Origin of the sequence: Natrinema sp. SYSU A 869 (assembly GCF_019879105.1) — an archaeon.
In the GTDB taxonomy this organism is placed as follows: Archaea; Halobacteriota; Halobacteria; order Halobacteriales; family Natrialbaceae; genus Natrinema.
Genome location: NZ_CP082247.1, coordinates 57672 through 173014 on the forward strand (window position 1 = coordinate 57672; position 115343 = coordinate 173014).

Genomic DNA, 115343 nt, shown 5'->3' on the forward strand with positions numbered 1-115343 from the left:
GTAGTCTGTAACGTGCATCAGTGCGGAATGTGACTGGTTCGCTCTTGAACGTTCCGACGATCTGAGGGCAAGAGACGCCACCCCGTCTCGATTTTCGGCCGATACTCGGCTGCAGGCCGCTATTCGGCGGCCGAGCCATCGGCCGCCCAGCGCACGCCGTTTCGCAGGAGCGCCCGCGTTCCGCCGGCGGTGATCGCAGGCCGATCGTGCCCGAGCGAACAGTAAAACACGCGTCCGTCACCGTACTCTTTCACCCACGAGACCGGCATGTCCCCGGTCTCGGGGTGGTCCATCCTCGCGAGCACCGTCAGGTCGTCGTCGCACTCGAGGACGTACGGCTCGTCCCACACGCGGAAGTCCTCGAGGTCGGCCGAGACGGGGTGGTGGCTGTAGACGATGTTCACGTCGAACGTCCCCTGCGACGGATGGGTAACGAAGTGGCCGCCGATAAGCTCCCGGAGTTCGGGCGCGGGCCCGTCCCGATTCTCCCCGTCGACGGTCGTCAGGTCCGACGCGCAGTGAACGCCCGCGTAGCCGTTGCCCGCCTCCAGGAACGACAGGAGGCCCTCGCGCTGCTCGTCAGTGAGCGTACTGTCGGTCGTGTAATCGACGAGCACGTCGTAGCCGTCGAGGTCGACCAACAAATCCCGGTCGGTCGTCAGATCGGCCTCGACGCCGGCTGGTGCGAGCGCGTCCTTGATCAGCGGTCCCATTCGCTCGAACCGGTGGAAGGGGAACCTGTTACCGCCCATGATCAGCGCCTGTTTCTCGGTTGGCATATCCGCAGGGATCAGTCGTGAACACTTATTTCTATGTCATTCAGCGGCCGTCCGATCTTGACCGAAGCTTTTTCGCCCGTCTCGTCGGGACGAGACGTATGGATTCAGTTCGGACTGGCGTTCTCGGCTGTGGAACGATCAGTGACGCGTACCTCGATGCGGACGATCGCTTCGACGGGTACGACATCGTCGCCTGCGCAGACATCGATGCGGAGCGGGCGGAGGAAACAGCCGACGAGTACGACATACGAGCGACCGATCCCGACGGACTGCTCGCCGCCGACGAGATCGAACTGGTCGTCAATCTGACGACGCCGTCGGTCCACCGCGAGACGTGCCGCGACATCCTGACGGCGGGCAAGCACGTCTACGTCGAGAAGCCACTGGCCGCTAGCTTCGGAGACGCCGAGGCGATCCTCGACACCGCAGCGGCGGAGGGATTACTGGTCGGGTCGGCCCCCGATACCGTCTTGGGTGCGGGATTACAGACCGCTCGCTCGGTCATCGACGACGGACGGATCGGCGAACCGGTAGGCGCGACAGCTGTCTGGACGTCGGGCGGACACGAGAGCTGGCACCCGTCACCCGACCTCTACTACCAGCGCGGCGGCGGACCGCTCTTCGACATGGGACCGTACTACGTGACCGCGCTCGTCTCACTGCTCGGCCCCGCCAGTCGGGTTACCGGGTCGACCGCCCGCACCGTCGAACAACGGACGATCACGAGCGACCCTCGCCGCGGAGAGACCATCGACGTCGAGGTTCCCACCCACGAGTCCGGGGTCATCGACTTCGCCGACGGGGCGGTCGCGAATATCCTGACGAGCTTCGATGCGCCCGGGCGATCGACGTTCGTGTCCCCCGCGTTCGAGATCTACGGGACCGATGGAACGCTCCGGCTCTCGGACCCGAACCGTTTCGAGGGTCCCGTTCGGCTCCGTTCGGCGGACGGCACGACGGAGGCGGTCGAGCCGACCCACGAGTACACCGACGGGCGGGGAGCCGGCGTCGCGGATCTCACGGCCGCTGTCCGCGGCGACTGGACCCACCGGACGAGCGGCGCTCTCGCCGGGCACGTCCTCGAGGTCCTCGACGGGATACGCGATGCATCGGACGAGGGGACGCACGTTTCCATCGGAACGGACATCGACCGCCCTAAACCGCTGCCGCCGACGTTCCCAGAACCGATCACGGACTAACCATTCCCCTCACTCGAGACGGGAAACAGTCGTCCGAACGGCGTCTGGAAAATTGGGCGATCGACACGGATAGTGAGCAACAGAAAATGTATATAGTAGCTGACCGCACTGTGTTATCGTAACGTATGAAATTCGGTATTTTCCCCATTGAGGGCGGCAGTCGATGGACGGGTGTCGTCGAGCAGTGCCAAGTAGCCGAGGAGGTCGGGTTCGAGACCTGCTGGGTCAACGATCACCAGGCGACGGAGGGCGACAACTACTGGCCCGCGCCGCTGACGCGCCTGACCAGCATCGCGCAGGGAACCGAGGACCTCGAGCTCGTGACGAGCGTGCTGATCCTTCCGTTGTACAAGCCCGTCGAGGTCGCCCAGCGTGCGGCGATGCTCGATAACATCTCTGACGGTCGGCTGACGCTGGGCGTCGGTCTCGGCTACGTCGAGAAGGAGTTCGATGCCTTCGACGTTCCGATGGACGAACGCGCGGGTCGGATGATCGAGGGCATCCAGTTCATCAAGGAGTTCTTCGAGTCCGACGGTCCCATCTCCTACGACTGCCCGTTCTTCTCAGTCGAGGACTGGCAGCCGCTCCCCGACACGGTCCAGCAGCCCCGACCTGAGGTCTGGATCGGTGGTTGGGGCGACAAGCAGATCGGTCGCTCCGTGAAGTTCTCCGACGCGTGGGTGCCCGGCGTCGTCGCCGACCTCGCTACCGTTGAGGACCGCAAGGAACTCCAGCAAGAACGCGTCGCAGAGACCGACCAGAACTGGGAGGAGATGTCCCACCCACTGATGCGCGAGGCCGTCATCGCCGAGACCGAAGAGGAGGTCATGGAGCGCAAGAAATACCTCCACACGACCTACCTTGACGAGTATGGCGGCGAGTTCTCCCACCCGCTGATGAACGCCGACAGCGTCGAGGACTTCGAGGAACTCGCGGACGACCGCTTCATCTACGGGACCCCCGAGCAGATCGTCGAGCAGATCGAAGCCATCCAAGAGCGGTTCCCCCTGAACGAACTCACCCTGCGCTTCCACCACTCCGGCATGCCCAACGACCTCGTCGAGGAACAGATCCGCCTGTTCGGCGAGGAAGTCATTCCCGCGTTCAACTAGTCGACCGCGTTCGATCCGGACGTCTCGAGCCATCCCTGCCCGCCGCCCGCTGCCCGTCCGACGCGGGCGTCGTAGGCACCGAATTCCCGGTACCGGGAGTGTCGTGAACGGTTGCTGACCGCCACCGTCACGGAGTGATTCCGACGCCCGCCGTGGATTTAGCGAGACAGACCGGCCAGTGCCAACGCTTATGTATTTCAGTCCGACTACCGCTACCTGAATGTCGTCCGAGCTGATCACTGTCCACCTGATCGGGGATTCCACCATGGCCGACAAGGCGGCGAGCGATCGCCCCGAAACGGGCTGGGGAACACCGTTCACCGACCGCTTCGATGACTCGGTGACGGTGAAAAACCACGCCCGCAACGGGCGCAGCACCCGCACCTTCTTAGAGGAAGGGCGCTGGCAGCCCGTCGTACGTGACTTGGCCGAGACCCACTACGTGTTCGTCCAATTCGGTCACAACGACGAGGTGCCCTCGAAAGAACAGTACACGCCCGAGGAGGAGTTCGAAGTCAACCTCGAGAAGTTCGTCGCCGAGACGCGCGAACACGGGGCAGAGCCGGTGCTACTCACGCCCATCGCGCGCCGTCACTTCGACGAGAATGGCACCCCGAAAGACACCCATCGGGTCTATTCGGAGTTGACACGAACCGTAGCACGGGCCCGTGACGTGCCGCTCATCAACGCGGACGAGCGGAGTCGGTCGCTCCTGCGCGAACTGGGGCCGGAAGAATCGAAATCCCTCTACCTCCATCTGTCGCCGGGCGAACACCCCAACTATCCCGACGGCAAATCCGACGACACGCACTTCAGCGAGTACGGGGCTCGCCGGATGGCCGAACTGGTACTTGACGGGATCGAAGAACTGAATCTCGGGCTGGCTACCCACATCGTACCGGACAATCGGTGACCGGCCTGCTCCGGCCGGTCGAGTCTCGATCACTCCGATCGTCTCGCCGTGTGAGCCTCTCCGCCGCGATCCATCGAACGGACCCGTCTCTCAGCAACGGAGTCGATCGAGTTAGCCGATAATTTCAATACGCAGTCAGTTACTCGTCGGGCCCCAGGCGTTGGCCATCCAGCCGCCGTCGGCGCGGAGGACCTCCCCGGTGATGTAGTGGTCGCCGCCGGCGAGGAAGCGGACGCAGTTCGCGACCTCTTCCATCGTTCCGAACCGACCGAGCGGCGCCCGCCGGTGTACGTCCTCGTCGGTGTAGCCGGCCGCGTCCTGGGTCTGTTCGGTGATGTCCGTGCGGATGAACCCCGGCGCCAGCGCGTTCACGTGCACGTCGTGTTCCGCCAGTTCGGTCGCGAACACCCTGGTCAGATTGTCCACGCCGGCCTTCGAGGCGCAGTAGGGAGCCCGCTGTGCGAACCCCTGCTGGCCGATCATGCTGCTGATGTTGACGATCTGCCCGCCGGTCCCCTGCTCGACCATCTGCCGGCCCGCCGCCTGCATCCCGAAGAAGACGCCGGTCAGGTTCACCTCGATCACGTTCCGCCAGTCGTCGGGATCCATCTCGAGAGCGGGGCCGATGACGGTGTTCCCGGCGTTGTTCACCATGACGTCGAGCGAGCCGAACTCGTTGACGGCGGCGTCGACGAGCGCCTGAACCTCGTCGCGATCACTGACGTCCGCTCCGATCCCGACGGCCATCCCGCCGTCGGCGACGATCTCCTCGGCGACGGCCTCGGCGCGAGCGCCGTCCCGGGAGTTCGTGACGACGTTCGCGCCCTCCGCGGCGAAGTGTTCCGCGAGTTCCTTGCCGATTCCCTTGCTCGAGCCGGTGACGATGACAGTGCTGTCGTCCATGCGCTATCGTACTCGTCTCGGAACGCCGGTAAAACGTTTGCCACACTGTCCGTAATCCGGCGCCTATCGGTCGTCGCTCCGATTCGGCCGATTCGCCGTCGATATCACGACGGCGTCGACCCTCGCGAATCGCCGTCCGAACTGCTAGCGACGCGTTCAGTCCACTCACTAACCTATAAATACCACTTCGTGTAACTGTTTCTCGTGATGCGAGATACCGACTCTCGAGGAAGTCGGCCGAACCGACGAGACATCCTCGAATGGGGCGGTGAGTGCGATAGCAGTGGGTGGAAGACGCCGAACAGTGACTGCTTCGAGACCGGTTTGTCCGTCACTGACACCCATCCGTAACTATATATACCCCCTTCTATGACTAGAGAGCATGCCAGATGGTAACAACCATCGGAGTGGCGATCATAGCCGACGAGACGTCCTCAAATACGGCGCTGCGGGTGGCACGGCCCTCGTTGCCGGATGCCTCGGCGGGAGCAGTAGCACGGACCGATTCCGCGTCTTCGACCCGGAAACGAGTGGGACGCTTCCGTCCCAGCGCCACTGTAACCCATTCAACCCGACCCAGCGCGGAACGTGGCATCCGGGAGCACTCATCTGCGACCGCCCCGTGATGTACAGTCCAGCGGAGGTCGAGGCCTATCCCCTGATCGCGACCGACTGGGAGATGACCGACGACACCACGCTGGAGATGACGTTCAGCGATGAGTGGACCTGGCACAACGGCGATCAGCTCGTCGCCGACGACTGGGTCATGCAACTGCAGATGACGCTCGCGATTCTGGAGTTCCAGGCCGAGGACGGCGAGCGACCCCACCAGTTCATCGAGTCCGCCGAGGCACCCGACGAGCAGACGGCGCGGATCAGCCTCTACGATCCGATCCCGGAGACGGTCGCGGTCCAGAACGCCACCGCCGACATCCTCGGCGACGAGGGTCGCGGCATCTTCACCAAACACGACGACGACCAGTGGAGCGACTGGCACCAGCAACTCCAGGAGGCTGACGACTCCGAGATGGAGGCTCTCGTCGGTGAGCTCACGTCGGAGTCGTATCCGCTAGTCGAGGACGCGGTCGGCAACGGTCCGTTCCAAGTCGCCGACATCGGAGATAACGTCATGGTCTTCGAGAAGTACGAGGATCATCCGAACGCCGACAACCTCAACTTCAGCGAGTTCTCGATCCACCTCTACCAGACCGACATCCCAACTCAGCCGTACGTCAACGGCGAGGTCGACGGTGCACATAACGAGTTCCCCGTGAAGGACGACGTTACGAGCCAACTCCCCGACGGGCACACGCTCGTCAGGGAAAACCTGTCGACCAACAAGCTGCTCACGTTCAATTGCGGCCACAGCGTCTCCTACGACACGCCGTTCGAGAGCGCGAACGTCCGCAAGGCGGTCTGTCACGTCTTCGACCGCCAGCAGGTCACCGGGGTCCTCGAGGGCGTCAATCAGATATTCGACTGGCCGCCGTGTCGCGTCCCGGGGACCACTCTGGAGAGCGGTTCCCACGACGCCGCAGAGTGGGTCGGGGATTTCACCAAGTACGGCCAGAACGACACCGAGCGCGCCGCCGAACTCCTCGAGGGAGAGGGGTACACGCTCGAAGACGGGCAGTGGTACACGCCAGACGGTGAAGTCTTCGAGATCGATATCATGAACGGCTCCAAGCAGAAGCATATCGGCGTCCTCAAGGAGAATCTGAAGGGGTTCGGCATCGAGACGAATCAGGAGCAGGTCGACGATGCGACGTTCGACGAGCGCCGCCACGCCGGCGAGTATGACATGATGCCCGACACGTCGTCCGCCAACGGCGTCCGAGCGATGTGGGAACTGGACCTCGTGCCGACCTGGATCCAGTCGATCACGCACTTCGACCCCCAGGCGGAAATTCCGCTGCCCGTCGGCGATCCCGAGGGCTCGAGCGGGACGAAGACGTTCAACATCGAGGAACACATCCGGGACTGGCAGATCACCGACGACGACCAGTACCACCGCGAGCTGCTGTGGTGGTGGAACCAGACCGTCCCGCAGATGGAGGCGATGTTCCAGCCCGACGCCGGTGCCTACAACGGCGACAACTGGACGATCGACGGGCCGGACGGTATCCTCCACGGGGTCGACGACGCGCTGTACCTCGTCACCAAGACGGACGAAGCGACGATGACGTATACGGGCTGATATTTGGTTTCGTCGTCTCGAGCGAAACTGTCGTCGGACCGTCACGGTCGACGGGTCGACATCAGTTCCGAATCGGTCCCCCGGAACTGCGGATCCATTCGGATTCACTGGCCAGCAGTTCGGTCCCGTTTCTGAACGAATCAGCACCGCTGACGGACTGTACTGAGCGAATATGTGACGAACTGTTTCATCCATCACTGATAACCGTCCAATAGTTAAATATATATCCCCTTCCACGACTAGGGTGTATGCCAGAGGGTAACAACTGGCGGACCAGCAGTCCTAGCCGTCGAGATGTCCTCAAATACAGCGCTGTCGGTGGGACAGCACTTGTTGCCGGATGTCTGGGTGGGAGTAGTAGCACAGATCGATTCAGAGTATTCGACGCGGAGACGAGCGGGACGCTTCCGTCCCAGCGTCACTGCAACCCGTACAACCCGACCCAGCGCGGGACGTGGCACCCGGGGGCGCTCATCTTCGACCGACCCGTGATGTACAGTCCGGCGGAGGACTCGGCCTATCCCCTGATCGCGACCGACTGGGAGATGACCGACGACACTACGCTGGAGATGACGTTCAGCGACGAGTGGACCTGGCACAACGGTGATCAGCTCACTGCCGAGGACTGGGTCATGCAGTTGCAGATGTCGCTCGCGATTCTGGAGTACCAGGCAGATGACGGGTCACGTCCTCACCAGTTCCTCGAGTCCGCCGAGGCGCCCGACGAGTATACGGCGCGGATCAACCTCCACGACTCGCTCTCGGAGACGGTCGCAGTCCAGAACGTCACCGCCGACCTCGTGGGCGACGAGAGCCGCGGAATCTTCACCAATTCCTCCGACGACCAGTGGAGCGAGTGGCACCAGCGGCTCCAAGAGGCAAGCGACTCCGAGATGGAGACCATCCTCGAGGAGATCACGTCCGAGGGGTATCCGATGCTCGAGGACGCGGTCGGGAACGGTCCGTTCCAGGTCGCCGATATCGGAGACAACGTCATGGTCTTCGAGAAGTACGAGGACCATCCGAACGCCGACAACATCAACTTCAGCGAGTACTCGTTCCACCTCTACGAGAACAACAACCCGACCCAGCCGTACGCCAACGGCGAGGTCGACGCCACACACACCCAGTTCCCCGTCGAGGACGATGTCAAAAGCCAACTCCCCAATGGGCACACGCTAATCAAGGAGAGCTTCTCGACTAACAAGCTGTTCACATTCAACTGCGGGTACGATGTTGAGTACGATACGCCCATGTCGAACGCGAACGTCCGCAAGGCGGTCTGCCACGTCTTCGACCGCCAGCGGGTCACCCAGGTCCTCGAGGGCGTCAATCGGATGTTCGACTGGGCACCGTGTCGCGTCCCGGGGAACGTCCTGGAAAACGGCACCCACGACGCCGCGGAGTGGGTCCAGGACTTCACCAAGTACGGCCAGAACGACACCGGGCGTGCCACCGAACTCCTCGAAAAGGAAGGATACACGCTCGAAGACGGTAAGTGGTATACGCCGGACGGCGAGCGCTTCGAGATCAACATCATGAACGGCTCCGAGCGGAAGGACTTGGGCGTTCTCAAGGACAATCTGAGAGAGTTCGGCATCAAGCCGAACCAGGAGCAGGTCGACGACGCGACGTTCGACGAACGCCGCCAGGCCGGCGAGTACGACATGATGCCCGACGGCTCGTCTGCCAACGGTGTCCGGGCGATCTGGGCGCTGGATCTCGTGCCAAACTGGATCCAGTCGATCTCGCACTTCAATCCCGAAGCGGAGATTCCGATGCCCATCGGCGACCCCGAGGGATCCGAAGGCACGAAGACGATCAACGTCGAGGAACACATCCGGCAGTGGCAGGTCACCGACGACGATCAGTACCACAAGGAACTGATGTGGTGGTGGAACCAGACCCTCCCGGAGATGGAAGTGATGTTCCAACCCGACGCCGGCGCGTACAACGCCGATAACTGGCAACTCGACGCACCGGACGGTATCATCGACGGGACCGAGGACGCGCTGTACCTCATCCCCAAGACGGACGAAGCGAGCATGGAGTACATCGGCTAACGGATGTCCCATCACCGGCTCCGATAGGTACCATACTGTTCGTGCAGATCAAGATTTAAGAGCGTCTCCGAGAACTAGTCCGCATGGGATTCCTCCAAGCCGTTTCGCAGGTCGTTCTCGGTGTTAATTTTCTGTTCTTGGTACTGCTTGGGTTCTCGTTCATCTTCATCGAGCCGGGGACGGGTCCGTACGTCATGGCAGTACTCACGCTCATTCCCGTCGTCCTCTCGCTGGTCGCGAGCGTTGCGATCATCTATACCGGCTGGGATCCGTTCTAGTCGGGTGCGACTGGCGTCCGTCCGGGCTCTGTCGGAAGTTCGATAGCTGTCGAGTTGGGGAGAATCTTCGCTCGGTTTGACAATTGTTTTTTCGTACTGTCGATATTGTCGACAGCTATCAGCTCTCGAGGGGCATGGGAACATTGATAATGAACCATTCTGAATAAATACCCATCCACTATGGTAACAATAGACTGGCGTATTAGGAGACTCGGGCAAGCGGTGTTCACGGTGTGGGCCGTGATCACACTCTCGTTTGCGTTGGTACGGTTGATGCCCGGGAACATGATGGGTGCGATGGTTACCCGACTGGCCCGGAAGGGTATTAATCCGGCACGGGCCCGTGAACTCGTCGAATATCGGATGACGATCGACCCCGATGCACCGCTCCTGCCTGCGTACGTCTCCTACGTCACGGACACGCTGCAGGGGAACCTAGGGCAATCCGTCTACTACAGTCGGCCAGTCGTGGATGTCCTCGCGGAGGCCGTTCCGTGGACGCTGTTCGTGCTGAGCTGGGCGGTGTTCATCAGCTTCTTTATCGGCATCTCCATCGGTGCGCTGATGGCCTACTGGGAGGGCGGAAAGCTGGACGTCGGGCTGACGTCGTACGCCGTCCTGATGGGGTCGATTCCGTTCTACGTGCTCGCGATCCTCCTGTTGATATTCATGTCGTACCGACTGGGTTGGTTCCCCACCGGCGGTCGTCAGCCGATCAGTGCCGATCCGGGATTCAATCTGGTGTACATCAGCGGGATCGTCCGCCACGCTACACTACCCGTTATCTCGATGCTCGTCGCCTCCGGCGTCGCCTCGCTGGGAATGCGCGGAAACAGTATCCGCGTCCTCGGTGAGGACTACCTCCGCGTCGCCCGTCTTCGCGGTCTCTCGGACATTACGATCTCTACTCAGTACGTCGCCCGCAACGCCGTCCTGCCGATGTACACGACGCTGCTGATCAGTATCGGCGAGATGTTCGGCGGGTCGATCGTCTTAGAGCAGGTGTTCCAGTACCGCGGGGTCGGCTGGTACATGCTGTCCGCCACCCACCAGCGTGACTATCCGCTCATGATGGGCGGATTCATGGTCATCACAGTGGCGATGGTCATCTCTCTGCTGCTGGCCGACCTGACCTACGGATACGTCGACCCGCGAGCACGGAGGTCACAATGACGCGAAATCCAGAGACGCCAACGGACGACGATGAACGGATGGACCTCGAGAGCGCAATCGTCGACGACACCGATGCCGAGGCGGACGCCGACGAGCGGATCGAAACCGACGGCGGCGTCGGCACGCCCTTCGAGGTCGTCTCCGAGTACGAGGAGACGCGACGTGATCGCTACCGCAAGCTGTACGACGCGTACATCTACACGCCGATCTCCATCATCTGGCGCGACTGGCGCGCTCGAATCGGCTTCACGATCGTCGCGATGTACCTGCTGATGGGGACCGTCGGAACGATGTTCGTCGAACCGACGACCGTGACCGAAGGGACGGCGCTCGTCGCGCCGTTTGAGAACATGGAGTACCCCTTGGGACGGACAATCAGGGGCGAGACCTGCTCTCGCAGACGGTCCACTCGACGTCGACGATCCTCAAGATGGTCCTCGCGGGTGCGGTGTTTACCGTCGGGATCGGCACGATCATCGGCTCCATCGCCGGCTACAAGGGCGGCATGACCGACACGGTCCTGAGTTCGATCACCGACGTATTCATCAACATCCCCGGCTTCCCACTCGTGATGGTGCTGGGACTCATGTTCGACGACCAAATTCTCGGTAACCCGATCGCAATCGGTGTGTTGCTGAGCATCGCGTCGTGGGGCGGACTCGCGCGGGCGATCAGATCGCAGATGCTCACGCTCCGGGAAGAATCGTTCGTCGAGGCCTCGCAGGCGATGGGTATCGGGACGCCGACGATCGTCTTCAAGGAAATCGTCCCGCACCTGATGCCGTTCGTGGTGATCAACCTCACGAACGCCGGCCGGAAGGTCATCTTCGAGGCGGTCGCCCTGTACTACCTCGGAATCTTACCCTTCGAGAACTTGAACTGGGGGAGCATCCTGAACCAAGCCTACGGGGCGAACGCGCATGCCCGCCCTGACGCACTTCATTGGTTCCTAGTCCCCATGTTCTCGATCGTGTTCATCTCGGTCGGACTGACCCTGCTGGGGCAGTCCCTCGACCGGGTGTTCAACCCGCGAGTCCGGGCCCGACACGAGAAGACGACCGCTAATGTCGAGGCCGAAGGCGACGGCGAAACGCAGACGCAAGATTCGATGGGTGTCTAACATGACTGTTTCCGAAACCGACTACCAACCCGAACCGGCACAAGGCGATTCGATCCTCGAAATACGGAACGCGTCCGTCTCGTTCGACATGGACCGCGGCGAATCGCGTGTCCTCGACGACGTCGATCTGGATATCGAGCGAAACGAAATCCTCGGCGTCGTCGGTGAGAGCGGCAGCGGGAATCCATGCTCGCGTCGGCGCTGCTCGACGCGATCGTCGACCCGGGCGTCCTCTCCGGGGACATTACGTACCATCCCCCGGACGGCAGCCCGATCAATATCCTCGATCTCGATAAGCAGGGACTCAAGGAACTCCGCTGGGAGGAGATTTCGATGGTGTTCCAGGGCGCGATGAGTTCCTTCAACCCCGTCCGCAAGATCCGAACGCACTTCGTCGAGACGCTCGACGCCCACGACTACGACATCGACGAAGGCATGGAGCGAACGCGGGGCATCCTCGAGGACCTGTATCTCGATCCCGATCGTGTCCTCGACTCCTACCCCCACGAACTCTCGGGAGGGATGAACAGCGCGCGCTCATCGCCCTGAGTCTGGTGCTCGAACCCGAAGTGCTGGTAATGGACGAGCCGACGGCCGCACTGGACCTCCTGATGCAGCGGTCGATCATCTCGCTGATCCAAGAGATCAAGGAGGAGTACGATCTCACGATCGTCTTCATTACGCACGACCTGCCGCTAGTCGCGGACATCGCGGATCGGATCGGGGTCCTCTACGCCTTCGAGTTCGTCGAACTCGGTCCGACCGACGAGATCCTCGAGAACGCCGCGCACCCGTACACGCGGTTACTGTTGAAGTCGACGCCGAATCTTGAGGCGCCGATCGAGACGATGCAGCCGGTCGAGGGATCGGCGCCGGACCCGGTGAACGTCCCGTCGGGCTGTTCGTTCCACAGGCGATGTCCGCTCGCCACCGAGGAGTGTCGCGACGTCGATCCCGGACCGTACGACGCCAGTTCGAACCACGTTTCCCACTGTCACCACTGGGAAGAGGCGCGCGAAGAGATCCCGATGACGTACGACCTCGAGTCGATCGATACCGGATCCGAGACGGCGAAGATCGGCAAGGGAGACACGGCCTCGCGGACCGCGTCGGCCCAACCGGTCGTCTCGCTCGATGATGTCGAGGTCCACTTCGAGAAGGAGAAGGGGTTCCTCGATATGTTCGACGAGCCCGACGTCGTCGAGGCCGTCGACGGCGTCTCGATGGATATCTACGAGAAGGACGTGGTCGTCCTCGTCGGCGAATCCGGCTGTGGGAAGACCACGCTGGGCAAGACGGCGGTCGGACTCCAGGAACCGACCGGCGGGAGCGTCAACTACCGGGGCCACGATATCTGGGACGTCAAGGCGGGCAACGGCGACGGCGAGCTCTCGTGGGACGAGATCCGCCGGTCGCTCCAGATCGTCCACCAGGATCCGGGCAGCGCCCTGAACCCCATCGTCGCGTCAAGGCGAGCCTCGAGGCCCCGCTCAAGCGCTGGAACGGCGAACTCGACGGCAACGACCGGAAACAGCGCATCCTAAGCCTGCTCGAGCACGTCGGGATGACGCCGCCGGAGGACTACATCGAGCGCTATCCGCACCAGCTCTCGGGCGGCGAACAACAGCGCGTCGCGCTCATCCGAGCGATGCTGATGAACCCCGACGTGATCATGGCCGATGAGCCGGTCAGCGCGCTCGACGTCTCGCTGCGCGTCGAGATGATGGATCTCATGATCCAGCTTCAGGATACGTTCGACACGTCGTACCTGTTCGTCTCCCACGACCTCTCGAACGCCCGCTACATCGCCGAGAAGACTGGCGGCCGGATCGGCGTCGTCTATCTCGGTCGGCTGGTCGAGATCGGGCCACCGGAGCAGATCATCCACAACCCGCAACATCCCTACACGCAAGCGCTGTGCTGGGCGACGCCGGAACTCGGTGCCGACAACGACGAGGAGTCGCCGATCCGCGAGATCGACATTCCCGACCCGACGAACCCGCCGAGTGGCTGTCGCTACCACACGCGCTGTGCCAAGGCACGAGAGGTCTGTCGGAGTCAGGATCCGGCGTCGTATGACGTCCCCGACGACGCGTTACACGAGGCCGCGTGTTTCCGCGTCGAAGGCAACCACGAGTACTGGAACAGCGAGTCGATTACGGACGACGGCGAACTGCTCGAGCAGACGAACGACTGACCGTCGACGAACCGTTTTTGCGTCTTCGTAGTAGCCGGTCACACTGTCCGATCGACGACCTGTTTTGTGTGGTTCGTGACGAGAATCAGCAGTCGGTACCAGCGGCCCGTCAGATCGACGGTCCGACGCGCGTGATCGCGAACGAGGTGACGCCGTGGCGCTCCGAACTCGTTGGCTCACCGTTCAGGACCGCCCGCAACGTCGTCAGCAGTTCGTCGGGCGTCGTCGTTCCAGCGAACGCGTCGAGGTCGTCGCGCAGCGCGGCGTACGTAGTGCGGTCGCCGGTGACCTTGAGCACCGGAACGATCGGGTGGCCTGCGGGAATCCCGTCGGCGGTGACGTGGATCACGACCTGTGCGCCGGCAGCCGCCAACGCCGTGGCCGCTTCGTCGAACGCCGACGGCGTATCGACCAGCGCGACGCCGGCGTCGTGTGTGGCCCACTGTCCGTACTCGAGAACGTCCCGAACGGGGCGGTCACCCCAGAGTCGGCGTACCTGATCCGAGGTCGCATCCGCGGCGCGCTTTCGTGTCGCGGTTACGGCTGCCGGCGAGTCGTACGCGCGGTCCGTCACGCCGTCCAGGCGCTCCTGTGCGTCGGCGGTGGTGACGCGCTCGCGAACGGCGTCGGCGTGGGCATGGACCCGCTCGTTGCCCGCGATCAGGGCGCGGCCGCCGGCGTCGACGATCCGCTCGACGACGCCTCCCACGAGCGGATCCGCCGTCTCCAGCGACGAGGGCTGGCAATCACTGCTGACGACGCCGATCGTCGCCGCCTCGAGACCGACCCGCGAGCGCTCCGCCTCGGTCCGCTCGAGGAGATTCGTCGCGCGGTCGATTCCCGTCTCACGACACGCGTCGGTGCCGCCCGCCTGCTGGATCGCGACCTCCTCGACCGGAACCCCGCGGTCGGCGATTTCGCCGGCGAGCCGGTCGCTCTGGACCGTCTCACAACCGAGTCCGACCGCGAGTGCGCCGGCGACGTTCGGGTTCGCCGCCACGCCGACCAGCGTCCGCTCGGTTCGCTCGCTGTCGTCGCCAAGTTGGCCACAGCCGTGGTCGTGGGGCGTGCTCACGGCACCGGGAACCTCGCTGGCGATTCGATCGGCGACCGTGTGCGAGCAGATGACCGACGGCACCACCAGCACGCGGTTCCGAACGCCGATACCGTCGCGGTCCCGATCGTAGGCCGTGAATCCGGTTCCAGCGTCGTGATCGATCTCCGCGGTGTTCCCGGTCATCGCCTCCGCTTCCGGCTCCGCCTCCGCTTCTGAGCCGGTGTCTCGAGTCATGCCGATCCCTCCGCTAGATCGCCGCGGCCCCGGTTGCTCTCACAATTGTGGGTGTGGACCCACTCGCCCGGCTCGATCCGCTCGGTGGCCGTCCCGATGACCTCGCCGTACTTGCGGACCGGCTCGCCGGCGTCGATCACCGTCACGGCGAGCTTGTGGCCGAACGCGATCGGTTCGGCGACCTCGAGGGCCGATTGCTCGCCCGGGAGGTCGTCGGCCGCGATCGATCGCCCGGCCTCGAGATCGGCGATCGCCGTCGCCACCGTGTCACCGTCTGCCAGCAGGACCGCCGCGTCGTCGAGTACGACGCCCTTCACGTCGGATCACCCAGCGATGCCAGCTCCCGCGGCTGGAGTTCGTTGATCGCGAACTCCGCCATCCCGCGACGCTCCGCCTCGGTTTGGGTGCCGTCGGCGACGGACAGCAGCGTCTCGTAGACGCGTTCGCCGACAGCCTCGACCGACTCACCGTCCAAGACCGTGCTGGCGTCGACGTCCATGTTGTTCGCCATGCGATCCGCCGTCTGGGGGTTGCCGGTGACCTTGATCACCGGCGCGATCGGGTTCCCGGTCGTGCTGCCGCGGCCGGTGGTGAAGGCGATCACCTGCGCGCCGCCGGCAACCTTGCCGACGACGCTCTCGACGTCGTAGCCGGGCGTGTCCATCACGACCAGCCCGCCGCCGACCGGAAGCGGGTCGGCGTAGTCGACGACGTCGCGGATCGGCGTCGTACCGCCCTTCGCGATGGCACCCAGACTCTTTTCCTCGATGGTCGTCAGCCCGCCCTCTTGGTTGCCCGGCGTCGGTTGGGTCCCCCTGAGATCGACGCCCATCAGGTCGGCAACGGCCTCGCGCCTGTCGACGCACTCCAGAAGTTGCTCGCGGACCGACTCGTCGACGCAGCGCTCCGCGAGGATATGTTCAGCGCCGATGAACTCCGGCGTCTCGCTGAAGCAACTCGTTCCACCGGCCTCGACGAGCCGGTCGCAGGCGTTCCCCACCGCGGGGTTAGCCGCGATCCCGCTGGTGGCGTCGCTGCCGCCGCACTCGACGCCGAAGACGAGTTCGCTCGCGTCCGCTGTCTCGAGGCGAGCGCGCGCCGTCTCCTCGAGGAGCGCGTCGACGGCCTCGCGGCCGCGTTCGACGGCCCCGCGCGTGCCGCCAGCGTCGCGAATCGATAGCGTCTCGACCGGCGTGTCGCCGTTCGCGATCTCGTCGGCGATCGCCGACGCGTCGGCAGCCTCGGTTCCCAGTTCGACCACGAGCGCGCCGCCGACGTTCGGATTGCGGCCGATACCGGCGAGCACTCGTTCGGTCCGTTTGCGAGCCGGGTCCGGCTGATCGGTTCCCATCTGATGTGGCGTCGCCGTGACGCTCGACCCGGCATCGGCCGCGATTTGCTCGGAGACTGAACTCGCTGCGACGGACGTCGGTAAGACAGCGACCCGATTGCGGACACCGATCCGCCCATCGTCACGCCTGTATCCGGAGAACGTCTGCATATGCTTCTGTTTCACTGGAATCGCTATTATCCTTCTGGTAGGTGTTTGATAGGTTGGGCGAAGACGGGTTCGAACGGGGAGAATATTAAGGGTGAACGGTCTCGATCTCGTCGCAAATAGGCTGATTTGGGCGATGGATTTATGTTCTATGCGAGACATCGAGTTGCTATGTCATCGTCAGCTGAGCAGGTGCGGAGCCACCTCCGTGGCGTTGCTGTCGGTTTATTGACGCCATTCAACGACGAGCGCGAGATTGAACACGAAAAGATCGCAGAAAACGCCCGAGAGCTATACGACGAGGGCATTCGGACGTTTCTGGCGACTGCGAACATCAGCGAGTACCACTCCCTCTCCCGGAACGAGCGCATCGACGTCGCCGAGACGAGCGTGGACGCGCTTCCGTCGGACGCCTGCGTACTCGCCGGCGTCGGAGGAAGTACACCGGAAGCCCAAGCGCTGATTCGCGCATACGATCAGATCGACGTCGATGCGATGATGATTATGCCGCCCGACCATACGTATCTCCACGAACAGGGGCTGCTGGACTACTATCAAAACCTCTCCTCGGTAACGGAGACACCACTCGTCCCCTACGTCCGCGGGTTCGATCCATCCATCGACTACCTGGCCAGTCTCACTCATGTCGAGGGCGTCGTCGGGATCAAGTACGCACTGAAGGATCCGGTTAAACTCGGTGCAGGCGTAGCTGCCGGTGCCGACGATGTCGTCTGGGTCGACGGTCTCGCGGAACCGTTCGCCGTCTCCTTCTGGGCCGAGGGTGCAGAGGGCTTTTCGGCGGGCGTCAGTAATTTCCGACCCGAGATCGGCCTCGAACTATTCGACGCACTCTCCGACGGAGACTGGGAGCGCGCCTGTCAACTTCGGAACATCTGCCTTCCCTACCAGAACTTCCGAGACGAGACCGGACAGGAAAACGATATTCAGGGCGCTATTAGCGTCTCAGCAGTGAAAAAGGGGCTCGAGCTCGCTGGACTCAATGGCGGCAACGTTCGGGAACCGATTCGGCCCCTCGCACCCGAAGAAGAGCGGAAGGCCGAGGCGCTCTACAGCCAACTCGAGGACGACATCGAATCCCTCATCGAATAACCGGTTCGCGGGCCGAGCGACAGATCGGATATAGTAGCCACTGAAAGTCAATGCACACCCGATCGCACAGCAATCGTGCGATCGGCGTGTGAATAATTGCAGTTGTTACTATAGCAACCCGGACACGAGGAGCTATGTCGTCGGTTCGTCCACTGTTTTCGTTGGCTCATCCGCTGTTTTCGCCGGTGTGTCCGCTGTTCGATCAGTCATATCCGGTCCTCGAGAAGAGCCGAACATCGACCTAGCGTGCTCGACCTAGCGAAGATAGATACGCATCCGCTTGCCTGTGCCATCGGAGAACATGATATCGCAGCCACTATTCAATGGCCGTTCCATTCCCCTACTGGGAACGATATTCGATGCAAAACGCACGACCACGACTCAGGCTGATGATTCTGCCTCGAGGCCGCTCGCGCCGTGTCGACTCCGGTCAGTTATGGAATAAAGACAGAGAACCGTTCGATACCCAGAGGGAGACCATATCCGCTTAGACACGGTGGCTCATTACCATAGTCGTTCGCTGCTCCGAACGAATCGCTCTGAATTACTACCACTATCAATTGACGCAAACTGGACCCAGTCAGCGTTAGAAGTTCCCCTCTCGGGAATACCCCCATCCAGTGCCTCTGTGCGCCGATAGTTCGGAGTACAACGACTATCAATTCGGATATGCAGGAGGGAAAGCTCGATTCCGAGACCAGAAACACACGAGAGAACCGGATTCGCCCAAATAGATTACATCCCTACTATTGTAATTGTTCGGGCAGAGAGAACCGACACTGCACTGTCGTCCGGAGAGAAGTACACCGATACTGCACTGTCGTTCGGAAGAAGCACAGTTAGCGAATAAGCCGTCGCCGTTAGAGGAACAGTATCAATGCCGTCAAATACCTGATTCGTTTGATGATGAACCGTCGGCTCTGGGTTTACAGATGTACTATTGTACAATTCGAACGCGCCATCATATACTTCGGACCCGTGACGGATCGGGGCCATTAGGGAGTGGTGAGACAGAACATTGAATACACGAGAGTCCCTACATTCGGGTAGTGACTGATCAAAATCGTTCGACAGAGCCAAATGCGTCGTGTGGATGTAAAATCGGCCGGATTTCGACCCAATACGAGTTTTCAGGACTCGACACTGCACTCATCGAGTACTGGACCGGTGAGGCAGACGACCAATATAGCACGCGGGAACTCGCAACGTACGTGAACAGGCAAGTACTCGAGGCTGCTCTCGAAGCAGCAGATGTCCCGGTCAAGGACGGAGAGGTCGAGAACACGTATCGGTTGCTCACTGACGACGACGTCAGTAGCGGGACGCGTGTACAGACTCGAAACGAACTCCAGCGTGACGGCGTCCCGATCGAGCAGGTAGAATCGAATTTCGTCTCCCACCAGACGGTCTACAATCATCTGACCGACTGCCTCGAAACGTCCCTCGAGGAACCGAGTGACGAGGAGCGTCTCGACCGAGGAGCGGAGAAACTCGGTGCACTCCAGAACCGAACGGCAGCGGTGACGACGAGTACGGTCGAACAACTCGAGCGAAACGATATCCTCACAATCGGGGACTTCAACGTGGTCGTCTCCGTAACGGTGACCTGTGAGGATTGCTTACAGGAGTATACCGTCAGGGAACTTCTCGAACAGGGGTCTTGCCAGTGCCATGAGTCACATTCAGACCATCACTGACGCCGACCAATATTAATGTTATTCTCCTGACATCACCTCTGAAACGTATCAGCACCGACATATTATGACACCTACCGACACCGATATATCAATATGACGGTATAAAAACGCTATGCAGTGGTAATACCTATCTGTGCGGAGGTGAAATCCAAGAATATGGGAACTAGTTTGGATCCGGGGAAAGAAGCAGTTCCGGAGGAAGCGATACTTTCTGTCAGTAACATCGGCGGGATCGACGACACCGAGGTCAGCTTTCGCCGCGGGGTAACGATCCTTTCCGGTCGAAACGCGACCAACCGGACATCACTGTTACAGGCGATCATGGCCGCGCTCGGAAGCGATCAGGTGAGTCTCAAAGCCGATGCCGACGAGGGCCGTGCAACACTCGAGTTCGGCGACGAGATTTATCGGCGGACGCTTCAGCGTCAAAACGGAACGATCACCACTGACGGCGAGCCCTATCTCGAGAACCCGGAACTCGCCGACCTGTTCGCCTTCCTGCTCGAATCGAACGAAGCGCGGCGGGCCGTCGAACGAGGCGATGACCTCCAGGAACTGATTATGCGACCGGTCGATACCGACGCGATCCAAGCCGAGATCGACCGCTGTGAGCGGCGGAAAGACGAACTCGACGAGCAACTGGCGGAACTTGACCAACTCGAACAGCGTCTTCCCGATCTCGAGGCAAAGCGAACGCGGCTAACCGACGAGATCGACGGGCTCAGAGATGATCTGCAGACGGCACAAGCGCAACTCGAGGAAACGAACGTCGACGTCGAGGAACGCCGGGAAGAGAAGTCCGAGCTCGAAACGAAGCTATCAGAGCTGCGCGACACCCGATCCGAACTCGAACGGGTCCGCGACCGGATCGACACCGAACGCGAGAGTATCGACGCACTCGAGACCGAACAAACGGAGGTACAGGAACGACTCGATTCACTGTCCACGGGCGACGAATCGGAAATCAGCCGGCTTCGGGCGGAAATTGAGACGCTTCAGGACGAGAAAGACGACCTCTCGGAGGAGATCTCACAGCTCCAGAGCACGATCCAATTCAACGAACAACTCCTCGAAGACCCGAATTCGTTCCAGCCGAACGCGAGCCGCCCTGACGACGGTCCCGTGACGGACCAGTTGCTTCCCGATGCAGAGACAGTGACGTGCTGGACCTGTGGCTCGTCAGTCGCTCGAGACCAGATCGAGACGACTATCGACCAGCTCCGGACTGCTCGGCAGGACCGTCTCGAGGAGCGCTCCGAAATCAGCGCTGAACTCGATGATCGGCGGCAGACGGTCTCCGACATCAAGGAAAACCGGACAGAATACGACGAGACGCGTCGCCGCCTCGAGTCGATCGATGACGAAATCAACCGGCGGAGCGACCGTCTCGAGGAACTGACGGCCGAGCGCGAGGACCTAACCAATGCGATCGACGAACTCGAACGCGAGATTGACGAACTGGAGACGGACGATTACGGCGACATCCTCGACCAGCACAAGGAGGTCAACCAACTCGAGTTCGAACTCGAGCGAAAGGAACGCGAGCGCGACGAACTCGAGGCGGAAATCGCAACAATCGAGGAGCGACTCGACGGACGCGAGGATCTCAACGTACGTCGCGAAGACATCACCGAGGAATTAACGAACCTCCGCACACGGATCGGCCAGATCGAAACGAACGCGGTCGAAGCGTTCAATGAGCACATGGAAAACCTACTCGAAACGCTTGGATACGCCAATTTAGATCGCATCTGGATCGACCGAACCAGTCGTGAGGTCCGCGAAGGCCGACGAACCGTCACGAAGTCGTCGTTCGATCTCAAGATCGTGCGAAGTACCGATGATGGTGTGGCCTACGAGGACTCGATCGACCACCTGAGCGAGAGCGAACGGGAGGTGACCGGCTTCGTGTTCGCGCTGGCCGGGTATCTCGTCCACGACGTCTACGAAACGGTCCCGTTCATGCTACTCGATTCGCTTGAAGCGATTGACTCGGAGCGAATCGCCGACCTCGTCGACTACTTCGAATCTTACGTCCCCTACCTCGTCGTCGCACTGCTAGACGAGGACGCACAGGCAATTGAAGAGGACCACGGGATGATTGCAGATATCTGACTGGTCGTCGACCGAGTCCCTTCCACTTTCGTCACAGTAGCAGTTCGTTCTTCGCGAGCCACCAATCTGTGTTCCCGATTGCGGAACATTAACGGCACGCCCGCGAGAGGTCGATAGTTGAACCATAGTGGTCTCTCCCACAGACGAGATCTACTATGACGTTGCGGTCTAGCAGTGATACACGACGGCCTGCTTCGATGACTGGCAGTGGTAGTCATATCGGGATCGATGATAACATCGTTCATCGGTGTCGACTATACCATTCCTCGAGAACTGTCATCGAGAGCACTCCAATTCATCGGGAGAAGAGACACCCTGAACGAGATCAAGATGATGGAGAGCGGTGATACTGGACGCTTAGGAGGAGAGCACCTCAAGGTCGAGACGGAGCTGCCGGGAATCGACGAATGAGGTATCGAGTACGGGACGAACTGGTTTCGACGATGTTCGATACGACGGACTTTGAGGGAGAAGCGGAACCATCCAATGACGGCAGGGACTCGCAGTGAAGGAACGCTCAGCGTAACTGGATCGAGCCGCTAAGTGACAATCGACAACAGTCGGTCCGGTGCCAGGGGCTGTGATCTGCCTAAGGGGGATGCCGACAAAGAGCTATGAGTAGAATAACTGTACGACTGTTCTCCTCGAGTAAGATCAGATGAGAACGGTATAACAAGCCCCGAAAAGTAGTCCGTCTCTGGCGAACGATACCCCATTTCCTCTCTGGAAAGGGATCGATGTATAGGGAGAGAGGATATTGCTGCGGAAGGGGGATACCACTGCGGAAAGAAAATACTGCTGAACAGGCGTGCACAATAGTTCGAACGATGGGATCAAACCGCAAGGTGGGAGGAGGGCGGCGAGGAATTTTTCGACTGCTTCCGAGAAAGAAGAGTCGGACGCCATCACGCCGACTGATGACGCCGAACGAGAATACGGCGAGGAAACGCTCTGGAGAACTACGGCCGATCGTCGAGGACGTAGTTCCCGGTTCCCGTTGCCGAGGAGGCGGATATCAGACTTGACGTCTAACTGGCAAACCCGCCGGTTTGCGAGGAGTAATACGAGATCGCGACGTGCTACTCGAAGAGTACGGTACTACCAGTACGCGATGGTCACGCATATTCTAGTCAGCTCCCTGTGGCGGGACGTACCCACATTCTTCACACATGAACTGCGGATATTCGTATGGCGCAACCAACGTACAGTCACAGCTGTTGCAACGCATTGTGTACCTCCAATTGATACAACATCTAATAAAGATGTGTACGACAAATGTCGAAAGAAGAACGCCGAAAGCCACTCGATGAGGACGGATGGGGAAACACGGTGATCGCTGTGGTGGTCGGGTAGTCGTTGGCGATCAGCGCATCTTCACTTCGGAGTCGACCGTGACAGTACCGAATATCGACTCCAGGAGTGATTGGCCGTCGAAACACGAGAGGGCCGCACCGTCGAGACAGTCTCGAGGTTGTCGATCGTAACGGACGGATTTGGACTTGACTGACTGGGGGTTGTCTCGGTCCAGCCGCTCATTGAATTCATTGAGCGATACAGCGGCTGCGTGACGGTACAGCAACTGCGTGAACGGTACAGCGGCTGCATGAGCGTACAGCAACTGCGTCTGCAATACTGGGCCGATATCTTGGACGCCATCTCTTCTGAACAGAGTTCAATAGCTGTCTGTATACTCGGGCGACACGGATGCATAACGGCGTCTATCGATGAGAGAGCGTCTATCGATGAGAGCCGAAAAGGCTAGTGGATCCGCTTGCTACGGGACAGCACGGAACTAGCTTTTCGGAGAGCTACGACAAGTGGCGCAGGTCACCCCAACTGATTTCGGGGCCAGAGCAGTTGCCAACTCATAGTCTGGTATCTTACTGCATCTGTTAGCGCCGTGTGACGAGTTATTCCACCGGAATATAAATTCTGCTATCTGTCTACTATATATACATAAATAATGAATGTTGCCGCTCAGATTTCAGCGAGTGTTGCCGCGGTGCATAGAACAGCGGACACGATGGTGTCCCAGTACCAATCCAATGAGAGAGACAAGACTCGTTAAAATGTAACAACACTCGCTGAAACCTGCCTGCTGTTCTATGACGCCCGCCTGTGTTTCCGAGTGATAGGGTTCCGCCCAGTATATACCAGTGAATAGCGTAGTTCCCACTAGACAGCCACACTAGACACGAAGAGACTCGTGAGGTGAGTCATAGACTCACGAAGAGAACAGCGGACAGAGTGGTGTGAGATAGTGGATGGGCGGCTATTGCTCTATCTGGGAGGCTGTGATATGAACCAATGAGAGAACCAGAGTGGACAAAGTGGAATTATGATATCGCTCGATGGTCAGCAAAAGAGGACACACCCACCCCACCATGTCCGCTGTTCTCCTCCGAAGTTCAAACAAGTTGATGAGCCGAAGAATATTTCAACCATAACACCTGTGGAATTTGTTCCCGAAGTTGCCATTTGGACTAGCTCTCATTACACCGTTTAAATATTCCTCTTTCTAGAGGACTCTTCTACTGGTAGTCCTAGTTGTGGAGATTACTGCGGACATGGTGGGGTGGGTGTGTCCTGCGATCTGATATAAATCAAGAGAACAGCGGACACTCCGGACAGGGTGGTTTTATAAACCATGCTGCTAGAGGGACGCACAGACAACTCGAATGAGTCTATTCGAACGCGACACTGAAATCTACAAAAATCGCGATGCGTTACGAGAGGATTATCAACCGAAACAACTCGTCGGTCGTGACGAAGAAATACAAATGTATCAGGCTGCGTTACAGCCTGTGATCAATGGTGAACAGCCAAATAACGTCTTTCTCTACGGGAAAACCGGCGTCGGGAAGACTGCAGCAACTAGATATCTCCTCTCTCACCTCGAGGAAGACGCCGAACAGTACGACGACATCGATCTCCATCTCACTTTTCTCAACTGTGACGGTCTCACCTCATCGTACCAAATCGCGACGCGGCTGGTTAACGAACTTCGAGACGAGACGAACCAGATTAGTACCACTGGGTATCCGCGGGCGACAGTCTACGAAATGCTGTGGGACGACCTCGACGAGATCGGCGGAACCAATCTGATCGTCCTCGACGAAGTCGACCACGTCGAAGACGATTCGATCCTCTATCAGCTTCCTCGAGCTCGAGCGAACAACAATCTCTCCGCGGCGAAGATCGGAATCATCGGCATCTCGAACGATTTCTCGTTCCGTGACGACCTCTCCCCGAAAGTGAAAAGCTCGCTCTGTGAACAGGAGATTCACTTCCCTGCCTACGACGCAGGCGACCTCCAGAAAATCCTCGAACAGCGTGCGGAAGTCGCATTTCACGATGATGTCCTTGATGACGCGGTGATTCCATTGTGTGCAGCGTACGGCGCAAAAGACGCCGGTGATGCCCGTCAATCGATCGACCTTCTCATGAAAGCCGGGGATCTCGCTCGAGAAGAGGACGAGGCAACGATCGTTACTGAAAGCCATGTAGAAGCGGGTCGTCATGACCTGGAACGCGGGCGTATTGAAGAGGGTATTAGCGGGCTTACGCAACACGGTCACTTGGTGTTGTACTCGTTGCTCACACTCCACCTCCAGGACGAAACCCCGATTCGGTCTCGAGATGTCCGCCCTCGCTACACCAACTTTGCGCAGCGGGCCGGACGAGACCCGCTCGTTCCGCGTCGAATGCGCGATCATCTGTCGGAACTCGCCATGCTCGGACTCGTTTCGGTCACTGAGCGTAATGAGGGCCGACGTGGGGGCACATACCGCGAGTACACACTCGATATGGATGTCGAACTCATCGTTTCGGCACTCGATGAGATCCTTGACGATGTTGGTATCCATGATTCAATTCAAGATCATTTAATTGACGCCGATTCGACCAATGAGAACACATCATTAGCTGAATTTTATTAACTTCTCAGATATTATCAAATAGGAATCGTTGTGGTTCGGTACTCTGTGGTTTCTATTCCTATTTCACACCACCATGTCCGGAGTAACTTCGTTCTTCAGGGCCAATACCCAACATATACACTATCAAGAGGTAGATAGTATAGATTATAAAACAGCACCTTTGTATTGTAAATAAAATAACTAAATATGGGTGATGGATATTGGTATGACGTACCGGTGAAAGATACCAATGTGAAGACTTTTATCTTCGATTACAACCACTGAATATCCAAGCTGCCAATAGAGTTAACACCACTATGTCCGCTGTTCTTCTTCCAGTATTCCAATACTAGTCCACGGTTCTCTAATTCACAACAGCGCAGTTCGAATCTCTCTTCTGAGTAGGAGAATACCGTCTTTCGTGAATCGCCTCGGTGTCAACGCTCGAGACGCTACATCTGGAAGGGAGGGAGTGAGACCCTGAGAGGGAACACCCGGAACAGAACTAATCTATTCTTCTGAGATAACGAACTAATGACTATGCACTGCTCAGTCGCACCCTGATACAGAGCGATAGCGCATACCTCCGTCTTTAGGCGGAGGTCAAGCAATAGGCATTGTGTTAATTCACGAGTCTCCGCTACTGATTGATTTCCTACTCTTCATCGATGGTATTAAGGCGGTATGAACTATAGTATGCAACACGGATGAAGACTACACGGCACGCGACCTACAACCTCAACTACCACATCGTGTGGTCGCCGAAGTACCGCCAGTCGGTATTCGTCAACGAGGTCGCTGACCGTGTGCGAAACATCCTCCACGAAATCGCCGACGAGAAGGGAGTAGAGATACTCGACATAACCGTCCAACCCGACCACATCCATCTGTTCGTCAGTAGCCCGCCGAAACACGCTCCCTCGCTTCTCGCTAACTGGTTCAAGGGAATTTCCTCGCGGAAATACAACCACCGCTACGCCGATAACGAGAGTGAGAAGATTCGCTGGGCGCGAGGCTACTACGCAGGGACGGCGGGGAACGTCTCCAGCGAAACGGTTCAGGACTACATCCAGCGTCAACAGAACTCATGAATTCTGTTTGGCTCACGAGAAACGCGGCGTGTTTCTCGGGACGTCACGAGGAGGGTGACACATGACGGAACTCACCAAGACGCTGGAACTGAAACTGGTCGACCCAAACGCCCACAAGCAGAGGAAACTCCGTGAGACGCGGGACGCCTACCAGCAAGCCCTCGCGGATGCGTTCGACGCTGGTTGTACCACCCAGACCGAAGCGAATGACGTGGTGGTCAACTACGACCTGTCAGGGTACGCGAAGAACGCACTCAAGAAGTACGTCCCGCAACTTACGACGACCTACAACGCGGGCGAACTTCACGACGACCACCCCGTTCGCTTCACCAATGAAGGACTGCGACTTGACCACAAGCCCGAGAACGCTATCGAGTGGTACGTCAAAATCCCCCATCACGAAGACTATCACCTCTGGATACCAGCACAACCGAATCCCGATCAGCGGGACTGGCTGGAAGCGTTGAACGCGGGAGACGCCAAGATGGGCGAGAGTCGCCTATTCGAGCGGGACGGGATGTGGTATCTCCACGTCACCGCCACCCGAAACGTGGAGGACTATTCCGTGGTGTCTACCGACGAACAGACACCCATTGGAGTAGACATCGGAGAAGCGTCACTCGTCACGGTGTGTCACCGCGACGACCACGGTTCTCCGACCGCGCCCGAACTGTGGGCTGACGAGGGCAAGACCGTCCGTCGGCTCCGTAAGACCTACTTCACTGCCACTCGCCGACTCCAGACGCGCGGGAGTGAGCGTATCGCGGAGTCCTTCAGGGACGACGTGTGGAACCTGATAGACGATATATTCCACACCGTCACCCGCGGAGTTGTGGAGTACGCCGAATCCGTCGAGAATCCTGTTCTTGTTCTAGAAGACCTGACGTACATACGGGAGTCGATGGACTACGGCGACTTCATGAATCGGCGTCTCCACGGATGGGGATTCGCCAAACTCCACGCGCAGATACGCTACAAAGCTGTCGAGAAGGGTATCCCCGTCAAGACGGTGAACCCGCGCAACACATCGAAGGAGTGCCATTCGTGCGGTGAAGTGGGGTATCGTCCAAAGCAGGCGACGTTCAAATGCACGAACGACGGCTGTTGGATGGGCGAGTACCAAGCGGATGTGAACGGCGCGATAAACATCGCAGACCGCTACCTCAGCGGAGAGAGTCGTTTCAGAGAACACACGGACGACGATGACTCGGCTGAGGATGGGGCGCGTTTGACCGCGCCACAAGACAGCCAAGCCGATGCTGAAACCCAGCAGAAGACGCTTGGAACGTATGCGTCTTGAAACCATAGGGTCGTTGCACTCGGCCTGAAATCTCGTGGCGAGATTCCCGCGTCTTCAGGCGCGGGAGGAGGTCAATTGAAGCTCTCGACGGTTTTGGAAACGAAAGGAAAACACTTCGATAGAGGTGTGTCCGGGTTCTCAGGAATTGAAAAGCCACCAAGAGACGAGATAATCACAGATCGAGGATAAATAGACATACCATCACTATACTGCATAGACCTGCTGGTCCCATACTGTATATAACAAATTGCTACGTTTCCAGCTCTCAGCTACCGTTGGTCGACATCACACATCGATAGAGGTGTGTGGTGGATGGAGAAACATATCGATAGAGGTGCCTATCGAACCGAGCGGTGTCACGTCTCGTTTCGAACCTGTGCGTTGACGACACTCGTCACTTCGTCCGGAGAGACCATGTCGAGACGCGAATCTTCGCGAAGCGTTTCGAGGATCGTCTCGGGACGTTCGCCGAACTGGAACTCGAGGAACATCCCCGAACTCGGTCCGTGGCTCCGACGTTCGAAGTCGACGAGCGAGTACGTCGTCATCTCCTTCATCTTGTTGACGTAGGTTTCCTGGTGATACTGTTCGGCATCGATCGCGTCCGTGAGGAACTGGTACACTCTGTACCCAGTTGTACTGCGAGCGGATTCGTCGTTTGTCTCAGAAGCCACGGCTGCCGTTGCGTAGAGGCACAATTTCTTCTGTGTACTGATACCACGGACGACTTCGAGGACCCGGTTCTTCTCGACCTTGTCTTGGGCTTCGCGAACGTGTTCTTCACGGACGCTTCCATCACCTTCACGTTCTGCGAGCTCGCCAGCAACGCGCATCAGATCGATCGCCTTGCGAGCATCGCCGTGGGTCTGAGCCGCAAAGGCTGCCGCCAGCGGGATGACGTCCTCGTCGAGGACGTCCTCATAGAACGCGTCCTGGCGGCGACGGAGGATCGACTGAAGCTGGTTCGCATCGTAGTCGTCGAAATGGACGTCCTCGGGCGTGAACGAACTCAGGGCTCGACTACCAACCGACTCCATCATTTTCGTATCGTTAGAGATTGCGACGACAGAGACATGCGCAGTGAGATCGTTCGTTGCACCGGCTCGAGAGAGTTGATAGAGCAGTCGAGAGAACGCCGGCTCCTGTTTATCTCGCCGCCCGACGAGCATATCGAGTTCATCGAGGACGAATACCGCCGAATCGAAGTTCTCGTTGACGATACGATAGAGTTCGTCCCACTTTTCTTTCGTCGCGACGCCGTGTTTCGGGACTTCGACCGCAACGTCGGCTTTGTCCGCAGCGCGACTCGCTAGTTCATAGACGGCGACGCCGAGAGTATCGAGATCCTGGCAGTTAACCTCGATCGTTCCGAACCGAATATCTCGCGTCTCACAGATGTTACTGATGTTCTTGCAGACGGCTTTCGTGATGAGTGATTTGCCAGTTCCGGAGGGACCGTAGAGAAAGAGATTTGGGGGGCGATTGTCGCCGAGAGCGACACGAAGCATCTTGGTAACTTCTTGGAGTTGCCTGTCGCGACCGACGATTCGATCTTCCTCGACGATATGATTTGGATCGAGGAGCGATCGATCTCGAATGAGCCCTTCCTGTTGATCGAATTCGAGTAGCATATCCTCGATCGACTGTGATTCATCTGTCGTCGACGGCTCGGTCGAGGTGGGAGATGTCTCGGGCGTAGTGGAATCAGATGAGGGAACTGCCTGCTCTGTCGTCTCGTTTTCCGATGTCCCCGCCCCGTCTCGACGATCCTCAACGTCGTCCATACGATGATCCATACAGGGTAGGACTAAAAGTGTTCCCCACCCCTATCGATGTGTATATCCCCGATTGAACGGTTGATATACCGGTAATATACGGAGAGAGAAAAGGACATGAGTGAATTAGGTTCTGACGAACGACGAAGTGTTCCGAACGCACAGTGACTTGACTGATCGATCCTAGAGACAGACACCCCTCTATCGATGTGTTTGAGACTTCGAGAGAGAGGGGGTAATTGACGAGCGTCGCTGAGGCGTGACCGGTAATAGAACATCGCTCCGTTGGATTTTGGGAATTGGGGTGTAGCGGACCAGAAAACAGGGTTCTCTTTTCTATTCTACTATACTACTAGACTAGATCTAGACTAGATACCCCCACACCCCTCTATCGATGTGTTCGATGTGTTTCGGCTTGATCGTATTCTGTCATCCTGCAAACGCGGTCCGCTGGACAACTCCTCGAGGACAGAATCATCCCTATACTCTGTCTATACTCCGATCTATAACTATATTCTCGCAAGACGGGTCCCTTTTCTCTCCTGAATGGCCTCCTTCCCTCTTTGACCGTAGCCCAAAACACATCGATAGAGGGGTGTCTGTCTCCTCTATTCTTTCTCATCACATCTTCTGGAAGCGGTCTCACAATACAGAACATATCGATAGAGGCGTCTCTTGATGCGGTTCCTGGTCAGTAGTGGTCAATAACTGAGCCCGTAGTAAGTGAACACATTTTCATCGTTCTGAACTCAACCCTCTCATCGGTAGTCTCTCTTGAGCAGTGCCGACCTGATCAGCTCGAGACAAATGTGACTCCTTTGCAGAAACACATCGATAGAGGGGTGTCTGCATCGGTTTGGTATCTTCGTCTCCCGCTCACTTCGATTGTGACTGTTGTCGTTGAGGGTACGTCGATAGGACAGTCACGGTTGCTTTTCGATCGGTAGGACGGTCTCGATTGCTCTTGGTGCCAATTATCATCTCGCTCTGCGAGTCGCCTTTCACGCCCACGACAGTTGGCACGTTCCTCGGTGTACTGTGATATCTGATGGCGAGGATCATCCCCATCGAACGCTCTACCAATTCTTGGAAATTCTTGGAGTGGGATAGAGTAGATGTCTGAGGTCGAATACAGGTGAATCGGGAATCGAGTCTGCGATTTGTGTGCTAAACGAATTGCGAGACTGAGATCCGCCAGCCAGACTCCGATTCGACACGTGTTGGCCCAGTAGTCGTAGACACTCGGTGGAAAAACTCATTAGTCTAACCGAATAGTCTATCCAACAACCGCTTAGTCTATCGACTGCTTCGGTGCAACCGCGGAGAACAGGCAGACCGCAGAGAACAGGGCAGGTTAGCCACCGGCCTCGAGATCGCATCTCGAGCGTTCAACCTCATTGTGATGTCCCAGACACTGCGGACACTCTACGACATTCCGGATATTCACGGAGAGAGCCCTAAAGCGACGGGATGAATCCGACAACTTCTGTCCAATCTACCGTAGATAGCTACAAATCTTCAATATCCCAAATCCGGTCGGGAGTCCTTGTTCTTCAGCGCGAGGAGGATGTCAATTACTTACCCCCGTTTTCGGTTTCAATTTCATGTGCCGCTTGGAGAATTAGGTCATCGTCGATGCGTTCGAGAAGGTGCTGCTGACCGCGCTCACGCCGATGTTCGATTTCGCCGTCGGAGAGGTTTCACATATCGTGTATTTAAACATTGCGGAACGTGGGCCTGTGGGTCTGAAACAGAACAGTGCAAGAAACTCGAACGACGCTGTATCCTCTCCCTGCTTGCGCCGTCGGCGCTCGCTGAGGAAGGGGTTTTGCAGCTGTCTCCCGCGACACATTTTCGGACAACCATATCATGAAATTCAAGCAATCTCGAACACAAGTAAGGTTGAGAGTATGCGCGTTTCCTATCAACATGCGAACGTTCACAGCGGCAACGAGTCGACACTCCTCCGATTTATGACCGATGACGGAACACGCGCATGCGTTCTCATCGACTCTGGAGACGATGTCGATCTAGATTCGCTACTCGCAGATGACGAGTATTTGAACGCGATACTTCTTACACACGCTCACATCGATCACTATCGGACACTTGCGAGAAGCGTTCGACACAACGCACCGATTTACACCTCGCCGGCGACAACAGCGATCCTCAAGCGCGTACTCCCGGAGGCACAGAAGGATAACGATCTCGGGGATATTTCCGCTGCCGTCGACGCACTCGAGCCAATCGAGGACTGGACGTCAATTCTCCACGACCTCGAGGTTCGGCCGGTCCCTGCAGGGCATACACCCGGTGCAGTTGGCTTCGTGATCCGGTTTCGGGATGAGAACGCAGCCGACGACCGCTTGACCGGTGAGCACCACCTTTTGGCAACTGGTGATTTCACGACTCGCCCCTGTGCAGGCTATTCAGGACTGGAGACCACTTACCCGTTCGAAATCGATGCTGTGCTTCTGAACGCCTCGACTGATGACTCCTATACGACTGCGCTCAATGCATCGTTGCAAACGGTTCTCGAACGAGCGTACGCCGGTTCGCAGGTCGTCGTCGCGACAAGTTCACTGACTGGAATTCACTATGCGACGCTAGTGGGCCACATCACCGCAGCACTCGATCGAGAACTCCCGGTCACGCTCGTCGGCCAGGCTGCCAAAGTGTACAATACACTCGAGTTGGACGTTCCCGGGATTGATACACAGGAAGTGTTCGAGCAGACTGCCAAGGTACTCGAACAGGGACGGGTGACGATCGCTGGACCTGATACGCCACGGAAAGGAAGCACGTCTCGACTCCTGGATGCAATTGCGGACGACCCCACTGGTGTCTTTGTCCAGCTCGCAACAGGCGATACTACATCGGTCTCGAACGTGCGCTGTACGACACGGGCCGTCGAACTTCGCAACCACCCACCTATCGAGACGATCGACGATGTCGTTCATGCCCTTGCGCCGACGCAAGTCGTCATCAAACACGCGACGGGCGACACGCTCAACCGGTTCCAACGCCGCTTCGATCACTGTTTCACCTGGGGGACGAACGACGAAGATATCCATCGGCTCTATGAGGACGGCGAGTGGCTGACTCCTGAATGGATTACGGAGACGACTGCAACAAAGATTCAGACACGCCAATGGGAGGAAGCGCAAAAGCGGCCGTTCGATGGTACTGTAACACTCTCGTCCACTGGGTGGGACTCAGTTGATCTGGACGCGGAGGGGATCGATCTCGAGACACTCGAGACCGTCTTTGCTCGAGCGTCAACGAATCCCTATGTCACATCGGCTCCCGACGACGAGACAGACGCCGATACTGAGACGAACGGCTCCCAACAATACGCCGGAGATGAGTTTGTTGAGGCGGAACTTCTCGAGCGGCTCAAGACTCTCAAAGCGAAACTCGATTGTCCCGAAGAAGAGACCGTTCAAGCACGTGTGTTTACCGATGGTGACGGTGAACAGTTTCTAAAACTCATGGAACAGGCCGATGTCGACGCAGGAGAGACTGTTGAGATCATGATCTCTGGGACTGAGCCCTCGTAGGTCGTTCAAGCTAGCCGAATAAACTGGATCTCGGTTACGTCTGGGTTCGGAGCTAGAGTCGAGAGATGGGCAATTTTGACTCTGCTGACAGCAATTATCGGTATCAACGTGGTGTTGATCTATGCAGTGCCGGACTCGCCAGAGGCAGTAGGGATGCTGGTTGTCTGTGCCGTCGATGCCCTGGTCGTGCTCTTCAGATCCCCGGGAGACGGTCGAATCCGCAGTCGTAATGCAGTCGACGGTACGAATCCCTACGGTGGAATCGTCTCAATTTGGGAGTGGGCGATCGGTCCTGGTGGGTGACGATTGGAACCCACTATGGTTTCGCGTCACAAGCCGCCGTATCCGGACTCAAGACACTCGAACATGGGTGTATTTCGGAGAGGATACAAATTCCACTCCAACGTGATATGTAGAGACAGAACTGATCGTTCTATCGTTGACCCGTGCTTCCGAGCCCTCGACCGGCTTGAGGCGGAGGGGAGACTCGGCAGCGGTGTTGGGCGTTGGTACCGGCGAGAATCTGGAGACGATCAGGGGTCAACAGCAGGGAGCAGCGGTAGTGCTCGACGACAGCCAGGTGACAACGACTTCGGTGGAGTCGCCGCTTCGGACCGGAAGCTCCCACATTGGTCGAGTGGTCATCGTCGAGTCGACCGAGGGCGGTAACGGACGGACGCGAAGCCGGTACTACGAGGTCACTGACGGACATCTCGGGGATCCAGTCGATAGCCTGTCCCACCAGGATATAGAGGTCTGCAACGACTTCCCGAAGTCGGTGTTCGGTACATGGCATGCTTGAGAGTCGGCCAAAGTCGCAAAGTGAAACGAACTCGCTCGACCCGTTACCGAGTCCCCAGCTATCTTTTAGAGTTCCGAATATTACGGAGTTGGCCGAGTGGCCAATTCAATCGAAGTTATACTTAATAGTGAGCGCTGGGATTATGTACTGGTCGATTGCCTCAAAAACGACCTGTCGGGTGTCTGTTCTCTCAAGAGTGAGGTCGGTATTCCGTGCTCCATCCACTGCGGTCACGAGAAACACGGCGGTCTCCTCGGGGCCCACTGGCCGAAAAGTGCCGTCTTCGATACCACCAGCAATGACAGCTGCGCACTCGTTGACTACTTGTTGGTAGTTTCGGGTGAGTCGATGCCGTATCTCGTCGTCAAACGGTGCTCGAGCACGGAGTGCAAAGATAGCAAGAAAGTAGTTATCACCGCCCGACGGCTCTCGATCTGGACCATACGCGTTCCATTTGAGGATGTGTTGTAGCTCTTGGACTGGGTTTCCAACATTTGGATCGCGGATCGATGCTGTCATCCTTTCAAGAAGGTGATCAAGTAGCGAGTAGACGAGGTCGTCTTTGTTTTCGAAGTGATAATGAAGTAATCCACGACTTTTATCAGCCTGACCGGCAACCGCTCGCATCGTCAGTCCCTCATACCCTTTCGAGGCAAGCGTCTGGCGGGTCGCCTCCATTAGGGCTTTGTATGTCTCGTCAGCGTCGTTCATATTCGCAATTACGTTCTATTCCGGGAATACTTCACGGATCAGCGAAACGCTTATGCTTACATATCATTTTTGGCCAATCGGCCAACAACCATGACCAATACCCTTGACTTCGCATCCGTTCAAGTAAGCGATCTCGACGCCGCTGAATCGTTTTATGGAAGTTACAAGGCTAAAACCCCGCCCTTCACAGTAGACGCCGAATCTAATTTGCACCGTTGCTGGTAGGGTCGCTATGGTCGAGATTGATAAGGCAAAACAGGTCTGTCGTGCCGCCTCAACCGTCGTTTATCCAGCACTCGACTTTAGCATCAAACCGTGTGGGAGCTACACGAGAGAGGAGCTTCTCGAAGCTCTCTCTCTCGTGTCGCCTTCGAACAAGAGTTCGCCAATACAGCTGGAAAAACGTGCCAACTCAACAACGGCGAGCCCGTCGACGTCACGTCGACGGCTCGCAATGGACTCGCAAAATCACTTCTCTACCATCTCCGGAACCTGGAGGCGGACGCCATCGACGACCAGTTCGATGGCGTCCGCGATGATCTCTTCGAGATTCTCAGGAAACAACGGCTAGTGCCGGACTGTGTCGATGTTGCGATAGACCTCCATCAGTGGCGGTTTTACGGTGATGCAGACACTGACCACGTTCTGATCACCTATCCCGATCAGGGAACAACTCGAACCTACTGTTTTGCGACGATCTGTATCGTTGCACCAGGAACGCGGTTTACACTCGATGTACTGGCATTGGAGGCGAACGGCTTTCGCGCCAAGCGCGAAGCCGTTCGCTTGCTGCTCGAAACGGCACACAAGTACGTCTCGATCAGACACGTCTCCTCGATAGAGGCTTCTATCAGGTTCACGTCATTGCGGAACTCGAACAGCTTGACATCAACTACATCGTCCGTGCACGCCCGAGTAAAGGGATGAAATACCGTCTCAGCGCCGGCGCTGAGACGGTCGTCGATGAGTATCTCATACAACGAAAGCGGAAACCAACTGCTTCAGTTCCAGCAACTGTGTTTGCCGTTCCACATCGATCAACCGAAGACGAGCACGTCTGGTTCGTGACGAATCTTGAGCTCAAGACAGAGTCGGCGAGAGCGTACGCGGCGGCGTTCCGCCGCCGCTAGGGAATTGAAACATCCTATCGGCAGATCGGTGATTTTCTCCCGAGAACGTCGGCGCCGACGTTCTCGGTGCGGCTGTTCTACTTCCTGTTCGCAGTTGCGATGTACAATCTGTGGATCCTCACAAATGTGCTCGTCTCAGCTGGTGCCATACCAGAGAGACCGCCGATCTCGACGCGTCTCTTCCAGGAATTCGTCGTTGTGACTGACTACGGATAGCGGTTGATTGATCTGACCGAGCTTATCGGTCAGCACGCCATAACTGAGTGGAAACGCTCAGAAACGCCGCCAGCAGCGGCGTTTCTTCGCTCCTTCCATCTCTGTATCGCCCAGAACATCGCTGCTTCACAATCCAAATCGCTTCATCAACTACGACTTCGCTCGGCCGTCGCGTCGAATCGGCAACTACTGTTCAGGGCGGGGATACAGCCGACAACTCTTCCACAATCCACCGTCGATAGCAAGGCCGGATATTCCACGTCAATCGACACTATTAAGAAAACAGCGTTCATAACCAGTTATGAAGCCAGAAAATGAGTCGAACCATCCGAACCTTCGAGGCCACGATACTGAACCAGCAACAGGTTCGTGACGACCTCAACCAACTCGGATGGGCCGCCTCAAAACTCTGGAACGTCGGTCGCTACTACGCACAAGAACAGTGGGACGAAACGGGCGAGATTCCCGATGACGGGGAACTCAAAGCCGAATTCAAAAGCCACGAACGCTACACGGACTTACATTCTCAATCCAGTCAGCGCGTTCTCGAAGAACTCGCTGAAGCGTTCAACGGCTGGTTCGGCAAGCGTCGGAACGGCGACGACCGTGCCCGACCGCCCGGCTACCGCAAAAACGGAGACTCCCACCCACGTTCAACCGTGTCGTTCAAAGCGGCTGGCTTCAAGCACGACGCACAGTTCACCCGCGTTCGCCTCTCAAAAGGACGCAACCTCAAAGAACACCGTTCAGACTTCATCTTGTGCGAGTATCAGACTCGCCCAGATGTTGACCTGACCGAGTGGGACATTCAACAGGTTCGCGCCGTCTACAAACGTGACGAGTGGCGACTTCAATTCGTCTGTCGAACCACCATCGACCCGGAACCACCGGGAGACGAGGTGGCTGGTGTTGACCTCGGTATTTGCAACTTCGCCGCCGTCTCATTCGGCGGTGAGTCGGTGTTGTATCCGGGTGGCGCACTCAAAGAGGACGAATACTATTTCACCAAGAAGAAAGCCAAGTGCGACGATTCCTCGTCCCGTGAGGCGACTCGTCTCGACCGGACGCGAACGGGTCGTCGAACACACTTCATGCACGCACTCTCGAAATCTATTGTCGAAGAGTGCGTTGAACGAAGTGTTGGTACGCTTGTCGTTGGTGACCTCGGTGGCATCCGAGAAGACGACGAGAACGGCGAGCCTCGGAATTGGGGCGACCACGGCAATCTCGACTTGCACGGGTGGGCATTCGACAGCTTCACGACGCTTCTCGACTACAAGGCAGAATCCGAGGGCATCGACGTAGAGTTGGTGTCGGAACGCGATACGTCTAAGTCGTGTTCGGCGTGCGGCCACATAGACGATAACCAGCGCGTTGAACGCGGGTTGTACGTGTGTGAGGAGTGCGATACGGTTGCGAATGCGGACGTGAATGGTGCGGAGAACATTCGGCAGAAGGTACTCCCGAGTCTCGTCACGGATGGCGGTGATAGGGATAACGGCTGGTTGGCACAGCCAGCGGTTCACCTGTTCGACCGTAGTGAGGGCTGTTTCGCCCCACGAGAGCAGGTTGCTAACCGCGAACCGTAATATCCCAACGCGGTCGGGAATCCTCGCCCTTCAGGGCGGGGAGGATGTCAAACAGATGTTCTCGGTAAACGAGGACGACAGTCCACCCGTCGCTCGAGTCTTCGAGACCGAATCTGGCGCAATATTCGCAATTCGCGAACCGTTCAATTCTCTCCCCGACAACCCTGGAGTAGGGTGTTCGCTTTGATTCGATGTTTCAGATCTCGATTCCGTTTACAATCGTGTTGTGGAATCTGATGCCAAGATCGTTTCTGGTCCTGAGCCAGGCAACTTCGGCCGGCAGTTTACCGTCCGTGATCCTGACGGATACATGCTAACGTTCCATCAGATGGACTGATTACACTCTCTAGTCTAGTGATTGGGGGCAGTCTCTCAACAGCATATTTATCAAGTTCATTCGGGGGAGGAGTGCTGTAAGCGTTATCTCAAAGGACTGCCGTATATGCAAGTCAATTACTCATATGCAAACAGTCTCATTCACCGATCAAAACGTATTGGAGACCACCTTATTCGTCCTCAAGCAGCCCAGCCTTCTCGATCTCGTCTCGGACGATCGCCCGGATCTCGGCTTCGCTCCGACCAGTATCGTTCCGTGCAGCGGCGACCTCCTCGTTCAGCGCGGACATGAGTTCAAAGACATCCTCAAGCTGATCGTAGGCGTTCTTGTGCTCGCTCTCGAACATCTTCGCGGACAGCGCCGCCGTATCGGGATCGGCCTCGCGTTCAACGGCAATCGGCGTCAACCGCCGGCTTCGGGTGACCGTCTCGACGCTGTCGACGTTCTTCGCGAGGTGGTTCCCGAGGTGCTCCTGGGCATAGTCTGGCCCGTGGATCAACGCGATCGTCTCCGGATCGACTGTCCGTGCGAAATCGAGTAGCCCTTGCTGGGAAGCGTGTCCGCTCAACCCGCCGACTATCGATACCCACCCGGTCGGGATTGTCGCTCGAGTCACGGGTTCGTTCGAATCCTCAGCAGTGATCCAGGTCACGTTATCGGCAGCCGGCCAGTCGGTCCTAAAGGGTTCGGCGTTGGTGGTGAACTGTACCTCCTCTGTCTCAGCGTCGACTTGGTTCTGGATCGTCCGACCGGTCGTCTGCAGAGCCTGATATCCCGTGAGCAGAACGGTCGCAGCGTGGAACCGAGATGCGAGTTCAACGAGATATCGCGGGGAGTTTCCACCGGTCAGCATCCCCGAGGGAGCGATGATGATCGGCACCTTCCCGCCCGAGGATGGGTCGGCGTCCTCGAGAATCGCTCGCCGGTCGGCGTCGGTCTGGGGGAACTCGACCTGCGGTGGAGAAAACGGCGTGTCATCACCACTCTCTTTCGCACGATTCGTGATCGCCTCGTCCATATAGTCCGTATCGGTGACGTACTCGTGGTAGAGGTCCGTCGCCTCCTCTGCCATCCCGTCGACGACAAGTCGAACCCGGTCACTAAGATCGCCGGGCAGCGTATGAAGTCGATCGGAAAAGAGCAATTGGAGCGTCTGTGCCCGCCCGACAGCGAAGGTCGGGATCAAGACGGGCTCGCGGTTGTTCAACGCCCGTTCGACGGCGTTGTAGATCGTCGTCTGGGCGTCGCTGAATGCCGTATGGCTGTGTGTATCTCCGTAAGTGGACTCGAGGAACAAGACATCAGCCTGCGGTGGGGGCGTGATATCTGGAAGATGGCTCGCGCGGCCACCGAGATCGCCGGAGAAAACGACACGATAGCCCTCGGTCTGGAGCATGAGCCACGCCGAACCGAGCAGGTGGGCAGCGTTTCCGTACTGATACATCAGCGGATCTCGGTCGACCTCGTCGGCAACGGCCTCGACACGACCGCCGCCGTAGTCAACGGGTTCGAAGCGATCAAACACTGCCTGTACATCTTGTTTAGTGAACTGCTGTGCCCCACCGCCGCGATTCGTCTCCCGGCGATGGATCTTCAACGAGTCCTCAAGCAGTGTCTTCGCGAGGTCGATCGTCGGTCGCGTCGCGATGATCGATGCATCATCGTTCAGGTACCCCTGTGCCTCGAGTACGGGCAACCCGCCGCAGTGATCGATATGAGCGTGGGTCAGAAAGACAGCGTCGACTGATTCTGGGCCGAGACCGCGGAAGTCGGGATAATCCCCCTCATCACCTTGATTGAGTCCACAATCGACGAGATAGGTACCATACTCTGTGTCGATTTGGTAGCAACTCCGTCCGACTTCGCGATCACCACCTCGTGGCGTGATGACAATCGGTCGATCTGCAGAGGGATGTACCTTAGCATGCTCGAGTGGATCAAATTCTTGGCCGGCACCGGCGGGTATCCACGGTGTTTCAGGGTTTATTCCAGACATATCCGAATAGAGAGACGGGGGCCACATGGGCTTTTGGTGCGCCAAATGAAAGCTACTCGTCAGCGTCGGCCTCGGTCTCGATGTCCAGTTGTCGCTTGAGTTCCTCGGCGTAGCTGGCAACATGACTTATAATAGTCGCTGAAAGTCAATACACACCTGATCGCATGACGGCTGTGCGATCAGCTGTAAATCGCTTCAGTAGCTACTATAGTTCTCCCGTGCCGTTGAGGCCTATCACGATCTCGTCCGCCAGCACTCCCACATCGACTTTTCCGAGTTGTTGACTGGCAAGGCCCTCGAGGAGCTTTATTACGGGAAGTCGAGGAGAAAGCCTCGCCCTTAGGGGCATAGCGAGAGCAAAGCTCTCGCTGCAACCGAAAAACTCCGCTTTTCGAGGACGGGTGTGAATATTTGACTAGCCACGAACAGTCGCCGAGGTAATCGAACAGAGCGACAACTACCGCACCACCGTCAACCGAATCCTCAAGCGTCTCTGAGACCATGGGATCGTTGGCACAGATGACGGACGATACCACTTCAATGGGGACTTCGAGCAACTTCACGAGTTCGCGTCCGAACTTGTACACCATCTCCACCGACAGCGCCTCGAATCGGCTGCACCGAACGGGACGATTCTCTCGCGGCGGTATACGTCCGGGCTGCTTGTCGCGGGTGACCTCGACGATGTCGGCGTCGATGAGTCGATTGACGTCGGTGTACGCCGTCCCCTGCGCGAGATCAAGTGCGTCTACTATCACCTGAACAGTTGCATTATCCCCACGCGAGAGTACGCGTATAGCTGGGTCAGCTGTGGTTCCTCGAGGAGCGCCTCATCCGTCAGGCGCGGAAAACAACTTCGACGCAGATCCCTTTGACCTGCTGGACGCGGCCACTAGTGTCCTTCTGCCAGAGTTCTTCTTCACTCTGAAAATAATAGTGAGTAAGATCTGTATTCTGTGTTGAACAGCACCATGATCCTCACCGAGCAGAGCTACCCATAGCAAGTGACGCTTGGAGAGGTTGGGTTGGAACGGCTGTGTTGAATCGCTAGATGGCGGCGGGATAGGTCGCTAAATCAAAGGTGATGAAGCGGGAGGCTGCGAGTGTCTATGACGCAAATCTCCCGCTTCATTGGGGAAGTTGTTCCGGTCGCTCAAAGCGTTACTGGTGATGGAGACGAATCCGCCGCCCCGGAAGGAGGCGGCGGATTCGCCGACTATGCACTTGTTTCCCTCCATTGTCTGCGGATTTACCTCGATACGTCCTACCGGATGACGATTGACTTGCTCAAGGAAATGCCACAAATAACCGGGGAGATCGGCCTCAGAGCGGCCGATCTCCCCTCGCCATCCACGTTATGTAAGGTATTCGACCGGATCAGTATGCGCGTCTGTCGAGTGTTGCTGCGCCAGTCGGCGCAGCTACACGATCCATCTGAACACGCTGCTATCGACGCGACATTCTACGAACGAGATCGAGCGAGCCGTCACTACTGCCAACGAACGAATTACCGCGTTCAAACGCTCAAAGTCACAAAACTCGTCGATACAGCAACGCAAGCCGTTCTTGATCTCCACTGTTCGACGACGTTAGAAGGAAGCGACGCAGACCTCGCCGAGCAGATCGCCCGCCGGAACGCGGGCGATCTGCGGTCACTTGCTGCTGACAAAGGCTATGACAAGCAACAACTCCGAGAACGACTGCGTGAACTCGACATTCGCCCACTGATCAAACACCGGATCTTCGCTCCGTACGATCACGCACATAACGCCCGTATTGACGAAGATCGGTACGCTCAGCGGTCAATGACCGAAACTGTCAACTCAGCCGTTAAGCGCTCGCTCGGCTACGCCGTGCGAGCGCGTACCTGGTATCGAGAGTTCCGTGAAATCGCCTTAATGTGTGTCGTCTATAACATCAAGCAGGCCGTCAAACAGTGAAATCCACCGCCTTACAGCGATTCAACACAGCCGTTGGAACCCACATTCCTTGCTGAAGGTAGTGTCGTTCACGGGGCGAAGGATATTACCTTGTAGCGCGTATGGTATTACCTACCTTCGTAGTTATAGTTCGTAGGCCTTAAGTAGTGATCGGCGATTCTGTATATATACGAAGAAGGAGGCGGCGTGTGTGATTCACTCCGCCACTTCGGATGGTTCGAATCCAAAGGGGTTATGTACCCCGGAGGGAGTACGAATACATCCGAAGGAGATGAGGATCCTACCCCTGCGGTCCGCCGTACAGATGGGATCTGATGTTAGCCTTGGTAGTTCGGTGACGCCCGTTTGGTCATCCGACCAGTGTCATCGAACGTGGACCATTTATGTGTGAGTGTGTTTGCAACATTCACCGCCAACAGACCCTCCCCACTATGGGGAGTACATATATAGCATTCCGGTTGATCCTGCCGGAGGTCATTGCTATTGGAGTCCGATTTAGCCATGCTAGTTGCACGAGTTCAGACTCGTAGCAGATAGCTCAGTAACACGTGGCCAAACTACCCTATGGATCCGAATAACCTCGGGAAACTGAGGCTAATTCGGAATAGAGTTCACCACCTGGAGTGGTGTGAACTTGAAACGCTACGGCGCCATAGGATGTGGCTGCGGCCGATTAGGTAGACGGTGGGGTAACGGCCCACCGTGCCCATAATCGGTACGGGTTGTGAGAGCAAGAGCCCGGAGACGGTATCTGAGACAAGATACCGGGCCCTACGGGGCGCAGCAGGCGCGAAACCTTTACACTGCACGCGAGTGCGATAAGGGGACTCCGAGTGCGAGGGCATATAGTCCTCGCTTTTCACTACCGTAAGGTGGTAGTAGAATAAGTGCTGGGCAAGACCGGTGCCAGCCGCCGCGGTAATACCGGCAGCACGAGTGATGACCGCTATTATTGGGCCTAAAGCGTCCGTAGCTGGCCACGCAAGTCTATCGGGAAATCTGCGCGCTTAACGCGCAGGCGTCCGGTGGAAACTGCGTGGCTTGGGACCGGAAGACCAGAGGGGTACGTCCGGGGTAGGAGTGAAATCCTGTAATCCTGGACGGACCACCGGTGGCGAAAGCGCCTCTGGAAGACGGATCCGACGGTGAGGGACGAAAGCTCGGGTCACGAACCGGATTAGATACCCGGGTAGTCCGAGCTGTAAACGATGTCTGCTAGATGTGGCACAGGCTACGAGCCTGTGCTGTGTCGTAGGGAAGCCGTGAAGCAGACCGCCTGGGAAGTACGTCCGCAAGGATGAAACTTAAAGGAATTGGCGGGGGAGCACTACAACCGGAGGAGCCTGCGGTTTAATTGGACTCAACGCCGGACATCTCACCAGCATCGACAATGTGCAGTGAAGGTCAGATTGATGATCTTACTGGAGCCATTGAGAGGAGGTGCATGGCCGCCGTCAGCTCGTACCGTGAGGCGTCCTGTTAAGTCAGGCAACGAGCGAGACCCGCACCCTTAATTGCCAGCAGCACCCTTGTGGTGGCTGGGTACATTAAGAGGACTGCCAGTGCCAAACTGGAGGAAGGAACGGGCAACGGTAGGTCAGTATGCCCGAATGTGCTGGGCGACACGCGGGCTACAATGGCCGAGACAGTGGGATGCAACCCCGAAAGGGGACGCTAATCTCCGAAACTCGGTCGTAGTTCGGATTGAGGGCTGAAACTCGCCCTCATGAAGCTGGATTCGGTAGTAATCGCGCCTCAGAAGGGCGCGGTGAATACGTCCCTGCTCCTTGCACACACCGCCCGTCAAAGCACCCGAGTGGGGTCCGGATGAGGCCAGCGCAACGCTGGTCGAATCTGGGCTCCGCAAGGGGGCTTAAGTCGTAACAAGGTAGCCGTAGGGGAATCTGCGGCTGGATCACCTCCACAGATCGGGATCGGGGCGTCGCCCCGACCCACCTTAGCGGATTGCGGTTCCACGTTCGATCGACCACCGTATGGCCGATCGGGCACCTTTGAACTACCGAGGCTAACATGATACGCTCTGTCCGCCCTTCGTGGGCGGACGTGGGCCCATAGCTCAGTGGTAGAGTGCCTCCTTTGCAAGGAGGATGCCCAGGGTTCGAATCCCTGTGGGTCCATGGCTCGTACTGGTCATCGAATCGTGCCCCTTAAGTGGGAGACGGCTCGATGATTGAGTACGATAGAACCGATGCACCATCCCGTGTAAACGCGGGTGGGAAGGGTTAATGCATGCCGCGTCTACGGCGTGCAGATGAGACCGTGTGTACGTGTAGTCCAGGCGTCCACTGGACCCGTTCCCGGGTCACTACGTGGTTGCTTTGCAACCGCCGATCCGATGAACGTGGCTACTGTGCCAGCTGGTGGATCGCTCGGCTTGAGAGCTGATGAAGGACGTGCCAAGCTGCGATAAGCCTGAGGGAGCCGCACGGAGGCGAAGAACTCAGGATTTCCGAATGGGAATCCCCACCGCAATTGCTTCGCGCAATGGGGAACGTCGAGAATTGAAACATCTTAGTATCGACAGGAAAAGAAAGCAAACGCGATGTCGTTAGTAATGGCGAATAAACGCGACACAGTCCAAACCGAAGCCTTCACGGGCAATGTGGTGTTCGGGCTGACGATCACTCTCCGAAAGTCGACACGAAGTCTCTTGGAATAGAGCACGAAACAGGGTGACAGTCCCGTATTGTCGATAAGTAAGAGACGAGTCAGTTCCAGAGTATCGGGGGTTGGATATCCCTCGTGAATATCGCGGGCATCGACCGCGAAGACTAAACACTCCTCAAGACCGATAGCGAACAAGTAGCGTGAGCGAACGCTGAAAAGCACCCCACGAAGGGAGGTGCAATAGGGCGTGAAATCAGTTGGCGATGGAGCGACAGGGCATACAAGGTCCCGGACAAACGATCGCAGTGCGAACTGCTAGTAGGAAGTTTGGGAAGCCGGTGTTCTGTCGTACGTTTTGAAAAACGAACCAGGGAGTGTGCCTGTTTGACGAGTCTAACTCGCTTATCGAGGAAGGCGTAGGGAAACCGATATGGCCGCAGTGCTTTGCACCAGGGCCACCGTGTTCAAGCGCGGGGAGTCAAACGGGCACGACCCGAAACCGGACGATCTAGGCGTGAGCAAGATGAAGCGTGCCGAAAGGCACGTGGAAGTCTGTTAGAGTTGGTGTCCTACAATACCCTCTCGTGACTTACGTCTAGGGGTGAAAGGCCCATCGAGTCCGGAAACAGCTGGTTCCAACCGAAACATGTCGAAGCATGACCTCTGCCGAGATAGTTTGTGGGGTAGAGCGACGGATTGGGGGATCGCACTCCGAGAGGAGTGCGCCCCCCTGTCCAACTCCGAACCTACAAACGTCGTTTGACGCAGGGAGTCCGGTGCACGGGGTAAGCCTGTGTACCGTGAGGGAGACAACCCAGAGCTGGGTTAAGGTCCCCAAGTGTAGACTAAGTGCGATCGAAGGTGGTCTCAAGCCCTAGACAGCCGGGAGGTGAGCTTAGAAGCAGCTACCCTCCAAGAAAAGCGTAACAGCTTACCGGCCGAGGTTTGAGGCGCCCAAAATGATCGGGGCTCAAGTCTACCACCGAGACCTAGCAGTGCGGATCAAACCGCAATCTTGTAGGTTGGCGTTCTGTTCGGGTGGAAGCACGGGTGAGAACTCGTGTGGACCGTTCAGTAACGAAAATCCTGGTCATAGTAGCAGCGTTAGTCGGGTTAGAACCCCGACGGCCGAACGAGTAAGGGTTCCTCAGCAATGCTTATCAGCTGAGGGTTAGCCGGTCCTAAGTCTGCCCGTAAGTCGAAGCAGACAACAGGGAAATAGGTTAATATTCCTATGCCAGTGTGCACTCAAAGCCGACGCTTTGGGGCCGCCTGAGCTGGGCCTTCGCCCAGTCTAATTGTCGAAATTCGTGGAAGCCGTAATGGCACGAAGCGAACGAATGGCAAGATAGCGCAAGTCAGGCCAACCTAGAGCCCGTGAAAAGGCGAGCACACTGTTCGTACCGAGATCCGACACAGGTACTCATGGCAGCGAAAGCCAAGGTCTGTCGGGATCAACCGACGTTAGGGAATTCGGCAAGTTAGTCCCGTACGTTCGCAATAAGGGATGCCTGCCTCGCGAAGAGGCAGGTCGCAGTGACTCGGGCGCTCCGACTGTCTAGTAACAACATAGGTGACCGCAAATCCGCAAGGACTCGTACGGTCACTGAATCCTGCCCAGTGCAGGTATCTGAACACCCCGTACAAGGGGACGAAGGACCTGTTAACGGCGGGGGTAACTATGACCCTCTTAAGGTAGCGTAGTACCTTGCCGCTTCAGTAGCGGCTTGCATGAATGGATCAACGAGAGCGCCACTGTCCCAACGTTGGGCCCGGTGAACTGTACGTTCCAGTGCGGAGTCTGGAGACCCCCAAGGGGAAGCGAAGACCCTATAGAGCTTTACTGCAGGCTGTCACTGAGACGTGGTCGCCATTGTGCAGCATAGGTAGGAGCCGTTACACAGGTACCCGCGCTAGCGGGCCACCGAGGCAGCATTGAAATACTACCCGATGGTGACTGCGACTCTCACTCCTGGCGGAGGACACTGGTAGCCGGGCAGTTTGACTGGGGCGGTACGCGCCTGAAAAGATATCGGGCGCGCCCCAAGATTTCCTCACCCGAGTCGGAGACTCGGGGAAGAGCGCAAGAGCAAAAGGAAGTCTGACAGTGTCGAACACAACGATCGACGCTGACGCGAAAGCGTGGTCTAGCGAACCAATTAGGCTGCTTGATGCGGCCAATTGCTGACAGAAAAGCTACCTTAGGGATAACAGAGTCGTCACCCGCAAGAGCACATATCGACCGGGTGGCTTGCTACCTCGATGTCGGTTCCCTCCATCCTGCCCGTGCAGAAGCGGGCAAGGGTGAGGTTGTTCGCCTATTAAAGGAGGTCGTGAGCTGGGTTTAGACCGTCGTGAGACAGGTCGGCTGCTATCTATTGGGGGTGTTACGGTATCTGACGGGAACGTTCGTATAGTACGAGAGGAACTACGAATGGGTGCCACTCGTGTACCAGCTGTCCGGAAGGGCACGTGCTGGGCAGCGACGCACCACGGGGTAAGAGCTGAACGCATCTAAGCTCGAAACCCACCTGGAAAAGAGATACCATTGAGATCACTCGTAGAAGACGAGTTCGATAGACTCGGGGTGTACGCACCAAGGCAACGAGGTGTTGAGCCCGCGAGCACTAATCGATCAAGCCACACATTCATACATTACATCGCATTGGATCCGTGACGCGAGAACGGGTCCGGACGTAAACTGGACTACACGTACACACGGTTAGACACGCCACCGATATTGGCATGACAACGGTTCGATCCCGTTGATCGGCATTAGGGCGGCCACAGCGGCGAGGTACCTCCCGTACCCATCCCGAACACGGAAGATAAGCTCGCCAGCGTTACGGTGAGTACTGGAGTGCGCGAGCCTCTGGGAAATTCGTTTCGCCGCCACCATTCATACTCACATTCACACAGCGACCGCTAATAATACTCCTTATCAGAGAGACGAAACAGCAGGAAGAACCTCATAAACTCCATATGCCCTCCAAATCATGAAGGTGATATGGCCAAGATCTCCTGGACATTGAAACTGAGGTTCTGCCAAGTTGCCCTCAGCCGTTCGGCTTCATCGGGCTAAGAGTGTCAATGTCTAAATAGATATAGACGACGCCCATGGGTAACGTATATTGTTATATAATCTCCATAACACAGTGGAAATACATGACCACCATATTTGATTATGAGAGTCGTGCCGACTGCAGAAACAATCACTAGATTCGATCGAAAGTGTCATTTTCATTTCGGCTTTCCAGATGGAGGCTTTGAGATAGAGTACTGATATCGCAGGAAAAGTTACTTTTTGCAGCGCGATTACTCGTGCGTATGAGCGACGAACCTCTTGATGATCTCGATAGACGTATTGTATATAGCCTTCAGCAGAACGCTCGCAAGACATCTGCAAGTGAAATCGCAGAACAGGCAGGCGTCTCGGCTAGTACAGTTCGGAACCGGATACGAAACTTGGAAAAGTCAGGCATCCTCACCGGATATCGTCCTGAAGTAAACTACGAGGCTGCTAGTTACCAGCTACAAACACTTATTGTCTGTACTGCACCCATCCCTGATCGAGAGGTCCTTGCGCGGAAAGCTTTAGAGGTGCCAGGCGTTGTCGCAGTCAGAGAAATTATGACTGGCACTGAGAATGTTCACGTTGAAGCGATTGGATCAGATAGTGACGACCTCAGCCGGATCGGTAGAGACCTTGACGAGCTCGGCCTTGAAGTCGTTGATGAGGACTTAATACGAAACGAGTATGAGCGCGCTTTCCACGGGTTCAACGTCGAAAACGTGTAGTAATTTCCGAAGTATCTCCTTTTCGTGATTAGTTAGGAGAGTCCGTGATATCGACGAACGCCGAGAATACTCGATATTATCTATATTGTATTCTACAGGACAGTACCGCAGAATCCCGAGGTGTATTTTGCTGATCCGCGAATGAAACACTGTGTTTATGCTGATCCGGGTCAAATAACCTATACAGAACTAATCACGAGTGGCTCCTTACCGACCCGCGCAACGTGAATATGTTGACTATATTGACGTTGATACCGTCTCTGGACCTCGCGACTAGGTGAAGAGGTAGCCGAACAACTAACAATCTAAATTAATGGCAAAAGAACTTGAACGAGACCTCGGACTGTTCGCAGTAGTCGCTATTAGTATCGGTGCAATGATTGGAAGCGGGATCTTCATACTCCCTGGCTTAGCACTGAAGACAGCAGGACCGGCTGTTATTCTCGCGTACCTACTTGCAGGGGTGCTTGTCCTCCCGGCCGCCCTAAGTAAGGCAGAGATGGCGACAGCGATGCCGGAGGCTGGTGGCACATACATCTACATTGAGCGGGGCATGGGTCCGCTACTCGGAACAATCGCTGGCGTCGGCACATGGTTTTCTCTGTCGTTCAAGGGCGCATTGGCGCTGGTCGGAGGCGTCCCCTATCTATTATACCTATTGACTTGCCGGTGAAGCCGGTTGCACTCGTGTTGGCGGCCGTTCTCGTACTCGTCAACCTCATTGGCGCAAAACAGACTGGGCGCTTGCAGGTCGTTATCGTTACAGTGATGCTCGCGGCGATGGTGTGGTTCGTCGTCGGTGGGCTCCCATCAACAACCAGCACCTACTACGGCGATTTCTTCAGTAAGGGTTCCGACGGTCTCCTTGCTGCCACCGGTCTTGTATTCGTCTCGTACGCGGGCGTGACCAAGATTGCGAGTGTGGCTGAGGAGGTGGAGAACCCAGATCGAAACATCCCTCTGGGGATCCTCGGATCGCTTTCCTTCACAACGCTCCTATACGTACTCATCGTCGTAGTGATGGTAGGCGTAACGCCGCCTGACCTGTTGAGTGACTCCGGAGTACCGATGATTCATGCGGCCGAAGCAACGCTTGCCTGGCCAGGCGTAGTTGCCGTCATCATTGCGGCTGTACTCGCACTGATCAGTACAGCCAATGCTGGTATTCTGTCATCGTCTCGGTATCCATTTGCGATGGCTCGAGACAAGCTTGCACCGCCATCTCTGACGGAAATCCACGAGAAGTGGGGAACGCCCGTGCGGGCGATAACTCTTACTGGTGCTGTGATGTTGTTGCTCATTGCATTTGTCCCGATTCTCCAGATTGCGAAGCTGGCGAGTGCCTTCCAGATCATCGTATTTGCATTAGTCAATGGCGCGGTTATCGCGTTTCGTGAGGGGGACGTTGGGGAGTACGATCCCAGCTTCGAGTCGCCACTATATCCATGGACTCAGATCTTCGGGATCGCCGGCGGATTCCTTCTTATCGGGTACATGGGAACGATTCCGCTTGTCGGTGCTGTTATCATCATAGTCGGATCGGTGCTATGGTATGCTTATTACGCACGAGATCGCGTCCAGCGCGAGGGTGCTGCCACGGATGTCGTGCGGCGGACTGTCGGGAACAAAGCCGTTGAACGGACAAAGTCGACGTTCGAAGTGATCGACGGATATGAGGTGCTCGTTGCTATCACCGAGGAAACGAGTGAGCAACGAGAGCGTACGCTGATTCGAATCGCCGCTGACATCGCCCGCGAGAATGACGGGGCTGTTACCGTTGTTCAGTTCGACGAGGTGGCTGATCAGGTATCGCTCCAACAGGCGTCAGAGACGCAGTCGCCAGCAGACATTGAGTTTGAGGAACAGACTGAACCTCTTACTGAGAAGTTTGATGTCCCCGTTCACTATGGCGAGATTGTCAGCCACGATACAAAGCGAGCAATCGCTAACTTTGCCGAACACGAGGGTGCAGACTTCCTTCTGCTCGAACGAAGTGACGACCCATTGTACGCACCAATATTCGGTACTACTGTTGAATGGATCTCCCGCAATGCTCCATGTGATGTCTTACTTATTGAGGACCGCGATTTGGACCAGATTGACTCTGTCACAGTCATCACCAATCGCGGCCCCTTTGATCCGCAGAAGATCACTGTTGCGAATGCAGTGGCGAGTGAGGCAGGAGGGAGTATCGAATTGTTGTATCCTCTTGATAGTACGGCAACTGAGACTCAGTATGAGACAATAGACGAATATCTCGCAGAATTAGAGTCGTTATGTACGGTCCCTGTGAATCGATCGGTTATCAAGACTGACGAACCTGAACAAGATTTCATCTCAGTGAGTAACACTTCCGATATACTTGTCATTGGAACGGATGGGGGTCGGATACGTGGGAATCTCTTCGGGCGGCCGGCAGATAGAATCATTGATAACGTTGATTGTACGGCGATCCAAGTCGAGCCAAAATGGGGTGGACCCGGTCCACTCCGTCGAGCCGTCGAGCGAATTGTATTCTGACTTTTGGATATAACGGTTATCCCATTGCAAAGGTTTTCTACTTGATACAGAACGATAGCGCATACCCGCGTCTTCAGGCGCGGGTCGAGCGGTAGGCCTATCCGACCAACTGTCGTAGATGGCCGGAACGGATTTCCATCAAAACTGGTTTAGTGTGGTGCGTCGTAGCATAGAGTGCGACGAATACCGTGAGATGCCGTTCCTGAACCACAAAGGATGGCGAACCAGCGGTGGTTCGCACGGCGATGACATGGTATTCGACGGGGCCTGTTTGACCGGGCCACAGCCCTATACAGGGGAGGAAACGAGAGTTCCCCCGGTGTGTCGCCGGTTCCCCTTGAGTGCGGGCTGGAACCTCGAACGCCACACCCGGCGGAAATCAGATGGTCGGATTCCACGCCCTGAAGGGCGTGGAGGAGGTCAATGGTCTGTTTGCATTTCGTCGTAGCGAACCGACAACGACACTCTCTATTTACGAACTAATCCCTACCGTGTTCACAACGCTGTCACCCTCTTGATTTCCGATATTTCCTTGCATGACTGTAGATTCAACGCGTGTCGGTTCGTCGTCTATAGTAGAATCTGGAAGTCTTTACAGGCCGATTGGTAGAGACAGGCTCTTTCCGACGGCTTTCGAGGTCACAACAGGAATGTGAGTAGAAACTTCTGAGGATTACTATAGTTCCTAAGACTCAGCCGGAAGTAAGAGTTGAACGTTCCGCTCCCACCGAATTTCTTCGTTCGAAACTGCTTTTTTGGCGGGTCCGAAATTTGTGCCGTGAACGAAGATCGCCTGCAGTTCTGGTCACTCTATCTTGCCCGATTTGCGGAGGGGTTCGGTTTTGTCACGTTGATCACGCTGTTGCCGTACTACATCAACGCGCTCGAGCCGACCGACATGACGGTCCTCGGGCTAACGATTAGTGCCGGGCTCATCGTTGGTCTCTATACGACAGGGTTTACTTTCGCCCAGACGCTCGCTGTCATCCCAGTCGCGTGGGCTGGTGACCGATTCGACAAACGGACCGTGTTACTTGTCATTCTCGGGATTGGGATTCTCGTCTACGGACTGTTTCCGATAGTCGACTCAAGCATCTCGTTTATCGCAATTCGAGGGCTGCAAGGGATTGTTGTTACGGGAACTGGATTAATGACACTCTCGCTCGTCGGGCAACTTGCCGAGGTCGGTACACGGGCAAATTACATCGGCAAGGCCAATGCAGCGAGCTTCGCCGCGTCAATCGTTGGGAGCCTCAGTGCGGGGTGCTCTACGAGGCGTTCGGCTTCGGCTCAATCTTCGTGATTATCGTCGGTATTGTGCTCGTTGCATGGGTTGGGACGGTCTTCTATCTCGATCCCGACGAGACACGTGTCCATGGGTTTCCGTTTGCTGATCTTGCACTCAATCGCCGAATCCTCACCCTCTCGAGTTTTCGCTTCCAGTACGCTTTTTCGGTCACGCTCGTTCGAACGTGGGTCCCGATTTTCGCCGGTGTCTCCGCCGCCCAGGGTGGCCTCGCGTATGGTGGTCTCGCGGTCGCGCTCACTGTCGTTGCCGAGAAGTTCACCAATATGTGCTGCCAGCCCTTCACAGGGCGGCTTTCGGACAACTATGGCCGGGCAATGTTCGTCTTCGCTGGTGGAGCGGCCTATGGCTTGATTGCACTGGTGGTCCCCTTTTCAACAGCGATTGGTATCACGCTCGGACTGCCCACAGCACTCTCAGTGGGGATCCCGGCAGCCATGGCTGGCGTGACGTTTCCCACGTGGCTGCCACTCGAGGCAGTACCGGCCCGAATCATGCTGTTCGGTGGTGTTTCCCCAGCATTTATTCCCTTGGTCACGCTCTCAGGGCTGCTGGGTATCGCGGATAGCTTCCGCGAACCAGCAAGTATGGCACTATTTGCTGATGAGGGAACAGATGATGGCGGTGTCGCCTCGAGTTTCGGGATTCGCGAACTCATCTGGCGACCGGGAAGCGTCATTGCACCGTTGCTTGGTGGCTGGCTCATGTACGAAATCAGCATGGCGTCGGTGTTCTATATCGGTGGTGCGTTCGCACTGACCGGCGTTGGATCGTTCCTCGTAATTCTGGTGTGGTTCCACGGTCCCGATGCACTCACTGAGTGGTGATAGTGGTCTGGGGCTTGGTGCTCGCAACCGGTGTAATCGACGTTGTGCTTCCTCGTCCTCCACGGGAAGACAACCGGTAGTGTTCTCCTCCTAACCATCGTCAACTTTCAGGTGGTCGAGTATAGATATCAAAAGAACTACCAGTTCTCGATACGAGAGATACTGATCGAAACGTATGTTGAGAGCGATTATTTCCTTTGACTGGAGCGACGATTGGTTACCTGTAGTGTAGCGTTATTTCACTCTCTCTGAAGTCAACGAAATAGAATTTTAACTTCAGTTCCGTCTCAAGAAGATGCGATAATTCGCCAGAATAGGACACTGAAACGGATTTCTCGGTACTGCAATCCGTCCTCACGAATTCCGCGTTCGCTGATAATCCAACTGGAGCGTACGGTTCGATTCTCGTTCTACCCATATAACTCCGTCAGCGAGTTCTGTAAGCGCAGTCATTGTTGATTCGCTGTGTTCTGTGTATTGGACGCTAAACACGGTTAGGACCGAGTCAGACTGTTGCCGTTTAATCAGTTGGTCAAGTACGTTGATGACACGTTCACAGCCGTTCGCAGCGAGTATGGGTGTGAGCGATCGAAGTACGAAGTGTGTTTTCGAACAAGATGGTGTGAGTGCAGTGTCTAGTTCCCTGAGGGCAAGCGCAATTTGGGCTAGTTCTCCTGGATGAGTGCGGTAAACGATAGGGGTTGGCTGATAGAGCGCATCACGATGGTTGTCAGCCGTTGTATCGATGATTCCAAGACAGCTGTCTGCTATCGGCGAGATCGTTTTTGTTGATGGATCGTTTCTTCAGCCCCAGCCGTCGTCACGACAATTCGGCAATCGTCTGGATCCGCATATCGACTCGTAATATGAAGCGGAAGTGCGTAGCCAGTAAGAGGACTTGGTTTCGCAATACAAAGCGTTGATCTACTCGGAACAGTTTTCGGAAGCCCCTTGAAATTGATTGCGGTGTCGGAAACGATCTGATCGTCTGTCTCGGAATGTGTCATATATTGGTTAATCAGTATGGTGGTTGTTTGTAGTCGATACTACACTGCTACGATGATGGGAATCCTTCCTGTCTGAGATCGGTGAGCGCTTGCTCTGGGTAGTGCCGTTCACCACAGACTCGGCATTCAGCGACAATAACGGTCGTCTTGTTCTCACATTGGATCTCTGCTTTTCGGAGCTCACCTCCACACGCTGAACAGGGAAGATCGAATTCTGATGTCATATTTTGGCTGATGTGGTCTCGTCCTGAAATGGCGCCCAATCGCAACACGCCCACTCTCAAATGTGGTCTATTCGTATTCGTGTCGGTCACCGCCAGCGAATAGCGCCAAAACCGGCGCAGCAAAGGAAACGAGACCGCGAAGTCAGGCTATTTTTCTATACACAGTGGTAAATACGTTTCCCTGAAGATGAATCAAATATAATATATATGTTCTGACTTTCTGCATTCTAAGTAATACTCTCTTGGTGGAGTTTCTCTAATATCCTAATCCAGCATGTGGTACCATGGGAGTCCTGCGTCTTCAGGCGGGGAGGATGTCAATTGCGGGTCAGTGCGTGCTCCGCTTTTTTCCTGCTGGTTCTTGAACGGGACATCATGTGCATCGTCTCACCCCTCGGATACTCCGTGTTCGATGCTTCCGTTCGCGCTGTAGGTAATGTCGATGTCTGAGTATAGCACATATTCCCCGATTGAAGCCTACAGCATCGTCGGTAACCTCGAGACGTGTGCGCTCGTCGCGCCGAACGGATCGGTCGACTGGTTCCCCTTCCCGCACCTCGAGTCGCCGAGCATCCTCGCCGCGATTCTCGACGCCGAGCGCGGCGGTCGGTTCCGGATCACACCGGCTGATTCCTTTGAGACGGATCGACGCTACGTCAATAACACGAACGTCCTCGAGACGATCTTTCGAACCGACGGCGGCACCGCGACGATGACGGACTTCCTCCCACCGGCCGGTCGAACCAACCACCCGAAGAAAGTCCTCTACCGCAAGCTCTCCTGTGCGGACGGAACCGTTGATTTCGAGGTCGAACTCGACCCGCAATTCGATTACGGGCGTGCAGGGACGACGATTGAATCCACGGATCGAGGCATTCTCGCCGAGGGTCAGGATGAACGGACGCTGCTCGAGAGCCCAATTGACCTCGAGATCAATACCGGGCGAATCACCGGCGAACTGTCGCTCGAGGCTGGCGAAACGGAGTGGTTTCTACTTCGGTGTACGGGTGCCGAGGACGCAAATACGGATCCGGACGCCGCGCTGGACGAGACGATCGAGTACTGGACTGACTGGGCACACAGCTGTGGCCCCGAGGACGACTGCGCGTTCGAGGGACCGTGGCACGACTTGGTCGTCCGTTCAGAGCTCGTTCTCAAGCTCCTCACACACGCCGAATCGGGGGCGATCGCAGCTGCGCCGACTACGTCGTTGCCCGAGGACATCGGTGGCGTCCGCAACTGGGACTATCGGTTCAACTGGCTTCGAGACGCTGGGTTCACCGTCCAGGCGCTGATGAACCTCGGCACCGCCGACGAGGCGAACGACTACTTCGACTGGTTCATGGATCTCTGTCAAGCCGACGAGCCAGACGCAATCCAACCGCTGTACAGCCTTCACGGCGAGTCCGATCTTGAGGAGCGCGAACTCGATACCTTCGAAGGGTATCGCGGCTCGCGGCCGGTCCGGATCGGAAACGAAGCGGCACAACAGCGACAGCTCGATATCTACGGGGAACTCCTGCTATAGTAGAGTTTGGAAGTCTTTGTAGTGGCACCCGCCGAAGATTGGCGTATCTCGTTGTCTCTCGAGGATCTGATGAGGGGAGTGAGTAGATACTTTTGGGGATTACTATAGCTGTCGACGAGATGCGCCAACATGGGCGGGAGCTGGCCGACGAGGAGTGGGAGCGGATCCGTGATATCGTCGACTACGTTCGCGAAATCTGGGACGAGCCTGACGCAGGCATCTGGGAGGTTCGTGGCGGAAACGAGCACTTCGTCTATTCGAAAGTGATGTGTTGGGTTGCCCTTGATCGAGGTATCGCGATTGTGACCGACGGAGACCACGATGCCTCGCTTGAGGCATGGCGAGAGACCCGCGAGACGATCCGGATGGACGTCCTTGAGAACGGGTACGACGAGGACATCGAAGCGTTTGTGCAATCGTACGGAACCGGTGCGCTCGATGCGACGGGGCTGTTGCTCCCGATTATCGGCTTCCTCCCCTTCGACGACGATCGTATTCAGAAAACGATCGACGCGATCGAGGAAAATTGGTCGACGATGATGTCTTCGTGCAGCGGTACGACGGCGACGACGGGCTCCCGGGCGACGAGGGGGCGTTCATCCTCTGTTCGTGCTGGCTCATCGACGCGCTCGCCCTCTCCGGTCACATCGAGGAGGCACAGTCCCGATTCAAGTCGCTACTTTCCTACCTGAATCCGCTCGGACTCGTTGCAGAGGAAGTCGATCCGGAAACCGGTGCGCACCTCGGAAACTACCCGCAGGCGTTCAGCCACATCGGGATCGTCAACAGCGCCCTCTATCTCGGCTATATGCGAGGAAACGAGACACCCGGGCCGGCACCAATGGGGATTCGGCTCGGTGATCCGGTCATATCTCTCGAGAAATAATTCATGTTTATCAGGGAGTGACAACGGATCGTAGTCGAGACCGTCGTCCCGAGAACCGGCCGTCAGAACGTAATGATCTCGTTCTCGTCGATGCACACGAGACCAGCGTCCTCGACGGCCTCGTCTGCGCCGAACGCGCCGGCGCAGTAGTCGCAGACGGCCGCTTCGCCTTGCACCGCCTGATAGAGGTCGTGATCCGAGGATGACTCCAGTCCTCGACGGATCGAATCGGAGTCTTCGTGCACTTCTTCGTTGACTTCTCGAACAATATCAGCGAAGGCGACGCTATTGACTGACGCATCGATCCCGAACTCGTCGGCACGCTCATCGTCTCGAGGACTTCTGCGCGGTAGGCAGCATCTTCGAGGGGAATACAGCCGCGATTGAGGCAGGGGACCTCCGAGATGTCCCTTCTCCACGACGGATTGACCGCGCTGCGCGGCCACGTTCGCCACGTCCAGGCCTGATCCGGAGCCAACCACCAGAAATCGCACTCCTGCATGCGCTGGGGTGACACGTCCGTCGTAATGAAAAGAGAGTGGGAACCTCTTCGCGTCTGTGTGTGACTGCTGCATTGCCGAGAACCATTGAAACGATTTCGAGGTGAGCAAACCGACACATGAACGATCAGCCGTCCTCACTGCGAAAACTGCCCCCGATTGGGTCACGGAAGTTCCGCCGAGTGCCAAATGATCAACGGCTTGGTCGACGAACTATGTCTCGAGGAGCGCCCATTCCGAATCGGGACGGCACGCTCCCGTCATCGGTTGCTTCGAATTCCACGAGTACTTCGGTGTGATTCCAATCCGCGGGCGTCCGGGCCGGTGAACTATGGAACGATGGTTCTGAGTAGGGATGTCAGTCCCAGTGTATTCGAATGGCATTCTGAGGCCGTTTGTCACCTCACAGAGTCAACCCTATGCTCGCTGAGGGGTATTCTTAAGCGAGTCGATAGCAAAGAGTGGTATACGAAGTTGAGATGAACGATCTCTCTGATCCACGGCCACCGCTTCCGCAGTGGATATTGGACACGTACGATGTCCTTTGTACTCACAGTCTTCATTCGGCCGAACATGAAGACGTGCAGTCGATCCCTCGAGAGCAAGCGCTTGAGGTCCTCCGCAATACCGACGAATTGGCTCTCGAACCCGAGGATGCGACCCATGCACTCACCCGGTTGATCGAGCGAGGCTACTTCTACGAGGTCGATAGCGAACTTCGTGTGACGACGCCGGAAGACCATAGTACCAACTGAAACGAGTTACACGTCGATCGCATGGCCCGCGGTTCGGAGCGAGCGACGTGAGCGAGAACCGCGCTCCCGTCGTACAATCGGGTGTGCAGTGACTGTCAGTGGCTACTATCACTCGTGGACGTGGTTCGAAACGCAATACTGGCTTTATAGCGTAATCGAGTATCGGTTTCTGTGATCGTTCCTTCACCGATCTCCGCTGGATCGGTAGAAAACTGCTCGCCTTCATCGATCACGCCGATCCAAAATATGTGGCAGCGATAGTCTCAATCGGCGTCGACGATTGAGTATTCCTCAGAGGTCTGGCGACGCGACTCGACAGCCACACGGCGCCGCGACATGCTCCATCGGACCGCGTGTGTGTACTAGAATCACTGCTTTCCCACAGTGCGGACACGGCGGCAGCGCCCAGTCTTCCTCCTCTCCTGACTGTGTCTTCTCGCTCATAGCCACCTCGAGCGGCGACTATCTGGACTGATGGTTACTCGAGTACGATACGACTCTCGTGCGGGACGTTTATATCCCGTTAGAAGTAAGCGAAACATGGCTTGCAAACCGCTCGTGTTTGGAAGCCACGTCTCGGGTGCTCCAGCACCCGGGGCATTTCAACGCATGCCCCCGCGACGAGGTGGAGCGCGGCTTCCATCTTGATTAATGACACCTAGTTACTTATAGCATTGGGATTAGCACTCGAGAGAAACAGCTCGGCACCAATCCTGATTGTGACTCGATGACACAATCCACTGACAATAGAACGGGTTGAGTTTCTAACCCATACATTCAAATAACAAGAACTGGTATCTCGTAGGAAGGTTAGGTCGGAACGGAGCGGATTCCGAACGGCCTTCGAAGGCGGTCTATCCGCCAACCCAATGAGACAGTATCCAAAACGCCGATGTGGTGAACGCGAACGTTAGAAGCGTTTGTCTTGGCCCGTCGGTTGAGCAAGCCCAAGATACCTCTGAATTCGCTGAAGCGTCAATGACCTCCTGCTGGCAAAAACAACAGTTGGGAGTCACCGATGCCGAGGATAGGAGTAACGGCGGTTTGGCACCGGCCTCAGAACGCAAGGCGTTCTGATGGGCTGCACGAGAGCTTCGCTCTCGTGAACGCCAGTTAGCCACCGACCACGACGACTGGGTTAAACGGGTTCCCGCAAAGTGGCGGTATCCATGGTTGCAAACCTGAAACTCCCACCGCTCGGGATTCCTCCGCATTTACGCGGAGGAGAATGTCAACCGCGTGCCACAGGAGCTCACCTAATTCATCTGTACAGCGAACGGGCGTTTCAGAGAATAGTTCTTAAAGGAATTTCCACACATAACCCAGCCACAGGCATTTCAGGCGATTGCTATACGATGCGATTGATTCCCGATCATCTTCTGCAACAGAACGGGTGGCGTGAGATGGCCATGAGAAACACACTCTACTCCCTGTTTCAGGATACGCTACACCATGAATTTGACGGCTCAGGAAAGTAGTGACCTTCAGTCTGATAGAGAGTAGGACAGAGGAATGGGTTGACGATCTGCCAGAACGTTCACTCATCTGGGGCCTTTGCTGGAGGAAGCGTAAACGAGAATGTCGTTCCCTCGTCAGGTCCGGACTCGACCCAGATCTCCCCGCCGTGGCGCTCTATGATCCGTTGACAGATCGCCAGTCCGATTCCAGTACCAGAGTATTCCTCGTGGTTATGGAGCCGCTGGAATACCTCGAAGATACGGTCTTGGTCGTCAGAATCGATGCCAATCCCTTCGTCGTGAACTGAGATCATCCATTTTTGTCCTCGTCGATCCGCTTCGACATCGATCTGTGGCGGTTCGTCTCCGCTGTACGTGATCGCGTTATTGAGGTGATTTTGGAATACCTGGCGTAACTGACTCTCGTCACCCTCTACATGGGGGAGTTCATCGATTGTGATCTCGGCGTTCGCCTCCTCGATCTGAAGGCGTAGATCCTCGAGTACGCCCTCGAGAACAGTATTTAGATCGACTGGTTCAAACGGATCGCCCTGTGTATCGACGCGTGAATACTTGAGTAGGCCGTCGATCATCTCACGCATCCGCTCAGCCCCATCAACAGCGAACTCGAGGAACTCCTCACCGTCTTCGTCGAGCGCATCGTCGTATCGCTCCTCGAGGAGTTGCAGATAACTTGATACCATCCGGAGTGGCTCTTGGAGGTCGTGTGAAGCCGCGTACGCGAACTGTTCGAGGCGCTCGTTCGATTCCTCGAGTTTGTGCTGGTGCTCTTTGCGCTCGGTGATGTCTTGAGCTATTGTCATCCCACCGAATACATCTCCGTCAGCGTCGTTGATGGGGACAACATGGACGACCCATTCTCGCTCGATATACTCGAGTTCGACTTCCTGTGGCTCCCCGTTGAGTGCAGCCTGAAACGCAGATTCGAGCGAACCAGAGACATGGTCGGGCCATACGTCTTGGACTGATTCACCTTCGATGTCAGTTGGTGACACTGGAAGCTTGTCGAATGCTTGGCCTGTTGCGAGCTTGTATCGGAGATCATCGTCGAACAGAGTCACGATGCCGTTTGGGAAGTTCTCAGCAAGCGTTCGATATTGCTGTTCAGACTCCCTGAGTCGTCGTTCGCGCTTCCGACGCTCAGTAATATCGCGGCAGACGGCTACCATATAATCTTGCTCCAACTCGACGTAGGTCACGTTGACTTCCGCCGGATAGGTCGTCCCACTTTTTCGCTCGTGTACACCTTCGATAGTCACTGCGTCCTCATTCTTCACATCCTCCACATGCGATTGCCAGTCTTCGATGTCAGTGAATCGCCGTTCTATATCAGGTGCTGCTAGCTCGAGCAGTTCGTTTCGGTCATATCCGAGGCGACGACAGGCGGTTTCGTTAACATCGAGGAACTGGCCTGTCTGGGGATTCATCACCAAGACGCTATCAGTGGTGTTATCGAGCAGTGTCCGGAATAACTCGAGTTCTTGCTCGCGCTCCTTTCGTTCAGTAATGTCCCGGAAGTAGACTGAGAGGCCAGTTTCCGAGGGATACGCTCGTACCTCAAACCAGCTGCCGAGCGGTTCGGGGTAGTACTCCTCGAATGAAACGGTTTCCTGCTGGTACATCGCTTGCTCGTATTTCGGTTTAAACGACCGGTTGAGTGCAGCTGAAAACGCCTCCCAAATGTTCTTTCCAACTAACTCCTGGTTCTTGAGGTTGATCAAGTCGTGAGCGCGGTCATTGAGATAGGTAAAATTCCAGTCTTCGTCCAAGGCGAAGAACGCGTCCGAAATACGGCCATAAATCTCCTCAAGTTTCCGCTGAGTCTGCCGGTTCTCGATCGCCGTTGCAAGGACGTTTGCGACGCTCTTAACGAAGTTAGCGTCGTATTGTGTGAAATTCTTCTTCTCCGTTGTATGCGTTCCCAGCACGCCCCACGGGTCTTTGACCGAACCGATGATCACGCTGATCCCGCTGACAACATCGTGGTTGATGAGCAGGTCTGGCCCGGAGAACCGTTCTTCGGTCCGAAGATCGTCAACAATGATCGGCTGTTCGGATAGTAGCGTGTAGCCCGCTTGGGAATCTAAATCTGTCGGGACTGTTGCGTTCCCAACCAGCCCTTCCCGCCATCCAATTCCCTGTCGAAGAAAGACCTCGTCACCGTCGGGAAGCAACTCGAGAACTTTCGCGTACTCGTTATCCAGTGTCTCGGCAACGGCGACCGCAGCGTCTTGCATTAACTGGTCAAGATCGTCAGTCTCGAGCGCTTGCTGACCAAGTTCCGCAACGATCTCCTGCTGGCGGATCCGGATATGCGTTTCTGCGTCTGCATCCGCGTGAGGAGACGTAGGCATCCCAACAAAATAGTATCGTACACCGGATAAAGGATTCTATCAAGGCTACGATACGACACTCACGTCTACAGGCGGAGCAGGCCGAGTGCCTCGGGGCTTGACCCCGAGGCGGTTCACCAAATGATACAGAACGATAGCGCATACCCGCGTCTTCAGGCGCGGGTCGAGCGGTAGGCCTATCCGACCAACTGTCGTAGATGGCCGGAACGGATTTCCATCAAAACTGTTTTAGTGTGGTGCGTCGTAGCATAGAGTGCGACGAATACCGTGAGATGCCGTTCCTGAACCACAAAGGATGGCGAACCAGCGGTGGTTCGCACGGCGATGACATGGTATTCGACGGGGCCTGTTTGACCGGGCCACAGCCCTATACAGGGGAGGAAACGAGAGTTCCCCGGTATGCTGCCGGTTCCCCTTGAGTGCGGGCTGGAACCTCAAACGCCACACCTGGCGGAAATCAGATGGTCGGATTCCACGCCCTTCAGGGCGTGGAGGAGGTCAATAACCTGCAGTCTCACACGCTAGTTCCCCTTCCTTTCGAGTCATCACAGACACCTTCACGGCTAAGCGGGTGGTGAACCCCAATTCGATGAAGTGTTCCTGAAATTGCTTGGCGGTAAGTATGGGCGAATCACTCATCGATGAAACTGAAGTCAGTTTTCTCGATACGCTCATGGTCAGTCCCCTCGTCTACCGGGGAGAACGCTCGACCATCCGAGTCGTGGATGAAATTCGTGATACCGAGATTAATACCGACAGTGTCCTCCATCTCGATGTCTTCCACGGCAGGTTTGGCTGGGTAGTCAGCATCGTATTCAACCATGATGCTAATAGTTCAGTCGCCCGTTTTCTGTTTTCAGCGTGACTTGCTTGATGGAGGCGTCAGTTGGGAGTGGTCGGTGGAAATTCAAGTGAACCGTACCTATTTCGAGAGTTCAACCGTCGCGTGGTCAGTCCGGCCCGTGTTACTATCCACGTCAAAGCCAGACTGATTGTACGTAATACTGTGGTATTCTCGTGGGGATTTCCACTTGAGTTCACCTACATCGAAGCCGCATTCCTTCAGTGAGTCGAGGATTCGTTCACTGTTTTTGATGCGCCGGACAGCCATTTGCAGGCATTTCGAGTACACGGTGGTCCACTCAGGCCATTTCCACTTCCACTGGGGCAGTTTGTTTTGCATCGTTCGGTACGATGGTTTGTCATACTCGGGAGCGGGTTTGTACTCCTGAGTGAGAGCGTGGTTATAGACTTCGCGGCAGGTCTGAATGTGGTTCCACGCACTCTCGGCAGTGGGTGCGTCCTCGGGCTCGGCAGCGTATCGGAACGCTTCTTCGACCACTATATACGGGTAGTCAAACTTTCAACTTGAACGTTTGTAATTCACTTCTTGGGCGTACGGCTGTATCCCCGCCCTACTGCGCTCCTCACTTCACTGTCGCTCGCTTCGGTGCTCTTTGAGGACGGGGACTTAGACTGTAAGAGTTAAAGACAGCACTAACATAGAAGAGACAATGGAATGGAAATCCTCTGTCTCCAGTCAGGAGGCGGAGATCCTGTTAGTAGAAGACAATCCCGGCGATGTTCGGCTCGTCAGAGAACTGTTCATAGACGCGTCAATCGCAAATACGCTCCATGCGGTTGCTACTGAAGAAGAAGCACTCGATTTCTTGAATAAGCGCGGTGAGTTCGCGGACACTCCACGACCCGATATTATTTTGCTTGATTGGCATCTGCCACAAGCGACGGGTGAGGATGTTCTTCGTGCGATTAAGAACAATCACGAGTTAGACCAGGTACCTGTAATCGTGTTAACGGGCTCTACTGCAGGAGAAGACCTTCTCATTTCGTCTGAAGTCCAACCCGATGCCTATCTCACCAAGCCGCTTAATCCCGATGACTTTGTCTCACTCATTCGTTCCTTCGAACTCTTTTGGCTAACCGTCCTTCGCTCGTCATCGAATCCGTAGCAGTGGCAAATCCCTATTCACTATATAGGCCTACTTATATGAGGATTCTCTCAACAGTCGTCCGACGAAACCAGACTCTCAGCCAAACATTTCGCTAACCGGGGGTCAATCCCTCCAGAGAATATTGTTCAGAAGGGCTGTTCTGAGCCAACCGCGCTGTAATCACGCATCTCGGACTACCGCCGAAGTTGAAGGAGCAGACGATTGGCAGCCAGTTAGTTCGTTTCTTGGATAAATGTGACCACCTCGTCGATGAATCGGTCTGGTGCGGTGTGCATTGCCATATGTTGTTCTCCTTCGAAGGTAGCGATTCGGCTGTTCGGGAGTGCTTCGTGAACTGCTTCCGTTGCGTCTTTGTAGAATGAGGGACTCTCACCGCCGGACAACAACAAGGTCGGCGGGGTCATGTCTGCAAATCGGGCGGGTTCAAACTCGTACTCGCTGATTGCCTGCAGCTCACGGGGAAGCGTATGGGCTGCGTCTACCATCTTCTGCCACATTGGCGTCGCACGCAACTCGTCAAGTTCATCGGGCGGGAGACCAGCGATGTCACGCTCAAATAGTACGAGCGCCTGTTCGTTCTCCCCGCTCTCCACTAGCGTCTTCATCTCGGAAATTTCCTCGGCAATAGTGAGTTCAGTGTCACCGATTTGAATCGGCGGTTCGTACAAGATGAGTGTACGGAGGTTGTCGGCTCGCAGCGCCGCCTCTAGAGAATACAGGGCCCGCCGGAATGACCGAGCAATGTCACTCGCTCGTCGATTGCCTCAACGACTGCAACCACGTCCTCAGCCTCCCGTTCCAGTTTGTACTCGGCGGCGTCACCGCTCTCGCCGCGACCCCGACGCTCAACCGCGTAGACCGTGTAGTGATCAGCGAACGCAGAACGGATGTCACCCTCCTCCCAGAATTGGTGAACGTCTCCATTTCCGCATACGAGTACAAGCGATGGACCATTCCCGTCCGTTCGAACGCAATTTCGACCCCATCGGCTGCCGTGACGGTCTCCATTTCTCTCCCTGCATCTGGTGGTGTTGCTTCTGCCATAGGATGGTTCACCCTATTCATCTATGAGATACAATCACATAGATTCATCTCCTGAAAATCTCCGCGGTCTGAGCAGGGAGTACGACGCGCTGTGAGTCGAATACTCGCTGCAAGACCGAGTAGCCACAATCCGTTGGCTTCACACTAAGCCCATAGGTCAGGTTCCGCTCTGCTTTCGACTGTCACTGCACACGAGACTATCCGCGACGCAGCCGACTCAGTTGTCGTCGCTTCGTGCTCGAGAGAATATTTCCGTTTCCATCCGTCTTGTAGCCAATTCGGTGGACAGGCTCCGATCGTGGCGTGTCGGCGTCAGTGGTGTGCCAGTTCGTTTCTGAGTGGCTCCGTCGTCCTTCGTCCCCAATTAGGTCCTCAATCCAATTGATTGTCTTCGAGGATGTGTCTACAGTCCTCACAGATCGTTTCGCGGCTGGTCTGTCGAACACTACCGTCATAGTCCGGATTGTCTGCTAATTTGGTTGGCCTATTCGATTAGCCTAACCGACTAGGACGTCGACATCCTTCGCCTAAATCTGATAACAAGCTTCACCTCTCTATCGGAACTCCTTGCTGCTGGCTCATACGAACCTATCCAATACGTCCTCGAGATGCCGATAGTCTTATTTATTCTAAATTGGGAATTCGAAGAGTGTCACTCACGCGGGCAACATCTCTTGACAATCTCTATGAGCAGGTCTCGGACTACGATCTCGTTCTTGTTCCCGATGCACCGCTTGCGAGCGCGCTCAACCGACGGCTAGACCGACCGCATTTCGGCCCATTCGCGATTCCACCTCGCCGTCTCGCTGCAGGCCGACATGAGACAGCAGAAGATCGAACTGCGTTCCTCGAGCTCATTTCACAGAGAGACCTTGATTGGAAACGCAACGCCTACGCTATCGGGAACATCCTCCAGTGCTGGGAACACCAAGGTCAAAGCGACTCGATCCTCGAGTACGACGCATACGCTGACGAAGTGACCAAAGACGCCGTGGCATATATCGATGACCTCCGAACGACGTCGGGACGGCTGACCGAGTACCAGATCGACGGCGATCAAGATGTCGCGGTCGTCGGGGAAGACCAGCTGACCACGCTCGAGCGATCGATACTCCCTGCAAAGTACGACACCTACAGTCCGTTCAGTGACCATGCGTTCGACCAGCCACCGTTCAGAATCTTCGAGTCGACGTCAGCTATCGTCGATACACTCGTAGAGAGCATCTCAGTAGATAACGCCGAGAACGTTGCGGTCGTTCTCGATCAAGCGAGTGAGTATTCTCCAGTAGTAGAATCTGCGTTCGAATCGGCCGGGATCCCGTTCTACGGTGGCCCTGGCTTCATTGACAACCCAGATCATCGCGCGTTCTGTCAGCTACTCCGTGTCGCACATCGCGGAACAGATACCGAGGTCCGTGATGTCAAACCGGTTCTGAGCAAACTCGGGATCGACCTAGACGTCGAACACGACGAAAACGACTCCACGACCTCGACATGGCAGAGGTCGAGTGGATTCGAGATTTCTGTGACTCTATTGAAGAGCGAACCTTCGATCAGTCGATCACCGCGTTCGAGCAGCGAACCGGGTGTTCGATGGACGACTTCAGCGATGAGCTGGCCGCACTGTGTCTCAAGGACGAATTCGTCAGTGAGGTGGCTGTAGATCGACTCGAGTTCTATCTGCAGACCTACGAGGTGCCGATCAACCGGGAAAACGAGGGTGTTCTCCTGGCCGACGCGAAGTCGGCCGCCTACGTCGATCGCCCCGTCGTGTTCTTCCTCGGCCTCGACGAGGGTTGGACGCACTCTGCACCGCGCCGTCCGTGGGTCGATCACGACCGCCAGTATACGAGAAACATCCAACAGTTCCAGCTCCTCCTCCAAAGTGGGGTCGATCAATACTACCTCGTTCAGGACACGACTGGTGGGTCACCAGTCACGCCCTGTCTGTACTTCGAGGAACTGCTCGACGAAGAGTTCGAGCGCTTCAGCGACCTTGAGTCGATAGCATACGCAAAAGCGCCCCGTGAACGAGGAGACGGGTTCGAGAAAGAGCCCGTCGACGCTACCACAACCGAGGTGGAAGCGGTTAGCCAGTCCAGTCTCAGTACGTACGTTAACTGCCCCCGTGACTATTTCTTCAGTCGCCTCGTCGATACCCCCGACAAGGACTACTTCAAAGAAGGGAACCTGTTCCACGATTTCGCCGAGTTCTACGTCGAACATCGAGACGTGGTCGACGAAACTGTGATCGAGGACGCCGTCGATGCGATGCTCAAGGAGACGCGGCCGTTCGTCAAGCGCGTCGACCAGAAGACGCGACGAACGAAGTACCGTGCTGGCCTCGAGACGATCTGTGAATTCCTGGACGAGAACGCACCGACCGACGGATCGTTTCTCACAGCTGAGAGCGGGTGGGGGTCGAACTTCTTCGCTGAGCAGTATGATCGACCGGTCGAGACGCCGATCACCGAGCGATGGTTCGAGAACGACGAACTCGGACTGAAAGGGAAGATCGACCTGATCCATGGTCCGACCCGCCTCGTCGATCACAAGAGCGGCAGCCGAAAGCGAGCCTCGCAGGTGGTGAAAAACTCGGCGCTTGATCCGCCGGGCGAGTCACCGAACTTTCAGGTGCTTCTGTACCTCACTCACTGGCGAACACAGCAGCCGGGGGACCGGTTGGAGTTCACCTTTTCCATTTCCTCGAGATGCTCGACGATGTCGTCGCCGGTGATGCGGATCTCGAGGAGACGCTGACCACAGTCACATACTATCCGATGTCGTTCGAAGGACATGCTGAGTCGCGTGCAGTGTTCGAGTCTCTCCGAGACGACGGTGCTGGAAATTGTCGGAAGACGCTCGAGAAGGTCGAGTACGACGACTACAGAGCGATCTTCGAGGTGACACCGATGCCGGACACTCGAGACAGCGACGAACTCATCGAATCGGAGTTCGGTCAGGTGTTGACAGAGCGGATGAAAGACTGCGTCGGCGACTACAAGTACGTCTCAGCAGGGTGTAAACAGCTAATGCGTGAGCTGATGCGGATTCGGAGTCGCAACTACTTCCGAGAGGATATCGATGTATTCGAGGACTTCGTCGACGAGCGAATCGAGGAGTTGAATCGCCGGCGTCACGGTGAGGAACGATTCCCAGTCGAGGGACTCGCCGGCGAGCCGAACTACCGCTACGTGGACAACCGTGATCTGATTTTGGAAACCGATGACTGAACCTAACACGCAACAGCGAGAACTCATCGAGAGCACTGAGGGCACCTATCTCGTCGACGCCGGCGCCGGAACCGGAAAGACGTTCGCAGTTACCCGACGCTATGCGAACATTGTCGAGCAGTCCGGCGTCGAACCGGACGACGTCCTCCTCGTTACCTTCACGAACAACGCCGCGACCGAGATGAAAGAGCGAATCGTCGGGCAGTGCCACTACGGAATGCGCGAGCTCGCCGACGCGCCGATCCAGACGTTCCATTCGCTGTGTCACGATCTCCTCCAGGAACACGGGCATACGGCCCCGGAATATCTCGATATCGACGACACGATTACTGGCTCGACCCGGATCGTCAGCGATGACGTCGTTGAGGATGGACTGTTTCAGGAGTTCATCAACAGCTTCAGCGACGATAATCCCGAGTATGACGATCGTTTTCGAGCGATTTCCGATCCGGTGGAACTGTTAGACCTTGTCGAGGAATTGGCTGCGAAGGGCGTCTTTCCGACTGCTGACGGGTGGTACCGCGATGGGGAGCGCTATCTCGACGGCGATTTCGACGCGTTCAAACGCCTGTTCGATGACCTCAATGAACCCCGGAACGGAGGGAGCAAACAGTCTCAGCTGCGTTCGAAGCTGTACCGCTACGGGAAGAACAAGTGCTACCTTCCGGAAGCTCCCGACAAAGCCGAGATACGCGGTAGCGGGAAGCAGATCCCGGATGAGGTCGCCCGTGACGTGTTCGAGGAAGATCGAAGCGAGTTGAAGCAGTTCGTTCACGACGTTTACTACGAGTACATTCAGTTCGCGCTCCGCCGCAACTACCTGAACTTCGGATTCCTGCAGTTGTTCGCGTTCGTGCTGCTCTGTGAGAACCACGACCTGCGTGACAAGGTCGCTTTCGAGTACGTGATGGTCGACGAGTTTCAGGACTCGAGCGAGATCCAGTTCAAACTCGCGTTGCTTCTCTCCGGGACCGAAAACGTCTGCGTCGTCGGGGACTGGAAGCAGAGTATCTATGGCTTCCAGTATGCCGACGTGGACAATATCGTCGAGTTCGAAACACGGTTGAACGGGTTCGCCGAGGAGTTGAATCAGGATGCTAATCGCGTTCGCTTCGATACAAACGACGTGACTACGATCGAGTTCGTCGAGAACTACCGATCGACGCAGTCGATCCTGGATTTCTCGGAACACGGGCTTCTCGTTCCAGCGACCGGCAGCGACGAGGTCGATGTCGAGGAAACGCGAAACCGGATCATCTCTCTCGAGTCCAATAGTGATCACGAGAACACGACGATCGAAGCACTACAGAGTGAGGCGGAACACGAGTCGATACTGGCCAAAATACAGGAGATCGTCGGCAACAGTGAGTATCGAGTGGAAGACGACAATGGGGACCTCCGAGTACCGGAGTATCGCGATATTGCAGTACTGACCCGAACGCGATATTTCGGTCGTGAACTCTTACAGGCGGCCGACAAGTATGCGGTGCCAACGGCCTATGAGGGCGGGATCGAACTGTTCCGGACTGATCAGGCCAAACTCCTGCTGGCGTGGCTCAGGATCCTCGAGGACGATCTCGATCGCGGGTGGGCCGTCGTCCTCGAGGAAGCTGGCTACATGCTCGACGAGATCGATCGGATTCTCGATCGAGGTGGCTATCCCGAGGCCATGATTGACTTCTGCGATGAGTTGGCTGGGATGGAGACGCTCGGTGGCGTCGCACGGCGCGTGTTCTCCCGGTATGGGTACGATGGGGCGACTGCCGACGTCATCCTTCACACGATCCAGTCGATTCATAGCACGACAACGATGACGCGGGGCGATCTCATCCGCTTTATCGAGCGGAGTATCGACGTAGGTAGCACCCATGAGGTCAGCGCGAGTGCGGGTGCGAATTCGGTGACGGTCCAGACGATTCACTCTGCGAAGGGACTCGAGTATCCGATCGTCATTCTCGCGAATATGAACAGCGGTCGCTTCCCGCCATCCGGTGGTGGCAGTAGTACAATCTCCTACAAGGATCCAGTTGGGCTCCGGCAGCGGACGGTATACTCGGAAGCGGCGCATGAGAAACCGCATGTCTATGACAATTGGCGTCCAGACGTCCTTCAGCGATGCCTTCCTCGTGATTACGATGAGGAGCGCCGATTGCTGTACGTCGCTATCACGCGAGCCGAAAGTCACGTCGTCTTCACTGCGGGGGCTGACCCTAATACATTCCTCGAGGAGCTTCCCGTCGATATAGAGCCGGTTGTGCCAGATCCCGAGGTGGTGGCGGTCGAAGAGGGTGAGCAAGCACAACTCGAGATCGAGATCCCGGGAACAGAGGGGCCAGTTCGGTATTCGCCCCACTCGCTGATGGACGGCGATGTTTTCGAAGAGGGAGATGAGGGACGTGGTCTCGAGTTTGGCTCTCGCGTTCACGAGTTCGCCGAACGGTACGCACTGTGTGAGGCTGTCGAACCAGAGAGCAAGGATGAAGAGCGTATCCAGACGCTGCTCGATTCAATGGGCGGTGAAATCAGGGTCGAAGAGAGCGCGTTCCTACCGCTCGAGATAGATGGGGAACGAGTGTCCATCCATGGGATCGTCGATCTGGTTCACGTGACAGAGGACACCATCGAGATCATCGATTACAAGACGGATCTGGAGCGGCATGCAACAGCGGAGTATCAAACCCAGTTGAGCGTCTACTGGCACGTGTTATCGGAGGCGTATCCGGATCGGAAGATCACCGCGAGTATCTTCTACACCGGTGATGATGAATTGGTGACGGTTGCACCGCTCTCGAGGGGTGAGCTTGGCGCACTTATACGCGATCAGGCCGAGCAGACGTGAGTCTGATGAGGAGAATCTCATGCATACTCTCGCCAGCGTCGCGTCGATGAATTTCTAGAAGCAAGTAGCTGACAACGAAGTGTCACGAACTGAATGAAACTAACGCACGACTGCGTAATTATGGCCCTCTATGACGTCAGCTCGGATCGGACGGGTCCGTCGCTGTGTCGAGTTGGTAGACGTCGTCGACAGCATCGAAGTCGTCATCGAATGCATACAGATAGCCTAGTCCTTCAGTTTGCATATACGCGATAATGCACGCATCGACAAAGGATAGTGGCTCGTGCTGTCTGAACAGTGCTTTCCCCGTCGCGAGGGCGTCCGTGTTGAGCGAGTCGATGTGGAACCGAGCGTTTTCCTCGATCCGATCGAGGAGGTCGACAGCTGCATCGTGACCGGCGTGGGTCGTGAGGCCGTTGAGGGTTTCTGCGAGCACGTAGTCAAGGACGACCGTTTCCGGAAGCGACCCATCGTCGATTCCCTGCAGGATTAGGAGCGCATCGTCGTGGGCGCTATCTCGTCGATAGGCCGCAGCAAACAGAACCGTCGTATCGAGGAGTGCGCGTGGCATTACTCGATGTCGATTCCCCAGGCATCATGTTCGGTAGTTACGTCAGTTGTCTCCTCGCCCTCATACCCTCGAACTCAGCGAATGTTCCTGTTTGCTGTTGGATGACCTGAACGCGCACACTACCGTCATCTTCGACCTGCCACCGAAGCTGATCGCCGTCGCCAATCCCGAGTTCACGCCGAATTCGAGCGGGGATGTTCGCTTGATTTCCCGACACTTTACTTTCGGCATCGATCCGATCGCTACTCATAGCTACCAATACGGGCCTCGTCTTGAAAATGGTAGTGTGCCGTCACACTACTTTGATTCAATCTAAGTACAAATCCGCAATATAGGCACTATCTAGTTGAGACAGTTTGAGAAGATGAGGTGTTCTTGTCGCAAGTGTCCATGTCGCTCGAAGAACTCCTCAGCGGAAGCTTAGACACGAATTTAGAATAATCATGGGAGAACGAGCGGACGGCAACGCCCGTCAGAGCGTTCGCCGTCCGCCTCCACGAAACCGGTTGTTCGCTTCGAGAGACAACAACGATTCTCGCGGAATTAGTCGTTGAACGCTTGCATGGAGAAGTCTGAACTTGGGTACATCGGCTGGCTGATAGCGGATGCGACCCGCCGACGTTCACGAGAGCGCTGCTCTCGTGCAGCCCAGCAGAAATCGTTTATTTCTGAGAACGGCGTCGCCGTCGCGAGTCGCTGTCGATGAGACTGCTGTCACGAGTAACGGCGAGTGATCTTGGGTGTCTGCTGCAATAGACACCGAGACAACATTTATTCTCGATGTCACAACGTTTGGTCATCATGGCACTGATCCGGCGGCTGTGTTTCTCCATTGTCTCACAGAGAAACACGATCTCTTGGATGCTGAGCTTCTTGTTGATCAGTTCGGCTATCGGACTGCCCTCGCTCGAGTAGGAGTAAGCGGTCGGATCAACTATACTGAGAGAACCCTCACGGAAACGTGGTTTCACACACTCAAAATGCGCGTTGACCGCTTCCATAACTCATGGGTGGGAAGTCGGTCGAGCGTCCGCGAGTGGTTTGAACAGTTTCTGCACTACATAATTCAGCCGTGCTTGCGCAACAGTGTACCGTTCGGAGGAGAGATGCAAATCAGGCTTTATCAAGCAGCGAGTGTGCTCGCTGGACGTAGCTGTTCGCATCCCAGCTTCGAGCGGTGTTGATGTCACTGAGGAGTGTCAGTGCTTCATCGGACGTCAATTGATCATTTCGAACGAACACCGAGAGCAGCGTTGGCGTCGTCACGAGTCGTGTATCGGCCAGTGAGGCATGAATGAGCCCAAGGCGATTGAATTCGTCACAGAGGAAGAGTGCGGCGTCGATCTCGTTCGCGAGCGTGACGGCAGCGCTTTCACCATCATCGAGTGGGAACTCGGCGTCGAGATCAACTGACTGCACCGCCAGCTCGTTAGTTCGATCAAGGAATGCAGTTGCAGCCCGACCATGGTTGTCATCGTACGAGGCGATCTCTTGGAGTTCCTCGACAACCTCATCCGGTACTAACACATCGTAGACGTCCAGACAGAGTGAAAGTGGATTCGGATTAGAGCCCATAACGATACCAATACTCACCAGTGCGGAGGTGTCTGCAACTAATTCTGCCATCTATAGCCCGGCGATCTCGTCGACGAAGCCGTCGTCCAACTGCTGCTTCATCACACGGAGGTTGGCAGCTTCTTCTGCCCCAACGAGCGCTTTGAGCTGCTCATAGGAGATCTCACCGTCATAATAGGCGGCGGCGATTTCTTGGGTCAGTGCGTCGTCGTGAGCGGCATCTTGGAGATACTCACGGAGCGCGGTCACGAGGATGTCTGTCCGGTCTTCTCCCAAGACTTCGGCAAGCGCGTCAGTCCGGTCGATGAGCCGATTCGGAGCCCGGAACTGGACCCGTTTCTTATCGGTACTCATTATGTGTACAATGTGAGCCAACGCACTAGCCGTTTTCGTGTGTACAATGTGAGCCTCTATCGGCTCGCGTAGGTTTGCGCTTGACTGTGATGTCGATCGGCAATAAGGTGCTCGTCAAGATTGCACGTCCAGTATGTAGCGGATAACCGATACTCGATGAGAGATGTCTCGGTAGTGACCCTATTCTCAAGCTGAGAGTCGAACAGCAAGTACATCTATGGAACTCTATCCTGTTAGTAGTCCCATGACGTGGAGACATCTTTTCAGTATCCTTGCTGTGGTCACCCTCGTCACCCTTGCAGGGTGTGGCGGTGCTATCACTGATGAGGCCACCACGCCGAATGGAACGACTGAACCGACATCAGAGTCCCCGGGTGAAACACAGAACACACTAACAGCGAACTCGAGTGGAACGCTGTCGGTCAATTTCATCAATGTGGGCCAAGGCTCGAGTACGTTGATTGTCGGGCCGACGAACGAGACGATGCTGATCGATTCGGGAGACTGGTCTGACGACGGTGAAGACGTACTGGCTTATCTCGAGAAGCACGACATCGACCGAATTGACTACCTCGTGACGACACACGCCGATGCGGATCACATTGGCGGCCACGAGGCCATCATCGACTACTTCGAGACGGAAGGGGAAGGAGTGGGTGCAGTGTATGACCCTGGGATCACGTCGACGTCCCAGACCTATCAGAGATATCTGGATGCAGTTGAGGAACATGACGTGACGTTGTACGAGACGCGAGCAGGTGACCAGATTCCGTTCGAGGGAGTTGAAACTCAGGTACTTGCGCCACCTGAGGGATATCTTGCGGCCGGTGATCGAAACGAGAACAGTATCGTCGTTCGCCTCGGCTTCGGTCAATCGAGTTTCTTGCTTCCCGGAGATGGAGAGACAGCTAGCGAACAGTTTCTCGTCGACGAATACGGGGCAGTCCTCAATGCGACTGTCTTGAGTGCTAGCCATCACGGCAGTCAATCCAGTTCAGGAAACGAGTTCCTTGACGTCACCGACCCGCGCGTCGCTGTTCTCTCGAGTGCATATGACTCCCAGTACGGCCACCCACACGACGAGGTTCTCCAGCGGTTTTCCCAGCAATCCATTCAGACCTACTGGACGGCAACGCATGGGAACATACAGGTGACGAGCAACGGATCTGCGATCACGGTTGCAACCCAGCATGACGCCCCAACTGCGCCGCTCGAACTTCGAGATGGGGACCCCATTGAACCTGGGATAGATGCTGATCTGCAGCAACGGACCGTCATCCCGGTACATGGGTCGACTGCCATGACTGATGGAGGAACGACGGACGAATCAGCAGAGCCGACAGATCAGGTGGGCACACTGTCTATCGCCACGATCCACGAGGACGCTTCGGCGGACGAGAACGACAATCTGAACGACGAGTACATTGTCTTCGAAAATACGGGCGACCAACCTCTCGAGCTCGGTGGTTGGTCAGTCGCTGATGCGGCAGATCACACGTACACGTTCCCGAGTGGATTTACGCTTGACCCCGGCGCACAGGTCGCCCTTCACACTGGCAGCGGATCGGATTCAGCAACTGATCTCTATTGGGGCTCTGGCCGTGCGATCTGGAACAACAGTGGTGATACCGTTATCGTCCGAGACGACAGCGGAACGATCGTACTTCAGGAGGAATACTAATGCCAACTGATGGAACATACACGGCAGTCGTAGACCGGTTTGAGGACAGTCTCGCAGTGATATTGCTCGAGGACGATGGCGAAACGGTTGGCGAAGTAGTCGTCGATCGCGAGAGACTCCCCGAAGACGGACGTCACGTCAATGCAGTATTGATCGTCGAACTTGAGGATGAGGAAGTAATCGATGTGACATACAAGGAACAGGAGACGGTGGATCGATCGGAGCGGGCCCAACGCCGATTTGACGACCTGTCTCAGCGGCCACCATCAACAGAGGACGAGTCAAACACGTCTTGATCCTTCGGTGACGTTCTCCCCGGCGGAAACGCCGAGGCTTCCCGTACCGTAGGTGGGATATTTGCCGGTCTACGATACGACCTGTTCTCTCGTGCGAAACGTCCCGCTTTCGCGGTCGAACAGGTGTACCGATGGCTGTGTCGTTCGAAAGGCGCTTTGCGCCTTTCGCGATGACGAGAGAGCAAAGCTCTCTCGAACCACCACACAGCCGTTCTCCTATCCGCGCCATGCGGACTCGGAGTTATGAATGGACGTCCTTTATAATCTACTTAAGCGGCTCGAGCGGTCCTTGAAACCGTTAAGTAGTCAGTTTTTGTTCCGTCTGCTTGCCAGTGTTTTCTGACTGCTACTCAAGACAGCAGCGAGTACTGTTCCCGATAGTTAGTCGATATACAGCGCTTTCCACTCTTTTCGGTCCTGGATAGCCCGCTCACCATCTTCTGTAAGTGCGTAATAGTTGGTTCTCCTATCGAGTTGACCCTTTTCGACAAGTTCTTTGTTGACAATAGTATCGAGATTCGGATACAGCCGTCCGTGATTGATCTCGCTACTATAATACTGCTCGATTTCGCCTTTGACATCCTGTCCAGATGGGCGATCAGCGCCAGCGATCACGTATAAGAGGTCTCGTTGAAACCCCGTGAGATCATCCATATCATGTCTTTGTAACTACCATGGTTTTGTTATTCACTCGTAAAGTGGTGTAAGCGTACACAACTGTTCGTTCCTTTATGTCGCTACGCGAATTAGCCAATAGAGTAACGCATCTCTCGTGAGTGTCGGTGAAGACACTACGCTCTTACTCTGAAAGCGACAGTTCAACCTGGTCAAACAAACTTCGGTGCCTACTCGAGCAAATTGAAACGAATGCTTCTCATTCTACGTTCCTTCAGTGGATCAGAACTGTATCTGCTATCCTTTCTACCCACATATTGGACTCGAATAGGACAAGAGCCAACGATACCGGTATTTCGTCGATCAAAGATGATTGGCTTTACGACTGGCAGACATACCACTCGAGTCTGCCGATTATTCTACTCGCTCCGTCACTCAGATTCTGAGGGTAACTCGTCAACGTACTGGTCTTCCCACCCCCGTCGAGCCTCGAGTTCACGGCGGCCACGAGCGGTGACTGTGTAGTAATTCGTTCGCTGGTCGAGTTCGCCTTTCTCGACGAGGCCCTTGTCGACGATTTCATCGAGGTTCGGATAGAGCCGTCCGTGGTGAATCTCTTTCTCGTAATACTCTTCGAGTTCGTCTTTGATTGCGAGTCCGTGTGGATCGTCCTGCCCGGCGATCGTGTATAACAGGTCACGCTGGAAGCCAGTAAGATCGTACATATCGGCATTTCTGTGTATTGACGGATAAGGATTCCGAGAAGAGACGAAAGAAAGGATATAGCGCATGGAGGACGCCTCGGTCATGTAGGCTTCTCCTGACAGGGCCTTACTGAGAGGAATAGCTACGCACTGGTATCGTGTCTGGAAGACTATCACTCAGCTCTACTATCGGTCAGATTGATTAGATTTTGTAGAGCGAGAGTGGACATCACGTCAGCTACTGGAGCTTGGTATTTGACTCCATCTTGCTTTATTATATCTTTTAAATATAGTTCGAGAAATAGAGATGTTTGGTGTCAAAACGTAGTCCCTGATTGGATTTAAGTGTGATCTACAGCCAGCAGTTGACGCAACTCCGAACTACGTTGTGCTTTCAGTCAGGATCAACGGCGACTGGTCTTGGGCGTACGCTACAATAGATTGAGAGTCGAAGCTGATTCTCGATTCGCAGTCTTTGGATGTCGAGGTACCGGTCCAGTTGCCTCGCTCCTGTATCGATTGACCGAGAACCCCCGATCTTTCCGAAACCGTTATTTCTCGTCGATAATTGCGGCTATCTCACTGTTCTCTCTCGGTTAGAGTTGTGCGATCACCTTTATTATTCGAGAATCGTTGCATCGGAAAGTAACATCACACACGCAAGATACAACTGATCGCTTCCACAATTCATGAGTCAGCAGTCGGTCAAGCGCCCGAGTGTGCCTTGAACATTTTATACATTACTATAATACACAACGGCTATATCCATCTTTTAGCGGACAAACGCTAGCAGAGGTGCTAAACTAGTCAGTACCAATGTACTATTCGTGTCTTTTATTCTATATCCCGCCAGCTTCGCTGGGGTTCCCAGTTGAGAAGAGTTGTACTCTTCGAGAGATCGAACAATCCATCATACCCCTCGAGTTCACTGTGATGCTCAGTGTGAGGGAAATACTCGGCGACTAGGTCCTTCGTCGGAGCATCGGCCGCGGTATCTCCCGCGACGGCCCAGAAAGCCTCGTGACCGTCGAAATCAGCTTCAACGGCCTTGCGTGCGACGACGACTGCATCGTCGATATGGAGATACGAGAACAGGACGTCACGACCGGTTGCCGGGTGTACCTCTGAGAGTGCAGCGAGCGAACGGTCGGTATCGATGAAGTGCTCGTGCATTTCTTCCTCGTTCATTACCCACGGGTACCGTAGCGAGGCGATGGTCAGGTCCGTCGAGGGTCGGCGACCGATGCCGTCGGCAGTCACTTCCATCGCGTGTTTGGCGATACCGTATGCATCATCCGGTGTACGGGGATGATTCTCGTCGACAGGGAGATATCGAACGTCGGCGTCTCGCTCTTGGTGTTCGCTCCCAATCGCGTTGATACTAGACGGAAGACAGACGGATTCGAGCCCGAGAGAATCAGCCGCTTCGAGAACGTGACTCGCCGACATCACGCTGCTCTCGTACACTTGGTAGTCGGGATGGTTGTACGGTTCCGGGATGGTACCCATGTGGATCACGGCGTCGGCATCGGTTTTCGCGATGGCGCTATACGTCTCACCGGCATCGAGTAGGTCGGTCGTAATGTAGGTATCCGAGAACTCCTCGCTGCGCTTGCCACGCGAAATATTCGCTGTCTCGTAGCCGCGGTCAGCGAGGTGCTCGAGGACCGCTGACCCGATCTTGCCGTTACCGCCAGTTACTGCGATTGTGTTGAGCGTCATCTGTGTCTGTTTGTATCCACTGTGGTCAGATTCTGTTACTCCAAGAGCCCCTTGATGTAGCCGATGGCGAACAATCGACCCATATCGGTGTAGCCTGCCATCGCGTCTTCACGGTCTTCCTCACCGACCATTCGAGGCACGTGGTCGGGGCGGATCGGCCCGTCGAAGCCCGCCTCTTGATACGCCTCGATGGCGGCTTTCATGTCGGTCGGTCCCTCGTCGTGCCAGGTTTCGACGAAGTTCCGGTCGTCTCCCTCAACGTCACGGAAGTGGACGAAATGAATCCGATCACCGAATTCGCGAATCGTCTCGGGAATGTCTGCCTCCATCGCGGAGAAGTTCCCCTGACAGAACGTCACGCCATGACGCGGACTATCGTACATCTCGAGGATACGTCGGTAGTCGTCGACGGACGTGACGATGCGGGGAACGCCTCGGACCGGCGAAGTCGGGGGATCATCCGGGTGGAGCGCAAGGTTCACACCAGCTTCCTCCGCGACCGGGACGATTCGATCGAGGAAGTACTGGAGGTTGTCCCATAACTCCTCCTCGGTGATGTCCGCAGCCTCGTGGTCGGGAGCGCGCTCCATCCATTCGTGGTCGTAGCCGATACGTTGGGAGTCTCCTCGGCCGGGCAGTGAATCTGACGTACGGATTACGCCGAGAGGATTCTCGGTCCACACCCAGCAATAGGTGTCGATGTCGAGTCTCCCCATGTTTCGAATCAGTGTTTTGACGGTCGCGATCTCCTCGTCGCGCCCCTCTTTTCCGAGCACGGTCCTTTCCATCGGTGGGCGATCCTCGACGACATCGAGCGAGAAACCGTGGTCGGCAAAGCGGTTTCTCGTACGCATCAGCGTCTCGTATTCCCACCACCTGTCGACACCCCAGAACCGGACGACGGCCGTATTGAGGCCGAGTTGTTTCGCAATCGTCCAGCGACGGTCCGGTTTGGGGGGCAACATGACTGTTGGGTCCATTACATCCGAGTCACCGCTGTCCATCCTCATTGATATTACGGAGTCAGTCGTAGAGGACGAGTCGTTACTCACGGTCGCTCACCCTTCGTGCGGAGCGCCAACCCTCGTAGTACGCACTCGCTGGATGGTAGTCGGGTTCGACGACGGGAAGATCCGGCTCAACGGGGTTGCCACCGTCTTCAGGGGCAAGCCGTTTTTCATACCAGACTCCGTCAGGGCCGCAATATTCGTCGACACGATCGACTAGCCGCCGCTCCCAGCGACGAAGGCGGTCGACCTCGTCATCGTGGCCGTACGCATCGGCTCGTTCAGCGAGGACAGCGGATGCGCCGATAGCTTCCGCGAGCGCCCAGCCGTACTGATCGGGAACGATGGCGTCTCCATCAGCGTTGACGGTGTACGCGAATCCTGATTCAGTCCATCCGAGTTCGATTGCGGTGTCGAATAGCGCTAACGCGCGAGCGAACCATCCCTCGTCGGGTACGGTTTCCGTGTCTCCCTCGTCGTAGCGGTCGAGCAGCGCGAGGAACTTCGCCCACTCGACGTGATGGCCGGGCTGGTAGCCTGGTGGGCGGAACTGGTGACGGGGTTCGTCTGCGTTGTACTCGAAGTCATGCTCCCACTCGTCCGTGTAGTGTTCCCAGAGCAGTCCGTCAGTTTCGGCCGCGAGTTCAACCGTGATTACATTGGCGAGATGGCGCGTCCGTTCAAGGTACCGTTCATCATCGGTTGCCTCATAGGCGGCCAGATACGCCTCGCAAGCGTGCATGTTGGCGTTCTGTCCACGGTAGGCTTCTCGTTCAGTCCAGTCGACGTCGCAGTCGCTGCGGAGCATACCGGCGTCGTCCCGGAAGCGTCTCTCAAGGAGTTCGTGGGTTGCCTCGAGGTCGGCCGCAGCACCCTCGATACCGGCGGCCGTCGCACGGGCGTATGCGAGGAGCACGAACGCATGCCCGTATGCGGAGCGGGTTCGGTCGAGCGGTTCGCCTTCGCCGTCGACGATGAGGTGGTATCCGTTGCCGTCGTCGGCACCGTGCCCGTCGCGGAGGAATTCGATACCGTGTTGGGCTGCGTCGACGCACCAATCCGGCCCATCAACGAGGGCTCCCGCCGAAAAGTTCGCTATCGATCGGCAAGTCGCGACGAGATGTCGACGGTGGTCGGTGTACGGCTCGCCTGTCATCGGGTGTAGTAATCGGAAGCCGCGGTCGGCCAGGGCATCAGGGTACTGAATCCTAAGCGTCGTGAGGAGTCCTGCCCGCCGTTCCTCAGCTATACTCGTTTCCATACGATTGAATTACAATGATGCGAGTAAAAGCTATGGGTTCATTCAAGAGCGGCGGCCGTCTACTAATTCCAGAAACCACTCCGGTTTCGCACAAATCGGTACGCTCTCAGACGATTCGCGACCGGAACTCGGGGACGCCACTCGAATCCACATCGGGAACGCGGAACAACGCACCCGCGCCGTCACCCTCCGTCGATCTATCCCCATCAGTGAGGGCAGTAGTCACGTAGAGGTCAGTGTACTCCGGCCCACCGAACGTGACGGACGACACTTTCCGTGCTGGGAACTCGATCTCGGACACTGTCTCTCCGTCCGGGGCATGTCGAACGGCTCTGTTCCCGTTCCAGCGTACCGACCACACGTGGTCGTTCGCATCGACGGTCATCCCATCCGGTACGCTGCCGTCTTCGGCTGTCTCACGAAATGTTCGCTTGGTAGATAGTTCTCCCGTCGCTCGGTCGTAATCGAAAGTGTAGATCCGACGTGCCTCGGACTCAGTAAAGAAGAACGTCTCCAGGTCTCGGGAAAACCCCATCCCGTTCGGAATGTCAACGTCTTCAACGACGACAGTCGAAGTGCCATCAGTGTCGAGACGATACAGATCTCCGAGGTCCCCGTCCCCGGCATCGTTCCACAGAAGACCCGTCCTTCCGGGTCAGCAATAACGTCATTAAATCGCGTGTCAGCGTCGATCTCCGCTACAACGCTCGTTTCGTCGGCACCAGGGACCAGCCGTTCGACGGTTCGGTATGTAAAGAGGAGGAGTGACCCGTCGGCTTCGATCGTGTATCCTCCGATCGGATCGCCGTTCGTCTCGTAGGTTAGCTCGTACTCGTCGGTCGCGGGATCGAACGTGAATAGTTGACCGGCAGGGATATCGACCCAGTAGAGTCGTTCCTCGGTCGGGTGCCACAGTGGCCCCTCTCCGGTGTGATTTCGGGTGTCAGCGACGCGTGTTGGGTGAGCCATGACAGGTATTTTTCACTCGCATACTTAATATCTGGTGTTGGATTCGGACTCCACGTCCAGCGGTGAGAGCCGCAGTTCATTACTGCGACCATGATTCTCGCCCGCCTCGCAAGTGCTACAATCGAGACTGTGGTTCAGAAGATCGATTTCTGCGACGCCGCCAACGGACGCTCACGCATCGTCGACGGAGATCATCCCTTTGACGACGGTCGGTTCCGTGGCCCGGGTGAACGCATCGTCGACCGCCGACAGCGAGGACTCGAAGTCGACGATCCCCCCGACGTCAACGACATCATCGGCCAGCAGGTCAACGGCCGCAGCGTAGGTGTTCTTGTACCGGAAGGATCCGTGGACGTCCAGTTCGTTGTCGATCACGTCGAGGAAGTCAAACGGAACGTTCGCCTCGTCGGCCAATCCGACTAGCACGATAGTACCACCGCGCCGAATGCCATCTAACGTCGATTCGATCGACGACTTTGCGCCGGAGGCTTCGACCACGACGTCAGCACCGACACCGTCAGTGTACTCATCGACGGCCGTTTCGACCTCGGTCTCCATGACGTTTATTGTAAGGTCGACGCCGCGTTCGCGGGCGAACTCGAGTTTCTCCGAGACGACATCGGTTATGATCACGTCGGTCGCTCCGGCGGCACGAGCAGCTTCGGCGACCATTAGTCCGATCGGTCCCGCACCGGTGACGAGAACGGTGTCGCCGGTTCCGACATCGCCGCGACGACAGGCGTGAATACCGACCGAAAGCGGTTCGCACAGCGCCCCTTCGACGGTGGAGACGTTCTCGGGGAGTTCGTAGGCAAAGTCGGCCGGCCAAGACACGTACTCAGCGAATGCGCCGTCGTGTGGCGGGGTCGCCATGAACACCACGTCCTCACAGAGGTGGTAGTCGCCGTGCTTGCAGTGCTCACAGCGCCGACACGGGACACCGGGTTCCAGAGCGACGCGGTCTCCGGGCTCGAGATCGGTGACGTTCTCACCGACCTCAACGATCTCGCCAGCGCTCTCGTGGCCGAGGACGAGCGGCTCCTCGACGACGTAGTCACCGATACGACCGTGTTCGTAGTAGTGAACGTCTGATCCACAGATACCGACGTCGCGTATCGCGACGAGTACGTCGTTTGGCCCGGGTGTTGGGCGGTCACGTTCCTGCAGCTCAAACTCCATCGGTTCGACTAACACAGCGGTTCGCATGCGTGACGGTTCGACTATCGATTACTAAAGTGTACGGGTCGCTGGCCTCGCGATGGGCATTCCGTCCGCGTCGAAGTGGGTGATCACCACTCGGCGATGCTGCCGTCCTCGTGGTGCCAGACTGGATTATACCAGTTGACTTCGGTCTGGGCTTGCTTACGAACGTAGCTTTCGTCTATCTCGATCCCGAGACCGGGACCCGTCGGCCGCTCGATGTAGCCATTCTGGAACCTGAACGTCTCCGGATCCTCGAGCAGTGCCAGGCGTTGGCTCGACTCGGGCGCTTCCACGCCGAGGTCCTGCTCCTGCATGACGACGTTCTGCGAGCAGAACCCGACTTGAAGGCTGGCGGCAAAGGCGATTGGCCCGATCGGACAGTGTGGGACGACGGCCACGTCGAACGCCTCGGCCAACGAGGCGATCTTCCGCAGTTCGCTGATGCCACCGACGTGAGTGACATCCGGTTGGATGACGGAGACGGCGTTGTCGACGAACAGTTGCTTGAACTCGTATCGAGAGTAGAGCCGCTCGCCGACGGCGATGGGAACGGTCGTTCGGTCGCTTATCGCGGCGAACGAATCGGTATGTTCCGGGAGGAGCGGCTGGTCGATGAACATCAGGTCGTACGGTTCGAGCCGCTGGACGAGTTCGACGGCCATCGGCTTCGAGACGCGACCGTGGAAGTCGACACCGAGAAACGCCTCGTCGCCGATGGCGTCCCGGACTGCCGCTACCCGTTCGACGGCGAGGTCGACGGCGGCGGCCGTCTCCAGCGGCCGGAAATCCTGAACAAAGTTGAGTTTGAACGCGCGGTACCCCTGCTCGTAGTCGTCACGAGCGGCCGTCGCGATGTCTTCCGGACACTCGCCACCGAGCCACTGGTAGACGAGCATCCGATCGCGGACGTGACCGCCGAGCAGTTCGTGGACCGGCGCGTCGTAATGTCGCCCCTTGATATCCCAGAGGGCATGGTCGATGCCCGCCAGCGCGCTCATCAGTATCGGACCGCCCCGGAAGTAGCCGCCCTGATAGAGCTTCCGCCAGTGGTACTCCGTCCGGAGCGGGTCTTCCCCGAGGAGGTACCGCTCTATCAGTTCGCTGACCGCCGTCCGGACCGTCTCGAGCCGCCCCTGAATGATCGGCTCTCCCCATCCGACGACCCCGTCGTCGGTCTCTATCTTCAGCAGTAACCACCGCGGGGGAACGGCGAACAGTTCGTAGTCCGTGATTTGCATAGCCGTGTTAACTGAGACCGTTCACTTGAATGGCCGGGATCACACCGTCGTGTTCCGATGTCACATGGGTTTAAATTCAGCGGGCACAACAGTACGGGTGTACCATGAGCGTACTGGAGAGTTTCTCCCTCGAGGGAGAGACGGCTATCGTCACCGGTGCAGCACAGGGACTCGGCAGAGAGATGGCGACCGCCCTCGCAGAAATGGGGGCCGACGTGGCTATTGCCGATATGAACTCATCGAAAGCGACGAAGACCGCAACGGAACTCGACGGCGAAACGGACGTGATCGCTGTCGACGTCGACGTGACTGATGAGGCCTCGGTCGAGTCGATGGTCGAGACAGTAACGGACCGACTGGGTTCGGTCGATGTGCTCGTCAATAACGCGGGCATTGTCGAGAACTCGCCGGCCGAAGAGACGTCGATTGACTCCTGGCGGCAGGTCCTCGCGGTCAACCTCGACGGCGTCTTCCTCTGTGCCAAACACGTTGGTCAGCGGATGTTAGAGCGGGGAGAGGGCAAGATCGTTAACGTCTCGTCGATGTCCGGCTTCGACGTCAACGTTCCGCAGAAACAGGCCAGCTATAATACGACCAAAGCCGGCGTTTCGATGCTCACGAAGTCACTGGCAGTCGAGTGGGCCGACCGCGGCGTCCAGGTCAACGCCATTGCACCCGGCTACATGCGGACCGAACTCGTCGACGCGGTACTCGAGGAGAACCCGGAGATGGAGGCAACCTGGATGGAGAATACGCCGATGGGTCGGCTCGGCCGGCCGGAGGAACTGCGAGAACTGGTCGTCTACCTCGCTTCGGACGCCTCGTCGTACATGACCGGCTCGACGGTCGTGATGGACGGCGGATACACGTCGCGGTAGTCGACGAAAGGAACGGCCCTGCCGGAGAATCAGTCCGTCGGAAGGTCCCGCATCTTGTTTTTCTCCCTGTCCCAGCCGCCCGCGCCGGCAGGCTCGTAGGTCGTGGGTTCGAACGACGCCCGGATCAGACGACGGCCCGCCTCGATATCGGAGAGTGTCCCGACCGCAATCGCCTGAGTCAGGAGGTTTCCGACGGCAGTCGCTTCGACTGGGCCGGCGGTCACCGTTCGGTCGGTGGCATCGGCCAGGAGTTGGCAGAACAGCTCGTTGCGGACGCCGCCGCCTCCGAGCGCGATCCGCGTCGGCGTCTCGTCGACGGCCGTGGCCAACTGATCCAGCACCAGCGCCGTCTTCGTCACAAGACTGTCCAGCAGACAGCGGACGACGCCGCCCTGTCCGGTCGGGACCGGTTGATCTGTGCGACGACAGTACGATCGTACCTGCTCGGGCATCGACCCCTCTATCGAAAAGGCGTCGGCGTCCGGGTCGACGAGTGCCGCCCGCGGTGGTGCACGCCGGGCCGCTGACAAGAGGTGTTCGTAGTCGGTCGGCTCGCGGGCCTCACGCCACGCCGACCGGCACTCCTCCAGCAGAAAGAACCCGTTGACGTTTTTCAACAGCCGGACGGTATCGTCCACGCCGAGTTCGTTCGAGAGCGAGTGCTCGAAGGCCGCGGTCGTCCGGACCGGCTCGTCGCGCTCGACGCCAAGGATGAACCACGAGCCCGTGTTGAGAAACGCTGCATCGTCGGTCAGTGGAAGGCCGGCGACGGCCGCCGCGGTGTCGTGGCTTGCTGGCGCGAGGAGTTCGGGCGGTGCATCAGGGTCCGGTGCGACGCGCTCATCGACAGTTCCCAGCCGTTCGCCGGGTTCAGCGAGTGAGGGGAGGAGATCGGTCGGAAGCCCCAGTTCCTCGAGCAAGTCAATCGCCCAGGTACGGCTCTCCGGGTCGACCATCTGCGTGGTCGAGGCAACCGTCACCTCGCCGATCGGCCGACCGCCCACCAAGAGCGAGAGGAGCTGTGGTATCATGAGCAGTTCGTCGGCCCGCTCGAGGAGTTCGGGGTCGTACTCGGCGATCGTATGGAGTTGCCACAGCGCGTTCGGCGTGTTCCAGTTCGCGATGCCAGTGGCCTCGAACAGCCGTCGTTTCCCCGCAACGTCGAACAGTTCCTCGCAGGTTGCCGCCGCCTCGGGATCGCGGTACGAGGTCGGGGCTCGAAGGAGCTCACCGTCTTCCAGGAGCCCGAAGTCCAGTCCCCAGGTATCTATCCCGACCGTGTCGAGGCCGTCGGTGTGATCGGCAGCGGCATCGAGTCCGGCCGTGATGTGATCGACGAGCGTGTCGAGGTCCCAGACGTATCTCCCGTCGCGATCGATGGGACGGTTGTCGAACCGGTAGACCTCTTCGACGGTGAACGACGACGAGGTCACGCTCCCGAGGAACACTGTCCCGCCGCTGGCACCGAGGTCGATGGCGACGTGGTTCATTGGATCAGCCGTCGGTACTCACTGCCCATAGCTATCGAGTTTGTCGCTCAGTCGGTCGATCTCGTCGTCCGGAAGGATCTCAGGGTCGCCGATCGAGCGGGCCTGATAGTGGATGCGGGCGCAGTACTCCACCATCAGCGCGACGGTGTAGGCGTCCTCCAGCGAATCGTCCGCGGTCAACACGCCGTGGTTGCGAAGCAGCGTCGCGTTGAACGACTCTTCGAGCGCGTCGACCGCCGCCTCACCCAGTTCCGCGGTCGCGTGAGTGCAGTACTCCGCGACCGGTACCTCGGACCCGGTAAACGAGATGAGGTAGTGGGAGGCCGGTATCGGCTCACCGAGCGAGGCGAACGTCGTCGCGTACGGCGAGTGGGTGTGGACGACGCCGCCGACCTCGGGCCGCTCGCGGTAGACGGCCAAGTGCATCGGGAGTTCAGTCGAGGGATCGACATCGCCGGAGACGACCGTGCCGTCCGTGTTGACGACCGGGACATCCGCTGGTTCGATATCCTCGTAGGGGATCCCTGACGGACTGATCGCGATATGGTTCTCGTCGAGTCTGGCGCTGAGGTTGCCGCCGGTACCGGTCGTCAAGTCGTCCTCGAGCAGCCCGCGGCCATACTCGCAAATGTCGCTACGCGTTTCGTGATGTGGAATGGCTTCGTCTGTCATGTATCGTGGTAGGTGTGTTGTCGGTTGTCAATCTGTCGTTCGGGGAGAGTGAAGCGGTGCCAGCTATCGACCCCTCGTCACTCTGCGAGGTTGTTGACGGTCTGCTTTCGCTCCCGAAGTGCGACTTCTGCCCCTTCGTCGAGTTGGCGCTGGTGGATCGTCTCACCATCGCCTGCGTTGAACAAGTGGACTGTCCGGTGGGGGACCTCTACGTAGACGTGTTGCCCCTCGGTGATCGGATACTGATCATCCGTTTCGACGATAAACGTCTGGTCGCTTGTCTGGTCTTGGGCGCGCAGGTAGACGTATGAGATGCTCCCCATCGGTTCAACGACGTCGACGACGGCCTCGAACTCGTGACTCGAGCCGCCTCTCTCGTGGAGCGTTACATCCTCAGGCCTGATGCCCAGCACGAGCTCCTCGCGATCGCCGATCGCTGACTGCATTTGCTCTGTCAGATCGTAGTCGAAGCCGTCGGCCCGAAACGTGCTGCCCTCGACGCGGCCGTCGAAGAAGTTCATCGAGGGAGAGCCGAGGAATCCGGCGACGAACTGGTTGGTTGGGCGGTAGAAACACTCCAGTGGCGTGCCGACCTGCTGGATCTCTCCGTGATTGAGGACGACGAGTCGATCGCCCATCGTCATCGCCTCTGTCTGATCGTGGGTCACGTACAGCGTCGTCACGTCGAGCTCGTTCTGGAGCCGATTGATCTCGGTTCGCATCTCCGTTCGGAGCTTCGCGTCGAGGTTGCTGAGCGGTTCATCCATCAAGAAGATGTCCGGGTCGCGGACGATAGCCCGTCCCAACGCCACGCGCTGTTGCTGACCACCGGACATTTCTCCAGGCGTGTTTTCTAGCAACTGGTCGATCCCCATCGTCTCGGCCGTCTCATGGACGCGGTCCTCGATCTCGTCGGAAGACAGTTCCGTCGACATCTTGAGACCGAACGACATGTTCTCTTCGACCGTCATGTTCGGGTACAGCGCATAGTTCTGGAACACCATCGCGATGTTCCGTGCCCGCGGGCTGAGTTCGTTGACGATGGTATCGCCGATAACGACGTCACCCTCTGTCTGTTCCTCCAGGCCGGCGACGATCCGCAGGAGTGTCGACTTGCCGCTCCCGGACGGACCGACGAAGATCACGAATTCGCCGTCGTCGATATGCAGCGAAACGTCGTCGACGGCAATGATATCATTCTCACCGGCCCCGTACGATTTCGTTACGTCGTCGATGTCGATTCGTGACATTATTCTGTCTTGATAGTGCAGCTGGTTAGCCCCGCTACGCGGGCGTAATTTGGCATCGATACGGTCGATCGCGTCCGTCGAATCCTCATTCTTTGACCACCACGCCGAAGCTGAGTCCGGCAGCAAGGTATTTATTCACCGCAATGACGAACACCACGACGGGAAGAATCGTTGCGGTCGTCGCCGCTGCGAGCATCCCCCATTCGATCTGGCGCACGCCGATGAACTGATAGACCTGCATCGTCACTGTCGTGGCATTGTTGTTCGTCAGTACTAGTGAGAACAGCAATTCGATCCAAGCGAAGATGAAGCTGATTATCGCTACCGAGAAGATACCGGGTTTGGCCGCCGGCAGAATTACCTTCCGGAAGGCTTGGAACTGCGTCGCACCGTCGACGCGTGCGGCCTCTTCTAACGTCTCTGGAATGCCGTCAAAGAAGGCCTTCATTACCCAGACCACCACCGAGATATTGATCGTAATATACATGAAGATCATCCCGATTCGAGTGTCATAGAGGTTCAACGCTCGGAAGATGACGAAGAAGGGGATGACGACGGCGACCGGTGGGAGCATCCGTGATGAGAGAATCCAGACGAGTACGTCCCGCTGTTTCGGGATGTCGTACCGCGACAGAACGTACGCAGCCGGGACGCCGATCAACAAGACGAGTATCACTGACGTACTGACCATAAAGACGCTGTTGGCGAACGCAGCGATGAAACTCGACTGTTGGAGCAGTTGCATGTAGTTGTACACCGTCGGCAGGAAGATCCAGTCCGGCGGGAGCGAGATCGCTTCGCTCGGAGGCTTGAGCGACATGGAGACGACCCAGTACAGCGGGAAGAGGACGACGAAGGACCACGCGAGCAATGCGGCGTGTCGTCCCACCGAAACAAGACGCTCTCGGTTGGTCTTCGACATCCGGCGTTCCGGTTCCTTCGGACTATCGGTGGTCGCCATTATTCCCACACCCCCTCGAAACCGATCTTGATGATCAAGATGTTACACAGGGCGACGATCCCAATGAGGTACACGACCGCGATGGCGCTAGCTGCGCCGAGGTCAACGAACGTAAACCCAGTCTGGAAGATGTTGATGCTCACCAGTTCCGTCTCAGTACCGGGGCCACCGCTCGTCAGACTAAACACCAGTCCGAAGGTTCTGAACAGATCGATCAGTCGGATGAGGATGGCGACGAACAACACCGGCTTCATGTACGGAATGATGACGTGGACGTAGCGTCGCCACAGTGGCGCTCCGTCGACGCGCGCTGCCTCGAGCAGCGTATCGGGAACCGACGACATGCCGGCGTAGAAGATGATGAACATGAACGGCGTCCAGTTCCACGTATCAACGAGGATCACCGTCAACAGTGGCAGATCGCTGAGGAAGTTCGGAGCCACGAACGGCGTATACTGGGTTATCATGTACGGGATTACGCCGACCTCGGAGTTCAACATGATCCGACTGATCGTTGCGAGCGAGACCGGTGCGACTGCCATCGGGAGGATGAACGCGATGCGGTAGAACGTCTTCATCCGGTCGGATTTGACGCCGGTCACGAGCGCCGCGAGCAAGAACCCAAGGCCGGTTTCGAAGGCAAGTGCACCGACAACGAACAGTATCGTGATGGTGAACGAGTTGACCGCGCCACCGCTGGTGAAGGCAGTCTGGAAGTTCTCCAGCCCGTTGAACTGACCTATCGCCGTCGGATCGGTGAGCTTGTACTTGACGAGGCTCAAGTACAGGTCGTAGATGCCCGGAAAAACGGTGATCAACAGCATCACGAGCACCATGGGCGTCATGAACCAGTACGGTAGGTAGGCGTTCCACAGATCACGTAGCCTCACTAGTGCCGACGGTTCGGAGTTCGTTGATTGTGTTTGTGTACTCATTTGATTTCCCCGAAATTACTCGCCGGCGACATCTTCCGCTGCAGTCGCGCTATTAGTCATCGCTTCCTCGACGCTCTGATTGCCGGCGATGGCGGTCTGGATCTCCTCGGAATAGGTCTGTCCCCACTCAGGGTACTGGCTGTCGAACGGGTCCGGTGCGGTCGCCTGCAGCGACTCCAGTGTGACCTGTGCGAAGTCCTCACCGACTCGAGAACGGAACTCGTCGTTCTCCCAGACGGACTGTCGCACCGAGAACGCCGCACCGTTATTCAGGTGCATCCAGGTGGTGGTTGGCTCTGACGACGCCCACAGCATGAACAGGAACGCTTCCGCGGAGTTATCGGCGTTCTTCGAGGTCGAAATCTGCCACGCGTAGGAGTTCGGTGCGAACTCGCCGTCGGCAGGTGCCGGGGCCTTCGCAATCCCGATGTTGTCGGCCGCGTCCGACGCTTCCGGATCGGTCAGGTCGGGCCAGAACAGGTTCGCGTCGGAGACGATGTGACCGGCGTTCCCGGACTGCATCATTGAGAGCACGTCCGACCACGTCTGGCTAGAGGCTCCTCCGGGACCGTAGTCTTGGAGCAGGCTTGCGTACCACTCCGCGGCTGTGATCGCCCTCTCCGCGTCCAGTCCCGAGTTGGTGGGGTAGTTATCCCACAGCTGGCCACCGTGTTCACGGATGAACGAGTTGAGGATGTAAATATTCATCCCGTACCCCTTCTGACCGCGACCGGCAGTCCCGACGACATCAGACTCGTTTTCGTGGATCGTCTGGGCGTTCGAGACGAACTCGTCGAGTGTTTCGGCGACCTCCAATCCGTATTCCTCGTAGAGGTCCGTTCGGTAGAACTGCGTCAGAACCTCCACGGTGATTGGGATACCTGTCCACGTATCGCTGTAGCCACCGCCGTGTGCCTGCCAGCGTGTAGCCTCGAAGAGGTCGTCCATCGCGTACCAGTCCTCGTCATACATGCTGTCGTCGTCGAAGTACGAGTCGAGCGGTTGGAGCCACCCCGCCTCGCGGAATTGGTTGACGACCTGGTCGACGAAGAACACATCCCACTCGCCAGCACCGGTGCTGATGTCGGTGAGTCGCTTGGTTCGAAACTCCTGTTCGGGCAGGATGTTCCACCGGACATCGATTCCGGTCAGTTCCTCAAAGACGGGGATCGCGGGTTCGATGGCGGCGACCCATGGATGCTGGACGGCCCCGATGTCGATCGTCGAGCCCTCGAACTGCTGCCAATCGATGTCGGCTTCCTCGTAGTCGTCGACGGGGAGGTCGACATCCTCGAGACTGGCCTCGCTATCACTACCGCCTCGCGTACAACCCGCGAGACCGCCGAGCAGTCCGACACCTGTTGCTTTGATAAAGTTACGCCTGTTCCGTCCGCTGCGTTTGCTAGCCATATTTGCCGACCTCGTGGCTTACCGAATTACCCCTCAATAATAAAGGTATTTATCGATCAATTGTATTATATATCGGCTGGAGAAACAGGTGAAATGGACATATCATCGTCTCTCCGACCCATATGGCGCAGAATACGGCCACGAAGGCGTGACAAGTTTTAATAGAGGGTCCGAGAATATCTGCCCAGAGGAAGTTGCACGAGAACGGTGTGCGGCCGCGCTCGGCATACGTCCTCGTGTTGGCACTGTCCGAACGATATCGACGGTGTCGACACCGACAGAAGTCACAAACCATGAGAATGAGATACTGCACGCGGTACGTGAGTCGAATCGCATCGATGACTGGCTATTGGAGAGGATATTGATAACAATGAACACAAGCACACTGACAGACGTTGGGTCGGTCGAGGTACGGGAGCGTGACCGGCCGGTTCCGGCCGACAACGAGTTACTGGTTCAGGTCGGCGCTTGCGGCGTCTGTATGACTGACTATCACATGTATCATGGCTCGTTTGCCGCGGAGACGCCACTCGTGTTAGGCCATGAAAGCGCCGGGACAGTCGCTGAGGTCGGTGAAGACGTTACCGGGTACGAGACTGGTGATCGGGTCGCGATCAACCCGACTATTCCGTGTAACGCCTGTACGTACTGCAAGCGCGGCGAGACTCACCTCTGTGAGAACAACACGAGCATCGGTGGGGCTGCCGACAGCGTCATCGACGGTGCATTCGCCGAGTACGTTCGAGTCCCGCAGACAAACGTCGAAGCGATCGGTGATATGTCGTTCGAGCGAGCAGCACTGGCCGAACCGTTGGCCTGCTGTCTCCATGGACTCGATCAGGTCGACTGTGATCCGGGTGACAGCGTCGCTATCATCGGCGCGGGTCCGATCGGGCTGCTCTTGCTTCAGGTATTTCGAAGCGTCGGTGCCGCACCGGTTATCGTCTCGGAACTCGACGAAACGCGGCGTGAAATCGCATCGGAACTCGGTGCGGATGCTGTTATCGACCCCGAGGACACCGATGACCCGGTCACAGCTATCCAGACGGCCGCGGGCGGACCCGTCGACGTCGGCGTTGAGGCCATCGGGCTCGTCCCGACAATTGAACAGGCCAACGCAGTGACCGCGAAGGGCGGGTCGACGCTCATTTTCGGCGTTCCAGACCAGGACGATACGCTGGAAATCAGCCCCTTCGATGTCTTCTTCGACGAGGTAGGCTATCAGGGTTCATACTCGCTGACGACCGAGGATTTCGAGCGAGCGGTCATACTACTCGAAAATGGGCGGATCGAGGCAGACCCTCTCATTACCGATCGAATTAGTCTCGAAGACCTGCCGACAGCGTTCGACCGTATGGAGAACGGCGACGGGCTGAAACACGTCGTCATTCCCGATTCGAAGTGAATGACCGATTCGAACCGCTGCCACTACCCCCGAAACGCGGTTGTCCTCGTACCGGACCGAAAGAGGAGATGAGAGCCGTCGAGGGGTCCACAGACCCCTAGACGAGACTGACGGCAGTACTTTCGTACGGTCCCTTCTCATCGCGGTATCAGTGTCGACGAGGCATCGAGACAATGCTCCGGATGAGACGGTTTCCGCCTGGCCCTCCACTGAGTCGGAATTCGTATCGGTCTCCTGCCAGTGGACAGAGCAATCAATGTCGCACTCTGAAAGCAGCGTTTCCGGCATCAAAGGGGTTTGAGCCGCTCGTTACTGGACCAGGACGTTCCTGACGACCTTCCATCAGTACTTTTCGTCCGTACTCAGTGTTCTCGATCTCGGACAGCTTTCCGTTCTGCAGAAATGAACAGGAAGTTTACGACAGACTTGAATCTAATATTTGCATCTGTCTAAAAGATCATTGCATACTCTTGGGGTGTCAAACTGTGACTGGCCCCGAATTCGTTCTGCTGTCGTGAACAGAGTTTTATCCACCGACAGTGTAGGCAGAGTTAGAATGAGTGAGACACCGCAGTACGCGGTCGATGCGACGGGAACGTCACTTGCTATACTCGAGACTCTCGTCGAGGCACCCGAACCGATGGGCGTCACGGCGCTCTCCGAGCAGGCCGATGTTGCGAAGAGCGTCGCCCACAACCACCTTTCAACGCTCCGTGCACATGGATATGTGGTCAAGCACGGAGGACAGTACGAACCGTCACTGGGAATGCTGTCACTCGGGGAACGAACCCGCAGCGACCTGCCGATCTACCGGAACGCGAAAGAAGCGGTCGACAATCTGGCGGCGGCGACCGGCGAGACGACGTCACTGTTTATCAGGGAAGAAAAGTACGCTGTACCGGTGTATGTCGCTGAGGGCGGTATGGACTGGACTCCCCGATTTCGAGCCGGTGACCGGATACCACTTCACGTCAATGCTCCGGGGAAGTGCCTCATGGCATCGTTGTCGGACGAGACACTCGAGTCAATCCTCGAAGGTGATGATCGCGAAGCGTTTACAGATGCAACGATCACCGATCCCGAGGAGCTCGTGGCGGAGATTCGGCGAATCCGTGACGATGGTATCGCGTTCTGCAGAGGTGAACACCACGAAGGGATCGTCGGTATTGCAGCCATGATCCCATCGACGAGCGGCTGTCGAGCCGCCGCCCTCGGCGTCTCCGGTCCTGTCGATCGATTAAATGGAAGATATCTCGAGGAGGATGTTACGGGACAGGTACTGAGCACGACGAAATCGATTCAGGTATCGCTCACTGGGAACTGACATCGAGTTAGCAAATGCGCAGATTTACAAATATATGGGCGTAATCTAATACGGAAGGACGTACCGGCCTTCGATCACTTTCAGACAGTTCGCGTCAGTCACATACCGTGTACAGCAACGCGTCACCAGAATCTCTACCCACTCTTCGCTTCGATTCGTGAATACAACTTTCGGACCGCTTCTTCGATAGTATCCAAGAAGCGAGCGGCGTCGGCAAATCCTCGTCGGTACCATTACTTCGCCGGCCCGGGTGTCCACTGTGCGGTGTTAGATGGACGTGTTTCTCGTCGGGGGCTAGTGTACTTTCTCACAGAGCCGTCTCATGACCTGGCGAGCGCTGTCCATCTTGGTCGAGGGTGGGGCCAGCTTATACTCTCGAAGTGCTTTGAATACCTGTCGTTGACCAGTGAGTCCACCGACGGACGTCTCGATTTCGCCTGCTGATCGGTCGTGCTCTTTTTGCAGTCCCGTATGAAACGCCTCGCACATCGTCGGGAGGTGAACCGTTGGAACCACTGGCCAATCATCCCCTGATAGATCAAATGTTTCGTATCACGACATTATATTTATTGCTTCCGTTGTCAGTGATCAATCAAACTGATCCATCGGCTGTGTTGAATCGCTGTAAGGCGGTGGATTTCACTGTTTGACGGCCTGCTTGATGTTATAGACGACACACATTAAGGCGATTTCACGGAACTCTCGATACCAGGTACGCGCTCGCACGGCGTAGCCGAGCGAGCGCTTAACGGCTGAGTTGACAGTTTCGGTCATTGACCGCTGAGCGTACCGATCTTCGTCAATACGGGCGTTATGTGCGTGATCGTACGGAGCGAAGATCCGGTGTTTGATCAGTGGGCGAATGTCGAGTTCACGCAGTCGTTCTCGGAGTTGTTGCTTGTCATAGCCTTTGTCAGCAGCAAGTGACCGCAGATCGCCCGCGTTCCGGCGGGCGATCTGCTCGGCGAGGTCTGCGTCGCTTCCTTCTAACGTCGTCGAACAGTGGAGATCAAGAACGGCTTGCGTTGCTGTATCGACGAGTTTTGTGACTTTGAGCGTTTGAACACGGTAATTCGTTCGTTGGCAGTAGTGGCGGCTCGCACGATCTCGTTCGTAGAATGTCGCGTCGATAGCAGCGTGTTCGGATAGATCGTGTAGCTGCGCCGACTGGCGCAGCAACACTCGACAGACGCGCATACTGATCCGGTCCAACACCTTACATAACGTGGATGGCGAGGGGAGATCGGCCGCGCTGAGGCCGATCTCCCCGGTTATTTGTGGCATTTCCTTGAGCAAGTCAATCGTCATCCGGTAGGACGTATCAAGGTAAATCCGCAGACAATGGAGGGAAACAAGTGCATAGTCGGCGAATCCGCCGCCTCCTTCCGGGGCGGCGGATTCGTCTCCATCACCAGTAACGCTTTGAGCGACCGGAACAACTTCCCCAATGAAGCGGGAGATTTGCGTCATAGACACTCGCAGCCTCCCGCTTCATCACCTTTGATTTAGCGACCTATCCCGCCGCCATCTAGCGATTCAACACAGCCGATCCATCTCTTCATAGGAACACCCATCCTATCCTCGAGCGAAATATCGTTCATCTGAGATCGTTCCGTCGGTTGTCCGTTGATCTGTGACGATTTCGCTGCTACGGACACCGAAATAGAGCGGACAGAAACGAGTACTCGATTGCGAAACTCGTGGATCGCGTCAAACTCCTTCTCATCGACAGTATCGTTTGCTTGTTCGTCGATGTACCGCGTGATCTGTACTGGTTCCCATCGGTCCACGCCTTTGGATACCGGCTCTCGTCCGTCGCTTTCGGGAAACGATTTCTTCGTCACGGTCCGGGTATAGTTTTCCTCGGGGAGCCCATCGCGAACACGCCAGCCGATGGCGGTGTTGACCTGTGCGTAGTACGCCCGAACTGTCCCCGGTGCGACCTCTCTCGTGAGTTCGCTCGTCCCGTCGAAACGTTCGCTCGTCCAAGTTGTCGAACGTCTCGCTCGAGTCAGAATCTGTCTGGAACCACTCGAGAACACCCGCCCAAATTGACGTAATCGATTGGCGCTTACTGCAGGGAGTCCATTGGTGATTGGTCGTACCTGTCCTCGATAGTGGCCGGTTCTCGGGTGCATACTCAACTCGCGGGGGCTATCGTCGCGAGTGGCAGCTTGCTGTGGCCAGTGAACTCGAGTACCCTCACTCCACCAGCGGCGACTCGGTACCGCGGACGCTGTCGACGATGACGTCGCCGTCAGGCCGGGACGCGATCCAGAACAGTTTGTGGGCGTCGATCGACTGTTCGAAGGTTAGGTCCGGCGTGGAGCCGACGGCGGTTTTCCGGAGCGTCCACGTAAACACTGCGTCTTCGGCCTTCTCACGAACCTGTGCATCCGAGAGTTCGGACGGAACGACGAGTACGTCGTCAAGCGTTTTCGTGACGGTCTCTGGAACCACGTCGGCACGAACAGCGAGCCGACGGGAGCGGTCAACGCTGACGACGTATTCGATATCGCGGTTTGCGATTATCGGTCGGTCGATCGTTACAACTGCGTCGTAGATGCGATACGGATATGCGACAGCGCCGACGCGACCGGTCGAGTCGATATCCTCGCGCGTAACTGTCGGTTCGATTATAGTCAGGTCCGTCCGCTGACGGGACCTGTTCGTGAGTTCCGCGGATTCGGCTTGTTGTCGACGCGTATCGCTCATTTATTCGTCACCCGTCTCCCAGTAGTCGCTGGCCGTAACGTGTGCACGAATGTTGTCAGTTTCTGTGACTGCCTTGGGATCGACATCACGACCCCCGTCGGTCACGTACTCGGGCGTTCCCGTTGGATCGTCACTGCTCGAGAGGGCCGAGAGTGGTTTGTCGAAAGATTGGAAATGATCGTCGACGCCCTCGGGCGGCTTCGTCAGGAGTGAGACGACGATGAGCGTTGTCGTCGAGAGGATGAACGCTGGGAAGAGGCCGTAGACACCGACCAGTCCAGTGAGGAATGCCGAGCCCTCGACTGCACCCATGAGTCCGAGCACCTCGAGAAGGGTCGATAGCTGAATCCACAGGACCATCGTCAGGGTGCCAACGATCATACTCGCGACTGATCCCGTTGCAGTGATCCGTTTCCACCACAGCGACGCGATGAGCGTCGGTCCGATGGCTGCGCCGAGGCCACCCCAGGCATAGTCGAGAACGAGCGTGTAAATGGGCGTGTTCTGTGCGAAGTACGCAAAGGCGACGCTCGCTGCTCCGAGCCCGAGCGTGACGTACTGGGAGTATCGGACCAGCGTCTCTTGACTCGCGTCCGGGTTGATGTAGCCGTGGTAGACGTCCTCGACGATAGCACTCGTCGCGACGAGCAGTTGCGAGTCGGCACTGGACATCATCGCAGCGAGTGCGGCCGCCAGGATGATCCCCGCGATCGCACCGGGGAAGAACTCGAGCGTGAGCAACGGCATGACGTTGTTCGGGTCCTCGATGCCGCTCTGGCCGAAGACGACCAGTGCGTACAGCCCGACGAAACCGGCACCGATGTAAGCGACGAACATGAACAGCTGGGCGACGAGCGCCGCGAGACGGATGTTCTTGACTTCATCGATCCCCATGAACCGGACCATCACGTGTGGGTTCCCGGGGATGCCGAGCCCGATCGCGGCGTAGCTGATGATCCCGAAGATGGCGGCCCAGCCGGACATCCCGGCCGTGACGCTCGTGTACGAACTTCCGATGGACTCGAGTTCACCGAACGGGAGCCCGTAGTTGGTGAACGCGATGATCGGGAGGATGATAAACGCGATCAGGATGATCGCGCCTTGTACGTAGTCGGACCACGCGACGGCGAAGTAGCCGCCGAGCATGGTGTAACCGACGACGATGACGCCGCCCACGAGGATCCCAATCAGCGACGAGACGCCAGTGAGCACCTCCAGCAGCGTCCCGGCGGCGACGATCTGTGCGCCCACGTATCCGCCCTCGAAAATCATTAGGACGATCGCGGAGACGCCTTTGACGTACCCGGTATCGTCTTGCAGACGCGTCTCGAAGAAGGTCGGCAGTGTAACCGCCTTCACGATCTCCGTGTACTTCCGGAGGCGCTTTGCGATCCCGGCCCACGCAAACAGGTCGGCGGGGATCATTCCAAGCCCGTTGTAGAAGGCCATCACACCGGTTCCGAAGGCATCGCTCGGGACACCGAGCGTGAGCCAACCGCTCATCTCGGAGGCGCGTTCGGAAAAGCCTGTGACGACCGGGCCGATACTGCGCCCGCCGATGACGTAGTCGTCGACGGAGTCCATGAGTTGGGAGGAGTACAGCCCGATACCGAGGAGGACGAGGAGATAGACCGCAAACGTCCCGAGAACCCAGATTCCGGCCGAACCGGCGAGCCCCTCATTGACCATGCTCTGCCTCCTGGTAGCGGTTGCGTATCTTTTCTTCCCGTTTCCCTTCCCACACGTAGTATACGCCGAGCATCACGAGATACACGACGAACGGTCCGAATAACCAGACCAATTCAATCGATCCACTCTCTGGCATACTGCCATGTGATTACCATCCACACATAAATATATCGGAATTCGACGTCTACTCTGGTATCGAATCGTATCGGTGACAAGAACGAGAGACGACAGCGATCGCTACGTTGGCAAGGTAACTAGCAGATGTCGTCTGTACGGTATCTCTACCGAGCGAAACCAACTCTGTAACTCTGTTCAGCGGACAGTATCACATCGCGGCCGGTTCAGCGGATCGCTCACACGCCGACGACGGCGCGAAGCGCGAACAGCGCGTTCTCCTTTCGCTCGCGGACCCGTCGGTAAAAGTACTGCATCCACTTGTCGCCGTAGGGGATGTACTGATTGACCTCGTAGCCCTTCGCAGCGAGTTCGCGCTGGGCGTCCTCGCGAACTCCCATGAGCATCTGAATCTCGAACGGCGTTCCGTACTCCTTGTGGAGGTCGACTGCGGTCTCGAGCATCGCTGGGTCGTGGCTCCCGACCGCGACGCCCTGATCAAACTCACGGAACAGAAACTCGAGATGCGTTTGGTAGGCCTCATCGATGGCTGCTTTCGAATCGTGGGCGACCGACGACGGTTCGTCGTACGCACCTTTTACCAGTCGAACTGCGGCTGGGATATCGGCGAGCCGGGATAGATCATCGTGTGTCCGTGTAAGGTTCGCCTGAATGGCGACGCCGACGCCGTTGGGATGGTCGCGTGCCGTCGCTTCAACAGCATCAAGGGTCGTGTCAGTCGTCGTGTGGTCTTCCATATCACACCAGACGAACACGTCTTCGGCCGCCGCGATTTCGACGATTTGCTCGAAGTTCTTCGTAAAGACATCGGAGCCAACATTGATTCCGATCTGGGATGGCTTGACCGAGACGCACCCGTTCAGGTCTCGAGTGGCTAGTTGAGAGACGAGGTGGCAGTATTCCTCGGCGTCTTCGGCCGCGGGTTCGGGGTCATGGTAGTGTTCACCGAGAAGGTTCAGGATACCGCCCATGTCCGTTTCGTTACACTCCGAGACATGATCCAGCGCACCGGATGCGGATGTCCCGGCGACAAATCGGCTAGCGATCGGGGGGATCATACCGGATCACTCGCACGGAACCCCCGTAAGTCGATACCCGACCACAAGATTCAGTCCATGTCAGGGCGGATTAATCCGAGAACTCGTCGGGATTGAGCAGTTTCGCTTCAGCGGTCCGGAGGTGCTCGAGCAGCGTCGTCTTCGAGACGCCAAGTTCGTCCGCGAGCTCGCGCGTGCTGATCTCGCGGGGCCACGCGTAGTAGTTCCGTTCGCACGCGAGATCGAATGCTTCCCGCTGACGCGGCGTGAGACGGTCGGTCCGATCGATACTTTCCGATGAGTCGCCGTCAGCCGGGGCGACCCTGCTGATCGAAATCTCCGCATCGGTCTCAGCCCGAACGGACTCGAGTCGGTCACGGACTTCAGCGCGACCGTCAGCGACGAAAACCGGCCAGTGTTCGGCCCCGGCTTCGACGCGCACTGACGCGTCGTGGATGAATCCGTGTGAGACGAGCGTGTCGCTGATACTGTGTTCGGGCTCGTACTCGACGAACAGTTCGCGGGTCGCATTCCCTGGACTTGGTGCCGTACTGGTCGATCGCTGTCCGAGTTCGACCGTCGAGTGTGTCAGTGGTGAGTCATCTGTGAAGGCGATACATTCGTCGAGTTGCGCCGTCGTATCGGCATAGACGGTAAAGTGCCCTTTGACGGTTTCATCGACGGTTCGATGGACGGTGTGGACGAGAAGCCCAGCGTCGACTGCCTCGGTCGCCTGCAAGCCCCAGCAGTCCGGATGCCAGATCTCGAGGGTGAGTCGTGTGCCGTCCGCTGTCCCTGTCGTGGTCGTCGTCGAACTCGTGCTGCTCATACGTGGGCTCTGCTCGGTCGTTCTCCTGTGGGCACCATAAGCATACTGAATATCGACATCGCATGTCATCCCGTCAGCGCTCGCGTCACTGCCGTCTCGAACCGGGACGGAAGCCGGACCTGTGGCGGGGCCAGTCGTTAGTCACGCTGGCAGTGTGATTGGTGCCCGACCATGGGAGGCCGTGGTTATTCGGTGATGATCCGTGACCGATACCGTATGAGTCAACAGGCGACAGATCAGCCAAACCGACACTACATTAACGGCGAGTGGACCGAGGGAGAGAGTGTGGAGACGTTCGAAAGCGAGAATCCGGCGACCGGTGAGACGCTTCGGACCTTCCACCGCGGGACCGAGGCCGACGTCGACGATGCCCTCGAGGCCGCGGACAGCGTCCAGGAGGAGTGGCGTGCCCTATCGTACATCGACCGCGCGGAGTATCTCTGGGACATCTACCACGATCTCCGCGAGCGGACGGGCGAACTCGGCGAGATCGTCACGAAGGAGTGTGGCAAGGAGATTTCGGAAGGGAAGGCCGACGTCGTTGAGGCCGCACATATGGTCGAGTGGGCCGCGGGGAACGCCCGCCACCCGCATGGAGATGTCGTCCCATCCGAAATTGCGAGCAAGGACGCGTACATGCGGCGCAAGCCCCGTGGCGTCGTCGGCTGTATCACGCCGTGGAACTTCCCCGTTGCGATCCCGTTCTGGCACATGGCCGTCGCGCTGGTCGAGGGCAACACCGTCGTCTGGAAACCCGCCGAACAGACGCCGTGGTGTGCCGAGATCGTCGCCGAAATGTTTGAGGCGAGCGGGATTCCCGACGGTGTCTTCAACATGGTCCAAGGCTTCGGCGACGCCGGAGCCGCCATCGTCGACGATCCGCGCGTCGACTCCGTTCTCTTTACCGGCTCGGCCGAGGTCGGCCAGCAAGTCGCACAGACCGTCGCCGAACAACCCGGCAAACTCGCGGCCTGTGAGATGGGTGGCAAGAACGGCGTCGTCATCAGCGACGAAGCCGACCTCGATACAGCCGTCCACTCGGCCGTCATGAGTTCGTTCAAGACGACCGGCCAGCGGTGTGTCTCCTCCGAGCGCCTGATCATCCACGAGGATGTCTACGATGAGTTCACGGAGCGCTTCATCGAGATCGCCGAAAACATCGCAGTCGGTGACCCGCTGGCGGAAGACACCTTCATGGGACCGCTTGTCGAAGAAGAGCACAGGGAAAAGGTCCTCGAGTACAACGAACTCGCGCGGAACGAGGGGGTGAACGTACTCGTCGACCGCGACGAACTGGACGACGAGGAGATTCCGGACGGCCATGATGACGGTCACTGGATCGGCCCGTTCGTCTACGAGGCCGATCCGGACGCGGATCTCCGCTGTACGCAAGAGGAGGTCTTCGGTCCCCACATTGGGCTCATGAAGTATTCGGGTGACATCGAGGACGGTGTCGAGATCCACAACGATACCGACTACGGGCTCGCAGGGGCGATCATCTCGGAGAACTACCGCGAGATCAACTACTACCGCGACAACGCTGAGGTCGGACTCGCGTACGGGAACCTGCCGTGTATCGGGGCGGAAGTCCACCTGCCGTTTGGCGGGGTCGACAAGTCCGGGAACGGCTACCCCAGCGGTCGCGAAGTGATCGAGGCCGTCACCGAACGCACTGCCTGGACGCTGAACAACTCGAAAGATATCGAGATGGCACAGGGACTCTCCGCCGATATTACGACCGAGGATGACTGAGACGATCTGTCCACTCTGCGGCCGGTCGGCCGTCGCCTCGGACGAGTGGTGCCACCATTGCGGATGGACGGCTCGCTGTGGCGCCGATTAGTGTCGATTCGATCGGTCGGCCGCGATAGCGATCATGGTGCCGTTCCGAACGCGCGAACGGTCTAATTCCAAGAATGATCTGTTCCCATGGTACATCCCGTATCCGATCGAAACAAGCGGTGTGCTACTGGCCGTTCACGTGATTCGAACGCCATGCGATCGAACGGCCCGTCGAGCAACCGTCAGCGACAAGCGGAAGGGAATGTGGCTAGGTAACATATGAACTACCGTATACACCAAAGCATATGTGAATATTACACAATATATGTACTGGAATGTACTATGCGTGCGTTAATTTCGATATCCAATCATCGAGACTGTTCACACATTCCGAACGCTTATACACCGATAGCGCCACAGTTCGAACCATGACGGACGATGGTCCCCGCTCGGTCAAGACGACGAAAACGTCACTCGCACTCGTTCGTACGGTTCGTGACAGCGACGGGGCGACGCTGAGCGAATTAGCCGACCATCTCGATCTGGCGAAGAGTACCGTACACAATCACCTGCATACGCTGGTCGACGAAGGGTTTCTCGTTCGCGACGGCGACACCTACCATGTCGGACTCCAGTTTCTCCCGTTCAGCGAACACGCACGAAACCGGAATCCGTTGTACTCGACGGCCCGCCAGCAAGTCTACGCTTTAGCCAAAGAGACGGGCAATGAAGCCGATTTCATCGTCGAAGAGAACGGCCGCGCGTACACACTCGAGTACGCGATCGGCGAATCGACCTCCCGTGGTCTCTCGGAATCGAGTCCGTTCCGTGCAGGAAACCGCTTTCACATGCACAACTGTGCCTCGGGCAAGGCCATGCTGGCGTTGCTGTCCGACGCACGCGTTCGGGAGATACTCGATCGCTGGGGGCTACCGGCCACAACCGCCCACACAATAACCGACGAGTCAGTATTGTTCGACGAACTCGAGACGATACGGCAACAGGGGTACGCGACGAATAACGAGGAACTGATCGACGGCTATCGATCCATCGGTGCAGCGGTAACGGGTCCCAGCGATGACGTCATCGGCGCATTCTCTATTGGCGGGCCGGCGTATCGCATGGCTGTCGACGAATCGTCGACCCAGGAGATCGCACAGCTACTTATAGACGAGATTGACTCACTCGAATCGGAACTCTCCTATTAATTACTCGCATATGCCTGTAAACTTGGCTGTGGAGAAGCCATAGTTCGTTGACTAGTAACGCCAGTTCGCGAAGGGGACCATCACTGTGACCGAGTATAGGCCCACATCATTCCTGCGTAGCGGTGGGGAGCGTGAGTGGTTCGCCTCTCTTCTTTCGTTACCCTAACCGAGCCAACTGATAACATTCGTTCCGACTGTCTCGAGATATCCTATCGGTTTTGAATGACACTCGAGAAATTGAGAAAAGGGACCCAAACACTCTCGAAAACCAGCCTACATTGTGTGCAAGTGCAACCTACAACCGACTGAGGGGGCTCGTCGAATCGCATTTCGCCCGACGAAACCGTGATTCAGAGAGACGGTCAGTGGAATTCTGAATGCCGAGATTACTCCTGAAACGAACAGGATATCGTATTTATTACTGTTTTCAACACTACAACTGCACGTACTGGTGTCTCCCAAAAGAGTTACTGAGATATGTAATATAAAACTCTCTATTTATAGTTAATAAAGATACAATCGAAAACGTATATATAAGTCCGTTACAATAACCTATCTCAAACGAGAGGAGAGTATAAGTATAATTTTGATATGATTTTGGTGGCATCGATAGAGCAGCCGTCGAAACGTGATTGGTGATCCGGGTGATCACCTAGCCGGTCCATTTCAGTTGTCTGCTGCAATATTGCACAAATCTCATCTCGAATCGAGATTTCCGTTCATACTGAACTACGAGCAGTCTATTCCGGTTGGCGACGTGCCACGGAAAGATGTCACAGAGAAACCATAATCCGCACTCTTTAACCCAATCACTACTAGAAATCGAACATGCAACTCGAGACGAATTCGTGGACTGAGATAGAAGAAGTGGCACCGACGGCGGCGCTCGTCCCGGTCGGAAGCACGGAACAGCACGGCCCCCATGCGCCGGTCGGAACCGATACGATCATCGCCCGGGCAATCGCTGCTGACGCCGATCGAGAGTGGGCAGGTGATTCGGTCGTGCTTCCGCCGGTACCGGTCGGTATCGCACCGTATCACGGTCGGTTCTCCGGAACGCTGTCGGTTTCACCGGAGACGCTCCGGAGGTACGTCCGCGACATCGTGGAATCCCTCTCGAACTCGAGTTCGGGTATCGAGACGGTCGTACTCGTCAACGGACACGGCGGAAACGGTGAGACGCTGTCCCATCTCGCTCGAAAGTTGTCTACGTCGACATCGATCGATCTCGACGTGTATCGCTGGGAGTGGATGCGCGCCGTCGACGAGCACGTTGGACACGCAGGTGAACTCGAGACTTCGGTCCTCCTCCACCTGTGTCCCGAGGACGTCGGGGAGCCGGTCACGGGCGACGCGACTACCTGGGCAAATACGGTCGACGGCGGTGTTCTCCACGAATTCACCGATGAATTCAGCGAGAACGGCGCGGTCGGCGACGCGACAGATGCGTCCCCGGAACAGGGCGAACGAGTGTTCGCGACCGCGGTTGACGCGCTCGTGTCGTTTCTCGATCGGATTCAGTAGCGACCACTCGAGTTTGCGGCGGTCCAATCCGCAAACCGATCCGCCGATTCGCGACGCTCACAATAGCTTCCGCCGGTGTGTGGGGGTGGGGAAGAGCGCTGCGGGCGAGTGGCCAGCCACGAGGCGGTTACTTCAGTCACACTCGCGGATACCGATCGCACGTCTCGATCGGGTAACTCGAAGTTTTGATATCTTTCGCCCGCCAGTTCTTGGCTATGTCGTGGCAAAGAGCACACCGTCCCCGGTTTCCGTTGTCGAAGCGAACCTTGGTCAAAGGTGATCGCTCGTGACGCACCCGGAGCGGTCCGCCGAAGATGTTAAGGAAGTCGTACAACGGTACTGGAGTGGCCGTGCCGAGTCATACGACGATGACGGAATTTCGGGCGTCCACGCCGCCGAGCAGCGCGAGGCGTGGCTGTCGGTTCTCCGAACGTGGACCGGTGACCCATCGCGACGCGTTCTCGATCTCGGGTGTGGGACGGGCACGATATCGCTGCTGTTGGCGGCATTGGGACACGACGTCACAGGCATTGATCTGTCGCCTCACATGCTCGAGCGCGCTCGAGCGAAGGCACAGCGCGCGGATCGTTCAATCGATTTCCACACCGGGGACGCTGAGGAATTACAGTTGCCCGTTGACATCCTCCCCGCCCTAAAGGGCGAGGATTCCCGACCGCGTTGGGATATTACGGTTCGCAGTTCACGACCTGTTCTCGTGGGGCGAAACAGCCCTCACTACGGTCGAACAGGTGAACCGATGGCTGTGCCAACCAGCCGTTATCCCTATCACCGCCATCCGTGGCGAGACTCGGGAGTACCTTTTGCCGAATGTTCTCCGCACCATTCACGTCCGCGTTCGCAACCGTATCGCATTTCTCACACACGTACAACCCGCGTTCAACACGCTGGCTGTCGTCCGTGTGACCGCACACCGAACACGACTTCGACGTATCACGTTCTGACACTAACTCCACGTCGATACCTTCGGCTTCCGCCTTGTAGTCGAGCAGCGTCGTGAAGCGGTCGAACGCCCACCCGTGCAAGTCGATATTGCCGTGGTCGCCCCAGTTGCGGGACTCGCCGTTCTCATCGTCTTCACGGATGCCGCCGAGGTCGCCAACGACAAGCGTTCCGACACCTCGTTCGACACACTCCTCAACAATCGATTTTGAGAGGGCGTGCAAGAAGTGTGTCCGGCGACCCGTCCGCTTGCGGTCAAGACGAGTAGCCTCACGAGACGAAGAATCATCGCACTTCGCCTTCTTCTTCGTGAAGTAGTATTCGTCCTCTTTGAGTGCGCCACCCGGATACAACACAGATTCTCCGCCAAACGAGACGGTGGCGAAGTTGCAAATCCCGAGGTCAACACCAGCCACTTCATCGCCCGGCGGTTCCGGATCGATAGTGGTGCGACAGAGGAATTGCAACCGCCACTCGTCGTACTTGTAGACGGCACGAACCTGTTGAATGTCCCACTCGGTCAGGTCAACATCTGGTCGAGTTTGATACTCACACAGGATGAAGTCTGAACGGTGTTCTTTGAGGTTGCGGCCTTTCGAGAGGCGGACACGGGTGAACTGTGCGTCGTGCTTGAAGCCAGCCGCTTTGAATGACACGGTTGAACGTGGGTGGGAATCTCCGTGTTTACGGTAGCCGGGCGGTCGGGCACGGTCGTCGCCGTTCCGACGCTTGCCGAACCAGCTGTTGAACGCCTCAGCGAGTTCTTCGAGAACGCGCTGACTGGATTGAGAATGTAAGTCCGTGTAGCGTTCGTGGCTTTTGAGTTCAGCTTTGAGTTCCCCGTCATCGGGAATCTCGCCCGTTTCGTCCCACTGTTCTTGTGCGTAGTAGCGACCGACGTTCCAGAGTTTTGAGGCGGCCCATCCGAGTTGGTCGAGGTCGTCACGAACCTGTCGCTGGTTCGTAATCGTCGCCTCGAATGTTCGGACGGTTCGGATCATTTCTGGCTTCATAACTAGTTATGAACGTCGTTTTCTTAATAGTGTTGGTTGACGTGGAATATCCGGCCTTACCATCGACGGTGGATTGCGTAAGAGCTGTCGGTTGTATCCCGCCCTAAAGGGCGGGGTTTAGCCTTGTAACTTCAATAATAGTGTCATTCAGCGGTTGACGAACACGATGATCCCGTACGCGGGTAGGGTGTCATTCGCCCCTGCTCGGGAGACGGAACGAGATCGGGCAGTTCCCGTTGAAGACTGGTTGGTGGAGAGTCCGGCGACACGGCCGAACAGACGGGACAGCACACCGAGGGGATCGGCCCGATCGAATCACGATCGCTCGACGAGCACCGACCGGCGAGCGTGGCGAGTACGTATAAGGTGAATCGGATGGAGACAGACGGGGCATCTGCTCATCGACTCATCGTGATAGACATTCGACAACCGGACCAGAATCGCCATACTACCACGCTTCGTCACACATTCTGTTGCATGAGACAGACGCAATCAAAACTGGCTGACGACGGGTCGGAATCTGCCACTCCGACGCGGCGACGATTCTTCAAGGGAACGCTCGGTGCTGCGGCAACAGTTGCTGCTATTCCCGCTCTGAGCGGCGTTGCAGCGGCGCACTTCCCACTCGAACTTGATATCGACATTCAACCCGAGAATGCAGAGAATTTCATTGATCTAGCGGAACACGAGTCGGTATCAGTCGTCGTTCACCCCTCCGAGTTCCTCAATGGTGATGACGAACGTGAGACTTTCGACCCTACTGACGAACCCGTACGCTATCGGTTCGGGTCACGGTACGCACTGCAAGATGGCGAGGGTGCACGCCCAACTGACGACGGAGAAGTTACCCAAGTTGAAGGCGGGCATGGCGACAGTCATCAAGTGCTCGTCTTGGATTTCCCGGTTAGCGAAACGGGATTCGATGGCGAGGAGGAAGCCGGATGGCTCTACTGGGAACGCGCTGACTCCGGTGACCACGGCTACGCTGGCGTCGATTCCGTCAGAGTCTACGGCGCTGAGACGTCGAATTGGAATCTCCTTCAGTTACTCAGACGAAAATTCGACGTAGAGGACAGCTGACGAGAGAGGCTGCCGAGCGTGGAGTTGCCCGGTGCTGAGCGACTCCCGCTTCATGTGGGAAGAGAAGCAAGCATGTCCCCCCGAACACCGTTACGGCCCTCTTTTAACAATCCACGCCTCGAGAACATCCCTACGTGGCTTCGCTAGAAATCAGCATCAAATACCATCTTACGTGTAGACATCACTTGGCATCCTCCCCGCCTGAAGGGCGATGATACAGAGCGATAGCGCATACCTCCGTCTTTAGGCGGAGGTCAAGCAATAGGCATAGTATGTTAATTCACGAGTCTCCGCTACTGCTTGATTTCCTACTCTTCATCGATGGTATGAAGGCGGTATGAACTATAGTATGCAACACGGATGAAGACTACACGGCACGCGACCTACAACCTCAACTACCACATCGTGTGGTTGCCGAAGTACCGCCAGTCGGTACTTCGGCAACGAGGTCGCTGACCGTGTGCGAAACATCCTCCACGAAATCGCCGACGAGAAGGGAGTAGAGATACTCGACATAACCGTCCAACCCGACCACATCCATCTGTTCGTCAGTAGCCCGCCGAAACACGCTCCCTCGCTTCTCGCCAACTGGTTCAAGGGAATTTCCTCGCGGAAATACAACCACTGCTACGCCGATAACGAGAGTGAGAAGATTCGATGGGCGCGAGGCTACTACGCAGGGACGGCGGGGAACGTCTCCAGCGAAACGGTTCAGGACTACATCCAGCGTCAACAAAACTCATGAATTCTGTTTGGCCCACGAGAAACGCGGCGTGTTTCTCGGGACGTCACGAGGAGGGTGACACATGACGGAACTTACCAAGACGTTGGAACTGAAACTAGTCGACCCGAACGCCCATAAGCAGAGGAAACTCTGTGAGACACGGGACGCCTACCAGCAAGCCCTCGCGGATGCGTTCGACGCTGGTTGTACCACCCAGACCGAAGCGAACGACGTGGTGGTTGACTACGACTTGAGCGGGTACGCGAAGAACGCACTCAAGAAGTACGTCCCGCAACTCACGACGACCTACAACGCGGGCGAACTTCACGACAACCACCCCGTTCGCTTCACCAACGAAGGACTGCGACTCGACCACAAGCCCGAGAACGCTATCGAGTGGTACGTCAAAATTCCCCATCACGAAGACTATCACCTCTGGATACCAGCACAACCGAATCCCGAACAGCGAGGTTGGCTGGAAGCGTTGAACGCGGGAGACGCCAAGATGGGCGAGAGTCGCCTATTCGAGCGGGACGGGATGTGGTATCTCCACGTCACCGCCACCCGAAACGTGGAGGAACGCTCCGAGGAATCTGCCGAAGAACGGACGCCTATCGGAGTAGACATCGGAGAAGCGTCACTCGTCACGGTGTGTCACCGCGACGACCACGGTTCTCCGACCGCGCCCGAACTGTGGGCCGACGAGGGCAAGACCGTCCGTCGGCTCCGTAAGACCTACTTCACTGCCACTCGCCGACTCCAGACGCGCGGGAGTGAGCGTATCGCGGAGTCCTTCAGGGACGACGTGTGGAACCTGATAGACGATATATTCCACACCGTCACCCGCGGAGTTGTGGAGTACGCCGAATCCGTCGAGAATCCTGTTCTTGTTCTAGAAGACCTGACGTACATACGGGAGTCGATGGACTACGGCGACTTCATGAATCGGCGTCTCCACGGATGGGGATTCGCCAAACTCCACGCGCAGATACGCTACAAAGCTGTCGAGAAGGGTATCCCCGTCAAGACGGTGAACCCGCGCAACACATCGAAGGAGTGCCATTCGTGCGGTGAAGTGGGGTATCGTCCAAAGCAGGCGACGTTCAAATGCACGAACGACGGCTGTTGGATGGGCGAGTACCAAGCGGACGTGAACGGCGCGATAAACATCGCAGACCGCTACCTCAGCGGAGAGAGTCGTTTCAGAGAACACACGGACGACGATGACTCGGCTGAGGATGGGGCGCGTTTGACCGCGCCACAAGACAGCCAAGCCGATGCTGAAACCCAGCAGAAGACGCTTGGAACGTATGCGTCTTGAAACCATAGGGTCGTTGCACTCGGCCTGAAATCTCGTGGCGAGATTCCGCGTCTTCAGGCGCGGAAGGAGGTCAACACATACTGCGTTAGTAACTGATCGGTTAGTCATCAGCTGATAGTTTCGATCCCGCATAGAAACGGCCGGTTCCTATACAGTGATTCCATCGTCAATTGGTACTTGAGACCGTTCTATCCCGACTTGGAAGATCCCTACTGGTCACTTTCTTTTGGAGAACCCTGTTTAAGAAAAGACTGGGAGAAGACTTATAGCTGACTAACCGGTTAGTCAGCATATGCCCCAGTCGATATCGAAGAAGCGACCGTGGCTCGCAGCGCTACTCGCAACATTCGCCACTGGCCTCGGGCACCTGTACCTCCGGCGATGGCGTCGCGCACTCGGATGGCTTGCCGTCTCACTCGGCGTGACCGCCCTGTTTACCGATCCAGCGGCGGTCGACGAGTTTCTAACCGGGAGCTGGAACTTCGATGTGTTGTTGGCGATCGCACCGATGTTCATCGTTGTCGGATGTAGCATCGTCGACGCGTATCTCCTCGCACATATCCAGAACGCAAACGCTCGTTCGTCCGAGCCATCCGATGGAGATCTGGTCTCGTGTCCCCACTGCGGAAACGAACTCGATCCGGACCTCGAGTTCTGTCACTGGTGTACGAGATCGGTTGACGGAACCGATCGTGATCAACGGGAAGCATGAGGACGCTCACGATGGCGTTGTTTTGCGTCGGCGTCGATCCTTATCGACAGAACGCTGGCTCCTCGAGGTCAGTTCGAACTTAGTGTCAGACGTTCACTCGCCATCTAGCAGTACTGCAGTCACGTATTCGTCGGCAGTCCGTCTCGCCGTGGCGAGTGCGTTCGTATCGTCTAGTACGACCTCTCGAGTTCGGGCACCATCGACGATAGTCATGAGTGCCAGTGAGACGTGTTCGGCATCGACATCGGTAAACACGCCGTCCGTAATGCCGTGATCGATCACCGTCGTGAGCATGTATCGAATATACTCGTCGTTCTGCTGGAACCGCTCGCTGAACGTGTCATTGTACGGAGCCTGGCTCCGCATTTCCAGCATCGCGATTAACAGGTCCTGGTGGTCTTCCGGTTCGACAAGCAACTTGTCGAGTAGCAGCTCCAGTCGGTGCTCCGGATCGGTCGTTTCTACCTCGTGTACCGTTTCCTGAAATTGATCGAGGAGATAGTCCAGAAACGCTGCGAGAAGATCGTCTTTCGTATCATAGTGGTAATGGATCGCAGCGGTTGACTTGCCATACGCCTCGGCGATCTGTTTCATCGTGAGATCAGCGTATCCGTGCTCGCGAAGTGCCTGGTAGGTAGCACGCATGATCTGCTCATTCGGATCCGAAGGAGACGATTCCGGTGAATCAGCCATTACGTAGTACGTGTATTGTCCACGTGATAATAGTTTTGACCCACTCGGTGTCTTTCGAAGATCATTATCGATCGGTTAGTTGAATAGTGGTGAAACGCAGTCCGAGAGGCATCGAAATCACCATCTTCATTTCCCAAAGGTTTTTGACTGACTAGTTAGTAAGTACCCGTATCAACCGACATGAACGACGAGCCAACTACTGAGATCCTGAACGCAACGTATCAGGCCCTCTGCAAGCACGGATACGCTGAACTCACATTGCAGGATATCGCTGCCGAATCCGAGATGAGTAAGCATCCATTCACTACTACTACGATAGCAAGAACGAGCTGTTTGTTGCGTTTCTCGACTTTCTCTACGACCGATATACGACCCAGATAGACGCAACCGATAGTGACTCTCCGCGGGAACATCTCCGCTCACTGCTCGAGGTGTTGCTTACCGATGATGGAGATACTCCCGGGACGGAGTTCCACACTGCGATGCTTGAGGTGAAGGCACAGGCACCGTACAACGACAAAATCCGGGACCGTCTCGTCGAATTCGATGCGTATCTCTTCGAACGAATACGAGAGATAATTGCGGCCGGAGTCACCGCCGGTGAATTCGACGACCGCGTGGATTCGGAACGCGTTGCCGAGGTACTGACGACCATGATTAAGGGATCACATACACAACAAGTCGCGGCCGACCACTCTCCGGATCGTCTCTACGAAACCATCACGACGTACGTCGAGACGCATCTGCTGACCGGAACGGTAGCGGAGGGTATGCAGTGACAGATATTCGTCGTCGCATCAGTTCACTCTTCAAGGGGCGTGAGGAGTTCGATCTCACGTCGGGTAACATCGGGAAACCGCTCTTCTTCCTGTCGATGCCAATCGTCGTCACGAACCTCTTTCAGACAGCGTACAACCTTGCAGACACGTTCTGGTTGGGCCAGTACAGCACGGATGCGCTCGCGGCGATTAGTTTCGCGTTCCCGATGGTGTTCTTGCTGATCTCGCTCGGAATGGGGATTTCAGTCGCCGGAAGCGTTCTTGTCGCCCAGTATACGGGTGCCGGAGAGGAAGGGAAGGCCGAGTACGCCGCTTCACAGACGGTAACCTTCGCCAGCATCGCGTCAGTTGTTCTCGGCGTCGTCGGCTACGTCTTCGTCGAGAAATTCCTCGGGATTATGGGCGCTTCTTCGGACGTACTGCCGATGGCCTCGAGTTACATGGAGGTCATCTCACTGGGCCTCCTGTTCATGTTCGGATTCGCCGTGTTCGTCGCGCTTATGCGCGGCTACGGCGACACGATCACACCGATGCTGGTCATGTTCGGCTCGGTGGTTCTCAATATCATCATCGATCCGTTCCTGATCTTTGGGTGGACGCTCGTCGAGAACGCACCGCTCGTAGGCACGATCACCTTCCCCGAACTCGGAATCGAAGGAGCCGCGATCGCGACCGTGTTTTCGCGGGCACTGGCGCTGGTCGTCGGCCTCGCGATCATGTTTCGTGGCGAGCGCGGCGTCCAGATCAACCTCCGAGACATGGTACCCGATCTCAGCTATCTCCGCCGCCTCGCTGGGATCGGCGTCCCCGCCTCTATCGAGGGGACGGGACGAGCGGTGTCGATGAACCTGCTGTTGTTCATCGTCGCGTTCTTCCCGGATACGGTCGTCGCCGCGTACGGGATCGGAACGCGCATATTCTCGGTCGTCTTCCTGCCCGCGATCGCGGTTGCCCGCGGCGTCGAGACGATGACCGGGCAGAATATCGGCGCGACCAAGCCCGATCGAGCCGAGCAGGCGGCAGCGCTCGCGGCGAAGGTACTCTTCGGCGTCCTCACAGGTGCGGGAGTTCTCGTCTGGTTCGCCGCGGCCCCGATCGCCGACCTGTTTACGACTGATCCCGAAGTCGTCAATATCTCCGCGGAGTTCCTGCGGTACGTCGCACTGACGTTCGGGTTCATCGGAATCATGCGCGCGTATACGGGAAGTTTCCGCGGTGCCGGGAAGACGCTTACTGCAGCGGTGATTTCCGTGCTGATGCTCGGGGTCATCCGCTTCCCGATCGCATGGGTTTCCGCCAGTTCGATCGGCGAATCGGGCATCTGGCTCTCGTTTGCCGTCTCGAACGTCGCTGGCGCGGCGATCGCCTACGCGTGGTATCAGCGTGGGACGTGGCGAACGGGAGATCTGACCGAATCAGCCGTCGGCATCGATGATACCGGTGTCGAGTCCCCAACGACGGACGACTAACGACGATGTCTCACGAGCTCGCACTCACCGAACGACGGACCGAAATCGACAGCCGACTCGAGATGGTACTCGACGCTGCGGATGGACAGTTAGCTCCCGCTTGGACGGCAATTCTGGAGCGTGATAACAGGTGGTTCGGGCAACTGTTAGCCCTTTCCCACAACGCTGTGGCGGAGACATCGGACAGTCCGGTCGTGGTTCCCGCAGCGACAGCGATCGAACTGCTCCGCGGATACGTCCGGCTTCGCGAGCGATTGATAGTCCAACCCGGTGATACGGCCGCCGACTCGTTGCAGTGGGAGGTGACGTCTCCATTGTTGGCCTCCGATTTCCTCTATACGACAGCGTACTCGACGCTCGGAGGCCTTGACGATAATCGAATAGGGGAGTGCTTCGAGGTACTCACGACCGTCTCAGACTCGATTATCGAGGCACTGGGACGCACCGATAGTCAGTCAACCCCCTCATCGACCGAGTACTGTTCGTTTATCGATGATACGGCGGGCGCACTCGGTCGGGGGGCAGCCGTTATCGGTGCGACGCTGGCGGATGTCGATGAACCGGACAGAGACCACTTTGCAACGCTGGGGCGCGGATTCGGCACAGTCTGTCGGATACGAGACATCCTCGCTTCCGACGGCCCTTCCGTCCAGCCCGGTTCAGCACCCGCTACACGACGACTCCGCCAGCATACGAAACAGCGCCTGCAGGAAACTGACCGCGCACTCCGACAGCTCTCGTCCGCTGTTGACGGAGACTCCATCCGAACGTTCGTTGCGGAGACCGTCTCGGAGCGTCCAGCAGATAGCGTAGTCGGCTGATCACGGTGGCCCAGTACAGTCATCCACAACGATGTTGAGTGGCTCATCTAGAGCGGCTGTCCGTGGCATCCACTGATAGCCGGCGGCTGTCTCCGCGTGGCGCGGCCTCTCTGGCTATCTCCGTGGGTTGACAGCGAAAGACAACTGTCCTCGCACAACCGATTATAACTAATCAGTTAGTAAGCTTTATACGCGTGCTGAATAAGTACACAATTAGCGGCGGTACTCGGCATGATTACAAACATATATGTGTAAACATGTTGTGTCGGACGGTCTACTGACTCGAGAGCCGCATTTGGAAAATCGCTGTGCGTCTCGCAAACCCAAGTGAGCGTCGGTACAGTGTGAACTATCCTACCCTACTCGCTCACGGCTGACGCCGTTCGCTCCGTGAGGGTAGGGCTTCCTGCTTCCACGACGCG

At 57.0% G+C, this 115343-nt stretch carries 74 protein-coding genes, 1 tRNA gene, 3 rRNA genes and 16 pseudogenes (1 of these 94 only partly in view); 51 read left to right on the top strand and 43 right to left on the bottom strand.

The window, feature by feature from the left end:
* Nucleotides 1-119: 119 nt before the first annotated feature.
* On the bottom strand, nt 120-779 hold the full coding sequence (locus tag K6I40_RS00205) for a ThuA domain-containing protein (protein WP_222912979.1): 660 nt from the start codon (nt 777-779) through the stop codon (nt 120-122).
* Between the two features lie 98 nt (nt 780-877).
* Here K6I40_RS00205 and K6I40_RS00210 point away from each other — a divergent pair, with 98 nt between their 5' ends.
* Both K6I40_RS00210 and K6I40_RS00215 read left to right on the top strand, forming a co-directional pair.
* Nucleotides 878-1978 (top strand): Gfo/Idh/MocA family oxidoreductase, encoded by a 1101-nt coding sequence (locus tag K6I40_RS00210; protein WP_222912981.1) that lies wholly within the window; start codon nt 878-880, stop codon nt 1976-1978.
* Between the two features lie 125 nt (nt 1979-2103).
* On the top strand, nt 2104-3090 hold the full coding sequence (locus K6I40_RS00215) for an LLM class flavin-dependent oxidoreductase (RefSeq protein WP_222912983.1): 987 nt from the start codon (nt 2104-2106) through the stop codon (nt 3088-3090).
* Here the strand turns inward: K6I40_RS00215 and K6I40_RS27495 are convergent.
* The gene (locus K6I40_RS27495; protein ID WP_255681389.1) at nt 3087-3221 is read right to left on the bottom strand and encodes a hypothetical protein; all 135 of its coding nucleotides are present in this window, start codon (nt 3219-3221) and stop codon (nt 3087-3089) included. The genes K6I40_RS00215 and K6I40_RS27495 overlap by 4 nt on opposite strands.
* Before the next feature lie 89 nt (nt 3222-3310).
* Here K6I40_RS27495 and K6I40_RS00220 point away from each other — a divergent pair, with 89 nt between their 5' ends.
* Entirely contained in the window at nt 3311-4003 is a 693-nt protein-coding gene (locus tag K6I40_RS00220; protein WP_222912985.1) for a rhamnogalacturonan acetylesterase, read from the top strand.
* 135 nt (nt 4004-4138) lie between these two features.
* Here the strand turns inward: K6I40_RS00220 and K6I40_RS00225 are convergent, their stop codons facing one another.
* Nucleotides 4139-4906 carry an SDR family NAD(P)-dependent oxidoreductase gene (locus K6I40_RS00225; RefSeq protein WP_222912987.1) on the bottom strand — a complete coding sequence of 256 codons (768 nt, stop codon included), beginning with the start codon at nt 4904-4906 and terminating at the stop codon, nt 4139-4141.
* Between the two features lie 382 nt (nt 4907-5288).
* Here K6I40_RS00225 and K6I40_RS00230 point away from each other — a divergent pair, with 382 nt between their 5' ends.
* From K6I40_RS00230 to K6I40_RS27510, 7 genes and pseudogenes are all read left to right on the top strand, one after another.
* Nucleotides 5289-7103, top strand: coding sequence for an ABC transporter substrate-binding protein (locus K6I40_RS00230; protein WP_222912989.1), 1815 nt, complete (start codon nt 5289-5291; stop codon nt 7101-7103).
* Between the two features lie 248 nt (nt 7104-7351).
* Complete coding sequence (locus tag K6I40_RS00235; protein WP_222912991.1) at nt 7352-9166, top strand: ABC transporter substrate-binding protein; 1815 nt, start codon at nt 7352-7354, stop codon at nt 9164-9166.
* Nucleotides 9167-9249: 83 nt separating this feature from the next.
* Complete coding sequence (locus K6I40_RS00240) at nt 9250-9444, top strand: hypothetical protein (protein ID WP_222912993.1); 195 nt, start codon at nt 9250-9252, stop codon at nt 9442-9444.
* A 180-nt stretch (nt 9445-9624) separates the two neighbouring features.
* The gene (locus K6I40_RS00245; protein WP_222912995.1) at nt 9625-10617 is read left to right on the top strand and encodes an ABC transporter permease; all 993 of its coding nucleotides are present in this window, start codon (nt 9625-9627) and stop codon (nt 10615-10617) included.
* Nucleotides 10614-11126, top strand: a complete 513-nt coding sequence (locus tag K6I40_RS27500; protein WP_255681390.1) for a hypothetical protein — start codon at nt 10614-10616, stop codon at nt 11124-11126. The genes K6I40_RS00245 and K6I40_RS27500 overlap by 4 nt, the downstream gene beginning before the upstream one ends.
* The gene (locus tag K6I40_RS27505) at nt 11048-11737 is read left to right on the top strand and encodes an ABC transporter permease (RefSeq protein WP_255681391.1); all 690 of its coding nucleotides are present in this window, start codon (nt 11048-11050) and stop codon (nt 11735-11737) included. Before K6I40_RS27500 ends, K6I40_RS27505 begins: the two co-directional genes overlap by 79 nt.
* 1 nt (nt 11738) lies before the next feature.
* Nucleotides 11739-13934 (top strand): annotated as a pseudogene (locus K6I40_RS27510) (ABC transporter ATP-binding protein).
* A gap of 109 nt (nt 13935-14043) precedes the next feature.
* On the opposite strand, the gene K6I40_RS00265 reads toward K6I40_RS27510, so the two are convergent.
* From K6I40_RS00265 to K6I40_RS00275, 3 genes are read right to left on the bottom strand one after another with little or no spacing between them, the layout of a single operon-like run.
* Nucleotides 14044-15225, bottom strand: coding sequence for a UxaA family hydrolase (locus K6I40_RS00265; protein ID WP_255681392.1), 1182 nt, complete (start codon nt 15223-15225; stop codon nt 14044-14046).
* Nucleotides 15222-15542 carry a UxaA family hydrolase gene (locus K6I40_RS00270; RefSeq protein WP_222912996.1) on the bottom strand — a complete coding sequence of 107 codons (321 nt, stop codon included), beginning with the start codon at nt 15540-15542 and terminating at the stop codon, nt 15222-15224. Before K6I40_RS00270 ends, K6I40_RS00265 begins: the two co-directional genes overlap by 4 nt.
* On the bottom strand, nt 15539-16726 hold the full coding sequence (locus K6I40_RS00275; RefSeq protein ID WP_222912998.1) for a UxaA family hydrolase: 1188 nt from the start codon (nt 16724-16726) through the stop codon (nt 15539-15541). Before K6I40_RS00275 ends, K6I40_RS00270 begins: the two co-directional genes overlap by 4 nt.
* Before the next feature lie 168 nt (nt 16727-16894).
* Here K6I40_RS00275 and K6I40_RS00280 point away from each other — a divergent pair, with 168 nt between their 5' ends.
* The 6 genes from K6I40_RS00280 (at nt 16895) to K6I40_RS00305 (ending at nt 27953) form a co-directional block, all read left to right on the top strand.
* A complete protein-coding gene (locus K6I40_RS00280) occupies nt 16895-17833 on the top strand; it encodes a dihydrodipicolinate synthase family protein (protein WP_222913000.1) in 939 nt (312 codons plus the stop codon).
* 1049 nt (nt 17834-18882) lie between these two features.
* Nucleotides 18883-19530: a rod-determining factor RdfA gene (gene rdfA, locus K6I40_RS00285; RefSeq protein ID WP_222913002.1), complete on the top strand. Its 648-nt coding sequence runs from the start codon at nt 18883-18885 to the stop codon at nt 19528-19530.
* A gap of 156 nt (nt 19531-19686) precedes the next feature.
* Nucleotides 19687-21645: an archaea-specific SMC-related protein gene (locus tag K6I40_RS00290; RefSeq protein WP_222913004.1), complete on the top strand. Its 1959-nt coding sequence runs from the start codon at nt 19687-19689 to the stop codon at nt 21643-21645.
* 2678 nt (nt 21646-24323) lie between these two features.
* Nucleotides 24324-25583: an orc1/cdc6 family replication initiation protein gene (locus K6I40_RS00295; protein ID WP_222913006.1), complete on the top strand. Its 1260-nt coding sequence runs from the start codon at nt 24324-24326 to the stop codon at nt 25581-25583.
* A gap of 686 nt (nt 25584-26269) precedes the next feature.
* Complete coding sequence (gene tnpA / locus K6I40_RS00300) at nt 26270-26653, top strand: IS200/IS605 family transposase (protein ID WP_222913008.1); 384 nt, start codon at nt 26270-26272, stop codon at nt 26651-26653.
* A 61-nt stretch (nt 26654-26714) separates the two neighbouring features.
* Complete coding sequence (locus tag K6I40_RS00305; protein ID WP_222913010.1) at nt 26715-27953, top strand: RNA-guided endonuclease TnpB family protein; 1239 nt, start codon at nt 26715-26717, stop codon at nt 27951-27953.
* Between the two features lie 356 nt (nt 27954-28309).
* Here the strand turns inward: K6I40_RS00305 and K6I40_RS00310 are convergent, their stop codons facing one another.
* Both K6I40_RS00310 and K6I40_RS27515 read right to left on the bottom strand, forming a co-directional pair.
* On the bottom strand, nt 28310-29737 hold the full coding sequence (locus tag K6I40_RS00310; RefSeq protein WP_222913013.1) for an orc1/cdc6 family replication initiation protein: 1428 nt from the start codon (nt 29735-29737) through the stop codon (nt 28310-28312).
* A gap of 1565 nt (nt 29738-31302) precedes the next feature.
* A pseudogene (locus tag K6I40_RS27515) lies at nt 31303-31425 on the bottom strand (thioredoxin reductase); the annotation flags it as partial.
* A 213-nt stretch (nt 31426-31638) separates the two neighbouring features.
* Between K6I40_RS27515 and K6I40_RS00315 the strand changes: the two are divergent.
* Entirely contained in the window at nt 31639-33288 is a 1650-nt protein-coding gene (locus K6I40_RS00315; protein ID WP_222913015.1) for an MBL fold metallo-hydrolase, read from the top strand.
* Between the two features lie 907 nt (nt 33289-34195).
* Here the strand turns inward: K6I40_RS00315 and K6I40_RS00320 are convergent.
* On the bottom strand, nt 34196-34801 hold the full coding sequence (locus tag K6I40_RS00320; RefSeq protein ID WP_222913017.1) for a TetR/AcrR family transcriptional regulator: 606 nt from the start codon (nt 34799-34801) through the stop codon (nt 34196-34198).
* 1660 nt (nt 34802-36461) lie between these two features.
* Here K6I40_RS00320 and K6I40_RS00325 point away from each other — a divergent pair.
* A complete protein-coding gene (locus tag K6I40_RS00325; protein ID WP_222913019.1) occupies nt 36462-37736 on the top strand; it encodes an RNA-guided endonuclease TnpB family protein in 1275 nt (424 codons plus the stop codon).
* 506 nt (nt 37737-38242) lie between these two features.
* Here the strand turns inward: K6I40_RS00325 and K6I40_RS00335 are convergent.
* Nucleotides 38243-40069: an MBL fold metallo-hydrolase gene (locus K6I40_RS00335; protein WP_222913024.1), complete on the bottom strand. Its 1827-nt coding sequence runs from the start codon at nt 40067-40069 to the stop codon at nt 38243-38245.
* A gap of 214 nt (nt 40070-40283) precedes the next feature.
* Here K6I40_RS00335 and K6I40_RS27520 point away from each other — a divergent pair.
* From K6I40_RS27520 to K6I40_RS00385, 11 genes and pseudogenes are all read left to right on the top strand, one after another.
* A pseudogene (locus tag K6I40_RS27520) lies at nt 40284-40707 on the top strand (hypothetical protein); the annotation flags it as partial.
* A 471-nt stretch (nt 40708-41178) separates the two neighbouring features.
* On the top strand, nt 41179-42009 hold the full coding sequence (locus K6I40_RS00340; RefSeq protein WP_222913026.1) for an IS5 family transposase: 831 nt from the start codon (nt 41179-41181) through the stop codon (nt 42007-42009).
* A 451-nt stretch (nt 42010-42460) separates the two neighbouring features.
* Nucleotides 42461-43933, top strand: a 16S ribosomal RNA gene (locus tag K6I40_RS00345).
* A 142-nt stretch (nt 43934-44075) separates the two neighbouring features.
* A tRNA-Ala gene (locus K6I40_RS00350) sits at nt 44076-44147 on the top strand.
* Nucleotides 44148-44366: 219 nt separating this feature from the next.
* Nucleotides 44367-47286, top strand: a 23S ribosomal RNA gene (locus tag K6I40_RS00355).
* Between the two features lie 127 nt (nt 47287-47413).
* Nucleotides 47414-47535: ribosomal RNA gene (rrf, locus tag K6I40_RS00360) — 5S ribosomal RNA — on the top strand.
* Together the 16S, 23S and 5S rRNA genes with 1 tRNA gene alongside form the textbook arrangement of a ribosomal RNA operon.
* 429 nt (nt 47536-47964) lie before the next feature.
* The gene (locus tag K6I40_RS00365; RefSeq protein ID WP_222913028.1) at nt 47965-48435 is read left to right on the top strand and encodes an Lrp/AsnC family transcriptional regulator; all 471 of its coding nucleotides are present in this window, start codon (nt 47965-47967) and stop codon (nt 48433-48435) included.
* A gap of 313 nt (nt 48436-48748) precedes the next feature.
* A pseudogene (locus K6I40_RS00370) lies at nt 48749-50955 on the top strand (amino acid permease).
* A 778-nt stretch (nt 50956-51733) separates the two neighbouring features.
* A pseudogene (locus tag K6I40_RS00375) lies at nt 51734-53088 on the top strand (MFS transporter).
* A 1667-nt stretch (nt 53089-54755) separates the two neighbouring features.
* Nucleotides 54756-55844 (top strand): annotated as a pseudogene (locus K6I40_RS00380) (glycoside hydrolase family 15 protein); the annotation flags it as partial.
* A gap of 101 nt (nt 55845-55945) precedes the next feature.
* A pseudogene (locus tag K6I40_RS00385) lies at nt 55946-56733 on the top strand (glycoside hydrolase family 15 protein); the annotation flags it as partial.
* Nucleotides 56734-56909: 176 nt separating this feature from the next.
* Here the strand turns inward: K6I40_RS00385 and K6I40_RS00390 are convergent.
* Nucleotides 56910-57227, bottom strand: a pseudogene (locus K6I40_RS00390) (dihydrolipoamide dehydrogenase); the annotation flags it as partial.
* Between the two features lie 485 nt (nt 57228-57712).
* On the opposite strand from K6I40_RS00390, the gene K6I40_RS00395 reads away from it, so the two are divergent.
* Complete coding sequence (locus tag K6I40_RS00395; RefSeq protein WP_222913029.1) at nt 57713-57988, top strand: hypothetical protein; 276 nt, start codon at nt 57713-57715, stop codon at nt 57986-57988.
* Between the two features lie 1537 nt (nt 57989-59525).
* Here the strand turns inward: K6I40_RS00395 and K6I40_RS00400 are convergent.
* The 3 genes from K6I40_RS00400 to K6I40_RS27535 all read right to left on the bottom strand — a co-directional run bounded on the left by K6I40_RS00400 (nt 59526) and on the right by K6I40_RS27535 (nt 63162).
* Entirely contained in the window at nt 59526-61820 is a 2295-nt protein-coding gene (locus K6I40_RS00400; RefSeq protein WP_222913032.1) for a PAS domain S-box protein, read from the bottom strand.
* Nucleotides 61821-62451: 631 nt separating this feature from the next.
* Nucleotides 62452-62643: a hypothetical protein gene (locus tag K6I40_RS27530; RefSeq protein WP_255681393.1), complete on the bottom strand. Its 192-nt coding sequence runs from the start codon at nt 62641-62643 to the stop codon at nt 62452-62454.
* 99 nt (nt 62644-62742) lie between these two features.
* On the bottom strand, nt 62743-63162 hold the full coding sequence (locus K6I40_RS27535; protein WP_255681394.1) for a hypothetical protein: 420 nt from the start codon (nt 63160-63162) through the stop codon (nt 62743-62745).
* A 172-nt stretch (nt 63163-63334) separates the two neighbouring features.
* On the opposite strand from K6I40_RS27535, the gene K6I40_RS00410 reads away from it, so the two are divergent.
* Nucleotides 63335-63790, top strand: coding sequence for a response regulator (locus tag K6I40_RS00410; RefSeq protein ID WP_222913034.1), 456 nt, complete (start codon nt 63335-63337; stop codon nt 63788-63790).
* 215 nt (nt 63791-64005) lie between these two features.
* On the opposite strand, the gene K6I40_RS27540 is transcribed toward K6I40_RS00410, so the two are convergent.
* Nucleotides 64006-64398 (bottom strand): alpha/beta hydrolase, encoded by a 393-nt coding sequence (locus K6I40_RS27540; protein ID WP_255681395.1) that lies wholly within the window; start codon nt 64396-64398, stop codon nt 64006-64008.
* A 101-nt stretch (nt 64399-64499) separates the two neighbouring features.
* Complete coding sequence (locus K6I40_RS27545) at nt 64500-64682, bottom strand: alpha/beta fold hydrolase (protein WP_255681434.1); 183 nt, start codon at nt 64680-64682, stop codon at nt 64500-64502.
* Between the two features lie 804 nt (nt 64683-65486).
* Here K6I40_RS27545 and K6I40_RS00420 point away from each other — a divergent pair.
* Nucleotides 65487-68070: pseudogene (locus tag K6I40_RS00420) on the top strand (PD-(D/E)XK nuclease family protein).
* Nucleotides 68063-70909, top strand: coding sequence for an ATP-dependent DNA helicase (locus tag K6I40_RS00425; protein WP_222913036.1), 2847 nt, complete (start codon nt 68063-68065; stop codon nt 70907-70909). Before K6I40_RS00420 ends, K6I40_RS00425 begins: the two are co-directional and overlap by 8 nt.
* A gap of 136 nt (nt 70910-71045) precedes the next feature.
* On the opposite strand, the gene K6I40_RS00430 is transcribed toward K6I40_RS00425, so the two are convergent.
* Both K6I40_RS00430 and K6I40_RS00435 read right to left on the bottom strand, forming a co-directional pair.
* On the bottom strand, nt 71046-71480 hold the full coding sequence (locus K6I40_RS00430) for a PIN domain-containing protein (RefSeq protein WP_222913037.1): 435 nt from the start codon (nt 71478-71480) through the stop codon (nt 71046-71048).
* Nucleotides 71480-71730 (bottom strand): annotated as a pseudogene (locus K6I40_RS00435) (AbrB/MazE/SpoVT family DNA-binding domain-containing protein). The gene K6I40_RS00430 and the pseudogene K6I40_RS00435 overlap by 1 nt, the downstream one beginning before the upstream one ends.
* A 140-nt stretch (nt 71731-71870) precedes the next feature.
* Between K6I40_RS00435 and K6I40_RS00440 the strand changes: the two are divergent.
* Nucleotides 71871-72664: pseudogene (locus tag K6I40_RS00440) on the top strand (IS6 family transposase).
* On the opposite strand, the gene K6I40_RS00445 reads toward K6I40_RS00440, so the two are convergent.
* Both K6I40_RS00445 and K6I40_RS00450 read right to left on the bottom strand, forming a co-directional pair.
* Complete coding sequence (locus K6I40_RS00445) at nt 72594-73106, bottom strand: hypothetical protein (RefSeq protein ID WP_222913039.1); 513 nt, start codon at nt 73104-73106, stop codon at nt 72594-72596. The pseudogene K6I40_RS00440 and the gene K6I40_RS00445 overlap by 71 nt on opposite strands.
* Nucleotides 73107-73409, bottom strand: a complete 303-nt coding sequence (locus K6I40_RS00450; protein ID WP_222913042.1) for a hypothetical protein — start codon at nt 73407-73409, stop codon at nt 73107-73109.
* 244 nt (nt 73410-73653) lie between these two features.
* Here K6I40_RS00450 and K6I40_RS00455 point away from each other — a divergent pair, with 244 nt between their 5' ends.
* On the top strand, nt 73654-75090 hold the full coding sequence (locus tag K6I40_RS00455; RefSeq protein ID WP_222913044.1) for a lamin tail domain-containing protein: 1437 nt from the start codon (nt 73654-73656) through the stop codon (nt 75088-75090).
* Entirely contained in the window at nt 75090-75386 is a 297-nt protein-coding gene (locus K6I40_RS00460) for a DUF3006 domain-containing protein (protein ID WP_222913046.1), read from the top strand. The genes K6I40_RS00455 and K6I40_RS00460 overlap by 1 nt, the downstream gene beginning before the upstream one ends.
* Before the next feature lie 381 nt (nt 75387-75767).
* Here K6I40_RS00460 and K6I40_RS00465 read toward each other — a convergent pair whose 3' ends face one another.
* Both K6I40_RS00465 and K6I40_RS00470 read right to left on the bottom strand, forming a co-directional pair.
* The gene (locus K6I40_RS00465) at nt 75768-76040 is read right to left on the bottom strand and encodes a helix-turn-helix transcriptional regulator (protein WP_222913047.1); all 273 of its coding nucleotides are present in this window, start codon (nt 76038-76040) and stop codon (nt 75768-75770) included.
* A gap of 392 nt (nt 76041-76432) precedes the next feature.
* Nucleotides 76433-76726 carry a PadR family transcriptional regulator gene (locus tag K6I40_RS00470; RefSeq protein ID WP_222913050.1) on the bottom strand — a complete coding sequence of 98 codons (294 nt, stop codon included), beginning with the start codon at nt 76724-76726 and terminating at the stop codon, nt 76433-76435.
* 151 nt (nt 76727-76877) lie between these two features.
* On the opposite strand from K6I40_RS00470, the pseudogene K6I40_RS27550 reads away from it, so the two are divergent.
* Nucleotides 76878-77099, top strand: a pseudogene (locus K6I40_RS27550) (IS6 family transposase); the annotation flags it as partial.
* Between the two features lie 440 nt (nt 77100-77539).
* On the opposite strand, the gene K6I40_RS00475 reads toward K6I40_RS27550, so the two are convergent.
* The 6 genes and pseudogenes from K6I40_RS00475 to dgoD form a co-directional block, all read right to left on the bottom strand.
* On the bottom strand, nt 77540-78427 hold the full coding sequence (locus tag K6I40_RS00475) for an NAD(P)-dependent oxidoreductase (protein WP_222913052.1): 888 nt from the start codon (nt 78425-78427) through the stop codon (nt 77540-77542).
* Nucleotides 78428-78462: 35 nt separating this feature from the next.
* Nucleotides 78463-79407 (bottom strand): mannonate dehydratase, encoded by a 945-nt coding sequence (locus K6I40_RS00480; RefSeq protein ID WP_255681396.1) that lies wholly within the window; start codon nt 79405-79407, stop codon nt 78463-78465.
* A gap of 64 nt (nt 79408-79471) precedes the next feature.
* A complete protein-coding gene (locus K6I40_RS00485; protein ID WP_222913053.1) occupies nt 79472-80695 on the bottom strand; it encodes an AGE family epimerase/isomerase in 1224 nt (407 codons plus the stop codon).
* A gap of 106 nt (nt 80696-80801) precedes the next feature.
* Nucleotides 80802-81664 (bottom strand): annotated as a pseudogene (locus K6I40_RS00490) (SMP-30/gluconolactonase/LRE family protein).
* Between the two features lie 171 nt (nt 81665-81835).
* Entirely contained in the window at nt 81836-82870 is a 1035-nt protein-coding gene (locus K6I40_RS00495; protein WP_222913056.1) for an NAD(P)-dependent alcohol dehydrogenase, read from the bottom strand.
* A gap of 83 nt (nt 82871-82953) precedes the next feature.
* Nucleotides 82954-84105 (bottom strand): galactonate dehydratase, encoded by a 1152-nt coding sequence (gene dgoD / locus K6I40_RS00500; protein WP_222913058.1) that lies wholly within the window; start codon nt 84103-84105, stop codon nt 82954-82956.
* A 104-nt stretch (nt 84106-84209) separates the two neighbouring features.
* Here dgoD and K6I40_RS00505 point away from each other — a divergent pair, with 104 nt between their 5' ends.
* Nucleotides 84210-84983, top strand: coding sequence for a glucose 1-dehydrogenase (locus K6I40_RS00505; RefSeq protein ID WP_222913060.1), 774 nt, complete (start codon nt 84210-84212; stop codon nt 84981-84983).
* Between the two features lie 29 nt (nt 84984-85012).
* On the opposite strand, the gene K6I40_RS00510 is transcribed toward K6I40_RS00505, so the two are convergent.
* The 6 genes from K6I40_RS00510 to K6I40_RS00535 all read right to left on the bottom strand — a co-directional run bounded on the left by K6I40_RS00510 (nt 85013) and on the right by K6I40_RS00535 (nt 91701).
* Nucleotides 85013-86473, bottom strand: a complete 1461-nt coding sequence (locus tag K6I40_RS00510; RefSeq protein ID WP_222913061.1) for an FGGY-family carbohydrate kinase — start codon at nt 86471-86473, stop codon at nt 85013-85015.
* 18 nt (nt 86474-86491) lie between these two features.
* A complete protein-coding gene (locus K6I40_RS00515; protein ID WP_222913063.1) occupies nt 86492-87145 on the bottom strand; it encodes a class II aldolase/adducin family protein in 654 nt (217 codons plus the stop codon).
* Nucleotides 87146-87222: 77 nt separating this feature from the next.
* A complete protein-coding gene (locus tag K6I40_RS00520) occupies nt 87223-88395 on the bottom strand; it encodes an ABC transporter ATP-binding protein (RefSeq protein ID WP_222913065.1) in 1173 nt (390 codons plus the stop codon).
* Between the two features lie 85 nt (nt 88396-88480).
* A complete protein-coding gene (locus K6I40_RS00525) occupies nt 88481-89356 on the bottom strand; it encodes a carbohydrate ABC transporter permease (protein WP_222913067.1) in 876 nt (291 codons plus the stop codon).
* Nucleotides 89356-90291, bottom strand: a complete 936-nt coding sequence (locus K6I40_RS00530; protein ID WP_222913069.1) for a sugar ABC transporter permease — start codon at nt 90289-90291, stop codon at nt 89356-89358. The genes K6I40_RS00525 and K6I40_RS00530 overlap by 1 nt, the downstream gene beginning before the upstream one ends.
* A 15-nt stretch (nt 90292-90306) precedes the next feature.
* Nucleotides 90307-91701 carry a sugar ABC transporter substrate-binding protein gene (locus K6I40_RS00535; RefSeq protein WP_222913071.1) on the bottom strand — a complete coding sequence of 465 codons (1395 nt, stop codon included), beginning with the start codon at nt 91699-91701 and terminating at the stop codon, nt 90307-90309.
* 370 nt (nt 91702-92071) lie between these two features.
* On the opposite strand from K6I40_RS00535, the gene K6I40_RS00540 reads away from it, so the two are divergent.
* Together K6I40_RS00540 and K6I40_RS00545 are read left to right on the top strand one after the other, a co-directional pair.
* Nucleotides 92072-93106: a zinc-dependent alcohol dehydrogenase family protein gene (locus K6I40_RS00540; protein ID WP_222913073.1), complete on the top strand. Its 1035-nt coding sequence runs from the start codon at nt 92072-92074 to the stop codon at nt 93104-93106.
* A 556-nt stretch (nt 93107-93662) separates the two neighbouring features.
* Nucleotides 93663-94430, top strand: a complete 768-nt coding sequence (locus K6I40_RS00545) for an IclR family transcriptional regulator (protein WP_222913075.1) — start codon at nt 93663-93665, stop codon at nt 94428-94430.
* Between the two features lie 639 nt (nt 94431-95069).
* Here K6I40_RS00545 and K6I40_RS00550 read toward each other — a convergent pair.
* From K6I40_RS00550 to K6I40_RS00575, 6 genes are all read right to left on the bottom strand, one after another.
* Entirely contained in the window at nt 95070-95900 is an 831-nt protein-coding gene (locus K6I40_RS00550) for an IS5 family transposase (RefSeq protein WP_222913077.1), read from the bottom strand.
* Nucleotides 95901-96632: 732 nt separating this feature from the next.
* Nucleotides 96633-97145, bottom strand: a complete 513-nt coding sequence (locus tag K6I40_RS00555) for a hypothetical protein (protein ID WP_222913081.1) — start codon at nt 97143-97145, stop codon at nt 96633-96635.
* Complete coding sequence (locus tag K6I40_RS00560) at nt 97146-98834, bottom strand: sodium/proline symporter (RefSeq protein WP_222913084.1); 1689 nt, start codon at nt 98832-98834, stop codon at nt 97146-97148. It abuts the gene before it with no gap.
* A complete protein-coding gene (locus tag K6I40_RS00565) occupies nt 98824-98970 on the bottom strand; it encodes a hypothetical protein (protein ID WP_222913087.1) in 147 nt (48 codons plus the stop codon). Before K6I40_RS00565 ends, K6I40_RS00560 begins: the two co-directional genes overlap by 11 nt.
* Before the next feature lie 217 nt (nt 98971-99187).
* Entirely contained in the window at nt 99188-100027 is an 840-nt protein-coding gene (locus tag K6I40_RS00570; protein WP_222913090.1) for a proline dehydrogenase family protein, read from the bottom strand.
* Between the two features lie 70 nt (nt 100028-100097).
* Nucleotides 100098-100835 (bottom strand): helix-turn-helix domain-containing protein, encoded by a 738-nt coding sequence (locus K6I40_RS00575; RefSeq protein ID WP_222913092.1) that lies wholly within the window; start codon nt 100833-100835, stop codon nt 100098-100100.
* Nucleotides 100836-101051: 216 nt separating this feature from the next.
* On the opposite strand from K6I40_RS00575, the gene K6I40_RS00580 reads away from it, so the two are divergent.
* The 4 genes and pseudogenes from K6I40_RS00580 to K6I40_RS00595 form a co-directional block, all read left to right on the top strand.
* Nucleotides 101052-102587 (top strand): aldehyde dehydrogenase family protein, encoded by a 1536-nt coding sequence (locus K6I40_RS00580; RefSeq protein WP_222913094.1) that lies wholly within the window; start codon nt 101052-101054, stop codon nt 102585-102587.
* Between the two features lie 458 nt (nt 102588-103045).
* Nucleotides 103046-103825 (top strand): IclR family transcriptional regulator, encoded by a 780-nt coding sequence (locus tag K6I40_RS00585; RefSeq protein WP_222913096.1) that lies wholly within the window; start codon nt 103046-103048, stop codon nt 103823-103825.
* Nucleotides 103826-104653: 828 nt separating this feature from the next.
* Nucleotides 104654-105349 (top strand): creatininase family protein, encoded by a 696-nt coding sequence (locus tag K6I40_RS00590; protein ID WP_222913098.1) that lies wholly within the window; start codon nt 104654-104656, stop codon nt 105347-105349.
* A gap of 286 nt (nt 105350-105635) precedes the next feature.
* Nucleotides 105636-105983, top strand: a pseudogene (locus tag K6I40_RS00595) (class I SAM-dependent methyltransferase); the annotation flags it as partial.
* Between the two features lie 52 nt (nt 105984-106035).
* Here the strand turns inward: K6I40_RS00595 and K6I40_RS00600 are convergent.
* Entirely contained in the window at nt 106036-107310 is a 1275-nt protein-coding gene (locus K6I40_RS00600) for an RNA-guided endonuclease TnpB family protein (RefSeq protein WP_222913557.1), read from the bottom strand.
* A 489-nt stretch (nt 107311-107799) separates the two neighbouring features.
* Here K6I40_RS00600 and K6I40_RS00605 point away from each other — a divergent pair, with 489 nt between their 5' ends.
* The 4 genes and pseudogenes from K6I40_RS00605 to K6I40_RS00620 all read left to right on the top strand — a co-directional run bounded on the left by K6I40_RS00605 (nt 107800) and on the right by K6I40_RS00620 (nt 111159).
* Nucleotides 107800-108402, top strand: a complete 603-nt coding sequence (locus K6I40_RS00605; RefSeq protein WP_222913101.1) for a hypothetical protein — start codon at nt 107800-107802, stop codon at nt 108400-108402.
* Nucleotides 108403-108762: 360 nt separating this feature from the next.
* Nucleotides 108763-109147 (top strand): annotated as a pseudogene (gene tnpA / locus K6I40_RS00610) (IS200/IS605 family transposase).
* A 61-nt stretch (nt 109148-109208) separates the two neighbouring features.
* Nucleotides 109209-110447 carry an RNA-guided endonuclease TnpB family protein gene (locus K6I40_RS00615; protein WP_222913103.1) on the top strand — a complete coding sequence of 413 codons (1239 nt, stop codon included), beginning with the start codon at nt 109209-109211 and terminating at the stop codon, nt 110445-110447.
* A 292-nt stretch (nt 110448-110739) separates the two neighbouring features.
* Nucleotides 110740-111159, top strand: a complete 420-nt coding sequence (locus tag K6I40_RS00620) for a zinc ribbon domain-containing protein (RefSeq protein WP_222913105.1) — start codon at nt 110740-110742, stop codon at nt 111157-111159.
* 93 nt (nt 111160-111252) lie between these two features.
* Here the strand turns inward: K6I40_RS00620 and K6I40_RS00625 are convergent, their stop codons facing one another.
* The gene (locus K6I40_RS00625; protein WP_222913108.1) at nt 111253-111852 is read right to left on the bottom strand and encodes a TetR family transcriptional regulator C-terminal domain-containing protein; all 600 of its coding nucleotides are present in this window, start codon (nt 111850-111852) and stop codon (nt 111253-111255) included.
* A gap of 180 nt (nt 111853-112032) precedes the next feature.
* Here K6I40_RS00625 and K6I40_RS00630 point away from each other — a divergent pair.
* The 3 genes and pseudogenes from K6I40_RS00630 to K6I40_RS00640 all read left to right on the top strand — a co-directional run bounded on the left by K6I40_RS00630 (nt 112033) and on the right by K6I40_RS00640 (nt 114921).
* Nucleotides 112033-112631 (top strand): annotated as a pseudogene (locus tag K6I40_RS00630) (TetR/AcrR family transcriptional regulator).
* Nucleotides 112628-114100, top strand: a complete 1473-nt coding sequence (locus tag K6I40_RS00635; protein WP_222913110.1) for an MATE family efflux transporter — start codon at nt 112628-112630, stop codon at nt 114098-114100. Before K6I40_RS00630 ends, K6I40_RS00635 begins: the two are co-directional and overlap by 4 nt.
* 5 nt (nt 114101-114105) lie before the next feature.
* The gene (locus K6I40_RS00640; protein ID WP_222913112.1) at nt 114106-114921 is read left to right on the top strand and encodes a polyprenyl synthetase; all 816 of its coding nucleotides are present in this window, start codon (nt 114106-114108) and stop codon (nt 114919-114921) included.
* 359 nt (nt 114922-115280) lie between these two features.
* Here K6I40_RS00640 and K6I40_RS00645 read toward each other — a convergent pair whose 3' ends face one another.
* Nucleotides 115281-115343: the 3' end of an RNA-guided endonuclease TnpB family protein gene (locus K6I40_RS00645; protein WP_222913114.1), read on the bottom strand. It continues 1179 nt past the right edge of the window; only the last 63 of its 1242 coding nucleotides appear in the window; its start codon lies beyond the right edge, outside the window; it ends in the stop codon at nt 115281-115283.

Bases quoted from the DNA above. Each gene is read 5' to 3' on its own strand.
- K6I40_RS00520 (WP_222913065.1), bottom strand. From the start codon at position 88,395: ATGTCACGAATCGACATCGACGACGTAACGAAATCGTACGGGGCCGGT.
- K6I40_RS00395 (WP_222913029.1), top strand. From the start codon at position 57,713: ATGAACGATCTCTCTGATCCACGGCCACCGCTTCCGCAGTGGATATTG.
- K6I40_RS00215 (WP_222912983.1), top strand. From the start codon at position 2,104: ATGAAATTCGGTATTTTCCCCATTGAGGGCGGCAGTCGATGGACGGGT.
- K6I40_RS00560 (WP_222913084.1), bottom strand. From the start codon at position 98,834: ATGGTCAATGAGGGGCTCGCCGGTTCGGCCGGAATCTGGGTTCTCGGG.
- K6I40_RS00550 (WP_222913077.1), bottom strand. From the start codon at position 95,900: ATGACGCAAATCTCCCGCTTCATTGGGGAAGTTGTTCCGGTCGCTCAA.
- K6I40_RS00600 (WP_222913557.1), bottom strand. From the start codon at position 107,310: ATGATCCGAACCGTCCGAACATTCGAGGCGACGATTACGAACCAGCGA.
- K6I40_RS00325 (WP_222913019.1), top strand. From the start codon at position 36,462: ATGAGTCGAACCATCCGAACCTTCGAGGCCACGATACTGAACCAGCAA.
- K6I40_RS00460 (WP_222913046.1), top strand. From the start codon at position 75,090: ATGCCAACTGATGGAACATACACGGCAGTCGTAGACCGGTTTGAGGAC.
- K6I40_RS00430 (WP_222913037.1), bottom strand. From the start codon at position 71,480: ATGCCACGCGCACTCCTCGATACGACGGTTCTGTTTGCTGCGGCCTAT.
- K6I40_RS00280 (WP_222913000.1), top strand. From the start codon at position 16,895: ATGTCATCGTCAGCTGAGCAGGTGCGGAGCCACCTCCGTGGCGTTGCT.
- K6I40_RS00320 (WP_222913017.1), bottom strand. From the start codon at position 34,801: ATGAACGACGCTGACGAGACATACAAAGCCCTAATGGAGGCGACCCGC.
- K6I40_RS00275 (WP_222912998.1), bottom strand. From the start codon at position 16,726: ATGCAGACGTTCTCCGGATACAGGCGTGACGATGGGCGGATCGGTGTC.
- K6I40_RS00290 (WP_222913004.1), top strand. From the start codon at position 19,687: ATGGGAACTAGTTTGGATCCGGGGAAAGAAGCAGTTCCGGAGGAAGCG.
- K6I40_RS27530 (WP_255681393.1), bottom strand. From the start codon at position 62,643: ATGGTTGAATACGATGCTGACTACCCAGCCAAACCTGCCGTGGAAGAC.
- K6I40_RS27540 (WP_255681395.1), bottom strand. From the start codon at position 64,398: ATGAAGACGCTAGTGGAGAGCGGGGAGAACGAACAGGCGCTCGTACTA.
- K6I40_RS00400 (WP_222913032.1), bottom strand. From the start codon at position 61,820: ATGCCTACGTCTCCTCACGCGGATGCAGACGCAGAAACGCATATCCGG.
- K6I40_RS00625 (WP_222913108.1), bottom strand. From the start codon at position 111,852: ATGGCTGATTCACCGGAATCGTCTCCTTCGGATCCGAATGAGCAGATC.
- K6I40_RS00495 (WP_222913056.1), bottom strand. From the start codon at position 82,870: ATGCGAACCGCTGTGTTAGTCGAACCGATGGAGTTTGAGCTGCAGGAA.
- K6I40_RS00305 (WP_222913010.1), top strand. From the start codon at position 26,715: ATGACGGAACTCACCAAGACGCTGGAACTGAAACTGGTCGACCCAAAC.
- K6I40_RS00310 (WP_222913013.1), bottom strand. From the start codon at position 29,737: ATGGACGACGTTGAGGATCGTCGAGACGGGGCGGGGACATCGGAAAAC.
- K6I40_RS00265 (WP_255681392.1), bottom strand. From the start codon at position 15,225: ATGACTCGAGACACCGGCTCAGAAGCGGAGGCGGAGCCGGAAGCGGAG.
- K6I40_RS00545 (WP_222913075.1), top strand. From the start codon at position 93,663: ATGAGTGAGACACCGCAGTACGCGGTCGATGCGACGGGAACGTCACTT.
- K6I40_RS00565 (WP_222913087.1), bottom strand. From the start codon at position 98,970: ATGCCAGAGAGTGGATCGATTGAATTGGTCTGGTTATTCGGACCGTTC.
- K6I40_RS00455 (WP_222913044.1), top strand. From the start codon at position 73,654: ATGACGTGGAGACATCTTTTCAGTATCCTTGCTGTGGTCACCCTCGTC.
- K6I40_RS00590 (WP_222913098.1), top strand. From the start codon at position 104,654: ATGCAACTCGAGACGAATTCGTGGACTGAGATAGAAGAAGTGGCACCG.
- K6I40_RS00450 (WP_222913042.1), bottom strand. From the start codon at position 73,409: ATGAGTACCGATAAGAAACGGGTCCAGTTCCGGGCTCCGAATCGGCTC.
- K6I40_RS00365 (WP_222913028.1), top strand. From the start codon at position 47,965: ATGAGCGACGAACCTCTTGATGATCTCGATAGACGTATTGTATATAGC.
- K6I40_RS00335 (WP_222913024.1), bottom strand. From the start codon at position 40,069: ATGTCTGGAATAAACCCTGAAACACCGTGGATACCCGCCGGTGCCGGC.
- K6I40_RS00640 (WP_222913112.1), top strand. From the start codon at position 114,106: ATGTCTCACGAGCTCGCACTCACCGAACGACGGACCGAAATCGACAGC.
- K6I40_RS00220 (WP_222912985.1), top strand. From the start codon at position 3,311: ATGTCGTCCGAGCTGATCACTGTCCACCTGATCGGGGATTCCACCATG.
- K6I40_RS00525 (WP_222913067.1), bottom strand. From the start codon at position 89,356: ATGGCGACCACCGATAGTCCGAAGGAACCGGAACGCCGGATGTCGAAG.
- K6I40_RS00445 (WP_222913039.1), bottom strand. From the start codon at position 73,106: ATGGCAGAATTAGTTGCAGACACCTCCGCACTGGTGAGTATTGGTATC.
- K6I40_RS00575 (WP_222913092.1), bottom strand. From the start codon at position 100,835: ATGAGCAGCACGAGTTCGACGACGACCACGACAGGGACAGCGGACGGC.
- K6I40_RS00470 (WP_222913050.1), bottom strand. From the start codon at position 76,726: ATGTACGATCTTACTGGCTTCCAGCGTGACCTGTTATACACGATCGCC.
- K6I40_RS00615 (WP_222913103.1), top strand. From the start codon at position 109,209: ATGACGGAACTTACCAAGACGTTGGAACTGAAACTAGTCGACCCGAAC.
- K6I40_RS00605 (WP_222913101.1), top strand. From the start codon at position 107,800: ATGAGACAGACGCAATCAAAACTGGCTGACGACGGGTCGGAATCTGCC.
- K6I40_RS00480 (WP_255681396.1), bottom strand. From the start codon at position 79,407: ATGGACCCAACAGTCATGTTGCCCCCCAAACCGGACCGTCGCTGGACG.
- K6I40_RS00315 (WP_222913015.1), top strand. From the start codon at position 31,639: ATGCGCGTTTCCTATCAACATGCGAACGTTCACAGCGGCAACGAGTCG.
- K6I40_RS00505 (WP_222913060.1), top strand. From the start codon at position 84,210: ATGAGCGTACTGGAGAGTTTCTCCCTCGAGGGAGAGACGGCTATCGTC.
- K6I40_RS00510 (WP_222913061.1), bottom strand. From the start codon at position 86,473: ATGAACCACGTCGCCATCGACCTCGGTGCCAGCGGCGGGACAGTGTTC.
- K6I40_RS00465 (WP_222913047.1), bottom strand. From the start codon at position 76,040: ATGGATGATCTCACGGGGTTTCAACGAGACCTCTTATACGTGATCGCT.
- K6I40_RS00535 (WP_222913071.1), bottom strand. From the start codon at position 91,701: ATGGCTAGCAAACGCAGCGGACGGAACAGGCGTAACTTTATCAAAGCA.
- K6I40_RS00585 (WP_222913096.1), top strand. From the start codon at position 103,046: ATGACGGACGATGGTCCCCGCTCGGTCAAGACGACGAAAACGTCACTC.
- K6I40_RS00295 (WP_222913006.1), top strand. From the start codon at position 24,324: ATGAGTCTATTCGAACGCGACACTGAAATCTACAAAAATCGCGATGCG.
- K6I40_RS00205 (WP_222912979.1), bottom strand. From the start codon at position 779: ATGCCAACCGAGAAACAGGCGCTGATCATGGGCGGTAACAGGTTCCCC.
- K6I40_RS00530 (WP_222913069.1), bottom strand. From the start codon at position 90,291: ATGAGTACACAAACACAATCAACGAACTCCGAACCGTCGGCACTAGTG.
- K6I40_RS00620 (WP_222913105.1), top strand. From the start codon at position 110,740: ATGCCCCAGTCGATATCGAAGAAGCGACCGTGGCTCGCAGCGCTACTC.
- K6I40_RS00425 (WP_222913036.1), top strand. From the start codon at position 68,063: ATGACTGAACCTAACACGCAACAGCGAGAACTCATCGAGAGCACTGAG.
- K6I40_RS00225 (WP_222912987.1), bottom strand. From the start codon at position 4,906: ATGGACGACAGCACTGTCATCGTCACCGGCTCGAGCAAGGGAATCGGC.
- K6I40_RS00235 (WP_222912991.1), top strand. From the start codon at position 7,352: ATGCCAGAGGGTAACAACTGGCGGACCAGCAGTCCTAGCCGTCGAGAT.
- K6I40_RS00540 (WP_222913073.1), top strand. From the start codon at position 92,072: ATGAACACAAGCACACTGACAGACGTTGGGTCGGTCGAGGTACGGGAG.
- K6I40_RS00555 (WP_222913081.1), bottom strand. From the start codon at position 97,145: ATGAGCGATACGCGTCGACAACAAGCCGAATCCGCGGAACTCACGAAC.
- K6I40_RS00210 (WP_222912981.1), top strand. From the start codon at position 878: ATGGATTCAGTTCGGACTGGCGTTCTCGGCTGTGGAACGATCAGTGAC.
- K6I40_RS00570 (WP_222913090.1), bottom strand. From the start codon at position 100,027: ATGATCCCCCCGATCGCTAGCCGATTTGTCGCCGGGACATCCGCATCC.
- K6I40_RS00410 (WP_222913034.1), top strand. From the start codon at position 63,335: ATGGAATGGAAATCCTCTGTCTCCAGTCAGGAGGCGGAGATCCTGTTA.
- K6I40_RS00475 (WP_222913052.1), bottom strand. From the start codon at position 78,427: ATGACGCTCAACACAATCGCAGTAACTGGCGGTAACGGCAAGATCGGG.
- tnpA (WP_222913008.1), top strand. From the start codon at position 26,270: ATGAAGACTACACGGCACGCGACCTACAACCTCAACTACCACATCGTG.
- K6I40_RS27505 (WP_255681391.1), top strand. From the start codon at position 11,048: ATGGTCCTCGCGGGTGCGGTGTTTACCGTCGGGATCGGCACGATCATC.
- K6I40_RS00230 (WP_222912989.1), top strand. From the start codon at position 5,289: ATGCCAGATGGTAACAACCATCGGAGTGGCGATCATAGCCGACGAGAC.
- K6I40_RS00515 (WP_222913063.1), bottom strand. From the start codon at position 87,145: ATGACAGACGAAGCCATTCCACATCACGAAACGCGTAGCGACATTTGC.
- K6I40_RS00580 (WP_222913094.1), top strand. From the start codon at position 101,052: ATGAGTCAACAGGCGACAGATCAGCCAAACCGACACTACATTAACGGC.
- K6I40_RS00485 (WP_222913053.1), bottom strand. From the start codon at position 80,695: ATGGAAACGAGTATAGCTGAGGAACGGCGGGCAGGACTCCTCACGACG.
- K6I40_RS00340 (WP_222913026.1), top strand. From the start codon at position 41,179: ATGACGCAAATCTCCCGCTTCATTGGGGAAGTTGTTCCGGTCGCTCAA.
- dgoD (WP_222913058.1), bottom strand. From the start codon at position 84,105: ATGCAAATCACGGACTACGAACTGTTCGCCGTTCCCCCGCGGTGGTTA.
- K6I40_RS27500 (WP_255681390.1), top strand. From the start codon at position 10,614: ATGACGCGAAATCCAGAGACGCCAACGGACGACGATGAACGGATGGAC.
- K6I40_RS00240 (WP_222912993.1), top strand. From the start codon at position 9,250: ATGGGATTCCTCCAAGCCGTTTCGCAGGTCGTTCTCGGTGTTAATTTT.
- K6I40_RS00245 (WP_222912995.1), top strand. From the start codon at position 9,625: ATGGTAACAATAGACTGGCGTATTAGGAGACTCGGGCAAGCGGTGTTC.